This is a genomic window from Pseudomonas sp. JBR1 (assembly GCF_028198185.1).
Lineage (GTDB): Bacteria > Pseudomonadota > Gammaproteobacteria > Pseudomonadales > Pseudomonadaceae > Chryseomonas > Chryseomonas oryzihabitans_E.
Window position 1 is genome coordinate 954,077 of record NZ_CP116340.1, and the last position, 113,263, is coordinate 1,067,339.

At 65.1% G+C, this 113,263-nt stretch carries 104 protein-coding genes, 1 pseudogene and 2 riboswitches (2 of these 107 cut by a window edge); of the genes and pseudogenes, 55 read left to right on the plus strand and 50 right to left on the minus strand.

All coding sequences use genetic code 11. The annotated features are described in order from the left end of the window. Window positions 1–446 carry the 5' portion of a protease SohB gene (gene sohB / locus PJ259_RS04645; protein WP_271654916.1) on the minus strand. 580 nt of this gene lie to the left of the window's left edge, so 446 of the gene's 1,026 nt are visible here — the first part of the coding sequence; it begins with the start codon at window positions 444–446; the stop codon falls past the left edge of the window. A 259-nt stretch (window positions 447–705) separates the two neighbouring features. On the opposite strand from sohB, the gene PJ259_RS04650 reads away from it, so the two are divergent. Next, window positions 706–1,017: an SCP2 sterol-binding domain-containing protein gene (locus tag PJ259_RS04650; RefSeq protein ID WP_140216302.1), complete on the plus strand. Its 312-nt coding sequence runs from the start codon at window positions 706–708 to the stop codon at window positions 1,015–1,017. 51 nt (window positions 1,018–1,068) lie between these two features. On the opposite strand, the gene PJ259_RS04655 is transcribed toward PJ259_RS04650, so the two are convergent. The 7 genes from PJ259_RS04655 to PJ259_RS04685 all read right to left on the minus strand — a co-directional run bounded on the left by PJ259_RS04655 (window position 1,069) and on the right by PJ259_RS04685 (window position 16,140). Then, entirely contained in the window at window positions 1,069–2,550 is a 1,482-nt protein-coding gene (locus tag PJ259_RS04655) for an efflux transporter outer membrane subunit (RefSeq protein ID WP_271654917.1), read from the minus strand. Next, window positions 2,547–5,657: an efflux RND transporter permease subunit gene (locus PJ259_RS04660; protein WP_271654918.1), complete on the minus strand. Its 3,111-nt coding sequence runs from the start codon at window positions 5,655–5,657 to the stop codon at window positions 2,547–2,549. Before PJ259_RS04660 ends, PJ259_RS04655 begins: the two co-directional genes overlap by 4 nt. Before the next feature lies 1 nt (window position 5,658). Then, on the minus strand, window positions 5,659–8,790 hold the full coding sequence (locus PJ259_RS04665; protein WP_271654919.1) for a multidrug efflux RND transporter permease subunit: 3,132 nt from the start codon (window positions 8,788–8,790) through the stop codon (window positions 5,659–5,661). A gap of 9 nt (window positions 8,791–8,799) precedes the next feature. Continuing rightward, window positions 8,800–10,035, minus strand: a complete 1,236-nt coding sequence (locus tag PJ259_RS04670) for an MdtA/MuxA family multidrug efflux RND transporter periplasmic adaptor subunit (protein WP_059314938.1) — start codon at window positions 10,033–10,035, stop codon at window positions 8,800–8,802. Window positions 10,036–10,194: 159 nt separating this feature from the next. After that, entirely contained in the window at window positions 10,195–10,695 is a 501-nt protein-coding gene (gene tpx, locus PJ259_RS04675) for a thiol peroxidase (RefSeq protein ID WP_271654920.1), read from the minus strand. A 79-nt stretch (window positions 10,696–10,774) separates the two neighbouring features. Next, on the minus strand, window positions 10,775–14,467 hold the full coding sequence (locus PJ259_RS04680) for a translocation/assembly module TamB domain-containing protein (RefSeq protein ID WP_271654921.1): 3,693 nt from the start codon (window positions 14,465–14,467) through the stop codon (window positions 10,775–10,777). After that, window positions 14,464–16,140: an autotransporter assembly complex protein TamA gene (locus tag PJ259_RS04685; RefSeq protein WP_059314941.1), complete on the minus strand. Its 1,677-nt coding sequence runs from the start codon at window positions 16,138–16,140 to the stop codon at window positions 14,464–14,466. The genes PJ259_RS04680 and PJ259_RS04685 overlap by 4 nt, the downstream gene beginning before the upstream one ends. Before the next feature lie 178 nt (window positions 16,141–16,318). Here PJ259_RS04685 and xthA point away from each other — a divergent pair, with 178 nt between their 5' ends. Together xthA and PJ259_RS04695 are read left to right on the plus strand one after the other, a co-directional pair. Further along, complete coding sequence (gene xthA / locus PJ259_RS04690) at window positions 16,319–17,131, plus strand: exodeoxyribonuclease III (protein WP_271655824.1); 813 nt, start codon at window positions 16,319–16,321, stop codon at window positions 17,129–17,131. Window positions 17,132–17,200: 69 nt separating this feature from the next. Then, window positions 17,201–18,556, plus strand: coding sequence for a substrate-binding domain-containing protein (locus PJ259_RS04695; protein ID WP_271654922.1), 1,356 nt, complete (start codon window positions 17,201–17,203; stop codon window positions 18,554–18,556). Window positions 18,557–18,914: 358 nt separating this feature from the next. On the opposite strand, the gene PJ259_RS04700 is transcribed toward PJ259_RS04695, so the two are convergent. After that, a complete protein-coding gene (locus PJ259_RS04700) occupies window positions 18,915–19,400 on the minus strand; it encodes a DUF192 domain-containing protein (protein ID WP_333909677.1) in 486 nt (161 codons plus the stop codon). A gap of 64 nt (window positions 19,401–19,464) precedes the next feature. Here PJ259_RS04700 and PJ259_RS04705 point away from each other — a divergent pair, with 64 nt between their 5' ends. Then, a complete protein-coding gene (locus PJ259_RS04705) occupies window positions 19,465–20,679 on the plus strand; it encodes an MFS transporter (protein ID WP_271654923.1) in 1,215 nt (404 codons plus the stop codon). Beyond that, window positions 20,676–21,884, plus strand: coding sequence for an MFS transporter (locus tag PJ259_RS04710; RefSeq protein WP_271654924.1), 1,209 nt, complete (start codon window positions 20,676–20,678; stop codon window positions 21,882–21,884). The genes PJ259_RS04705 and PJ259_RS04710 overlap by 4 nt, the downstream gene beginning before the upstream one ends. A gap of 60 nt (window positions 21,885–21,944) precedes the next feature. Here PJ259_RS04710 and PJ259_RS04715 read toward each other — a convergent pair whose 3' ends face one another. Next, window positions 21,945–22,139 (minus strand): hypothetical protein, encoded by a 195-nt coding sequence (locus PJ259_RS04715; protein ID WP_059314947.1) that lies wholly within the window; start codon window positions 22,137–22,139, stop codon window positions 21,945–21,947. A 227-nt stretch (window positions 22,140–22,366) separates the two neighbouring features. Here PJ259_RS04715 and PJ259_RS04720 point away from each other — a divergent pair, with 227 nt between their 5' ends. Further along, a complete protein-coding gene (locus tag PJ259_RS04720) occupies window positions 22,367–22,765 on the plus strand; it encodes a response regulator (protein ID WP_059314948.1) in 399 nt (132 codons plus the stop codon). 318 nt (window positions 22,766–23,083) lie between these two features. On the opposite strand, the gene PJ259_RS04725 is transcribed toward PJ259_RS04720, so the two are convergent. After that, a complete protein-coding gene (locus tag PJ259_RS04725; protein ID WP_271654925.1) occupies window positions 23,084–23,344 on the minus strand; it encodes a hypothetical protein in 261 nt (86 codons plus the stop codon). A 157-nt stretch (window positions 23,345–23,501) separates the two neighbouring features. Between PJ259_RS04725 and PJ259_RS04730 the strand changes: the two genes are divergently transcribed. Beyond that, a complete protein-coding gene (locus PJ259_RS04730; protein ID WP_271654926.1) occupies window positions 23,502–23,732 on the plus strand; it encodes a hypothetical protein in 231 nt (76 codons plus the stop codon). A gap of 706 nt (window positions 23,733–24,438) precedes the next feature. Here PJ259_RS04730 and PJ259_RS04735 read toward each other — a convergent pair. After that, entirely contained in the window at window positions 24,439–24,621 is a 183-nt protein-coding gene (locus PJ259_RS04735; protein WP_271654927.1) for a hypothetical protein, read from the minus strand. A 362-nt stretch (window positions 24,622–24,983) separates the two neighbouring features. Between PJ259_RS04735 and PJ259_RS04740 the strand changes: the two genes are divergently transcribed. Together PJ259_RS04740 and mqo are read left to right on the plus strand one after the other, a co-directional pair. Continuing rightward, window positions 24,984–26,573, plus strand: coding sequence for an ABC-F family ATPase (locus PJ259_RS04740; protein ID WP_271654928.1), 1,590 nt, complete (start codon window positions 24,984–24,986; stop codon window positions 26,571–26,573). Between the two features lie 455 nt (window positions 26,574–27,028). Next, window positions 27,029–28,525 carry a malate dehydrogenase (quinone) gene (gene mqo / locus PJ259_RS04745; RefSeq protein ID WP_271654929.1) on the plus strand — a complete coding sequence of 499 codons (1,497 nt, stop codon included), beginning with the start codon at window positions 27,029–27,031 and terminating at the stop codon, window positions 28,523–28,525. Window positions 28,526–28,657: 132 nt separating this feature from the next. On the opposite strand, the gene PJ259_RS04750 is transcribed toward mqo, so the two are convergent. From PJ259_RS04750 to PJ259_RS04760, 3 genes are all read right to left on the minus strand, one after another. Next, entirely contained in the window at window positions 28,658–30,454 is a 1,797-nt protein-coding gene (locus PJ259_RS04750; protein ID WP_271654930.1) for a gamma-glutamyltransferase family protein, read from the minus strand. A gap of 74 nt (window positions 30,455–30,528) precedes the next feature. Continuing rightward, window positions 30,529–31,029 carry a DUF1294 domain-containing protein gene (locus PJ259_RS04755; RefSeq protein ID WP_082696335.1) on the minus strand — a complete coding sequence of 167 codons (501 nt, stop codon included), beginning with the start codon at window positions 31,027–31,029 and terminating at the stop codon, window positions 30,529–30,531. After that, entirely contained in the window at window positions 31,026–31,862 is an 837-nt protein-coding gene (locus PJ259_RS04760; protein WP_271654931.1) for an undecaprenyl-diphosphate phosphatase, read from the minus strand. Before PJ259_RS04760 ends, PJ259_RS04755 begins: the two co-directional genes overlap by 4 nt. Window positions 31,863–32,128: 266 nt before the next feature. On the opposite strand from PJ259_RS04760, the gene pnuC reads away from it, so the two are divergent. The 5 genes from pnuC (at window position 32,129) to PJ259_RS04785 (ending at window position 34,790) form a co-directional block, all read left to right on the plus strand. Next, the gene (gene pnuC, locus PJ259_RS04765) at window positions 32,129–32,692 is read left to right on the plus strand and encodes a nicotinamide riboside transporter PnuC (protein WP_271655826.1); all 564 of its coding nucleotides are present in this window, start codon (window positions 32,129–32,131) and stop codon (window positions 32,690–32,692) included. After that, entirely contained in the window at window positions 32,689–33,216 is a 528-nt protein-coding gene (locus PJ259_RS04770; RefSeq protein WP_271654932.1) for an AAA family ATPase, read from the plus strand. The genes pnuC and PJ259_RS04770 overlap by 4 nt, the downstream gene beginning before the upstream one ends. Window positions 33,217–33,253: 37 nt before the next feature. Then, window positions 33,254–33,808, plus strand: a complete 555-nt coding sequence (locus PJ259_RS04775; RefSeq protein WP_059314958.1) for a Smr/MutS family protein — start codon at window positions 33,254–33,256, stop codon at window positions 33,806–33,808. 63 nt (window positions 33,809–33,871) lie between these two features. Then, entirely contained in the window at window positions 33,872–34,420 is a 549-nt protein-coding gene (gene folE, locus PJ259_RS04780; RefSeq protein ID WP_059314959.1) for a GTP cyclohydrolase I FolE, read from the plus strand. 64 nt (window positions 34,421–34,484) lie between these two features. Then, window positions 34,485–34,790, plus strand: coding sequence for a putative quinol monooxygenase (locus PJ259_RS04785; RefSeq protein WP_059314960.1), 306 nt, complete (start codon window positions 34,485–34,487; stop codon window positions 34,788–34,790). Between the two features lie 403 nt (window positions 34,791–35,193). Here PJ259_RS04785 and PJ259_RS04790 read toward each other — a convergent pair whose 3' ends face one another. Continuing rightward, entirely contained in the window at window positions 35,194–35,742 is a 549-nt protein-coding gene (locus tag PJ259_RS04790) for an adenine phosphoribosyltransferase (RefSeq protein WP_271654933.1), read from the minus strand. Between the two features lie 207 nt (window positions 35,743–35,949). On the opposite strand from PJ259_RS04790, the gene PJ259_RS04795 reads away from it, so the two are divergent. Genes PJ259_RS04795 through rbsD form a run of 6 tightly spaced genes read left to right on the plus strand, consistent with a single transcriptional unit; the run spans window position 35,950 to window position 41,770 of the window. After that, window positions 35,950–36,906 carry a sugar ABC transporter substrate-binding protein gene (locus PJ259_RS04795; protein WP_271654934.1) on the plus strand — a complete coding sequence of 319 codons (957 nt, stop codon included), beginning with the start codon at window positions 35,950–35,952 and terminating at the stop codon, window positions 36,904–36,906. Between the two features lie 15 nt (window positions 36,907–36,921). Then, on the plus strand, window positions 36,922–38,478 hold the full coding sequence (locus PJ259_RS04800) for a sugar ABC transporter ATP-binding protein (RefSeq protein WP_271654935.1): 1,557 nt from the start codon (window positions 36,922–36,924) through the stop codon (window positions 38,476–38,478). Further along, entirely contained in the window at window positions 38,475–39,452 is a 978-nt protein-coding gene (locus tag PJ259_RS04805; RefSeq protein WP_059314964.1) for an ABC transporter permease, read from the plus strand. Before PJ259_RS04800 ends, PJ259_RS04805 begins: the two co-directional genes overlap by 4 nt. Next, window positions 39,452–40,471: a LacI family DNA-binding transcriptional regulator gene (locus tag PJ259_RS04810; RefSeq protein WP_271654936.1), complete on the plus strand. Its 1,020-nt coding sequence runs from the start codon at window positions 39,452–39,454 to the stop codon at window positions 40,469–40,471. The genes PJ259_RS04805 and PJ259_RS04810 overlap by 1 nt, the downstream gene beginning before the upstream one ends. After that, window positions 40,461–41,369, plus strand: coding sequence for a ribokinase (gene rbsK / locus PJ259_RS04815; protein WP_271654937.1), 909 nt, complete (start codon window positions 40,461–40,463; stop codon window positions 41,367–41,369). The genes PJ259_RS04810 and rbsK overlap by 11 nt, the downstream gene beginning before the upstream one ends. Continuing rightward, complete coding sequence (gene rbsD / locus PJ259_RS04820; protein WP_271654938.1) at window positions 41,366–41,770, plus strand: D-ribose pyranase; 405 nt, start codon at window positions 41,366–41,368, stop codon at window positions 41,768–41,770. Before rbsK ends, rbsD begins: the two co-directional genes overlap by 4 nt. Here the strand turns inward: rbsD and PJ259_RS04825 are convergent. Then, complete coding sequence (locus tag PJ259_RS04825) at window positions 41,767–44,640, minus strand: sensor domain-containing phosphodiesterase (protein WP_271654939.1); 2,874 nt, start codon at window positions 44,638–44,640, stop codon at window positions 41,767–41,769. The two genes, rbsD and PJ259_RS04825, sit on opposite strands and share 4 nt — an antisense overlap. A gap of 350 nt (window positions 44,641–44,990) precedes the next feature. Here PJ259_RS04825 and PJ259_RS04830 point away from each other — a divergent pair, with 350 nt between their 5' ends. The 3 genes from PJ259_RS04830 to PJ259_RS04840 all read left to right on the plus strand — a co-directional run bounded on the left by PJ259_RS04830 (window position 44,991) and on the right by PJ259_RS04840 (window position 47,205). After that, the gene (locus PJ259_RS04830) at window positions 44,991–45,503 is read left to right on the plus strand and encodes a ferritin-like domain-containing protein (protein WP_271654940.1); all 513 of its coding nucleotides are present in this window, start codon (window positions 44,991–44,993) and stop codon (window positions 45,501–45,503) included. A 40-nt stretch (window positions 45,504–45,543) separates the two neighbouring features. Further along, window positions 45,544–46,443, plus strand: a complete 900-nt coding sequence (locus tag PJ259_RS04835) for a manganese catalase family protein (RefSeq protein ID WP_059314969.1) — start codon at window positions 45,544–45,546, stop codon at window positions 46,441–46,443. A 339-nt stretch (window positions 46,444–46,782) separates the two neighbouring features. Next, a complete protein-coding gene (locus tag PJ259_RS04840) occupies window positions 46,783–47,205 on the plus strand; it encodes a hypothetical protein (protein WP_237140510.1) in 423 nt (140 codons plus the stop codon). Between the two features lie 45 nt (window positions 47,206–47,250). Here PJ259_RS04840 and PJ259_RS04845 read toward each other — a convergent pair whose 3' ends face one another. Further along, a complete protein-coding gene (locus PJ259_RS04845; protein ID WP_271654941.1) occupies window positions 47,251–47,850 on the minus strand; it encodes a glutathione S-transferase family protein in 600 nt (199 codons plus the stop codon). 1 nt (window position 47,851) lies between these two features. Continuing rightward, the gene (locus PJ259_RS04850; protein WP_271654942.1) at window positions 47,852–49,021 is read right to left on the minus strand and encodes an aminotransferase-like domain-containing protein; all 1,170 of its coding nucleotides are present in this window, start codon (window positions 49,019–49,021) and stop codon (window positions 47,852–47,854) included. 80 nt (window positions 49,022–49,101) lie between these two features. Between PJ259_RS04850 and PJ259_RS04855 the strand changes: the two genes are divergently transcribed. The 5 genes from PJ259_RS04855 to PJ259_RS04875 all read left to right on the plus strand — a co-directional run bounded on the left by PJ259_RS04855 (window position 49,102) and on the right by PJ259_RS04875 (window position 53,626). Beyond that, entirely contained in the window at window positions 49,102–49,563 is a 462-nt protein-coding gene (locus PJ259_RS04855) for a MarR family winged helix-turn-helix transcriptional regulator (protein ID WP_059314972.1), read from the plus strand. A gap of 108 nt (window positions 49,564–49,671) precedes the next feature. Continuing rightward, complete coding sequence (locus PJ259_RS04860; protein ID WP_271654943.1) at window positions 49,672–50,277, plus strand: LysE family translocator; 606 nt, start codon at window positions 49,672–49,674, stop codon at window positions 50,275–50,277. Window positions 50,278–50,285: 8 nt separating this feature from the next. Continuing rightward, window positions 50,286–51,470 (plus strand): benzoate/H(+) symporter BenE family transporter, encoded by a 1,185-nt coding sequence (locus PJ259_RS04865; protein ID WP_271654944.1) that lies wholly within the window; start codon window positions 50,286–50,288, stop codon window positions 51,468–51,470. A 57-nt stretch (window positions 51,471–51,527) separates the two neighbouring features. Further along, window positions 51,528–52,529 (plus strand): NADP-dependent oxidoreductase, encoded by a 1,002-nt coding sequence (locus tag PJ259_RS04870; protein ID WP_059314975.1) that lies wholly within the window; start codon window positions 51,528–51,530, stop codon window positions 52,527–52,529. Between the two features lie 173 nt (window positions 52,530–52,702). After that, window positions 52,703–53,626, plus strand: a complete 924-nt coding sequence (locus PJ259_RS04875) for a GGDEF domain-containing protein (protein ID WP_271654945.1) — start codon at window positions 52,703–52,705, stop codon at window positions 53,624–53,626. A gap of 31 nt (window positions 53,627–53,657) precedes the next feature. Here the strand turns inward: PJ259_RS04875 and rluB are convergent, their stop codons facing one another. The 4 genes from rluB to zwf form a co-directional block, all read right to left on the minus strand. Beyond that, window positions 53,658–54,701, minus strand: a complete 1,044-nt coding sequence (gene rluB / locus PJ259_RS04880; protein WP_271654946.1) for a 23S rRNA pseudouridine(2605) synthase RluB — start codon at window positions 54,699–54,701, stop codon at window positions 53,658–53,660. Between the two features lie 130 nt (window positions 54,702–54,831). Further along, a complete protein-coding gene (locus PJ259_RS04885; protein ID WP_271654947.1) occupies window positions 54,832–55,470 on the minus strand; it encodes a bifunctional 4-hydroxy-2-oxoglutarate aldolase/2-dehydro-3-deoxy-phosphogluconate aldolase in 639 nt (212 codons plus the stop codon). A gap of 20 nt (window positions 55,471–55,490) precedes the next feature. Further along, complete coding sequence (gene pgl / locus PJ259_RS04890) at window positions 55,491–56,201, minus strand: 6-phosphogluconolactonase (RefSeq protein WP_271654948.1); 711 nt, start codon at window positions 56,199–56,201, stop codon at window positions 55,491–55,493. Continuing rightward, window positions 56,188–57,657, minus strand: coding sequence for a glucose-6-phosphate dehydrogenase (gene zwf, locus PJ259_RS04895; RefSeq protein ID WP_059314979.1), 1,470 nt, complete (start codon window positions 57,655–57,657; stop codon window positions 56,188–56,190). Before zwf ends, pgl begins: the two co-directional genes overlap by 14 nt. A gap of 163 nt (window positions 57,658–57,820) precedes the next feature. On the opposite strand from zwf, the gene PJ259_RS04900 reads away from it, so the two are divergent. Then, window positions 57,821–58,690: a MurR/RpiR family transcriptional regulator gene (locus PJ259_RS04900; protein WP_271654949.1), complete on the plus strand. Its 870-nt coding sequence runs from the start codon at window positions 57,821–57,823 to the stop codon at window positions 58,688–58,690. A 189-nt stretch (window positions 58,691–58,879) separates the two neighbouring features. Here PJ259_RS04900 and PJ259_RS04905 read toward each other — a convergent pair whose 3' ends face one another. From PJ259_RS04905 to PJ259_RS04935, 7 genes are all read right to left on the minus strand, one after another. Continuing rightward, a complete protein-coding gene (locus PJ259_RS04905) occupies window positions 58,880–59,929 on the minus strand; it encodes an AI-2E family transporter (protein ID WP_271654950.1) in 1,050 nt (349 codons plus the stop codon). A gap of 125 nt (window positions 59,930–60,054) precedes the next feature. After that, window positions 60,055–61,731 carry a methyl-accepting chemotaxis protein gene (locus PJ259_RS04910; protein ID WP_271654951.1) on the minus strand — a complete coding sequence of 559 codons (1,677 nt, stop codon included), beginning with the start codon at window positions 61,729–61,731 and terminating at the stop codon, window positions 60,055–60,057. Window positions 61,732–61,798: 67 nt separating this feature from the next. Then, complete coding sequence (locus tag PJ259_RS04915; protein ID WP_271654952.1) at window positions 61,799–63,142, minus strand: sensor histidine kinase; 1,344 nt, start codon at window positions 63,140–63,142, stop codon at window positions 61,799–61,801. Continuing rightward, window positions 63,139–63,804, minus strand: coding sequence for a response regulator transcription factor (locus PJ259_RS04920; RefSeq protein ID WP_271654953.1), 666 nt, complete (start codon window positions 63,802–63,804; stop codon window positions 63,139–63,141). The genes PJ259_RS04915 and PJ259_RS04920 overlap by 4 nt, the downstream gene beginning before the upstream one ends. After that, the gene (locus PJ259_RS04925; RefSeq protein WP_271655827.1) at window positions 63,805–64,080 is read right to left on the minus strand and encodes a PepSY domain-containing protein; all 276 of its coding nucleotides are present in this window, start codon (window positions 64,078–64,080) and stop codon (window positions 63,805–63,807) included. It abuts the gene before it with no gap. A gap of 20 nt (window positions 64,081–64,100) precedes the next feature. Next, a complete protein-coding gene (locus tag PJ259_RS04930) occupies window positions 64,101–64,409 on the minus strand; it encodes a PepSY domain-containing protein (RefSeq protein ID WP_271654954.1) in 309 nt (102 codons plus the stop codon). A 75-nt stretch (window positions 64,410–64,484) separates the two neighbouring features. After that, window positions 64,485–64,742, minus strand: coding sequence for a DUF3253 domain-containing protein (locus tag PJ259_RS04935; RefSeq protein WP_271654955.1), 258 nt, complete (start codon window positions 64,740–64,742; stop codon window positions 64,485–64,487). Window positions 64,743–64,823: 81 nt separating this feature from the next. Here PJ259_RS04935 and PJ259_RS04940 point away from each other — a divergent pair, with 81 nt between their 5' ends. The 4 genes from PJ259_RS04940 (at window position 64,824) to PJ259_RS04955 (ending at window position 68,728) form a co-directional block, all read left to right on the plus strand. Further along, on the plus strand, window positions 64,824–65,921 hold the full coding sequence (locus tag PJ259_RS04940) for a DNA topoisomerase IB (protein WP_271654956.1): 1,098 nt from the start codon (window positions 64,824–64,826) through the stop codon (window positions 65,919–65,921). A 274-nt stretch (window positions 65,922–66,195) separates the two neighbouring features. Then, the gene (gene aztA, locus PJ259_RS04945) at window positions 66,196–66,930 is read left to right on the plus strand and encodes a zinc ABC transporter ATP-binding protein AztA (protein ID WP_059314988.1); all 735 of its coding nucleotides are present in this window, start codon (window positions 66,196–66,198) and stop codon (window positions 66,928–66,930) included. Continuing rightward, window positions 66,927–67,796, plus strand: a complete 870-nt coding sequence (locus PJ259_RS04950; protein WP_059314989.1) for a metal ABC transporter permease — start codon at window positions 66,927–66,929, stop codon at window positions 67,794–67,796. Before aztA ends, PJ259_RS04950 begins: the two co-directional genes overlap by 4 nt. A gap of 11 nt (window positions 67,797–67,807) precedes the next feature. Continuing rightward, complete coding sequence (locus PJ259_RS04955; RefSeq protein WP_059314990.1) at window positions 67,808–68,728, plus strand: metal ABC transporter substrate-binding protein; 921 nt, start codon at window positions 67,808–67,810, stop codon at window positions 68,726–68,728. Between the two features lie 129 nt (window positions 68,729–68,857). Here PJ259_RS04955 and PJ259_RS04960 read toward each other — a convergent pair whose 3' ends face one another. The 4 genes from PJ259_RS04960 to cobW form a co-directional block, all read right to left on the minus strand. Further along, on the minus strand, window positions 68,858–69,412 hold the full coding sequence (locus PJ259_RS04960) for a vWA domain-containing protein (protein WP_333909678.1): 555 nt from the start codon (window positions 69,410–69,412) through the stop codon (window positions 68,858–68,860). A gap of 110 nt (window positions 69,413–69,522) precedes the next feature. Further along, a complete protein-coding gene (locus tag PJ259_RS04965) occupies window positions 69,523–70,569 on the minus strand; it encodes an ATP-binding protein (protein WP_271654957.1) in 1,047 nt (348 codons plus the stop codon). A gap of 1 nt (window position 70,570) precedes the next feature. After that, window positions 70,571–74,320, minus strand: coding sequence for a cobaltochelatase subunit CobN (cobN, locus tag PJ259_RS04970; RefSeq protein WP_271654958.1), 3,750 nt, complete (start codon window positions 74,318–74,320; stop codon window positions 70,571–70,573). A 6-nt stretch (window positions 74,321–74,326) separates the two neighbouring features. Next, window positions 74,327–75,379: a cobalamin biosynthesis protein CobW gene (gene cobW / locus PJ259_RS04975; RefSeq protein WP_271654959.1), complete on the minus strand. Its 1,053-nt coding sequence runs from the start codon at window positions 75,377–75,379 to the stop codon at window positions 74,327–74,329. A 102-nt stretch (window positions 75,380–75,481) separates the two neighbouring features. Continuing rightward, window positions 75,482–75,821, minus strand: a riboswitch (cobalamin riboswitch). Window positions 75,822–75,880: 59 nt separating this feature from the next. Then, a riboswitch (cobalamin riboswitch) is annotated at window positions 75,881–76,217 on the plus strand. Between the two features lie 87 nt (window positions 76,218–76,304). Between cobW and PJ259_RS04980 the strand changes: the two genes are divergently transcribed. Genes PJ259_RS04980 through PJ259_RS04990 form a run of 3 tightly spaced genes read left to right on the plus strand, consistent with a single transcriptional unit; the run spans window position 76,305 to window position 77,551 of the window. Next, on the plus strand, window positions 76,305–76,490 hold the full coding sequence (locus tag PJ259_RS04980; protein WP_059314995.1) for a CbtB domain-containing protein: 186 nt from the start codon (window positions 76,305–76,307) through the stop codon (window positions 76,488–76,490). Between the two features lie 12 nt (window positions 76,491–76,502). After that, window positions 76,503–77,180, plus strand: a complete 678-nt coding sequence (locus PJ259_RS04985; protein WP_271654960.1) for a CbtA family protein — start codon at window positions 76,503–76,505, stop codon at window positions 77,178–77,180. Beyond that, window positions 77,177–77,551: a cobalamin biosynthesis protein gene (locus tag PJ259_RS04990; RefSeq protein WP_271654961.1), complete on the plus strand. Its 375-nt coding sequence runs from the start codon at window positions 77,177–77,179 to the stop codon at window positions 77,549–77,551. The genes PJ259_RS04985 and PJ259_RS04990 overlap by 4 nt, the downstream gene beginning before the upstream one ends. Here PJ259_RS04990 and PJ259_RS04995 read toward each other — a convergent pair. The 3 genes from PJ259_RS04995 to PJ259_RS05005 all read right to left on the minus strand — a co-directional run bounded on the left by PJ259_RS04995 (window position 77,542) and on the right by PJ259_RS05005 (window position 79,879). Continuing rightward, window positions 77,542–78,270 carry a segregation and condensation protein A gene (locus PJ259_RS04995; protein WP_271655829.1) on the minus strand — a complete coding sequence of 243 codons (729 nt, stop codon included), beginning with the start codon at window positions 78,268–78,270 and terminating at the stop codon, window positions 77,542–77,544. The two genes, PJ259_RS04990 and PJ259_RS04995, sit on opposite strands and share 10 nt — an antisense overlap. A 110-nt stretch (window positions 78,271–78,380) precedes the next feature. Continuing rightward, window positions 78,381–79,010, minus strand: coding sequence for an L-threonylcarbamoyladenylate synthase (locus PJ259_RS05000; RefSeq protein ID WP_059314999.1), 630 nt, complete (start codon window positions 79,008–79,010; stop codon window positions 78,381–78,383). Further along, complete coding sequence (locus PJ259_RS05005; RefSeq protein ID WP_059315000.1) at window positions 79,007–79,879, minus strand: PHP domain-containing protein; 873 nt, start codon at window positions 79,877–79,879, stop codon at window positions 79,007–79,009. Before PJ259_RS05005 ends, PJ259_RS05000 begins: the two co-directional genes overlap by 4 nt. A gap of 61 nt (window positions 79,880–79,940) precedes the next feature. Between PJ259_RS05005 and PJ259_RS05010 the strand changes: the two genes are divergently transcribed. From PJ259_RS05010 to PJ259_RS05025, 4 genes are all read left to right on the plus strand, one after another. Continuing rightward, window positions 79,941–80,525: a septation protein A gene (locus PJ259_RS05010; protein ID WP_059315001.1), complete on the plus strand. Its 585-nt coding sequence runs from the start codon at window positions 79,941–79,943 to the stop codon at window positions 80,523–80,525. A gap of 4 nt (window positions 80,526–80,529) precedes the next feature. Next, a complete protein-coding gene (locus PJ259_RS05015) occupies window positions 80,530–81,207 on the plus strand; it encodes a response regulator transcription factor (RefSeq protein ID WP_059315002.1) in 678 nt (225 codons plus the stop codon). 114 nt (window positions 81,208–81,321) lie between these two features. Continuing rightward, window positions 81,322–81,756: a Spy/CpxP family protein refolding chaperone gene (locus PJ259_RS05020; RefSeq protein ID WP_271654962.1), complete on the plus strand. Its 435-nt coding sequence runs from the start codon at window positions 81,322–81,324 to the stop codon at window positions 81,754–81,756. 240 nt (window positions 81,757–81,996) lie between these two features. Then, on the plus strand, window positions 81,997–83,370 hold the full coding sequence (locus tag PJ259_RS05025; RefSeq protein WP_271654963.1) for a sensor histidine kinase: 1,374 nt from the start codon (window positions 81,997–81,999) through the stop codon (window positions 83,368–83,370). Here PJ259_RS05025 and PJ259_RS05030 read toward each other — a convergent pair. Continuing rightward, window positions 83,345–83,911, minus strand: a complete 567-nt coding sequence (locus PJ259_RS05030) for a nitroreductase family protein (RefSeq protein ID WP_271654964.1) — start codon at window positions 83,909–83,911, stop codon at window positions 83,345–83,347. The two genes, PJ259_RS05025 and PJ259_RS05030, sit on opposite strands and share 26 nt — an antisense overlap. Window positions 83,912–84,111: 200 nt before the next feature. Here PJ259_RS05030 and PJ259_RS05035 point away from each other — a divergent pair, with 200 nt between their 5' ends. Further along, window positions 84,112–85,494: an adenylate/guanylate cyclase domain-containing protein gene (locus PJ259_RS05035; RefSeq protein WP_059315006.1), complete on the plus strand. Its 1,383-nt coding sequence runs from the start codon at window positions 84,112–84,114 to the stop codon at window positions 85,492–85,494. Between the two features lie 65 nt (window positions 85,495–85,559). On the opposite strand, the gene PJ259_RS05040 is transcribed toward PJ259_RS05035, so the two are convergent. Then, window positions 85,560–87,266 (minus strand): DEAD/DEAH box helicase, encoded by a 1,707-nt coding sequence (locus tag PJ259_RS05040; protein WP_059315007.1) that lies wholly within the window; start codon window positions 87,264–87,266, stop codon window positions 85,560–85,562. 281 nt (window positions 87,267–87,547) lie between these two features. Continuing rightward, the gene (locus PJ259_RS05045) at window positions 87,548–88,297 is read right to left on the minus strand and encodes a spermidine synthase (RefSeq protein WP_271654965.1); all 750 of its coding nucleotides are present in this window, start codon (window positions 88,295–88,297) and stop codon (window positions 87,548–87,550) included. A gap of 113 nt (window positions 88,298–88,410) precedes the next feature. On the opposite strand from PJ259_RS05045, the gene PJ259_RS05050 reads away from it, so the two are divergent. Beyond that, a complete protein-coding gene (locus tag PJ259_RS05050; RefSeq protein WP_271654966.1) occupies window positions 88,411–89,757 on the plus strand; it encodes a class II 3-deoxy-7-phosphoheptulonate synthase in 1,347 nt (448 codons plus the stop codon). Between the two features lie 34 nt (window positions 89,758–89,791). On the opposite strand, the gene PJ259_RS05055 is transcribed toward PJ259_RS05050, so the two are convergent. Together PJ259_RS05055 and PJ259_RS05060 are read right to left on the minus strand one after the other, a co-directional pair. Next, complete coding sequence (locus tag PJ259_RS05055; protein ID WP_271654967.1) at window positions 89,792–90,991, minus strand: winged helix-turn-helix domain-containing protein; 1,200 nt, start codon at window positions 90,989–90,991, stop codon at window positions 89,792–89,794. A gap of 33 nt (window positions 90,992–91,024) precedes the next feature. After that, window positions 91,025–91,276, minus strand: coding sequence for a DUF1127 domain-containing protein (locus PJ259_RS05060; protein ID WP_271654968.1), 252 nt, complete (start codon window positions 91,274–91,276; stop codon window positions 91,025–91,027). Between the two features lie 100 nt (window positions 91,277–91,376). On the opposite strand from PJ259_RS05060, the gene PJ259_RS05065 reads away from it, so the two are divergent. Then, a complete protein-coding gene (locus tag PJ259_RS05065) occupies window positions 91,377–92,228 on the plus strand; it encodes a LysR substrate-binding domain-containing protein (RefSeq protein ID WP_271655830.1) in 852 nt (283 codons plus the stop codon). Here the strand turns inward: PJ259_RS05065 and PJ259_RS05070 are convergent, their stop codons facing one another. The 3 genes and pseudogenes from PJ259_RS05070 to earP all read right to left on the minus strand — a co-directional run. Further along, entirely contained in the window at window positions 92,229–92,969 is a 741-nt protein-coding gene (locus PJ259_RS05070) for a sulfite exporter TauE/SafE family protein (protein WP_271655831.1), read from the minus strand. A gap of 122 nt (window positions 92,970–93,091) precedes the next feature. Then, the gene (efp, locus tag PJ259_RS05075; RefSeq protein WP_167348583.1) at window positions 93,092–93,658 is read right to left on the minus strand and encodes an elongation factor P; all 567 of its coding nucleotides are present in this window, start codon (window positions 93,656–93,658) and stop codon (window positions 93,092–93,094) included. Window positions 93,659–93,706: 48 nt separating this feature from the next. Then, window positions 93,707–94,834: pseudogene (gene earP / locus PJ259_RS05080) on the minus strand (elongation factor P maturation arginine rhamnosyltransferase EarP); the annotation flags it as partial. A gap of 138 nt (window positions 94,835–94,972) precedes the next feature. Between earP and PJ259_RS05085 the strand changes: the two are divergent. After that, window positions 94,973–95,665 (plus strand): endonuclease I family protein, encoded by a 693-nt coding sequence (locus tag PJ259_RS05085; RefSeq protein ID WP_271654969.1) that lies wholly within the window; start codon window positions 94,973–94,975, stop codon window positions 95,663–95,665. Between the two features lie 6 nt (window positions 95,666–95,671). On the opposite strand, the gene PJ259_RS05090 is transcribed toward PJ259_RS05085, so the two are convergent. The 3 genes from PJ259_RS05090 to PJ259_RS05100 form a co-directional block, all read right to left on the minus strand. Beyond that, entirely contained in the window at window positions 95,672–96,283 is a 612-nt protein-coding gene (locus PJ259_RS05090) for a tRNA-(ms[2]io[6]A)-hydroxylase (RefSeq protein ID WP_271655832.1), read from the minus strand. Window positions 96,284–96,356: 73 nt separating this feature from the next. Then, entirely contained in the window at window positions 96,357–96,833 is a 477-nt protein-coding gene (locus tag PJ259_RS05095) for a DUF1289 domain-containing protein (RefSeq protein WP_271654970.1), read from the minus strand. 96 nt (window positions 96,834–96,929) lie between these two features. Next, entirely contained in the window at window positions 96,930–98,375 is a 1,446-nt protein-coding gene (locus tag PJ259_RS05100; protein WP_271654971.1) for an NCS1 family nucleobase:cation symporter-1, read from the minus strand. Window positions 98,376–98,672: 297 nt separating this feature from the next. Between PJ259_RS05100 and PJ259_RS05105 the strand changes: the two genes are divergently transcribed. The 11 genes from PJ259_RS05105 (at window position 98,673) to PJ259_RS05155 (ending at window position 111,905) form a co-directional block, all read left to right on the plus strand. Further along, window positions 98,673–99,377, plus strand: a complete 705-nt coding sequence (locus PJ259_RS05105; protein WP_271654972.1) for a GntR family transcriptional regulator — start codon at window positions 98,673–98,675, stop codon at window positions 99,375–99,377. A gap of 8 nt (window positions 99,378–99,385) precedes the next feature. Further along, complete coding sequence (locus PJ259_RS05110; RefSeq protein ID WP_059315016.1) at window positions 99,386–100,117, plus strand: aspartate/glutamate racemase family protein; 732 nt, start codon at window positions 99,386–99,388, stop codon at window positions 100,115–100,117. A 358-nt stretch (window positions 100,118–100,475) separates the two neighbouring features. Next, window positions 100,476–103,076: a bifunctional aconitate hydratase 2/2-methylisocitrate dehydratase gene (gene acnB, locus PJ259_RS05115; protein ID WP_271654973.1), complete on the plus strand. Its 2,601-nt coding sequence runs from the start codon at window positions 100,476–100,478 to the stop codon at window positions 103,074–103,076. A 155-nt stretch (window positions 103,077–103,231) separates the two neighbouring features. Then, entirely contained in the window at window positions 103,232–103,444 is a 213-nt protein-coding gene (locus PJ259_RS05120; RefSeq protein ID WP_271654974.1) for a hypothetical protein, read from the plus strand. 331 nt (window positions 103,445–103,775) lie between these two features. Beyond that, on the plus strand, window positions 103,776–103,994 hold the full coding sequence (locus PJ259_RS05125) for a hypothetical protein (protein ID WP_271654975.1): 219 nt from the start codon (window positions 103,776–103,778) through the stop codon (window positions 103,992–103,994). Between the two features lie 142 nt (window positions 103,995–104,136). Continuing rightward, window positions 104,137–104,226: a potassium-transporting ATPase subunit F gene (locus tag PJ259_RS05130; RefSeq protein WP_017640468.1), complete on the plus strand. Its 90-nt coding sequence runs from the start codon at window positions 104,137–104,139 to the stop codon at window positions 104,224–104,226. A 9-nt stretch (window positions 104,227–104,235) separates the two neighbouring features. Beyond that, the gene (kdpA, locus tag PJ259_RS05135) at window positions 104,236–105,933 is read left to right on the plus strand and encodes a potassium-transporting ATPase subunit KdpA (RefSeq protein WP_271654976.1); all 1,698 of its coding nucleotides are present in this window, start codon (window positions 104,236–104,238) and stop codon (window positions 105,931–105,933) included. A 1-nt stretch (window position 105,934) separates the two neighbouring features. Continuing rightward, window positions 105,935–107,965, plus strand: a complete 2,031-nt coding sequence (gene kdpB, locus PJ259_RS05140) for a potassium-transporting ATPase subunit KdpB (RefSeq protein WP_271654977.1) — start codon at window positions 105,935–105,937, stop codon at window positions 107,963–107,965. 10 nt (window positions 107,966–107,975) lie between these two features. Beyond that, window positions 107,976–108,527 carry a potassium-transporting ATPase subunit KdpC gene (kdpC, locus tag PJ259_RS05145; RefSeq protein ID WP_271654978.1) on the plus strand — a complete coding sequence of 184 codons (552 nt, stop codon included), beginning with the start codon at window positions 107,976–107,978 and terminating at the stop codon, window positions 108,525–108,527. Beyond that, on the plus strand, window positions 108,524–111,151 hold the full coding sequence (locus tag PJ259_RS05150; protein WP_271654979.1) for a sensor histidine kinase: 2,628 nt from the start codon (window positions 108,524–108,526) through the stop codon (window positions 111,149–111,151). The genes kdpC and PJ259_RS05150 overlap by 4 nt, the downstream gene beginning before the upstream one ends. Window positions 111,152–111,212: 61 nt before the next feature. Further along, complete coding sequence (locus tag PJ259_RS05155; RefSeq protein ID WP_059315024.1) at window positions 111,213–111,905, plus strand: response regulator; 693 nt, start codon at window positions 111,213–111,215, stop codon at window positions 111,903–111,905. 293 nt (window positions 111,906–112,198) lie between these two features. Here the strand turns inward: PJ259_RS05155 and PJ259_RS05160 are convergent, their stop codons facing one another. Beyond that, window positions 112,199–112,573, minus strand: coding sequence for a histone-like nucleoid-structuring protein, MvaT/MvaU family (locus tag PJ259_RS05160; protein ID WP_059315025.1), 375 nt, complete (start codon window positions 112,571–112,573; stop codon window positions 112,199–112,201). A gap of 354 nt (window positions 112,574–112,927) precedes the next feature. Beyond that, window positions 112,928–113,263, minus strand: partial view of a hypothetical protein gene (locus PJ259_RS05165; protein ID WP_271654980.1) — the 3' portion only. Its footprint extends 240 nt past the window's final position; 336 of the gene's 576 nt are visible here — the last part of the coding sequence; its start codon lies beyond the right edge, outside the window; its stop codon occupies window positions 112,928–112,930.

The following is a 113,263-nucleotide window of genomic DNA, read 5'->3' on the forward strand; positions in this document are numbered from 1 at the left end:
GCCAGCTGCGAGGCAGCCAGGCCATAGCTGTGGACCAGGCCACCGCCGCTTTCCAGGCGCACCACCACCTCGTCCTTGGGTGTGGCGAGGGTCAACACCGCGGTGATCTCGTTGCGCAGGTGTTCGTTGGCCGTGGCCTTGATGTCGCCGTGGAAATCGAGCACATAGACCCGCGACTTGCCGGACTCGCTCTTGCGCTTGGTCTTTTCGGCCTTGGTCTCACGTTTGCGCAGCGCCTTGAAGGCTTCCTTGCCCAGCACGCTCTGCTGCAATCTCAAGCGTAGATCGCGATAGAAGTCGTTGAGCTTCTGGACCTGAAGCTGGCCGGCCGAGCTGCGCCGATTGCGGCCACGGACGGCGGCGGTGAACAGCAGCACGGCGATGATGGCGACCACCACGGTGACGGTTTTGGCCAGGAAACTGGCATAGTCGGCAAGAAACTCCACGGACTCTCCTAGGATGGCGGCAGCAGTGCCCTGCTCAGCATACCGAGTCGTCGGACCGATAGAAACTCGGCTACCTTCAACCTGTTCTCCAGGCCGCACCCTCGACCGCCCGGATCAGGACGTGCTCGGCCTCCGGGCTTTCAAACAAGCGTATGAATATCCGTTGACAGGGCTCCTGCCGCCCCCTACCCTCGGTCGCGTGCCCCTGCCAGATCGCCATGACCTGGCCTTACCGATAAAGACCACAAGGACCCTCGCCATGAGCGCAGCCGATGCCATCGCCACCCTGAAGAGCAAGTTCGATCCGTCCGCCGCGGCCGGCCTGGATCTCACCTATCAGTTCGACGTCGAGGGCGGCGACAACTACTACGTGGTCATCAAGGACGGTACTTGCGACGTCCAGCAGGGCGATGCGACCGACCCGGACTGCACCCTGATCATGGACCAGGCCACCCTGGCCGGCATCGTCAGCGGCGAGACCGACGGCATGCAGGCCTTCATGTCGGGCAAGCTGCGCGTCGAAGGCAACATGATGCTGAGCATGAAGCTGGGCGAACTCTTCCCCAACTAAGCGTCAGTCGAGAAAAAGCCGGGCAATCGCCCGGCTTTTTCGTGCCTGGGATCAGGGCCGCCGCGGCGGCTCGGGCGGCGTGAGGTTGCCGTCCCAGCCGCCACCGAGCGCCGCGATCAGCTGGACGCTGGTGCTGAGGCGACTGCCCAGCAAGGTCAGGTTGGTGCGTTCGTTGCTAAGCGCGGTGGTCTGTAGGGTGACCACATTGAGGTAGTCGATCAGCCCGGCCTGGTACTGGTTCTCCGCCAGCTGCAAGGCGCGGCGCGCGGCGTCCAGGGCCTCCTGGCGCACGCCGGCCTCGTCGTCATAGGTCCGCAGCTGCACCAGGTAGTCTTCCACCTCGCGGAAACCGTCGAGCACGGTCTGGCGATAGCCGGCCACGCGGGCATCGTAACTGGCCTCGGCGGACTCCACCTGGGCCCGGCGCAGCCCCCCATCGAACAGCGCCAGGGCAAAGGACGGCCCGATCGACCAGAAGCGATTCGGTGTGCTCACCAGGTTGCCCCATTGGCTGGCGCTGTAGCCGCCGCTGGCGCTCAGGGTCAGGTCGGGATAGTAGGCGGCTTCCGCCACGCCGATGGCGGCATTGGCAGCCATGACCTGGCGCTCGGCCTGGGCGATGTCCGGCCGCCGTTCCAGCAGCGCCGAGGGCACGGCGCTCGGCAGCGGTGGCAGTTGGGGAATGGCCTTCACCGCAGCCAGCTGGAAGTTGGCGGGTACCTCACCCACCAGCACCGCGATGGCGTTTTCCAGTTGGGCGCGCTGGTACCGGAGGTCGATGGCGTCGGCCTGGGTGCTCTTGAGCTGGGTAGTGGCCTGGGCGACGTCGGCCGGGGTGACGATGCCGGCGCGATATTGGTTCTGGGTCAGCCGCAGGGAACGCTCATAGGCCGCCACGGTGGCGTCGAGCAGACGCTGCTGGGCGTCCAGCACCCGTAGCTGGAGGTAGTTGGTAGCCAGTTGCGTCTGCAGACTCAGGCGGGTAGCCGCCAGCTCCGCGGCGCTGGCCTGGGCAGTGGCCCGATCCGATTCCACCTGGCGGCGCACGCGCCCCCAGAGATCGACCTCCCAGCTCACGCCGAGGCTGGCGTCGTAGGAGTTGTTGATGGTGCTGACGCCTCCACTGCTGAAGGTACTGCTGGTCCCACTGGAATTGCGGATGACGGTGTTGCTGCCCGAACCGCCGCCGCGACCGGAGCGGGTCGCGCCCAGGCTGCTGGACAGGGTGGGAAACAGCGAGGCCCGTGCCTGGCGCACCAGCGCGAGGGATTGCCGATAGGTGGCTTCGGCCTGGGCCAGACTCTGGTTGCGCTGGTTGAGCTGGACCATCAGGCGATCCAGGGTCGGATCATCATAGCGGCGCCACCAATCCCCGCGGATGTCCAGGTCCTTGGGCGCGGCAGCCTGCCAGCCCTCGGCATGCCGATACGCGACCGGCACCGTGGTGGTTGGTCGCTGGTAGTCCGGGCCCAGGGTACAGCCGGCCAGCAACAGTGCCAGGGTCAGCGTCGGCAGGCGCAGGAGTGGGGTCATAGCGGCGTATCCAGGGCAGCGTCGGTACGGATGCCGCGCCAGCGATTGACGCGGCGGCGCAGGCGTTCGAAATAGAGATAGACCACCGGAGTGGTGTAGAGCGTGAGGATCTGGCTCAAGACCAGGCCCCCGACGATCACCAGGCCCAGTGGCTGGCGCATCTCGGCGCCTTCGGTATTGCCGATCAGCAGCGGCACGGCGCCCAGGATGGCGGCCATGGTAGTCATCAGGATCGGCCTCAGACGCAGCAGGCAGGCCTGACGGATGCCCTCCTCGGGCGTCAGCCCCTGCTGGCGCTCCAACTGTAGCGCCAGGTCCACCATCATGATGGCGTTCTTCTTCACCACCCCGATCAACAGGAACAGGCCAAGCATGGAAATCAGGCTGAACTGGCCACCCGTGACCTGGATGGCCAGCAAGGCCCCTACCCCTGCCGACGGCAGCGTCGAAAGAATGGTCAGCGGATGCACGTAGCTCTCGTAGAGCACACCGAGCACGATGTAGACCAGCACCAGGGCGCCGAGGATCATCAGCGGCTGCCCGGAGACGGTACTGGCGAAGATGTTGGCGGATCCGCCCAGGCGACCCTGGACATCGGTCGGCAATCCGATGGCGGCCACCGCACGCTGCACCGCGCGGGTCGCCTGCTCTAGGCTGACGTTCGGCGCCAGATCGAAGTTGATGCTTTCCGAGGCGAACTGGCCGTCGTGGGTGACGCGGTCCTCGGCGAGGCTGTTGGTGTAATGGGCGAAAGCCGACAGCGGCACCTGGGCGCCGCGACTGGTGATGACGCGGATCTGGTCCAGGACGGTCGGGTCCTGGGCATAGCGCGGGTTGATCTCCATCACCACCTTGTACTGGTTGAGCGGCTCGTAGATGGTCGAGATCTGCCGCTGGGCAAAGGAGTTGTTGAGCACCGCGGCGACGGTCTCCATGTCCACGCCCAGTCGCTTGGCCTTCTCCCGGTCGATCTGCAGGGTGATCTGCTGGGTGCTGCCCTCGCGTCCATCCACCGCGGTCAGCTCCGGCAGTGCTTTGAGCGCGGCCAGCACCTTGGGTTGCCAGACCTGCAGCAGCTGGACATCGCCGGAGAGCAGGTTGTACTCGTAGGAGGAGGTGCTCTGCTGGCGACCGCCGAATCTGAGGTCCTGGTCGGCCATGAGGAAGAGTTGGGCGCCCGGCACCTTGGGCGCATTGGCGCGGATGCGCTCGATGACCTTTTGCGCATCCAGCTTGCGCTCGGCGATGGGCTTGAGGCGGATCAGCATCACCGCGTTGTTCACCCCGCTGCCGGAACCGGAGCTGCCGACGAAGCCGGAGGCACTGTCCACCGCCGGATCGGCCAGCAGCGACTTGCGCAGGATCTCGATCTTGGGCTGCATGACCTGGAACGACAGGGCGTTGTCGCCACGGATGAAACCAATCAGTTGCCCGGTGTCCTGCTGCGGCATGAAGGTCTTGGGCACCACCACATAGAGCACCACGTTGAGCGCTATGGTGGCGATCAGGCTCAGCAGCGTCAGCCGGCGATGGCGCAATGCCCAGCCGAGGGTCCGGTCGTAGCCGGCCACCAGGCGCCGATGGGCACGCTCGCTGAAGCGCTGCAGCCGGCTCTCGTTCGCGGGATCATGAGGCCTGAGCCAACGGGCGCACAGCATGGGCGTCAGCGTCAGGGACACCACCAGGGAGACCAGGATGGCGGCGGCCAGAGTCAGGGAGAATTCACGGAACAGCTTCTCGACGATGCCGCCGATGAAGAGAATGGCGACGAAGACGGCCACCAGGGAAACGTTCATCGACAACAGGGTGAAGCCCACCTCGCGGGTGCCCTGGTAGGCGGCCTTGAGCGGCGCCATGCCGTTGTCGATGTGCCGGGCAATGTTTTCCAGAACCACGATGGCATCGTCCACCACCAGCCCCGCCGCCAGGATCAGCGCCATCAGCGACAGGGTGTTGAGCGAGAAGCCGAGGACGTACATGACGGCGAAGGTGCCTACCAGCGAGATGGGCACCGCCAGGGCCGGGATCACCGCGCTGCGCAGCCGGCCGAGAAACAGCCAGACCACGCCAATCACCAGGAAGACGGCGATGACCAGGGTCAGCTCGGCTTCGTGCAGGGTGGCCTTGATCACCCCCGACCTGTCCATGGCCACCTCCATCCGGGCACTGGCCGGGACGATGGCTTCCAGCGCCGGCAGGCGCGCCTTGAGCGCAGCGATGGTCTCGATGATGTTGGCGTTGGCCTGCCGGTTGACCACCAGCAGTACCGCGCTCTGGTCGTTGTAGAAGCCGGCGTTGTAGCGGTCCTCCACGGCGTCGCTGACCTTGGCGACATCGCGCAGGCGCAGCGCCGCACCGTCCTGGTAGCGGATGATCAGGGGCGCATAGTCGGCAGCCTTGAACAGCTGATCGTTGGCCTGGATCTGCCAGTTGTGCTCGTCATTGGCCACCGCCCCCTTGGGTCGACGCTGGTTGGCGCTGTTGATCGCGGTACGGACGTCGTCCAGCGCCAGCCCATAGTGCTCCAGCTGTCGCGGCTCCAGCTCGATGCGTACCGCCGGCAGGGAGCTACCGCCGATCTGTACCTCGCCGACCCCGTTGACCTGGGACAGGCTCTGGGCCAGGACCGTCGAAGCGAGGTCATAGAGCTCGCCCTTGCTCAGGGTCTTGGAGGTCAGGGAGAACACCATGATGGGTGCCTGGGACGGATTGACCTTGCGATAGCGCGGCATCTGGCGCATGCCGCTGGGCAGCAGGTTGCGCGAGGCATTGATGGCCGCCTGCACCTCGCGGGCAGCGGTGTTGACGTTCTTATCCAGATCGAACTGGATGATGATCTGGGTCGAGCCCTGGCTGCTCCGGCTGGTCATGGAGCTGATGCCGGCTATGGTGCCCAGCGAGCGCTCCAGGGGCGTCGCCACGCTGGAAGCCATCACCTGAGGACTGGCACCGGACAGCGTCGCCGACACCGTGATGGTCGGGAAATCCATTTGCGGCAGGGGCGCGACCGGCAGTAGCCGGAAGGCGATGGCACCAAGCAGCAGCAAGGCCAGGCTCAGCAGCAGGGTCGCCACCGGCCGGGCGATGAAAGGCGCCGAAAGATTCACCTCAGGCCGCCCTGCGCCGACCCAGGCGCTCGCCCAGGCGGTCGAAAGCCAGGTAGATCACCGGGGTGGTGAACAGCGTCAGTACCTGGCTGACCAGCAGGCCACCCACCATCACCAGGCCGAGCGGCTGGCGCAGTTCGGCGCCAGCGCCAGTCGCCAGCATCAGCGGCACCGCGCCGAACAGCGCGGCCAGGGTGGTCATGAGAATCGGCCGGAATCTCAGCAGCGCGGCCTGATAGATAGCCTCCTCCGGTTTCAGGCCCTGGTGCCGTTCGGCGTCGAGGGCGAAGTCGATCATCATGATGGCGTTCTTCTTGACGATACCGATCAGCAGGATGATGCCAATCACCGCGATCAGGCCTAGGTCGTTGCCGGTCAGCAACAGTGCCAGCAAGGCGCCGATGGCCGCCGACGGCAGCGTCGAGAGGATGGTCAGGGGGTGGATGAAGCTCTCGTAGAGCACCCCCAGCACGATGTACATCACCACCACCGCCGCCAGGATCAGCAGCAGGGTGCTGGACAGCGAAGCCTGGAAGGCCGCTGCCGCGCCCTGATAGTGGGTGTTGATGCCCACCGGCAGGCCGATCTCCTGCTTGGCCGCGTCGATGGCCGCCACCGCGGCACCCAGGGAAACACCGTTCGCCAAGTTGAAGGACAGGGTCACCGCCGGGAACTGGCTCAGGTGATTGATCACCAAGCGGGTCGGTCGCTGCTCCATCTTCACCAGGCTGGACAGGCGCACCGGAGCGCGGCTGGTGTCCGTGGTGGTTTCGGTCGTGCTGGCCGTGCCGGTACCACTGCTGCCGCTGGAAGAGGTACCACTGCCCGCCTTCACCCAGACCTGGTTCAGGGCATCCGGTCCGAGGCTGTCGGCAGCGGCACTGGCCAGCACCACCCGGTACTGGTTGGCCTGGGTGTAGATGGTCGAGATCTGCCGCTGACCCAGGGCGTCGTAGAGGGCGTCGGTGATGGCCGAGACCTGCACACCCAGACGCGCCGCGGCGTCGCGATCGATGGTCAGGTACAGCTGCAGCCCCTTGTTCTGCAAGTCGCTGGTGACGTCGGTGAGTTCCGGACGCTCCCGCAGGGCCTCGGTCAGGCGCGGCACCCAGGTGTCGAGCAGGTTGGCATCCGGCGAGTCCAGGCTCAGCTGGTACTGGGTGCGGCTGACTCGGTCCTCGACGCTGAGGTCCTGCACCGGCTGCATGTAGAGGGTGATACCCACTACCTTGGCGACCTCGGGCCGCAGGCGGTCGATCACCTCCTGGGCGGTGACGTCGCGCTCGCTCTGCGGCTTGAGGTTGATCTGCATGCGACCGCTGTTGAGGGTGACGTTGTCACCATCGACGCCAATATAGGAAGACAGGCTCGCCACCGCCGGATCCTGGAGCACCACCGCGGCCAGGGCCTGCTGGCGTTCGCTCATGCCGCGGAAGGAAATCGACTGGGGCGCCTCGGTGATGCCCTGGATCGAGCCGGTATCCTGGGCCGGAAAGAACCCCTTGGGCACCAGCAGGTAGAGCACCGCAGTCAGCACGAAGGTCGCCACGGCCAGCAGCAGCATCAATGCCCGGTGCGCCAGCGACCAGCGCAGCGCGCGGCCGTAGCCGGCGATCAGCCGCTCCAGCCAGACCAGCTGGTGCTCGGCGGCTTCCTCGCGCTTGAGCAGCCGCGCGCACATCATCGGCGTGAGCGTCAGGGAGATCACCAGGGAGATGAGGATGGCCACCGCCAGGGTGATGGCGAATTCGCGGAACAGTCGGCCCACCACGTCCTGCATGAACAGCAGCGGGATGAGAACGGCGATCAGCGAAACGGTCAGGGACACCAGGGTAAAGCCGATCTGCCGGGCGCCCTTGAGCGCCGCCTCCATTGGCGTGGCGCCCTCTTCCAGATGCCGGGAGATGTTTTCCAGCATGACGATGGCGTCGTCGACGACGAAGCCGGTGGCGATGGTCAGGGCCATCAGCGACAGGTTGTTCAGCGAGAAGCCGGCCAGGTACATGGCGCCGAAGGTGCCGATCAGCGACAGCGGCACCGTGACCGAGGGAATCAGGGTGGCGCTGAACCGGCGCAGGAAAACGAAGGTGACCATCACCACCAGCCCTACCGCCAGCAGCATCTCGTGCTGGACGTCGGTGACGGCGGCGCGAATGGTCTCGGTACGATCACTGAGCACGGCGATGTCGAGGCCGGCCGGCAGGCTTTCCCTGAGGCTCGGCAGCAGCGCCTGGATGCGGTCGACGGTCTGGATGACATTGGCTCCAGGCTGACGCTGGACGTTGACCAGGATGGCACCGCTGCGATTGGCCCAGGCGGCCAGGCGGTCGTTTTCCGCGCCCTGGGCGATGGTGGCCACATCCCCGAGACGCAGGGCGCCGTTGTCGGCGTAGTTGAGGATCAGATCGCCATAGGCCTTGGGATCGCGCAACTGGTCGTTGGCGTCCAGGGTAGCCACCCGGGTGGGGCCGTCGAAGCTGCCCTTGGGCTGGTTGGTGTTCTCGCTGGTGACCAGGCTGCGCACATCCGCCAGGGTCAGGTTATGGGCCGCGAGCTTGTCCGGATCGACCTGGATGCGCACCGCCGGGCGCTGGCCACCGGCGAGGCTGACCATGCCGACCCCGGTCACCTGGGCGAGCTTCTGCGCCATGCGGGTGTCGACCAGGTCATAGAGCGTGGGCAGCGGCAGCGTCCTGGAGCTGATCGCCAGGGTGACGATGGGCGTATCGGCCGGGTTGACCTTGTTGTACACCGGCGGCGCCGGCAGATCATTGGGCAGCAGGTTGTTGGCCGCGTTGATCGCGGCCTGGACTTCCTGCTCGGCGACCGACAGGTCCAGTTCCAGGTTGAACCTGAGGGTGATGACCGAGGCGCCGCCCGAGCTGGTCGAGGCCATCTGCGACAGGCCCGGCATCTGCCCGAACTGACGCTCCAGCGGCGCGGTGACGGCGCTGGTCATGACATCGGGGCTGGCGCCGGGATAGAGGGTGAGCACCCGGATGGTGGGATAGTCCACCTGCGGCAAGGCCGCGACCGGCAGCAAGCGATAGGCCAGCAGACCGGCGATGAGCAGCGCCACCATCAACAGGGTGGTGGCGACCGGGCGAAGGATGAAGGGGCGCGAGATATCCATCGCGGCCGATCAGCCCTGGGTCTTGCCGGGCTTGCGTACCGCCGGCTTGGCCGGTTCGCTGGGCGCCGCCGAAGCCCCGGTGACCACCTCCACCTCGTTGCCCTCGCGCAGCCGGTCGGTGCCTTCGGTCACCACGCGGTCGCCGGCGGCCAGGCCTTCGGTGACCACGGTGAGACTACCGTCATCCGGACCCAGCTTGAGGCTGCGGACCTGGATCTTGTTGTCGGGTCCCACCACATAGGCGAAGGTGCCATTGGAGCCGAACTGGATGGCCGCCGAAGGCACTACCAGCGCCTGGTCCAGCACCTGTTCGCGCACCCGGACGGTCACGAACTGATTGGGGAACAGTGCCTCGTCGCCATTGGCGAAACGGGCCCGGAACTTGAGCGTACCGGTGGCCGTATCGATCTGGTTGTCGAAGCTCTGCAGGGTACCGTCCGCGACCTTGCGTGCACCGCCGCGATCCCACGCCTCCACTGGCAGGGTCTGGCCGGCGCGGGCTCGCTTGAGCAACTCGCCGAGCTGGCTTTCCGGCAGGGTGAAGACCACCGAAATCGGCTGGGTCTGGGTGATGACGGCCACCACGGTGCTGTCGTTGGCGGACAGCAGGTTCCCGCCGTCGAGCTGACGCAAGCCGACGCGGCCGGCGATGGGCGCCTTGATCTGGGTGAAGGCCAGATTCAGCTTGGCATCGGCCACCGCGGCCTGGCTGTTCTTGAGGGTGCCGCGATACTGGTTGACCAGGGCTTCCTGGGTATCCAGCGTCTGCTTGGCGATGCTGTCTTCGCGGAACAGGCCCTGATAGCGCTTGAGGTCCAGCTCGGCGTTGCGCAGCTGCGCCTGATTCTGCTGCAGGGTGCCCTCGGCCTGCTGCAGGGCCACCTGATAGGGTCGTGGATCTATGGTGGCCAACAGGTCGCCGGCCTTGACCTTCTGCCCTTCCTCGAAGGCAACGCGTACCAGCTCACCGGCGACCCGAGTGCGGACGTTCACGGTATTGAGCGCGGTTACCGTGCCGATGGACCGGCGCACGATGGGAAAGCTGCGCTGCTCGACCGCCACCACGCGCACCGGCGTCGGCCCGGTCATGCCAAAGGGCGAGCGCGCGCCCTTGCCCGCGGCAGCCTCGCTCTTCTGCCCGTGCTGGTGATACCAGTACCAGCCGCCAGCGGCCGCCAGCACGATGAGGACGAGCAGCCAGACGAGTCGGCGACGGGAGGAGGAGCGGAGCGAAGAGTCGGCCATCGGAGAATACGTACACGCTGGAGAAGGCGGAAGATAAGCAGTAGCGAGACGGCTAACCAGCGCCTTTACTGCGATTTTACCTAAAGCAAAACGGGCAGGCACAAAAGGCGCCTGCCCGTTTCGAAGCGCCCACCGCTCTGGGCGGTGGGTTGTCGGCAATCAGCCGAGAACGGCGAGTGCGGCCGCGTAGTCCGGCTCCTGGCCGATCTCGGGCACCAGCTCGCTGTGCAGCACCTTGTCCTGCTCGTCCAGCACGACCACGGCGCGGGCAGCCAGGCCTTGCAGCGGACCGCTGGCCAGGGCGACGCCATAGTCCTGCAGGAATTCGGCACCGCGCAGGGTGGAGAGGTTCATCACCTTCTCCAGGCCTTCAGCGCCACAGAAGCGCTTCTGGGCGAACGGCAGATCGGCGGAAATGCACAGCACCAGGGTGTTATCCAGCTTGTCGACTTCGGTGTTGAACTTGCGCACCGAGGTGGCGCAGGTCGGGGTGTCGACGCTGGGGAAGATGTTGAGCACCTTGCGCTTGCCGGCGAGGCTGGCCAGGGTGATGTCCTGCAGATCGCCATTGACCAGGCTGAAGGCCGGCGCCTGCTGCCCGGGCTGCGGCAGGTTACCCTGCACCTCGACCGGATTGCCGCGCAAATTGACGGTTGCCATGAACTGCTCCTTTCTCATGAGACGGGACAGGGAGTAAACACGTTTTCCGCGGACGATCAAAGCGTTACACGCCCCTGCTTTAAAAATCGCGGCGATAGAAGAAATCCAGGGAATTAGCCAGACCGCTGGCAATCTCCAGATAGAGCCGTCGGGTGAGCTGGTAGCGTAGCGCGACGGTATTGGCCGAATCGAACACCCCTACGCCATAGCGCACCGACAACCGATCGGTAAGGTTGCCCGAGGCGACGACGCTGGTCTTGTCCCCTGACCCGGCGGTATCCAGCTGGAAGTTCTGGATGCCCAGGCGCTGCGCCAGGGCGCCCGCAGTACCCGAGCTGCCGGCCAGGCCCAGTGCCAGGGCGGCCTGACCGAGCACGTTGTTGTCTCCCTCGCTTCCGCTCGACAGCGGTCGCCCCAGGACCAGGTAGGCCAGCGCCTGCTCCTGGCTCATGCTCGGCTCGGAGAACACCTCGATACGTGGCTGCTGGGCGAAGCCCGAGAGGCGCAGCCCTGCGGTGACGTTCTGCTCCTGCACCACGCGCACCGCCTCCACATCGATGTAGGGCTGGGCGATGGGGCCCTGGAAGAACAGTCGGGCGCGCCTCATGGTCAGCCGCTGACCGTAGGCGTTGTAGCGACCGTTGCGCAGATTCAGCTCGCCACGGGTGTCGAGGTTGTCACCGATATGCACCTTGCCGACGATTTCGGCTGACAGGCCGAAGGCATCGAAGGTGAGCTTGTCGGACCCGACCAGGACGTCGACGTCCATGGCGATCTGCATGGCCTGCTGCTTGGCCGGGGCCTCCTGGCCGACGATGACGGCATCGTCCGACACCTTGACCGTGGACGGAGGCAACTGCTGCACCCGGATACGGCCGCGGGGCACCCGGACCTCACCGGCCAGGGCCAGGCGCCCGTCCTTCATCATGATCTTGAGATTGGGCGCCACTTCCAGCTGCGCATAGGGCTCGACGTTGACCGGCAACTTGTCGCCGGTAACCGCCACATCGACATCCAGGCCTTCGGCCCAAGCGACACTGCCCTGGATCTGCCCACGCCCCTGGGGGCCGCTGCGCCAGCCCCCGTCGAGGATCGCGGTATCGCCCTGGATGCGTGCGGTAAGACCGAGATCTTGCAGACGGGTCGGCACGCTACCGCCGCCAATGTCGCCGCCAGTGAGCTGGATCTGGCCATTGACCCGCGGCTGCAGCAGGGTGCCGCCCAGTTCGCCGGAGCCGCTGACCTTGCCTTCGAGATGCTCGATGCCCTCGACGAAGGCCTTGCCCAGGGCCAGGTTCAGCCCCTGCAACTGAAAGCGCCCGGCCAGCGCCTGACGCGGATCGCGGGGATCCAGCCGGGCCTGGACATTAAGTTGCCCGAGGTCGGCACTAATCAGTTGCACCTGGGTATCCACCTGTTGTGGCTTCAGGGCGCTGGTGACATCGAGGCGGTCATAGCTGAAGGTCTGCCACTGACCGGCGGCGTCGCGCAGCTTGAGGCTACCGCGCCCGGCCTGCAGGCGTATCTCGCCATCGGGCCCGGCCTTGGGCAGGCGCAGGTCGACGTCGCCGTCGAGGGTGCCCTGCCAGGCCAGCTCCGGTGGCAACAGGGGTTGCAGACTGGCCAGCGGGAAGGCACGCAGGTGCCAGGCGAGACGGGTATCGGGCAGCAACTGCTGATCGTCGCCACAGAGGCTGGCCGCGCCGGAGCGCCAGCAGTGGCGACCCAGCTCCAGACGACCACTGTTCAGGCGCTCGATGCGGGCCGGACTCTGCAGGGTCCAGTTCTGGCCGCTGGCCGCGACTGACCCACGAGACAGCTGACCCTTCCAGTCCCCGTTGTCGGCCAGGGTGCCACCTGCCGCGAACATCAGGTTCAGTTGCGACCCCTTGAGCGAAAGATCCGCCTGTTGCTGACGGCGATCACCCTGTCCCTGCAGGCGCAAGACACCGAAATCGCGACCGGCGGCCTGCAGCCCCTGGGCGGTCAGGTCCAGCGTGCCGCGTTGGCGATCATCCAGGTTGGCGGCCAGCGCGAGGCTGCTGATGCGGCTGTCAGCATAGGCCAGCTGGCGACCGTCGAGGCGCAACTGACCAGCAGGGGCCTTGAGGGTCCCGGCCACGTCCAGGCGGCCCTGGGCGCTACCGGAAAGATCGGGCCAGAGCTGAGCCAGGCGGCGCAGGTCCAGCTGGAGCTGACCTTGCAGACGCTGGTCGAGGGCGCCCTGCCCCTGAATCCGGTTGTCACCCAGGCGAATGTCGAGTTCGGATACCTGCCACTGCTCGCCAGCGCCCTTGGCCTTGGCAGCCAGCACGGCCGGCTGGTTGCGCAGTCGACCCTTGAGGTCCAGATCGGCATCCAGCTGCAGGCGACCATCCTTGAAAGCGCCCGAGCTGCGCAGCGGACCGCCCAGGCTGCCGGGCAGCTGGGCTACCCAGAAGGCCGGATCGAGGCGGCTCAGGTCCAGGGCCACCTGCCAGCTGACGCCGTCGGTGAAGCCCAGATTGACCTTGCCCTGCGCCCGCCCCTGGCCGGCCTGGAGATCCAGGGACGGCAGATTGAGCTGGGTGGTGTCGCCACTGAAGGGGGTGGCCAGGGTAAAGGCGCCGGCCGGGCCCGTGGCGGCGGCCTTGAGATTGCCCAGGTAGGCGCCATCTCGATAGGCCACTTCGCCTTGCAGGCGCTGCAGGCTCACCGGTGGCTCCGCCATGGGATATAGCCGCCGCCAGGGGAAATCACGCCAGTCCAGCGTGGCATCGGCGGCCAATCCCTCGTGCCAGTCGACCTGCCCGGCCAGCATCACCCGTTGTTCGGGCGTGGCCTGCAGGCGCAGGGCGGCGATCCGCGCGCCCTGGGCATCGACGCGGCCATCCAGATTCAGGGCCACCGGACCACCCTCGCCCGGCAATTTCGCCTGGCCCACCAGGGCGTAGCCGGCGGCAAGATCGCCCCGGGCGGTCAACGTGAGGTCATTCAGGCGCAGGGTGTCGGGCAGACTGGCCGCCGCCTTGAAACTATCAGCCACCAGTTGCAGATCGGCGGGGACATTCTCCACCAGCGGCTGGACCGTGCCGGTCAGCCGTCCGGGTAGATAACCACTGCTATCGGCCTCCAGGTGCAGGGCCTTCTGCAGTTCGCCTTCCAGCTTGAGCGTCAGCGGCCAGGGAGCATTATCCGGCGCGGGCAGGCCCAAAGCGCCCTGCAGTTGCAGCGGCCAGTCGCCGTTGGGCTGTAACCGACCATGGGTATCCAGGGTGACGCCGTGGGCTGCGCCGGCCAGACGCTCGATGGCGATGCCATCGGCCTGCCAGCGGGCCTGCAATTCCACGTCTCGTGCCTGCTCGGCACCGTTGTAGAGCACTTCGCCGATGCGGACCTCGCCCAACTGCACACCGAGCGGCAGGTCCAGGCTGGGCAAGCGAACCGGACCGTCCTTCTCTGGCGCGGGCTCGGTGCTGGGCGCCTGGTCGATGGCGATCCGCGAGGCGACCAGGGTGTCGATGCACAGCTGCAAACGGAACAGGCAACCGGGCCGCCAGGCGAACTCGGGCGCCTCGACCGTCACCCGCGTGGCGCCGCCATCCCACACCAGCTGCCGCGCCTGCCAGTGGCCGCCCAGGCGGCCCTGGAAATCGGCCAGGGTCAGACCAGGAACGTGATCCAGCACCAGGCGGCCGATACTGCCGTTACCCAGCACCAGGGCCAGCAGCAGGATCAGTGCACCGAGCAGAGTCGCCAGTACGCCAAGGATGACACCACCTACCGACTTCACAGCTCAGGTCCTATGGAAAAGTGCAGGCGGATGCCGCCGGGTTCGTCGAGGCCGTGGGCCAGGTCGACACGGATCGGTCCTACCGGCGAGACCCAGCGTACGCCTATGCCGACGCTGGTCTTGAGTTCGTAATTGTTGAGGTCGTTGAAGGCGCTGCCCTGGTCGATGAAGGTCGCCAGGCGCCACTTGTCGCGCAAGGGATACTGATACTCGACGCCACCCGCGACGAGGTATCGGCCGCCTACGTAGTCACCTTCGTCGTTTTCCGGCGACAGGGTCTGGTAGTCATAGCCGCGGACGCTCTGGTCGCCGCCCGCAAAGAACCGCAACGACGGTGGGACCTTGTTGTAGCCGTTCGTGAGGTTGCCTCCCAGTTGCAGCCGCCCCAGGAAGCGATGGCCATCGCCCACCGTGATCAGGCCACGAGCCAGGGCGGTGGCATGGATCATGTTGGCGTCCGAAAGCAACCCCTCCTTCGCCGCTGAGACGCCGAACTGCAGCCGATAGCCGCGATTGGGGTCGATCCGGTTGTCACTGCGCAGGAGCGAGAAGTCCACCCCAGGCATCACCAGGTTGGAGGTGCCCTCGTCGTTGCCCAGGCGATAGCTTTCGTTACGCCATTTGAGGGACAGCACCCGCTCCCACCCGTTGGGAAACTTGCGGTGCCACTCGGGGCCCACGGTAAGCAGCTGGCTCAGGGAATCGTCGTCGGCGATCTGCTCGTACTGGTAGCCGCCGGCGAAGCGGAACTTGTCGTTGATCGGATCCTGGCCAGGAATGTCGTACCAGGTGGCGATGCTCTGCCGGGGCGCAGACAGCTCGGCCTCGGCGCCCAGGCTATGCCCCTGAGGGTTGAGCCAGTGGTTTTCCCAGGTGAATCTGAGTCGCGGGCCAACGTCCGTGGAATAGCCGGGGCCAAAGCCAAAGGTCCGCGGCTTGCGGGTTCTCAGGGTCACGGTCACCGGCACCTCGGCGGCGCCTTCGGACTTGGGATAGGTATCGAGCCGCGCACCGTCGAAGAAGCCACTGGCCAGCAGGTTGCTCTGGAAATCGGCGATCAGCTCGGAATCGTAAGGCGTACCCGGGGCGAAGGGCACCATGCGCTGCAGCAGATCGGGATCGAAGGGGGCATTGCCTTCGAAGGAAACCTTGCCCAGGACGAAACGCGGACCGCTGTCGAACACCAGCGCGATGTCGGCGAACCCGGTGGCAGGATCGATACGCAACTGATGCTGGGTAAAGGTGCCGCGAAAGAAGCCGTAGCGCTGCGCCTGGTTCTGGATCAGGCTCTTGGCGTCTTCATAAAGTCCCTGATTCAGCGCCTGACCTGGCTTCAAACCCGCCGGAACCGGGCGTTGGAAGGCGCGCAGCTCTCGCGCCGGACCTTCGATACGGATGTCGACATGGCGCAACTTGACCGGCTCGCCTGGACGCACCTCGACCACCAATCTCGGCGTCTCCCCCGGCTCGACCCGGGTCTCGATCTGCGCGTGGTAGTAACCCAGCGCCTGCGCCGCCTGCTCGGCCTGCCGCTCCGTCGCCGGACGCAGACGCTGCAAGCCTGCCGCATCGCGTCCCTCGACAGAGCCGATATAGGCCTGGATGTTGTCTCGCAGCGGGTTGTTGGCCGGCTGAACACGAACGCTGACCTCGGCCGGCGCCGCCCAGGCCATGCCATGCAGACAACAAACACCAATCAGGGCACGGCGTAGAGCGTTCGGTTTATTCATACAGGAATGCTAACGGGCGTTGCGCTGTGAGACAAACCGGAAAGGCCAGGGTTCGCCTGGTGGCCGCTTCGGCAAGGCGCTTTCTGATAGGCTAGGACCAATCATCTTTCAGGAAGGTAACATGAAGATTATTTGCTTCAATATCAATGGATTACGCGCAAGACCTCATCAGCTTTCTGCAATCATAGAACGCTACGATCCCGACGTGATCGGCCTGCAGGAAACCAAGGTATCGGATGACCAGTTTCCCCTGGCGGACGTGGAGTCCCTCGGGTATCACGTGCATTACCACGGCCAGAAGGGCCACTACGGTGTGGCGCTGCTGTCGCGTCTGGCGCCGTTGGAGCTGCACAAGGGTTTTCCGGGCGACGACGAAGAGTCCCAGAAAAGATTCATCTACGGGGTCTTCGCCGACAGGCAGGGCCAGCCCCTGGTGGTCATGAATGGCTATTTTCCTCAAGGCGAGAATATCGCTCACCCCACAAAATTCCCTGGCAAGAGGAAGTTCTACGCCGATCTTCAGAATCTACTTGAGGAGCGTTTCTCGCCTGACACGCCCTTGCTGCTCATGGGTGACTTCAATATCTCCGCCCAGGATCACGACATCGGCATCGGTGCAGCCAATGCCAAGCGCTGGCTGAGAACCGGCGCCTGCAGCTTCCAGCCCGAAGAGCGCGAGTGGATGCAGCGCCTGCTGGGCTGGGGCCTGATCGACAGCTACCGTCATCTGCATCCGGACGTGGACGATCGCTTCAGCTGGTTCCCCTATCGCAGCCGGGGTTTCGAAGACGAGCCCAAGCGTGGCCTGCGCATCGACACCATCCTGGCCTCCCGGGCGTTGCGCGAGCGTATCGCCGGGGCGGGCGTGGACTATGAAATCCGCGGTATGGAGAAGCCCTCCGACCATGCGCCGGTCTGGCTAGAATTGACGTGAAGTCCTGTCACGCCGCCGTCACACGGCGTGCCTAAGGTGGCGGCCTCGTTTCAGCTTCGAGGCCCGACCATGAACCGCTCTGCGCCAGTATTCCGCCGCCTGTTCCTGCAGAGCACAGTGCTCATGCTGCTGTTTCCGCTGCTGCCCTTGCCGCTCCTGGCCAGCCAGCCGGCAACCACCCTGCTGCGCCTGCAGGGCTCCAACACCATCAACGCACGCCTGGGACCCCGTCTGGTTGCGGCGCTACTCGCCGAGCGCGGCTACCGCGATCCCCAAGTGGTACCTACCGACGCGATGGACGAATGGCGGCTGACCGCCCGCGCCCCGGACGGCACCTGGGTGGCAGTCCCCATCGCCGCCCATGGCTCCAGCACTGGTTTCACCGCGCTGGCCGCCGGCACCACGGACCTGGCCGCCGCCTCGCGACCGATCAATGATACTGAAGTCAACGCCCTGGCCGGCCTTGGAGACTTGCGCAGCAAGGACGCGGAATATGTCATCGGCCTGGACGGCCTGGCGATCATCGTGCATCCGGGCAACTCCTTGCACGAGCTCAGCCTCCAGCAACTGGCGCAGGTCTTCGCCGGAGAGATCACCGACTGGCAACAGCTGGGCGGCAAGCCTGGTCCGATCCGGCTCTATGCCCGGGATGATCGCTCGGGCACCTACGACACCTTTCGCGAGCTGGTTCTGAATCCGCAGGGCAAGCACCTCAACGCCGCCGCCAAACGCTATGAATCGAACGAGGAGCTCGCGCAACAGGTCGCCAGTGATCCGGCGGGCATTGGCTTCACGAGCCTGGCGGCGGCGGCCAATCTGCCGAAGCTCGCCCTGCGCGATGGCCAGGGTCGGGCCATCGCACCCAGCGAAGCCAGCATCGCCACCGAAGACTATCCGCTGGCACGGCGACTGTTCCTCTACGGCCCGCCGGCGCGGCGTTCGGATTGGGCCCGCGCCCTGCTCGAATTCAGCCAGACGCCGGCGGGCCAGGCCGTGGTCCAGCAGAGCGGGTTCGTCGCCCAGCGCATCGAGCCAGTCAAGATCAGTGATACCCAGGGCATGCCTGCCTCCTATGGCGAACTGGCCCGACGCGCCCAGCGCCTCACGGTCAACTTTCGCTTCACCTCCGGCAGTGCGCATCTCGACAACAAGGCGCTGCGCGACGTGGAGCGGCTGGCCGCCTTCATGCGCCGCCCGGAGAATGCGCAACGCCAGCTCATCCTGGTCGGCTTCAACGACACCACCGAAGACCCCGCGCGCGCCGCCCTCCTGGCCCGCCTGCGGGCCAACGCAGTCGCCACGGCCTTGCGTCACCAGAAAGCCTTCGCCAACGAATTGCTCTGGCTTGGCGACCAGTTGCCAGTGGCGGGGCTATCTCCCAATGGCCGCGTGAAGAATCGCCGCGTCGAGGCCTGGATTCATTAGAGATCGCGCATCCTGGCTTTGAGGCGAACGCGTAACGGCAGCGTAAGGCGCTACGCGATTGGCCGTTGCAGGCTAGTGAAAAGACGTTTCCTGACGGCCGTCCCGACATCCCTAGCTCGTGTGCACCACGCGGGGAGACTTAAAGTGGTTTCTCAAGATTAGTTCATAGAGGACTTCACTAAGCCTACTTAACCTATTGATAAAAATCATATTTATCAGGCAGTAAATCGCATTGCGTTCTAGCTGGGATAGCCTCAATTCCCATCTTGATATCTTCAATGCGCAATCGACCTGAGCCCAGGCATGGCTTGTGTCACCCAGACCAGGCAGCCCAACCAATGCTTCTTGCGCGTCGTAATCATCTGGGCACAGGCCTGACGGCACCGAGCCCCTGGATGCGCTCCCCCGGATGAATGCCCCGCGTCGAGAACCAACCCGTGGCCGTTTCCAAGGCGTAACGCGCAGGTGCACGCGAGCAGTGATGGGTGTCGCTCAATGGGCGCATCTCGACGACGTTCAGAATGTCGCCTTGCGCAGAGATGAAGGCGGCGGCCAGCGCACTGGGCGTATCGCGCATCCATAGGCAGCGCGCGTCGTCACCAGGGAAGACGAACAGCATGCCTTCGTCCGCTCCCAGGGGCGAACGCCCCATGAGCCCACGCGCCCGTTGCTCAGGCGTACTCGCCACCTCGACGCGGAGCCGATGGTCACCGATCCGTAGAACAAGGGGCTCGGCTGCCGCAACCGAAAAAGCACTCAGTGCCGCCAATAGGACAGCCAGTCTGGCCATGCCCGGCGACCGGCGCTGCCCGAGTGCCTGGGGATCATGGACAAAAAACCTCATGACGTGTGACCTTTGCCAGGCGAAAGCAATCTATCCCACATTGTCAGACAACCTCTCGAGTCCGATGTCGACCGCAAGCCTACCACCCGCACCCTCACCCTCACCCGCGCTGGCCACCCGCATCACCCTCGGGACGGTGCTCTTCACCTTCATCGCCTACCTGACCATCGGTATTCCGTTGGCCGTGCTGCCGGGCTATGTGCATGAGGATCTGGGCTTCAACTCCATCATCGCGGGTCTGGTCATCAGCAGTCAGTACCTGGCTACCCTGCTCTCGCGCTCCCACGCCGGCCGCCTTATCGACACGGTAGGGGCCAAGCAGTCGGTGCTCTACGGCATGCTCGGTTGCGGCATCAGCGGACTGCTGATGCTGGCGTCGATCCTCCTGCAGGACTGGCCCTGGATCAGTCTCGGCGCCCTGCTGCTCGGGCGCCTGGTACTGGGCTGTGCGGAAAGTCTCTCGGGTACCGGTGCCATTTCATGGGCAATCGGCCGCGTCGGCCCGTCCAATACCGCCAAGGTGATCTCCTGGAATGGCGTCGCCAGCTATGGCGCCCTGGCCATCGGCGCGCCCCTTGGCGTCGTGCTGGTCGACCTGCTGGGTCTCTGGGTCATGGGCGCCAGCATCATAGCCCTGGCGGTATTGGGCTACCGCATCGCCAAGCCGCGCCCACCCATCGTTCCGGTACGCGGTGAACGCCTTCCCTTCACCACGGTGCTCGGGCGGGTCCTGCCCTTTGGGCTCGGCCTGGCGCTGGGTGGAATCGGTTTCGGTACCCTGGCCACCTTCATCACCCTGTATTACGCCAGCCAGGGCTGGAGCGGCGCGGCGCTGTGTCTCACGGTGTTCGGCTGCTTTTTCATAGGCGTGCGCCTGGTATGCGCCAATGCCATCAACCGGCATGGCGGCTTCCGTGTCGCCATCGTCAGCCTGGCGGTGGAAGCCATCGGCCTGGCCACGCTGTGGCTGGCGCCCAGCGTGACCACTGCCCTGGTCGGCGCCGCCCTCACCGGGATCGGCTTCTCGCTGGTGTTCCCGGCGCTGGCCGTGGAAGCGGTGCAGCGGGTCCCGGCCTCCAACCGGGGCGCTGCCCTGGCAGGCTATTCGGTGTTCATCGACCTTTCGCTGGCGGTGACCGGCCCGCTCATCGGCGCGGTAGCCACCCACTTCGGCTATGCCGCCAGCTTCCTGTGCGCCGCGCTGTCCGCCCTCGCCGGCCTGGGCCTCAGCGTCCGCCTCCTCCGCCGTTTCGACGAGTCTTCTCGAGAACAGCCATGACCACGACCGCCCCGCCTGTCACCGCACTCGCCATCAATCGACGCATCGTTTCCATCGTCATCTTCAGCTTTCTGCTGTTCCTGGCCATCGGTCTGCCACTGGCGATCCTGCCGGGCTATGTGCATGACGATCTCGGCTACGGTTCGGTGATCGCGGGGCTGGCGATCAGTATCCAGTACCTGGCGACGCTGTTCACTCGACCGCTCGCCGGCAAGCTGGCCGATAGCATCGGCGCCAAGCGCGGGGTCATTTACGGATTGTTCGGCTGCGTCGCCTGCGGCGTCCTTACCTTGCTCGCGACTTCGTTGCAGAGCGTGCCGGCGCTTAGCCTGGGCCTGCTAATCGTCGGCCGGGTGATCCTAGGCATGTCCCAGGCCATGATCGGCACCGGCTGCCTCAGTTGGGGCATGGGCAGCGTCGGCATGCAGCACGTGAGCAAGGTGATCTCCTGGAACGGCATCGCCGCCTACGGTGCCCTTGCCATAGGCGCACCACTAGGCGTCGCCATGGTGGCCAGCCTGGGGCTGTGGAGCCTGGGTGTCGCTATCGCCCTGCTGGGTGCTCTGGGCCTGGCGCTGGCCTGGAACAAGGAACCGGCCCCGGTCATCGCCGGCGATCGACTGCCCTTCCACAAGGTATTCTGGCGCATCAGTCCTTTCGGTCTTTGCCTGCTGCTGAGCTCCATCGGCTTTGGCGCGATCGCCACCTTCGTCACCCTCTACTACGCCAGCAATGGCTGGCCGAACGCGGCCTTCTGCCTGACCGCCTTTGGCGCCGCCTTCATCTGCGCCCGGCTACTGTTCGCCGGGGCTATCAACAAGATCGGCGGCTTCCGCGTTGCCCTGGCCTGCTTCACGGTCGAAACCCTGGGGCTGCTGCTGCTCTGGTTGGCGGTCACGCCCCAGATGGCCCTGGTTGGCGCCGCCATGGCCGGCTTCGGCTTGTCACTGGTCTATCCGGCCCTGGGAGTCGAGGCCATCGTCAAGGTACCGCCCACCAATCGCAGCGCTGCCCTGGGCGCCTACTCTCTGTGCCTGGATCTGGCCTTGGGGATTACCGGGCCACTGGCCGGTGCGATTGCCAATGGCTTCGGTTTCAGCGCCATCTTTCTCTTCGCTGGCTTGATGGCCCTGGCGGGTCTGGGCCTGAGCGCCCTGCTCTATCGCCGCGCGCTCAGGGAAAATCTCACCGCCTCAGGTGCCTAGGCCAGCCTGGGGGGCGATGCCCTAGTGGTCCGGCGCGACGCCCCCGCCTGGCTACTTTTCCTACAGTGGACCAGGATCCGGAATCGGCGCGGGCGGCTTGGCCGGCTCGGTCAGGTTCTCCGCCACCTCATCGGGGATCTCGGTATCGATCTCCTCATCGGCCATGTCGGAGTCGTTGAGCGGCGCCTGGTCACCACCCAGCCACCAGGCCAGGGGTACCGTGGTGTCGGGTGCGGAAGAAAGCAACAGGTTCATGCCAAGCTCCTATGAAGGGTAGGTCTTGAGCATTAGTAGGCGGTCAGCCGCAGAGGTTGCAGCGAAGCCGTGACCGCACGTCGCCATGGCATCGCTCGTGGCGAGGCCGTGGCCAGAGCAACGCCCAAGGCCAGACTCGATCAGGAATCTGCCTTGGCACAATCGGCCAGGCAAAAAGCCGGCGCTTGACTAGACTCCAGAGATCTTCCATTCCTGGAACGCCGCCTATGGATACGCCGACCCGTCCAGCCAACGATGCCAATCTGCTCGCCGTCGTCTCAGAAGACGAATTGCTGCTGCAAGCCCTGGTGCGCGAGGTGCTCAAGCAGGAAGGCTTCCAGGTGGAAACCTTCGGGACCGCCGATGCCGCCCTGCAGTTTCTGGAACTGCACTGGCAGCAGGTGAACGTTGTGGTGTCGAACGTGCGGATGCCCGGGGTGATCGATGGCATCCAGCTGGCCAAGATCGTCACCGAGCGCTGGCCCGCCGTGCCCTTCGTGCTGATGTCCGGCTATGCCGGCCTGAGAAACGACGTGCCACCCGGCGTGCCCTTCCTGCATAAACCCTGGACCCTCGATCAGCTGACCGAGGCCGTTTGGAAGGTCGTTCCGCTACCGGCGCCTTAGGTCGCCATGGACAGGGATGTCCGCCGACCCGTTGACGGGGAACCGAACGCTCAAGGCATCTGTATCAGCAGGACAGATGTCGCAGGTTAGGAAATAACCAAGTCACCTACTGCATGGCATCGCCAAGGTGACCCCACAGACATCGGCTGCTGCCAGGCAGACGTTCGTGCATCGAATACGGTTATCAGAGGCCGACGCGGATGAGAAAGAACGCGGCCCTTACGGCCGGCAGTTACCCACTGCGATGGCCAAGGGCGCCCATCCCAGGTAGCAATGGTCAACCATCATCTTTATCACTCACTTAACCTCTGATGCGAATTAAGGCGCCTTCCTGCCAATGAGCACCGTATCGGCTTGCAAAGGAACAAGAGAGCCTTTCAGACGAAGTTCGTTGACGGCATACAACACCATGACATTGAGCGCCTCACTATTCAGTACCGTGCGCTTGGCAATGAGGCGCGATACCTTTGCTGGCACCTTGGGATCCAAAAGCGTCAGCAAGACATCTTCACCCCGGTATTCGATGAAATGCTTCACCGGAGGATCGAGCATCTCCAGCGCTTCTTTTAACCTGTTCATGGGACTCCTGGGTGAAACTACTGATACGCCTCATCCTTTGACATATATCTCGCAATGCTGTCGTTGACCACCCATCCGACACTTCGGGTTTAAACTCTTTCCCAACGGTGGCAAAACGATCGCCGGATACCGATCAGCCCGTACCGGAGGAAGTCGCATGAACGAACAGGACCGAAAGCATGGCCTGCTGCTGGAGCGATACGCCGCGGAACAGGATGCGATCAACCAGCTACTGCGACAGATATACGAATGCCACGGAACCGCTGACTCAGAAGCGCTCAGGGACATGCTGACGCTGTGCATCGCAGAGATACAGGACCGCCAGACCACCGTTCAAAGTGCGTTTCGCTTTTTACTCGACCTACAAGACAAGCCCGTTATCAAATAGCGAAGCGGCACTTACCCTCCACAGGTGGTTACTCAAGCCATGCTTTACACCCACCATCAATTCCCACTCGAATTCTTTACTCTTTTAGCCGCTTCGTTTAATACAGGGCGAATAGGGCAATCAGAGAACTGAATCCCCTCTTATCATTACTTTCCAATATTGCCGATTGCATCACCTTCAGCAAAGAGCTCTGAAGTTTTAGAAAAAATCTCCTTTTATTCAAAACAAAAGAGACATCTAGCCTAAACCAAAGAAGGGCACTCCTCGCGCGGCTGAAAGCGTTCAACAGATAGGCTCTTCATATTGGCGCTTTACCTACCACTGTCCGTGACAGAGCCCAACACGTCGGCTGGGCTTTGTCGGGACTCAGGGGGATTACCGAGGCGCTGGTTCCTGGTCGTCGCTTTCGCCAGGCACCGGCGTCGAGGGCTCGTCAGGATCGGCGCCATCCGTATCGGCAGGCTCCGGTGGCTTAGCCGGAGCGGGCTCTGTGGCCTGCCCACCTTGCCCCCCAGCCAGCTGGACGTCGATCCCGAACATCGACCTTGCGATCATTCCGGGAGCCTGTGGCGAACTGAATCTTTGCCAATGAGTGGTCGTTGTGATCATGGGTCACCTCGCAGTGAGGCCAATAGTGGCCTCACTGTATTGGAGACGCGCAAGGAGGTACCTGTTCAGTGGCCATTATGACCGATGGTCCCGAGGCTCAAGGCACCTGCTTTTCATTCCTGGCAGCGGTGAGCGACCGTTCCGCCAGCGCCTGCTGGCGTTGCTTCGCCATCTTCTGCATCCGCAGCTCGGCATTGCGGGCCTGGGTCTCCTCCAGCGTGGGCGGCAACTGCTCCCGCGGCGCTCCAGCATCTATTCGGCTCTTCGTCTGCTCGGACATATCTGCTCCTGGGATGGCTGCATCGGTGCAGCATGAGAAGCGTCCGGGTGATCGCCGTTCACTGGCCATCATCACCAGCGGTCCGAAGATCATGCGACCCAGGGCGAGTCGGAGCAGCGCTCTGGTACCCACGGCGGCCTTATCACCGCTGGCGGACCTATGAGACAATGAACGCAATGTCCGGCATGAGCTTCGGCCTCATCGCCCTACAGCTGGGAAACCCTCCTCCAGATTTTTTCTTTCCACCTACGCTCGCTGGATCGGCACAGGTTCAGCTCCGAGCGAGATAGCCAAGCTCGGCGTCGGTATCGAATCGATACCGTCAGCTCTCGCGACGCCTTTAGTCCCTGATAGGTACCCCCTTGATCTCCACCGCTAACATCACCATGCAGTTTGGCGCCAAGCCGCTGTTCGAGAACGTGTCCGTCAAATTCGGCAACGGCCATCGCTACGGCCTGATCGGCGCCAACGGCTGCGGCAAGTCCACCTTCATGAAGATTCTCGGGGGTGACCTCGAGCCCACCGGCGGCCAGGTGATGCTCGAACCCAACGTGCGCCTGGGCAAGCTGCGCCAGGACCAGTTCGCCTACGAAGACTGCACCGTCATCGATACCGTGATCATGGGCCACGCCGAGTTGGCCAAGGTCAAGGCCGAGCGCGAACGCATCTACTCCCTGCCGGAAATGAGCGAAGACGACGGCATGGCCGTGGCCGAACTGGAAGTGCAGTTCGCCGAATACGATGGCTACACCGCCGAAGCGCGGGCGGGCGAGCTGCTGCTCGGCCTGGGCATCCCGCAGGACCAGCACTTTGGCCCCATGAGCGCCGTCGCCCCCGGTTGGAAGCTACGGGTACTGCTGGCCCAGGCACTGTTCTCCGATCCGGAGCTGCTGCTGCTCGACGAACCTACCAACCATCTGGATATCAACACCATCCGTTGGCTGGAAGGCATCCTGGTCGCGCGCAACAGCACCATGATCATCATCTCCCACGACCGCCACTTCCTGAACAGCGTCTGCACCCACATGGCCGACCTGGACTACGGTGAGCTGCGCCTGTTCCCGGGCAACTACGACGAGTACATGACCGCCGCCACCCAGGCCCGCGAGCGCCTGCTGTCGGACAACGCCAAGAAGAAGGCCCAGATCGCCGAACTGCAGCAGTTCGTCAGTCGCTTCTCGGCCAACGCCTCCAAGGCCAAGCAGGCCACCAGCCGGGCGCGCCAGATCGACAAGATCCAGCTGGACGAGGTCAAGCCATCCAGCCGCGTCAGCCCCTTCATTCGCTTCGAGCAGAACAAGAAGCTGCACCGCCAGGCGGTGACCCTGGAGAACGTCACTCAAGGCTTCGACGGCACCCCGCTGTTCAAGCGCCTGGGCCTGCAGATCGAAGCCGGCGAGCGGGTCGCCATCATCGGCCCCAACGGCATCGGCAAGACCACCCTGCTGCGCACCCTGGTGGGCGAGATGGCTCCCCAGAGCGGTGAAGTGAAATGGACCGACAGCGCTGATGTCGGCTACTTCGCCCAGGACCACGCCGAGGACTTCGCCGACGATGCCACGCTGTTCGAGTGGATGGCCCAATGGACCCAGGGCGGCGAGCAAATGGTACGCGGTACCCTGGGCCGCATGCTGTTCTCCAGCGACGACATCCAGAAGTCGATCAAGGTCATTTCTGGTGGTGAACAGGGACGCATGCTGTTCGGCAAGCTGATCCTGAAGAAGCCCAACGTGCTGGTGATGGACGAGCCCACCAACCACCTGGACATGGAGTCCATCGAGGCGCTGAACCTGGCGCTGGAAAACTATCCGGGCACCCTGATCTTCGTCAGCCACGACCGCGAATTCGTGTCCTCCCTGGCCACCCGCATCCTCGACATGAGCGAGAGCGGTGTGGTGGATTTCAGCGGCAGCTATGACGATTACCTGCGCAGCCAAGGCATCAACGGCTAAGCGCGAGGTCCGTGTAGTGGGTCTTGATGCCCACTACACGGTTAAAATAGATGGTGCCCTAAGCAGTTACCCTAGGTATCATTTCGCACCGAAACGGGTACTCGACCAGGATCGCCGCGATCAATACCTATCGTTTGCGCCGGGAGACCAGGGGTCTCCTGCCACGTCTCGTAACACGTAGCGCCCCCTTCCGGCACGCTCGACGGGCTCCCTGTCGCATCCTGGCCGCCCCGCCTGGCATCGGCCTCCGCCGATCCACCAGGACATTTGGCTCCAACTCAATAAATCAGAACATTGCCGGACGGCCGCTGTCGCAACTGACTGCCATGCCCTACCGGTTGCTCACCCCTGCTCGGCCCTTTGCGGCCAGCTCGGGGTTGCCCAACTCGAGGTCGGGCTCCGACGCCCGATCTCCCTCAGGTGTAAAGCGAGACACTGTCTCAGGAGTACGATGAATGCACAGTGGTAACGAAGAGTCGGATTTCGTTTTCGTCGGCGCGGGAATCATGAGTGCGACCCTGGCGGTCATGCTCAAGGAGCTGGAGCCCACGAGTACCGTCGAGGTACTCGAACTGCTCGACGTAGGCGCGGCGGAGAGTTCCAACCCCTGGAACAACGCCGGAACCGGCCATGCGGCCCTCTGCGAGTTGAACTACACGCCCGAAAAGGCGGACGGCAGCATCGACGTCACCAAGGCCCTCAGCATCAACGGCATGTTCGAGGCCTCCAGGCAGTTCTGGTCCTACCTGGTCGAGGAAGGCCACTTCGGTTCGCCGCGCGCCTTCATCAGCCCCGTGCCACACATGTCCTTCGTGCATGGCGCCAAGGACATCGCCTTCCTGCGCAAGCGCTATGAGGCCCTCAAGGACCACGCCTGCTTCGACGGCATGGAGTATTCCGAGGACCACGCCAAGCTGCGCGAGTGGATGCCCCTGGTGATGGAAGGCCGGCCAGCTACCGAAGCCGTGGCAGCGACCCATGTGGCCGGTGGTACCGACGTCAATTTCGGCGCCCTGACCATGAGCCTGCTGGGTCACCTGCAGACCCGCCCCGGCACCCAGGTCCGCTACAACCAGAAGGTGGTGGACCTGACCCGCGAAGCGGATCAGCGTTGGCGCCTGACCATCGAGGACAGTCGCTCCGGTGCTACCCGCACGCTGATCGCCAAGTTCGTCTTCCTCGGCGCCGGTGGCGCGGCCCTGCCGCTGCTGCAGAAGTCCGGCATCCCCGAAGGCGCCGGCTACGGTGGCTTCCCGGTGAGCGGCCAATGGCTGCGCTGCGACGATCCGCACATCGTCGAACGGCACCAGGCCAAGGTCTACGGCCTGGCCGGGGTCAACTCCCCGCCGATGTCGGTACCGCACCTGGACACCCGCGTGGTGGATGGCAAGAAGTCGTTGCTGTTCGGACCCTTCGCCGGTTTCACCACCAAGTTCCTCAAGCGCGGTTCCTTCCTCGACCTGCCCAAGTCGATCAAGTCGGGCAATATCGGCCCCATGCTCGCCGTGGCGCGGGACAACATGCCGCTGACCCGCTACCTGGTCGGCCAGGTACTGCAGTCCTTCGACCAGCGCGTCGAAGAGCTGCGCGCCTTCTACCCGGCCGTGCGCAAGCAGGACTGGCGCCTGGAAGTGGCCGGCCAGCGGGTGCAGATCATCAAGAAGGACCCGCAGAAAGGCGGCATCCTGCAGTTCGGCACCGAGATCGTCGCTTCCGGTGACGGTACCATCGCCGCCCTGCTGGGCGCCTCTCCAGGTGCTTCCACCTCGGTGTCCATCATGCTGACCCTGGTCGAGCGCTGTTTCCCGAGCCGCTACCAGAGCGAAGAGTGGCAGGCCAAGCTGCGCACCATGTTCCCCTCCTTTGGTCACAAGCTGGCCGAAGAGCCGGAGCTGCTGCGGGAAGTGCGGGAGCGCACCACCCGCGTACTGCAACTCGACCAGCCGGCGTGATACCCAAGGTGCCGAACCGGAAGCGGTCCGGCGCCTCCTTTCCCCGCGAGCCTGCTCCAGCGCCCTAGTGGCTTCCTCTCCCCCTGGGAGAGGACTGGGTGAGGATCCTCCCCTGCCCCGACGACCCGCGACCTAATCCCCCAGTGCCGCGCCCTCGCGCCGCGGATCGGCGCCACCCTGCCATCCTGATCCCACCCGGCGAATGACCTGGATGCCACTGGTCATCTCGTCTTCGCGCACCTGATGCCCACGCTGCTCCAGCGCCTGGCGCAAGGCCGGCGTGGTCTCGCCGCGCTCCAGCTCGGTGGGGCCGTTACGGCTGCCGAAATTCGGCAGGCCCGCCGCCGATTGGGGATCCAGCTGCCAGTCCAGCAGACCAACCAGTGTCTTCACCACATAGCCGGCGATCTGCGAGCCACCCGGCGACCCCAGAGCCGCTACCAGGTCGCCGCTCTGGCGATCGAACACCAGGGTGGGCGACATGGTCGAGCGCGGGCGCTTGCCCGGTTCGACCCGATTGGCCACTGGCAAACCCTTCTCGCGGGGCACGAAGGAAAAGTCCGTCAACTGGTTGTTGAGCATGAAGCCCTTCACCATCAGGTGGGAGCCGAAGTAACTCTCTACCGTGGTCGTCATGGACAGCGCGCCACCCCAGGCATCCGCAGCGACCACCTGGGAGGTGGAGATGCGCAGCGGTGAACGATCCGGCGCCCAGGCCAGGGTCGGCCCCGGCGGCGTACCCGGGACGGCCTTGCCCAGGCTGCGCTCGCCTACCTGCTGAGCGCGACTGGCCAGATACCCTGAATCGAGCAGGCCGCTGACGTTGACCGGCACCAGATCCGGGTCCGCCACGTATTGGGCGCGATCGGCATAGGCCAGGCGTTCGGCCTCACTGATCAGGTGCACGGCTTCTGGTCTGGGCTCCTGCGCCGCCGGCAGCGCGGTTGGCACCGGGCGCAAGGGAGCCAGGGCCCAGGCCGGGTCGCGCGCCTTCAGCGCCTGGAGAATGCCGAGCGTCTGGGCCACGGTGATGCCACCGGCCGGCGGCGGCATGCCGCAGACGCGCCAGCGTTGGTAGTCGGTGCACAGCGGCGTGCGGACCTTGGCGCGATAACCGGCAAGGTCCTTGAGGCTCAGGCTACCGGGATTGGGACTCCCCTGCACCGCTGTGGCGATGGCTTTGGCCAGGTCGCCGCGATAGAGTGCGGCCGCACCCTCCTTGGCAATCAGCGCCAGGGTATCGGCCAGCTCGGGGTTGCGCAGGCGGGTTCCCACCGGCTTCACCTGGCCTTGGGCATCCAGATAGAGCGCGGCCATGCCGGGCGATTGCCTAAGGAAGGGATCGTGGAGGAGCTGGTTGTGCAACCGTGGCGACAGTGGAAAGCCTTCCCGCGCCAGGCGGATGGCCGGCTCGAACAGGCTTTGCCAAGCCAGCTTGCCATGGTCGCGGTGGGCGAGCTCCAGGGCGCGCAATACCCCCGGTACGCCCACCGAACGACCACCGATGCGGGCCTCTTCGAAGGCCATGGGGCTGCCATCCGCGTGCAGGAAGAGATTTTCCGTGGCGCCTGCGGGCGCCGTCTCGCGACCGTCGTAGGCCTGGACCCGGTGACCGTCCCAATAGAGCAGGAAAGCACCGCCGCCGATACCCGAGGACTGGGGCTCGACCAGGGTCAGAACCGCCTGCATGGCGATGGCGGCATCGATGGCCGAACCACCTCGGCGCAGGATCTCGCGCCCCGCCTCGGCGGCGAGGGGATTGGCCGCTGCCGCCATCTGCCGGGTGGCTTCACTGGCCGTCAGCCCAGTCCGGTAACCAGAACCGGCCTCGGGGGCCATGGGCAAGGGGATTTCGCGACTCTGGCTACAGGCGGCCAGGATCAGGGACAAGAACAGTGGCGTGAGGATCGTTCGAGGGGTTCGCAACATGGGGCTCCTGGGCAACGGGCGGCATTCGCCCGCAAGCCTAGCCCATCACCTGCATCGGTGCCGCTTGCCTGACCTCAGAGCGGCAGGTGACGGTGCAGAAAGCCGCCGCAGAGCACATCCAGCCACAGCAACTGATGCAAGGCGACGATGGCGAAGAACACCAGGCGAAAACTCAACTTGACCGTCTTGTGGCGAAACCGCTGCTGGGCGATCAGGGCGCCCGGCCAGCCGCCGAGTAGCTCGCCCAGGTGCAGGACCCGCTCCGGCACCCGCCAGCCCTTGTCGCGGGCGCGTTGCTTGTCATGCTTGTAGAGCAGGTAGGTAACGATGCTGGCGATCAGGTATAGCGGCAGTGGCCAGAGCACGCCGCGACCAAAGGCCAGGGACAGCATGCCGACCAGGGGCAGGATGAAGACCGCGATCTGCAGCAGCGCCAGCATGTCCTGACGGGCGATGGCCGCGCGCTGTTGATAGGGCGTCGGTGCGGACGCCCGCTTGGCGGTCTTGGGCGTAGCGGACTGCGCAGATGCACGAGCCGGCTTGCGCCGGCTCTGCTGTTCCTTCTCGGGTTTCACCCGGCCGCCTTGGCCGCATGCCAGTCGATCCAACCGAACTGCCAGGTGGCCAGAATCAGCAGTCCGAAGACGATACGGTACCAGCCGAAGACCACGTAGCTGTGATTGCCGATGAACTTCAGCAGCGCCTTCACCGCCAGCATGGCGAAGATGAAGGAGGTGACGAAACCAACCGCGAAGATCATGGCGTCGCTAGGGACGAACATGTGGCGGTACTTGTAGACCGAATAGACCGTCGCGCCGACCATGGTGGGCATGGCCAGAAAGAAGGAGAACTCGGTGGCAGCCTTGCGCGACAGGCCGAACAACAGGCCGCCGATGATGGTCGAGCCGGAACGGGAGGTGCCCGGAATCATCGCCAGGCACTGGGCGAAACCGACCTTGAGGGCGTCGTGCCAGCGCATGTCGTCCACTTCTTCCACGCGGATGCGGTGCTTGCGCTTTTCCGCCCAGATCATGATCACGCCGCCGATCACCAGTGCGAAGGCCACGGTGATGGGGTTGAACAGGTACTCGTGGATCAGGTCGCCCAGGATCACACCCAGCACCGCCGCCGGCAGGAAGGCCACGATCAGGTTGCCGGTGAACCGCTGCGCATAGGATTTGCGCGGCAGGTCGGTGACGATCTCGAAGACCTTGAAGCGGTACTCCCAGACCACGGCCAGGATGGCCGCCAGCTGAATCACGATGTTGAAGGCGATGACGGTATCGCCGCGAAAGCCGATCAGGTCAGCCACCACGATCTGGTGGCCGGTACTGGAAACCGGCAGGAATTCGGTGATGCCCTCGACGATCCCCAAAATCAGCGCCTGCAAGGCACTCCATAGGTCCATGGTATTACTCCATCCAAGTGAAACATTTGCAGGTAGCCGGGTCCGAAGACGCCGGCGGCAACGGGGTTCGAACCGTGACGCTCCGCAGGGCGTGGCCCTTCGCGGTACCCAGGACAGCTCATGCTGTAGCGGCCGCCCGGCACCTTACCAGAGCGAGACCGGTTGAAGAGACCGATAGACGGCCATTAGGTGCCGTACAATGACGAATTGAATCTTTCCGGATGTGAAGCATGTCGTTTCTGGAGTCACTCACCACCCTGCTGGGCATGTCGCCCGTGGAGCTGCTGGCCGCCGTTCTCGGGGTGATCGCCGTCTGGCTGACGGTCCGCCAGAACATCTGGGCCTGGCCCATAGGCCTGGTGATGGTGGTGCTCTACGTCTGGATCTTCTACAACGTCAAACTCTATTCCGACATGCTGCTGCAGTGCATCTATGCGGTGCTGCAGCTCTACGGCTGGTGGCAGTGGCTGCGTGGCGGCCAGCAACATCAGGGTCGGGTGGTCAGCTCGCTCACCGCCAAGCCGTTGCTGGCCGGCCTCCTGGCGGGTGCGCTGGGTAGCCTTGCGCTCGGCTATCTCATGGGCACCCACACCGACGCCGCCCTGCCCTGGCTGGACGCGGCGCTCACCGGCTTCAGCCTGGTCGCCCAATTCTGGATGGCGCAGAAGCGGCTGCAGTGCTGGATGCTGTGGTTCGTGCTGGACGTCATCTATGTGGGCCTCTTCTATTACAAGGGCCTCTACCCCACCGCGCTTCTCTATGCGGTCTTTGTCGCCCTGGCCGCCTACGGCTGGCTCGACTGGCGCCGCGCCCTGGCGAGCCCTCGATGAAGGTCGTGGTGCTGACCGGCCCCGAATCGAGTGGCAAATCCTGGCTGACGACGGTCCTCGCCGAGCGATTCGGCGGTGTCCGGGTCGACGAGTACGTCCGGGAATACTGCGAGCGGCACGGCACCGACACCACCCTGGCGGACGTGGAAGTCATCGCCCACGAGCAATTGCGCCGCGAAGACCAGGCGCGGGCCGCCGCGCCGGCCCTGCTGCTGCTCGACACCCATCTGCTCAGCAACCTGCTGTGGAGTCGCCTGCTGTTCGGCGACGCGCCTGCCTGGCTGGAACCCGCGCTGCTGGCCCGCCGCTACGACCTGCACCTGCTGCTCGATCCCCGCGATGTGGCCTGGCAGGACGATGGGCAGCGCTGCCAGCCGGATCTCGCCGAGCGCCTGGCATTCTTTGCCCACTGCCGGGACTGGCTGCGGGCGCATCGCCAGCCGGTCCTGGAAATCTCCGGCGATTGGGCCGAGCGGCAACAGGCCGCGCTGGCCGCGGTTAGCCGATTGCTGCACGAGTCCTGACCCGCCGGTAGAATGACGCCCTGTACCGGAGAACGCCATGCACGACGACGATGCCTCTTTCGCTGACTTCACCCGCGGGATCCGTCCGCTCAAGCAGGATCGCGCCGACACCGGCAAGCCACGCGCCGACCTCGGCCAGGTCGCCCAGCGCCGCGCCGATGCGACCAGAACCACGACCGCGATCCGGGTCGACGGCCTGAGCGATGCCTTCGTCATCGACGTGGGCGCCGAGGACGAACTCTACTGGGGCCGTGACGGACTGCAGGACAGCCAGTTGCGCCGCCTCAAAGGGGGGCAGATCCCCTTCGAAGGCAGCCTGGACCTGCACGGCATGACCGTGGAGAAGGCGCGCGAAACCCTATGGGACTTTCTCGCCGAGGCGACCCGCCTGGAAATCCGTTGCGTGCGGGTCACCCACGGCAAGGCCGCGCGCACGGATGGCCGCCGGCCGCTGATCAAGAGTCACGTCAACACCTGGCTGCGCCAGCACCCCCAGGTGCTGGGTTTCACGTCCTGCCTGCCACGCCATGGCGGGACCGGCTCGCTTTATGTCTTGCTCAAGCGCACCATGCTAGAAGGTCGCGACGAGTGATCCTGTGACTCGGGTGACGTCTCATCCGAGCGCTCTCTTCCTTATCGACAAACAGGAACCCAAATGTCTCTCGAACAGCACTACTCCTCGATCCTGACCGGACTCGGCGAAGACATCAGCCGGGAGGGGCTGGTGGACACGCCCAAGCGGGCGGCCAAGGCCATGCAGTATCTCTGCCGCGGCTACAACCAGACGCTGGAAGAAGTGGTGGGCGACGCCCTCTTCACCTCGGACAACAGCGAGATGGTGCTGGTGAAGAACATCGAGCTGTATTCCCTGTGCGAGCACCACATGCTGCCCTTCATCGGCAAGGCCCATGTCGCCTACATGCCCAAGGGCAAGGTACTGGGCCTGTCCAAGGTCGCACGAGTGGTCGACATGTTCGCCCGCCGCCTGCAGATTCAGGAAAACATGACCCGGCAGATCGCCGAGGCCATCGAGCAGGTCACCGGCGCGGCAGGTGTCGCCGTGGTGATCGAGGCACAACACATGTGCATGATGATGCGCGGCGTGGAGAAGCAGAACTCGTCCATGGTCACCTCGGTGATGCTCGGCCAGTTCCGCGCCAACGATGCCACCCGCGCGGAATTCCTCGGCCTGATCAATCGCTGAGACCGCTGCGACGTCCGCTATCCTGAAGGGTCGAAACCTCGATCCTGCAGGAGACTCCCACACCATGCCGGACGTCCATAGCCTTACCCTGCTCAGGGCGCAGCCCGAACGCTCTCTGGCGCTGGGCGCCCATCTGCTGGATCTGGCCACCCTGGCCGTGACGGATGCGGGATGCCTGGACTACCGGGTATTCCAGGGCGGTGAAGACCGCGATCTCTGGGTGATCCAGGCCCGCTGGGCCTCGGTCGCCGCCCAGGACGATCACTTCAACCAGCCGCATACCCTCGCCTTTCTGGACGAGTTGCCCAAGCTGGCGGACGAGGTGGATCTGTATCCGCTGGAGCCCAAAAAGCCTACGGCTGAGCTTTGACGAGAGACTGCCAGGCTTGCGATAAAGCGTAGGTTGGGCCGAGACGGCTCCATCGTCGAAGCCCAACGGGGCCGGCGCCAAGGCAGGAGCTGTTGGGCTTTGCTGGGCTCAGCCCAACCTACGACTTGATTGACCTTTTACGGCCATTGCGATCTGCAGACGCGGCCGGTCCCGAAAAGGTACCACCGTCGTAGGGTGGACAACGGCGCAGCCTTGTCCACGAACGGGCATCGGCATCAGGTGGAAAACGCTACGCGGTTTTCCACGCTACGGGCTGGACGCAATCGCGGCCATGGGCCGCTCCTACATTTGTTCGGTGTACCTGTAGGAGCGGCCCATGGCCGCGATAAACGAGAGCAAAGGCACAGCAGTGCGGACCGCGATAGTCGCGATCAACTGCAACTCAATACTCGGACAGCGCAAAGCTCGTCAGGGCGAAAGTGGGAATGCCTGCCGCTTCCAGGCGCCTGGAGCCACCTAGCTCAGGCAGGTCGACGATGGCGGCGGCTTCATGGACCTCGGCGCCCAGGCGCTTGATCAGGTTGCCAGCGGCGACCAGGGTGCCGCCAGTGGCGATGAGGTCGTCCACCAGGAGCACCGAATCACCGGCACCGACGCTGTCCTTATGCACCTCGATCACCGAGTCGCCGTATTCGGTGCTGTAGACCTCGGTCAGCAGCTCCGCCGGCAGTTTGCCCTGCTTGCGAAACAGCACCAGTGGCTTGCCCAGCTCATAGGCCAGGATCGGGCCGATGAGGAATCCGCGCGCATCCAGCGCCCCGACGTGACTGAAGGACGCCGAGCGATAGCGTTCCAGCAGTGCCTCCATGACGGCACGCAGGCCTTCGGGCGACTGGAACAGCGGCGTGATGTCCCGAAAGATCACCCCCGGCTTGGGAAAATCGGGCACGGCGCGGATGAGGGATTTCAGGGCGGATTCGGAAAAGGACATGGCAGAGACTCTCGGGCGTCGGGCGCCTGGTTGAACACGATTGCACAGTATACCGGGGCCTGCCCAGCCAGGGCCAACCAGCCGTCCTTGGAAGCTGAATCGATTCATGTAGTGACCTCCGTTGACAGCTACCAACGAAGCGGACATTCTCCTTTCCGCGCAAACGTTTGCGCGACCACAAGAACCATAAGAATTCGGAGATCCCCTATGCTGGCCTTTCGCCCTGCCCGCCTGCTGGCGGCTATCGCTCTCACCTCCGCTTCGCTGATCCTGCCGCTCACCGCCAGTCATGCCACGGCCGCCGAAAAGCCCAAGGTCGCGCTGGTCATGAAGTCCCTCGCCAACGAATTCTTCCTGACCATGGAAGACGGCGCCAAGACCTACCAGAAAGCGCATTCCACGGACTTCGACCTGATCTCCAACGGGATCAAGGACGAGACCGATACCTCCAGCCAGATCCGCATCGTCGAGCAGATGATCGTCTCCAAGGTCGATGCCCTGGTCATCGCGCCGGCCGACTCCAAGGCCCTGGTTCCGGTGCTGAAGAAAGCCAGCGACGCCGGTATCAAGGTGGTCAACATCGACAACCGCCTGGATCCCGAGGTGCTCAAGTCCAAGGCCCTGGACATTCCCTTCGTCGGCCCCGACAACCGCAAGGGCGCACGCCTGGTGGGCGAATACCTGGCCAAGCAGCTCAAGCAGGGTGACCAGGTCGGCATCATCGAGGGCGTCTCCACCACCACCAACGCCCAGCAGCGCACCGCGGGCTTCAAGGACGCCATGGAAGCGGCCGGCATGAAGATCGTCGGCGTGCAGTCCGGCAACTGGGAGATCGACAAGGGCAACGCTGTCGCCGCGGCCATGCTCAACGAATACCCGGACCTGAAGGCCCTGCTGGCGGGCAACGACAGCATGGCGCTGGGTGCCGTTTCCGCCGTGCGCGCCGCTGGCAAGAAAGGCCAGGTGCAGGTGGTCGGCTACGACAACATCAAGGCCATCAAGCCGATGCTCAAGGACGGCCGCATCCTCGCCACCGCCGACCAGTACGCCGCCAAACAGGCCGTGTTCGGTATCGAAGCCGCGCTCAAGCTGGTCAAGGGCGAGCCCACCGGTGCCAAGGACGGGGTGATCGAGACGCCGGTCGAACTCGTCACCCAGCCCTGATCCGAGGAGAACCCCATGTCGTCCGAGGTCATCCTCAGCGCCCGCGGCATCGGCAAGACCTATGCCCAGCCGGTACTCGGCGGCGTGGACCTGGAATTGCGCGCCGGCCAGGTGCTGGCGCTCACCGGGGAAAACGGCGCCGGCAAGAGCACCCTGTCCAAGATCCTCTGTGGCCTGGTGCAGCCCACCACCGGTGAGCTGAGCTTCCTCGGCCGCCCCTATGCACCGGGTAGTCGCCGCGAGGCGGAAGCCCAGGGTGTGCGGATGGTCATGCAGGAGCTCAATCTGCTGCCCACCCTCACCGTTGCGGAAAATCTCTTCCTCGACCGCCTGCCCCGCCGTTTGGGCTGGATCGACCGACGCCAGCTGCGCGAACAGGCGCGGCTGGCCATGGCCCAGGTCGGTCTGGAGTCCATCGATCCCGACACCCCGATCGCCGAGCTCGGTGTGGGTCACCAGCAGATGGTGGAAATCGCCCGCAACCTGATCGGCGATTGCCGGGTGCTGATCCTCGACGAGCCCACCGCCATGCTCACCTCCCGCGAGGTGGAGCTGCTGTTCGAGCAGATCGAGCGCCTGCGCGCCCGAGGCGTGGCGCTGGTCTACATCTCCCATCGCCTGGAAGAACTCAAGCGCATCGCCCAGCAACTGGTGGTGCTGCGCGATGGTCGCCTGGTCGCCGATGCGCCCATGGTGCACTACGGCATCGACGAGATCGTCAGCCTCATGGTGGGTCGCGATCTTGGCGAACACCTGGACATGGGCGAGCGCCGCTTCGGGCCACCGCTGCTGGAAGTCCAGGGCCTGAATCGCGCGGACAAGGTGCGCGACGTCTCCTTCAGCGTCCGCGCGGGCGAGATCTACGGTATCTCCGGGCTCATCGGTGCCGGTCGCACCGAATTGCTGCGCCTGATCTTTGGTGCCGACCGTGCCGATTCCGGCGCGGTACACCTGGCCGGAAAGCCGGTCGACCTGGGCTCGCCAGCCAAGGTGGTGCGCCAGGGCATCGCCCTCATCACCGAGGATCGCAAGGGCGAAGGGCTGCTCCTCAGCCAGCCGATCAGCGCCAATATCGCCCTCGGCAATATGGCCAAGGTCGCCCGGCAGGGCGTGGTCAGCGGCGCCCGCGAGGCGGCTCTGGCCGAGCGCCATATCAAGAGCCTGCGCATCCGCTGCAACGATGGCACCCAGCCGGTGGGCGAGCTCTCCGGCGGCAACCAGCAGAAGGTGGTGATCGGGCGTTGGCTCGAACGCGACTGCCAGGTGCTGCTGTTCGACGAACCCACGCGCGGCATCGACGTCGGTGCCAAATTCGAGATCTATGGCCTGCTGGCCGAACTCACCCGCCAGGGCAAGGCCCTGGTGGTGGTCTCCAGTGACCTGCGCGAGCTGATGCTGATCTGCGATCGCATCGGCGTGATCTCCGCCGGGCGCCTGGAAGCCACCTTCGAACGCCATGACTGGGATCAGGAGCGGCTGCTGGCCGCCGCCTTCGCCGGCTATCGCTCGCGCGAAGCCCTGCTGGAAGAACCTGTCCCGCCGCAACCTCTTTCTCAGGAAGCCATTCGATGAGCAGTCTTCCCGTCACCTCCTCCCGCCGTGCCTTCGGCCTGGGCCTCGGCACCTACGTGGGCCTGGCCGCCGCGCTGCTGGCGATGATCGTGCTGTTCTCCCTGTTGAGCAGTCACTTCCTGTCCTACGCGACCTTCACCACCCTGGCCAACCAGATCCCCGATCTCATGGTGCTGGCCACCGGGATGACCTTCATCCTGATCATCGGCGGCATCGACTTGTCGGTGGGCTCGGTGGTGGCCCTGGCCGCTGCCGTGGTCAGCGTCGCCACCCTGGAGTGGGGCTGGGGCATCCTGCCGGCTGCCGCCCTGGGCATGCTCTGCGCGGCCCTGACCGGCACCCTCACTGGCAGCGTGACCGTCGCCTGGCGCATCCCGTCCTTCATCGTCTCCCTGGGCGTACTGGAGATGGCGCGTGGTGTGGCCTACCAGCTGACCGATTCGCGCACCGCCTATATCGGCGATGCCTATGCCTGGCTGTCGACGCCCGTCGCCTTCGGCATCTCGCCGTCCTTCGTCATCGCGCTGCTGGTGATCGTGGTCGCGCAGCTGCTGCTGACCCGCTCGGTGCTCGGCCGCTACCTGATCGCCATCGGCACCAACGAGGAAGCGGTCCGCCTCGCGGGGATCAACCCCAAGCCCTACAAGATCATCGTCTTCGCCCTGATGGGCCTGCTGGCGGGCCTGGCCGCGCTGTTCCAGATCTCGCGCCTGGAAGCCGCCGACCCCAATGCCGGCGTCGGCCTGGAACTGCAGGTGATCGCCGCCGTGGTGATCGGCGGGACCAGCCTCATGGGCGGTCGCGGCTCGGTGATCAGCACCTTCTTCGGCGTGCTGATCATCTCGGTGCTGGCTGCGGGCCTGGCCCAGATCGGCGCCAGCGAACCGACCAAGCGCATCATCACCGGCGCGGTCATCGTCGTCGCGGTGATCCTCGACACCTACCGTAGCCAGCGCGCCAAGAGACAGGGCTGATGGCGACCATCAAGGATGTCGCCGCGCGCGCCGGCATCTCCTACACCACGGTCTCCCATGTGGTGAACAACAGCCGCCCGGTGAGTCCGGGCGTGCGGGAAAAGGTCGAGGCGGCCATCGCCGAGTTGGGCTACGTGCCCAGCGGCGTGGCCCGCTCACTGCGCAGCCGCGCCACCGGCACCTTTGGCGTGCTGGTGCCCAATGCGGTGAACCCCTATTTCGCCGAACTGGCACGCGGTATCGAAGATCACTGCGAGCGCCAGGGCTACAGCGTCATCCTCTGCAATTCCGATGACGATGCGGACAAGCAGCTGCGCTATCTACGAGTACTCAAGGAGCGGCGGATCGACGGTCTGGTGGTCGCCACCGTGGACGGCGATCCGCGCTTCGCCAGGGCCCTGGCCGGGCTGCGCATCCCCCTGGTCCTGGCCGACCGGCCACTGGAAGGCGTCCAGGCCGCGCACATTCGCGTCGATCACCACCAGGGCGGGCTGCTCGCCACCCGCCATCTGCTGGAACTCGGCCACCGCCGCATCGCCTGCATTGGCGGCCCTGGCGACTCTCCGGTCGCCAGCGAGCGTATTACCGGCTACCAGCAGGCCCTGGCGGACGCGGGCGTGCCAGCAGGTACCATCCGGCGCTGCCCCTTCACCGCCGCCGCCGGTCATGCCGCGGCGCGCGAGCTGCTGGCCCAGCAAGAGCGTCCGACCGCGATCTTCGCCGGCAACGACACCATCGCCCTGGGCGTGCTGCGCGCGGCCGCCGAACACGGGCTCAGCGTACCCGGCCAGCTCTCGGTAGTAGGCTTCGATGACATCGAACTCAGCCGCTATCTCTACCCTGCCCTGACCACCATCGGCCAGTCGATCCGCGACCTCGGCGAGCGCGCGGCCCAGTTGCTGCTGGCGCGACGCGAGGCGGTCGGCAGCCCTTCCACCCACGACATCGCCGTACCCCGGCTGGTGCTGCGCGAATCCACCGCGGCGCCCCCTGCTCTGGAGACCTCCCATGCACCCTGACGTCATCGTCATCGGCAGCCTCAACATGGATCTGGTGGTGCGCGCCCCGCGCCTGCCCAAGGGCGGCGAGACCCTCGCCGGCCATGACTTCACCACGGCGCCTGGCGGCAAGGGCGCCAACCAGGCGGTCGCGGCTGCGCGCCTGGGCGCCCGGGTCGCCATGATCGGCTGCGTCGGCGCCGATCCCTATGGAGACTTCCTCACCCGCAGCCTGGTCCAGGAAGGCATCGATTGCCGCGGCGTGTCGGTGGCCGCCGAGGTGCCTACAGGCATCGCCTCGATTCTGGTGGACGACCAGGGCCAGAACGCCATTGTCATCGTCGCTGGCGGCAACGGCGAGCTGTCCGCCGCGCACCTGGAGGAACAGGCGACGCTGCTCGACCAGGCCAAACTGGTGATCGCCCAGCTGGAGGTTCCGCTGGCCACCGTAGGCGACGCCCTGGCCCGCGCTCACGCCCTGGGCAAGACGGTGATCCTCAATCCGGCACCTGCCACGGGGCCGCTACCAGCCGACTGGTACCGCCACATCGACTATCTGGTGCCCAACGAAAGCGAGGCCAGCCTGCTCACCGGCCTGCCGGTGGACGATCTGCAGCAGGCGGAAGCGGCTGCACGTCAGCTGGTCGCCGCCGGTGCCCGCCAGGTGCTGCTGACCCTGGGCGGCCAGGGCCTGCTGCAGGTCAGCGCCGAAAGCTGCCGTCACCACCCGGCCACTCCGGTCAAGGCGGTGGATACCACCGCCGCCGGCGACACCTTTCTCGGTGGCTTCGCGGCCGGTCTCGCCGAAGGCCTGAGTGTCGATGAGGCCATCGCCCTGGGCCAGCAGGCAGCGGCCATCGCCGTTACCCGTCCTGGCGCCCAGCCCTCCATCCCCACTCGCCAGGAGCTCGCCCGGTGAAAAAGACGCCTTTGCTCAATATCGCCCTGTCCCAGGCCGTCGCCAGTCTCGGTCATGGTGATCTGGTGGTCATCGGTGACGCCGGCATGCCCGTGCCGCCCGGTACGCCGTTGGTGGATCTGGCCGTCACGCCTGGCGTGCCCGACTTCCTCAGCGTCCTGCGCGCCCTGCTCAGCGAGATGCAGGTGGAAAGCCATCTGCTCGCCGAGGAGTCCCTCGCCGCCCAACCGCCCGCGCTGGCTGAACTGGAGCGCCTGACCACGGAGGGCGCCCTGGGTACTCGGCACCTGGTCTCCCATGCGGAGATGAAGACCCTGTGTCGCCAGGCGCGGGTCCAGATCCGCACCGGTGAATGCCAGCCCTATACCAACCTGATCCTGGTCGCCGGCGTGGCCTTCTAGCCTGCCGCGGGCAGCAACAGACGCCGGGTTGCCAGCAGCTCCAGGGGCCGGGCGAAGTGATAGCCCTGGGCATGGCGCGCGCCCATGTCCTTGAGCAATTGCAGCGCTTGGGCGTCCTCGACACCCTCGGCGACCACATCCAGCCCCAGGGACTCGGCCATGCGCACGATGGCGCGCACGATGGCGACACTGCGATTGCTTTCCGCCAGGCGCAAGACAAAGGACTTGTCGATCTTGAGGCCACGAAAGCGGTATTCGTGGACGTAGCCCAGCGACGAAAAACCTGCGCCGAAATCATCCAGCACCACCGAGACGCCCTGGCGGTCGAGGGCCTCCATGGTGGCCTTGGCCCGCTCAGGCTCGGCCACCAGGGCGCCCTCGGTCAACTCCAGGCAGATGCGCGAAGGTGCCACGCCATGCGCCGCCAGGATGCCCAGCACCTCGTCGGCGAATTCCGGCCGCACGATGCTGTAGCTGGAGCAATTGACGTGCACCACCGGCCAGTGCGCCTGGGCGGGCTCGGCCAGGATGGCGGCGATCCGCGTCAGCATGTAGGTATCCAGGCGCCCGATCAGGCGCAGCCCCTCCAGCTCGGTCAGGAAAGCCGCGGGGGCCAGTACGCTGCCGTCAGGCTGACGCCAGCGGATCAGGGCTTCCAGCGCCGCGACCCGCCCGGTCCCCACCTCGACGATGGGCTGGAAGAACGGCTCCAGCTCGTTGCCGTTCTTTAGCGCCTTGCGCAGTGCACCCTCACGTACCACCTGGTCGGACACCACCTGGCGCAGTTCCTGGTTGAACACCGCGAAGTTGTCGCGCCCACCCTGCTTCACCCGGTACATGGCCGTGTCGGCATCGCGCAGCAGGTCGTCCGGCTGCCGATGCAGCGCAGGATCGGCAACCACGATGCCGATGCTGCAGGAGGCGAACAGACTGTGGTCGTCGAACACCAGGGGACGGTCGAAGGCCTCGATGATGCGCTGGGCGATGGCCACTGGCGGTTCCAGACCGCCGCCAGGCACCAGAATGGCGAACTCGTCGCCGCCCAGCCGCGCCAGCAGATCGGTGTCCCTCAGGCAGCTGGACAGGCGCTCGCCGGCTGCGATCAACAGGAGATCGCCAAAGGGGTGGCCGAACTGATCGTTGATCCTCTTGAAGCGATCCAGATCGAGAAACATCACCGCCAGGCCCGTCCCCTCGCGCTCCAGGGCCGACCAGTGCAGGCTCAGGCGCTGCTGGAAGAAGCTGCGATTGGGCAGGCGCGTCAGGGCGTCGTGATTGTTCTCGTACAGCAGCCGGGCGTTGGCCTCGTCCAGCGCCCGGGTCCGTTCCTGCACCCGTACTTCCAGGGCATGGCGGGACTGCTGAATCGCCTCGGCGGCGCTGCGCCGTGACAGCGCGGTGTCGATATGGCGCGACACGAACGTCAACAACTCCTGATCGCGTCGGCTGTAGTAGACGTCTTCGCGATAACTCTGTACCGCCAGCACCCCACGAACGTGCTTGCCATCGTAGAGCGGGATGCCCAGCCAGGACCAGGCCTCGAAGGTACCCGGCACCGGGGTGATTTCCCCCTGGGCGACCAGCAGGCGAGCCTTCTGCCGATCGATGAGACAGGGCCGCCGCTGGCGGATGGTGTATTCCGTGTAACCCCGGCTGCCACGCCGGGCGATCGGTGCCGTGGCGCGGCGCTCGTCGGCGAAATAGGGAAAGCTCACCTCACCCGACGCGTCGTCGTAGAGCGCGATGTAGAAGTTGTGGGCATAGAGCAGTTCACCGACCACCTGGTGCAGACCGCCTAGCAACTCGGGCATGTCCGTGCTGGCGCTGGAGAGTTCGGCGATGCGAAACAGGGCGGCCTGCAGTTGCTCGGCGCGCTCGCGTTCGGCGATCTGTTCGCGCAGCCGGGCATTGACCTCGGACAGTTCCTGGGTGCGCTGCCCTACCGTGGCCTCCATATCCTCGCGCCGAAGGATGCGATCCAAGGCCATGGCCACGTCGCGCGCGATCACCTGGAACAGCGCCTGGTCCTCGCTGCCGTAGCGCCGCTCACGGTCATAGACCTGCAGGCTGAGCACGCCGAAGGTGCGATCGGTGCCATCCTTGAGCGGGATGCCCATCCAGAATTCGGGGACCGAGCCCTGGCAATAGTAGGGACCCTGTACCTGAGCGGCTTCGATGGCCTCCTTGGGCAGCAGCAGGGGCACCCCGTGCATGAGCACATAGGCCGTCAGGGAGGGGCGCGCCCGGTCCATGAGCTCGAAGGAGCCTGGCTCTGGCGGGCTTTCATCGCGCTGATCGAAATAATAGGGATAGTGGATCTGCTCCGAGTCGACATCCTGTAGCGCCAGGCAGAAGTTCTCGGCGTCGATCAGCGTCACCAGCAATTCATGGGTGCGCCGCATGAACAGCTGACGATCCACCGTCGAACTGGCCAGGTAGGTAATATCATAGAGCACCTGTTGAACGGCCTGGGCGCGCTGCAGTTGTAGCCGTTGCAGGACGAAGCCGAACCTGAGGGCCAGGGCGGCGAAATCGGTATGACCGTCAGGGCGCGCAAGGAGCCAGCCCAGGGGCGTCGGGCCACTTCCCGTCGGATGGCAACTGACCCCTACCTCGGCGCATCGCTGGGTCAGCTCATCGTCATCGAGCAGCGGTGGCCAGTCGCTGGCGCCGCTGCCCATTGCCATCCGCGACCAGTTACCCCGCCGCTGATACCAGGCCCAGTCGGCAGCCGCTGCAGCCATGCGCAACTGCGCGATGATCTCCTCTACCTCCAATCCAGGCGCATTCGGATCCGGCCAGCTTCCTTCTGGCGAACGTTGCAGCCCCGGTAAGCGCGCGTCCAGCTGCTGCTTCTCAGGCACCTTCATGCTGACTCCTTCCCTTGCACTTTTCGAATCCTGACACAGAAGCCAGTGGCCTCGGCAAGTTAGAGGTGAACGGTTTACCTGGAGGTGCGAACGGCAAAGATATGACTAAAACCAAGAAAACTGCGACAGGACTTGTACAGCGAAAAGCCCCTTGTCTAATAAAGCGCCCTGCCAGATACGCCAGTGCCGCTGGGCTTGTAGAACAAACAGCGGCCTGCCTCCCCATCGATCCGAAAGACCACCATGCAGCGAATCTATGACTAGGGAGGAGCCACTAATAACCAGACAGATCGCAATCTGGCGGGGCCTTCCAGCCCGTTGTCGCCTCTCTTCAAGAGCAGGAGTTTTTCATGACCGCTTCCAAAAAAGACAATCTCATCGACTGGCTGCGCGACGCCCATGCCATGGAAGAACAGGCCGAGAAAATGCTCTCCGCCCAGTCCGCGCGACTGGAGCACTATCCGCAGCTGCGCCAGCGCATCGAGCAGCACATCCAGGAAACCCAGGAACAACGCCAGGTGCTCGAAGGCTGCCTGATCCGCCTCGGCAGCAGCGCCTCTACCCTCAAGGACATGGGCGGCAAGTTGATGGCGCTGGGCCAGGCCATCGGTGGCGCGCCCATGAGCGACGAGGTCATCAAGGGCGCCATTGCCGGCTATGTCTTCGAGAACATCGAAATCGCCACCTACACCACATTGATCGCTGCCGCTGCAGAGATCGGTGACACCGAAACGCAGCAGGCCTGCGAACGCATCCTCGAACAAGAGAAGGCTATGGCGGCCTGGTTGCTGGACGACCTGCCCGTCACCACCCGAGCCTTCCTGGAACGCTCCGCCGACCCCGATTTGACCGCGAAGCGCTGAACCGCCCGTGCTCTACCCGTGACTAGCCCCTGGAGGTTACATGTTCGTCCATAACAAGCGACTGCAATATACCGTGCGCGTGTCCGAGCCCAATCCCGGCCTTGCCAACCTGATGCTGGAACAATTCGGCGGTCCCCAAGGCGAACTCGCCGCCGCCATGCGCTACTTCACCCAGGCGATAGCCGAGCTCGACCCGGGCCGTAAGGACATGCTGTTCGACATCGCCACCGAAGAGCTCAGCCACCTGGAAATCATCGGCTCGATGATCGCCATGCTGAACAAGGGCGCCAAGGGCGACCTGGCCGAGAAGACCCAGGAAGAAGCGGACATGTATCGCTCCCTGACCGGTGCTGGCAACGACTCCCACCTTACCCAGATCCTCTATGGGGGTGGTCCAGCCCTGACCAATTCGGCTGGCGTACCCTGGACCGCGGCCTACATCGACACCATCGGTGAACCGACCATCGACCTGAGGTCCAACATCGCCGCCGAAGCGCGGGCCAAGATCGTCTACGAACGCCTGATCAACGTCACCGACGATGCGGGCATCAAGGACACCCTGAGCTTTCTGATGACGCGCGAGATCGCCCACCAGAAATCCTTCGAGAATGCCCTGCACTCCATCCAGCCCAACTTCCCCCAGGGCAAGATGCCGCCGCGTCCGGAGTTCGCCAGCGTCTACTACAACATGTCGCAAGGCGAAGGCGATCTGCGCGGTCCCTGGAACCAGGGTCAGGATTGGGAATACGTGGAGCAGCCCGGACCTGCCGTGGATGGCGGCGACGGCATGGCCAGCGTCAAGCTGCCGCCTATGCAGGCCAAGGCGGTGGAGCAGCTCGCGACCCGGACCATGTCGGATCCCGAAGCCGCGCCGGTAACCGGTGCCGATCTGGGCGCTGGTCTGGCCAAGCAGCTCGACAAGAACCGCCTGGACGAGTGATGTATAGGCGGCGACGCCTTTATGGCGTCGCCGCTTTCTCCCCGCGCTGACGACCTTCCGTCGGCCAATTCGCCCTACCCCCTCTTTCGCACGAACCTGGCCATTTGCCATCGGTCCTACCGCTCTCATCGTAGTAGGGAACCCCTGATGGAAGATTATCTGTTGGCCTTCGCCATGGTCGCTCTGACCGCCCTGTTCATAGGTCTCACTACCGTCGGTCTGGTGGAATTCACCTGATGGCGTTTTGCCGCTTTTAGCGCTGAACATTTGCCCCGCGGCGCAGTCTGCCGCTGTGCATTGATGCCATCACGTCATCTCGACGTAGCCAGGGACGCCACCATGAAACGCCACGCTTACGCCTTAGCCTTCGTTGCAGCCGTCGTATGCAGTACCCCCGCCTTCGCCATGGACCAGGATGCCCTGCAGTTCGAGCAGGCCAGCATGCTTGCCTTCAAGAGTTGCGCGAACAAGGCAGTCATCGCCGGTACCCGCATCGGCGACACCGCACGTTTCTCCGATACCGACAGCTGTGTCGACCAGGCCCTGTCGCAGGTCGAGCCCGCCTACCAGAAGGCGCTGACCTCCCTGCGAAACAACGGTACCGCACGACGCTGCCTGCAGACCTACTACAGCAATTGGCTGACCCTCATGAAATCCCTGCCGGCGCTGCAGTCCAAGCCGCCGTCCTCGGTACTGCTGACCGCCAACGGTGGCGAGCGGCGGCTCAACCAGTACTGGCAATTCGTGGTCAGCGCACGCTGAACCCAGGCGCGCCAGCCTAGGGGAGCACTGCTCCCCTTTTTCATTTCAGCCAATGGCGACATGGCCCGGTTGCGCTGCGACCCGGCCCAGCCAGGCGCTGATCGCCGGAAAATCGTCCAGCGCAAAGCCGCCCTCCTCGGCCACATGGGTATAGGCATAGAGCGCGATATCGGCGATGGAGTAGCACTCGCCGACCAGGAAAGGCGTTCGCTGCAACTGCTGCTCCATCACTGCCAACGCCCGGTAACCACGCGTCAGACACTGTCGATGCTCGGCTCGACGCTCCTCCGGCATTCCCTGGTAGAGCTGGATGAATCGCGCCACCGCCACATAGGGCTCGTGACTGTACTGCTCGAAGAATTGCCACTGCAGCACCTGGGTCCGTAGCCGCGGCTCGCGGGGCAGAAAGGTCGTGCCTTCGGCCAGGAAATTGAGGATGGCGTTGGACTCCCACAGGCAGGTGCCGTCTTCCAGTTCCAGTACCGGAATCTTGCCGTTGGGATTCTTTGCCAGGAACGTCTCGCGCTGGGTTTCACCGGCGAGGATATCGATCTCGTGCCAGTGATAGTCCAGTCCGAGCAGGTGCAGCATCAGCACCACCTTGTAGCAGTTGCCGGAACGACGATCGCCATAGACCTGATACATCTCACAGCTCCTTGTTGGTAGGGGTGGCGTTTCGAATCACGCCGGCCAGGCGCGCCAGGCCGGTATCCAGCCGCGCGGGCAGCACATGACTGAAATTGAGTCGTAGCAGACCAGGGTGTCGATCCGGATCGGCGAAGAAGGGCTCACCCGGCATGAAGGCGACATCCTGTGCCAGCGCCCTGTCCAGCAGCGTACGGGTATCCAGTGGCGTTTTCAGTCGCAGCCAGAAAAACAGGCCACCCTGGGGTAGCTCCCAGTCGGCGATATCGCTGAAGTGTCGCGTGAGAGCCGCGGCGAAACCGTCCCGGCGCTCGCGGTAGAAACCGCGCAACTCGGCCAGGTGCCGCTCATAACGCTCGCTGCCCAGCCACTGCAGCACCTGCCATTGGCTCATGCGGCAGGTATGCAGATCGGCGGCCTGCTTGAGGGCTCTTAGCGGCTGGAGCAGGTCGGGTGAGGCGATCAGATAGCCCACCCGCAAACCAGGCATCAGCGACTTGGACAGACTGCCGGTATGGATCCAGGCGCTGCGCTTGAGCTGAGCGCACAGCGGCCGCGCCGGTGCGCCGTCGTAGCTGAGTTCGCGATAGGGCTCGTCCTCGACCAGGGTCACCGCGAATTCATCCAGCAGCGCCGCCACCGCCGCGCGATTGGCCGTGGAATAACGCACGCCGGAGGGATTCTGGAAGGTCGGGATCAGATAGGCGAACGCTGGCCGCTGCTGCTCCAGGCGTTCACGCAGCTCCTCCAGATCGAGCCCCTCGGAGGTCAGGCTGACACCCAGGCACTCGGCGCCAAAGAACTGGAAGCTCTGCAGGGCCGCCAGGTAGGTAGGCCCTTCCACCAGTACCGGGGTGCCGACGTCGAGGTACAGCTTGGCGATCAGATCCAGCGCCTGCTGTGAGCCCGTGGTCACCAGCACCTGTTCCGCCGTGCAGTCCAGTCCATAGGCACGCGCCTGGGCGGCGATGGCCTCGCGTAGCGCCGGTTCACCCTCGCTCATGCCGTACTGCCCAAGCCCGGGTGGCATTCCACTCCAGTCCACGGTGGGCAGACAACACTCAGCCGGCAGGCCACCGGCGAAGGACATCACCTCCGACCGCTGTGCCGCCGCCAGGATGTCACGGATCAGGCTGCTCTTGAGTCGGGTCACCCGTTCGGAAAATGCCATCTGCCCTCCTGTGGCCCGCGGCCTGGCAATGAGTCAAACTACTTGACCGACCCTAATCCACCCATGAAAGACAAGTCAATATGCTTGACCTAAATCAGACCACCCAGCAGCGCCTGGTCATGGAAACCTTTTTCTTCGGCTACCAGGCCTTCACCGCCAAGGCCGACGACATGCTGGCCCGCCGCGGCCTGAGCCGAGTGCACCAGCGCATCCTGTTCTTCATCGCCCGCGAACCCGGGCTGAGCAACAAGGCCCTGCTGGAGGTGCTCAACGTCAGCAAGCAGGCGCTGAACATCCCGCTGCGGCAGTTGCTGGAGATGCAACTCGTGATCATGGAGACGGATACCGCGGACAAGCGTAAACGGCGGCTGTCGCTGACCCGTGGCGGTGCGGCGCTGGAACAGACCCTGAGACGGGAACAGATGCGACTGGTGCAAGCGGCCCTGGGCGCAGTCGGCCCGGACGCCGCCGCGGGTTGGCTGGCGTTCAATCAGGCCTTGGCCGGCCATCACGATACCGCGGCTGTTAGCCAGGACAGTTGAGAACACCTGATCGATCATGGAGAACTGTATCGGTCGTTCGCGGCCTTGGTGTACGGATACCGCCTGTCGACACCTGGCTAAGCTGGCGCAAAGCCCAGGAATGTCCCCATGACCGTCGAACTGCTCTCTGCCTTCATGCTCTTCGCCTTTGTCTCCTCCGCCACGCCGGGTCCCAACAACATGATGCTGCTGGCCTCAGGGGTCAACTTCGGCTTCCGGCGTACCCTGCCGCACATGTTCGGCATCAGCCTCGGTCATATGCTGCTGGTCATCTGTACCGGCCTGGGCCTGGGCCAGCTGTTCGTGCTCTATCCACCCCTGCAGATCGCCTTGCGGGTGATTGGTGGCGCCTACCTGCTCTATCTGGCCTGGAAACTGGCCACCGCGTCAGCGCCCACACCACGGGAGACAGGCAGCGGCAAGCCCTTCGGCTTCTTTCAGGCCGCGGCCTTCCAGTGGGTGAATCCCAAGGCCTGGGTCATGGCCATCGGCGCCGTCACCGCCTATATCCCGGCCGAGAACTTCACCGGCAACCTGTTGCTGGTCGCCCTGCTCTTCGCCCTGATCAACCTGCCCAGCGTCAGCCTCTGGACGCTGTTCGGCATGGGCTTGCGGCGGCTGCTCAGCAGTCCTGCGCGACTGCGATTGTTCAATTGGAGCATGGCGCTGCTGCTGGTACTGTCCCTCTACCCCATCCTGTTCGGCCATCACTGAGGCTCGCCATGCACGCAGCTCCGCAACGGCTGACACCTCTGGCCGATAGCTCTCCCGCCGCCGTGGTCGCCGGTTTCGTCGCCATGCTGGTGGGCTACACCAGCTCCCTGGTGCTGATGTTCCAGGCCGGCCAGAACGCCGGCCTGAGCACCGGACAGATTTCCTCCTGGATCTGGGCGCTATCCATCGGCATGGCCGTGACTACCATTGGCCTCTCGCTGAAGTACCGCACCCCCATCGTCATCGCCTGGTCGACTCCGGGCGCCGCCCTGCTGGTCACCAGCCTGCCGTCGGTGCCCTACAGCGATGCCATCGGCGCCTTCGTGATCTGCGCGGTGCTACTCGCCCTCTGCGGCCTGACCGGTAGCGTCGACCGCCTGCTGCGCCGGGTACCACCAGCGCTCGCCGCCGCCCTCCTGGCAGGCATCCTGTTTCGCATCGGCATCGAGATCTGCACTGCGGTCCAGCACCAGACCGCACTGGTACTGGGCATGGCCCTCGCCTATCTGGTGGCCAAGCGGCTGTGGCCGCGCTATTGCGTGCTGGTGGCTCTGATGGTCGGCCTCATGCTGGCCGCCGGGCTGGGCCTGCTGGATTTCCAAGGCTTGCGGCCGGAGCTGGCCGTCCCGGTATGGACCGTGCCGACCTTTTCCCTGGCTGCCACCATCGGCATCGCCATCCCGCTGTTCGTAGTGGCCATGGCCTCCCAGAACATGCCCGGTATCGCCGTGCTGCGTACCGATGGCTACGACGTACCGGCTTCGCCGCTGATCGCCACCACAGGGATCGCTTCACTGCTACTGGCCCCCTTCGGCTCTCACGGCATCAACCTGGCGGCTATCAGCGCCGCGATCTGCACTGGCCCTCAGGCCCATGAAGATGCCAGCAAGCGCTACACCGCCGCGGTCTGGTGCGGCCTCTTCTATGGCATGGCCGGTCTGTTCGGTGCCACCCTGGCGGCGCTGTTCGCCTCTCTGCCGGGCGAACTGGTAATCTCGGTGGCCGCTCTGGCCCTGCTGGGTTCCATCATGAACGGCCTGCACGGCGCCCTGGCCGACCCTGGCCAGCGCGAACCGGCGCTGATCACCTTTTTGGTCACTGCCTCGGGGCTGACGCTGGCCGGCATCGGCTCCGCCTTCTGGGGTCTGGTGGCCGGTCTTTTGGCCAGTTTGCTACTCACCGCACGCCGCTAGGAAACCTCAGCCCCTCCTGACCGGTCGGAACTGGATCCTTCACGTCAGGAGAACACCATGTCCCGTACCAATCGCCAGTTCCTGCTCGCCAAGCGCCCGTCCGGAGAACCCACCGCCGACACCTTCGAGCGCGTCGAGCAGCCAGTCGGCGAACCCGGCGCCGGTCAGGTGCTGATCAAGAACCTGTTTCTCTCTCTCGACCCGGCCATGCGTGGCTGGATGAACGAAGGCAAGTCCTATATCAAGCCCATCGGCATCGGCGAGGTCATTCGCGCGCTGGGCGTGGGTGAGGTGGTCGCATCCAACCACCCGGATTTCAAGACCGGCGACACGGTCAACGGCATGCTTGGCATCCAGGACTACTACCTCGGCGACCCCCAGGGCTTCTACAAGGTGGATCCGAGCAAGGCCAGCCTGCCTCAGTATCTCTCGGTGCTTGGCATGACCGGTCTGACCGCCTACTTCGGTCTGCTGGAGGTCGGTGAGCCCAAGGCTGGCCAGACCATCGTGGTCTCCGGCGCTGCCGGTGCAGTGGGAAGCATGGTCGGCCAGATCGGCAAGCTCAAGGCCTGCCACGTAGTGGGCATCGCCGGCGGCGCGGAAAAGTGCCGCTATCTGATCGAGGAATTGGGCTTCGACGCCGCCATCGACTACAAGGCTGAGCCGGATCTGGCGGCTGCGCTGCGTCGCGAATGCCCCAACGGTATCGACGTCTATTTCGACAACGTCGGCGGCGAAACCCTGGATGCGGTGCTGACGCAGATCAACTTCCGCGCGCGGGTGGTGCTCTGTGGCGCCATCAGCCAGTACAACAGCGACAAGGTCCAGGGCCCGCAGAACTACCTGGCGCTGCTCAGCAACCGGGCACGCATGGAAGGTTTCATCGTGCTGGACCACGCCGCTCGCTACGCCGAAGCCCAACAGCAGCTGGCGATCTGGCTGGCCGATGGTCAGCTTAAATCCCGCGAGCACGTGGTGGAAGGCCTGGATACCTTCCCCGAGACCCTGATGAAGCTGTTCTCTGGCGAGAACTTCGGCAAGCTGGTTCTCAAGGTCTGAACCAGGCGTCGGAAAATCGTCACGAGCGGGCCGCTTTGGCGGTCCGCTTGGGTAAAAGACGTCAACTTACAGACGGCCACTGGCCAGCATATCGCTAAGTAGTTGATTTTATTGATTCTCCTGAGCTGGCACGGTTCTCGCTGTAGCGAGGCCATCGGCCAAGGAGAACAGGCATGGTCCCGCCCTCATCCAACACCATCAATCTCGATCGCGCGCGTCAACAGCGTAACGCCAATCAGGCTGCCTTCAGCCGCGAAAGCAACCCTGAGGTCCTTGGCACGCTACGCCAACGCCTGACCTCCATGCTGCAGTCGTCCCTGGATCTCGAACGGGTGCTGCAGCTCTTCCAGCAGGAAGTGGGCACCCTGATCGAGCTACCCGGACTCAGCTACCGCCATGCGCGAGAAGACGTGGCCATCCGCCTCGGTCTGGAAGAAGGTCATCAGGTGCATTACCACCTGAGCCAGGGTGACATCCGCCTGGGCGACCTGAGCTTCATCCGTCACGACCCGTTTCGAGACAACGAACTCTCGGCCCTGGAATACCTGCTCGGCAGCCTGATGTTTCCCCTTCGCAACACCCTGCTCTATCGCGAGGCCTTGAACAATGCCCTCCGCGATCCTCTGACCGGGGTCGGCAATCGCAGTGCCCTGGATCGTGCCCTGGTACGCGAACTGGAGTTGTCACGGCGTACCCAACAGCCGCTGTCGCTGCTGATGCTGGATCTGGATCACTTCAAGCGCGTCAATGATCGCTTCGGCCACAGCGTGGGTGACGATGTGTTGCGCCAGACCGCCTGCACGCTCGGCAACAGCCTGAGAAGCATGGACATGGTCTTTCGCTTTGGCGGCGAGGAATTCTGCGTTCTGCTTTCGGCCACCGGCCATGAGGCGGCGCAGATCGTGGCCGAACGTCTGAGGGCGGCAGTGGAGACTCAGGGTACGACGGATGGGGCCATTCCACTGCCGGTGACCCTGAGCATCGGCCTGGCGACCTTGAGAGAGGTTGAGTCGCCGCGCTGCCTGGTGCTGCGCGCGGATCGAGCCCTCTACCAAGCCAAGGCCGAGGGCCGCAATCGCCTTTGCAGCCTGGCCTGAAGGTCGCCTGTAGCCAGGCGACCGTTATTGCTTAACGGCGACCGCCCTTGCCAGTACCGCCACCGCTGGGCCCACGACGCGGGGCGATGCCCGGCGAGGTACGGCCCTTGCTGACCGGCTTGCGGCCCATCTCGCTGGGCCGTTCAGCCACGGCAGAGCCTTGGGGCTTGCTGGTCTTGTTGCGCGAACCCCGACCGGCATCGATCGGCCGCGCGGTCTTGCGCTGCTGACGCTCGATCTTTTCCTTGGTCTTACCCCCCATGGACGGGAGCGCTACCGGTGGCAGGCCGACTTCGCCCGCGAGGATGTCGATCTCCGCCTGGTTCATTTCGCGCCAGCGTCCAACCGGCAGATCGCTGGTCATGAACACCGGACCGAAACGCACGCGCTTCAGACGGCTCACCACCAGGCCCTGGGATTCCCACAGCCGGCGTACTTCGCGGTTGCGGCCCTCCATCACCACGCAATGGAACCAGTGGTTGAAGCCATCACCCTCAGGTGCCTGCTGGACGTCGGTGAAGCGCGCTGGACCGTCTTCGAGGATCACCCCGTTCTTCAGGCGCAGCAGCATCTCTTCGGTCACTTCGCCCCGGACCCGTACCGCGTACTCACGGTCCATCTGGTAGGACGGGTGCATCAGCCGGTTGGCCAATTCGCCATCGGTGGTGAACAGCAGCAGGCCGGTGGTGTTGATGTCCAGGCGACCAACGTTGATCCAGCGGCCCTGCTTGGGCTTGGGCAGGCGGTCGAACACGGTGGGCCGGCCTTCGGGGTCATCACGGGTGCAGATCTCACCTTCGGGCTTGTTGTAGATCAGCACACGCCGTACCACTTCCTCGGCCTGGTCGCGCTTGAGCAGGCGCCCGTCCACCGCGATGGCGTCCTTGGGCATGACCCTCAGACCCAGGGGGGCGACCACCCCGTTGACCTTGATGCGACCTTCGCCGATCCAGGCTTCGACGTCGCGACGCGAGCCAACGCCCAGGCGCGACAGCACCTTCTGCAGCTTTTCGCCGGCTGGCGCAGGTGGGGTTTCGTCGAGGGATTCGTTTTGGAGATTCTTGTCGAGGGTCATCAGGCACCTCCCGGTGTAGTGGACGACAAAGGCACCACGGAACGGGCGCCAGGAAAAAGACAGGGGCGCATGATAGCGCCCCTGCTCGCGCCAGCCTAGCCAGGCTGGCAGGTGACGAATGGCCGCAGTATCAGTCGAGCGTCGCCATGGCGTCGCGGCAGAGCTGTTCGACGCGCGTCCAGTCCTTGGCCTTCACCACATCGCCGGGCAGCATCCAGCTACCGCCCACGCACAGCAAGTTCGGCTGCTGGAAGTAGTTCTTCACATTGCCCGGATTGACGCCACCGGTGGGGCAGAACTTGAGCTCGGCGAAGGGACCGGCGAAGGCTTTAAGTGCATCCACGCCGCCATAGACGTTGGCGGGGAACAGCTTGAAGCGGCGATAGCCAAGGCGGTACGCCTGCATGATTTCCGACGGCGTGGCGATGCCTGGCAGCAGCGGAATGGGTGCCGAAACCCCAGCCTGGAGGATCTCCTCGGTGGTACCGGGTGTGACGATGAACTGGGCACCGGCCTCGACCGCCGCCTCGAACATCCGCACATCGAGCACCGTGCCGACCCCGACGTCCAGCTCGGGACGTTCCTGACGCAGCAGACGCACCGCATCCAACCCATAGGCTGATCTCAGGGTGATCTCCAGCGCAGTGAGACCACCCGCGGCCATGGCGTCGGCGAACGGCAATACGTCGGCCGGATCGTTGATCACGATCACCGGCAGGATTCGCGCGCGTGCGCACAGGGCATCTAGGGTCGCGATCTTGTTCTGCATGTCCAAAACTCAACTCCTCGTCAGGGGCACCAATAGACGACCAGGGGTTCGCGCAGGAACGCCTTGATCGGAGTGGCCAGCTCGTCGCCCTCGGCCAGAGCGGTTTCCAGTACCTGTCGCTTGCCCGCGCCTTGGACGGCGAGGATCTGCTGACGGGCGCGGCTCAGATAGGCACGGCTCAGGGTGATCCGGGTCTGGGGCGCGGATGGCGCTACGCCGGGAAAGCTCAAGCGTTCGCTGGTCGGGTCCAGGGCCTCTTCCAGGCCAGGACTACCCGGGAACAGCGAGGCGGTGTGGGCATCATCGCCCATGCCCAGGACCAAGACATCAGGGGTCGCCAAGGCATCGCGCAGGCGGGCCTCGGTCAGGGCCATGCCCTCTTCCGTGGTGGCCGCTGGCGTGTAGAGATCGACGAAGCCCGCAGCAGCGGCCGGTCCCTGGAAAAGGTGCTTGCGCAACAGGCCGCCATTGCTATCGGGATGGTCGCCTGGCACCCAACGCTCATCGGCCAGGGTGACCAGCACCTTGGCCCAGTCCAGGTCGGCCTGGGCCAGACGCTCCAGGAAAGGCACCGGACTGCGGCCACCGGAAACGATCAGCAGCGCTTCGCCTCGGGCAGCCAGGGCTTCGCGCAGCGCCGCGGTGACCGTCTCGGCCAGCGCCGCGGCGTGGGCCTCGCGGTCGGGCCATTCGTGCAGGGTCACACCCTGCCCCAGATCAGATGTCGCCATACCAGGATCTCCCGTCTCGTGCGATCAATGCGATGGAGGTCAGCGGACCCCAGCTGCCGGCGGCATAGGACTTGGGCGAATCGCCCATCTTCGACCAGCCATCCATCAGCTGATCGCACCATTTCCAGGCCGCTTCGATTTCGTCCTTGCGAACGAACAGCGACTGGTTGCCCTGCATGACTTCCAGCAGCAGCCGCTCATAGGCATCCGGCGTGCGCAGGTGCTTGAAGGTCTCGGAGAAGTTGAGTTGCAGCGGACCACTGCGCAGTTGCATGCCCTTGCGCAGACCCTGGTCCTTGCTCATCACCTGCAGCGAGATGCCCTCATCCGGCTGGATGCGGATGATCAGGCGGTTGCTGATCAGGCTGCGTTGCTCCGGCGCGAAGATGTAGTGTGGTGGTTCCTTGAAGTGGATGACGATCTGCGACAGCTTCTGCGGCATGCGCTTGCCGGTGCGCAGATAGAAAGGCACACCGGACCAGCGCCAGTTGCGGATATCCGCGCGGATGGCGACAAAGGTCTCGGTGCGGCTTTCGGTATTGGAGTTGGGCTCTTCCAGGTAGCCCGGTACCGGCTTGCCATCGCTGTAGCCCGAGGTGTACTGCCCCAGGACCACGCGGCTGGCCAGCTGATCGGCGGTGATGGGCTCCAGTGCCTTGAGCACCTTGACCTTCTCGTCGCGGATGCTATCGGCCGAAAGATCCGCCGGCGGATCCATGGCGGTCAGGCAGAGCAGCTGTAGCAGATGGTTCTGCACCATGTCGCGCAACTGACCGGCCTGGTCGAAATAGCCCCAGCGACCTTCGATACCGACCTTCTCGGCCACGGTGATTTCCACGTGGGAGATGTAGTTCTGGTTCCACTGGGTCTCGAACAGGCTGTTGGCGAAACGCAGGGCGATGAGGTTCTGGACGGTTTCCTTGCCCAAGTAGTGGTCGATGCGATAGACGCGGTCTTCAGGGAAGAAACGTGCCACGGCATCGTTGACCACCTTGGAGGATTCCAGGTCGTAGCCGATGGGCTTTTCCATCACCACCCGGGTACGCTCGCACAGACCAACGGCGGCGAGGTTCTCGCAGATGGCACTGTAGACCAACGCCGGAGTGGCAAAATAGGCGATCAGCGGGGCGGTCTCGCCCACATCCTCGGCCAGTCCCGTATAGTCTTCGCGATTGCGGAAATCGATGGCGCGATAGCCCAGGCGAGCGCGCATCCGGGTCCATACCGCTTCGTCCCAATCGGCTTTGGGCACATAGTGGCGCAGACGCTCCTCGATGTGCTCAAGCTGCTTGACCCCATCGCCCTGGTCACGCGCCAGCGCCATGATGCGGGTATCCTCGTGCAGCAGACCTTCACGATCCAGCTGATACAGGGCAGGGAAAAGTTTGCGTAGGGCCAGATCGCCCAACGCGCCGAAGATTGCCAGGGTACAGGGTAGAACTCGGACGCCAGCCATAAATATTCGTTCTTTTACTTAAAGTTTGAGATATTCCAGCGCCATCATAGGGGAGCCGGGGCGATTCGCGTAGTCTTTATATTAAAAAATACGGCCCAGAGTCAGCCTGGTCCAAACCTTTTATAGCCTTAGGATAGAGGCACAACAACCACTAGGAGTTCTCATGGATCGTGCCAGCACCCTGCTGCAAACCATCCAGACCCGTATCGGCGAACTCAATCGCGCGGAGCGCAAGGTCGCCGAGGTCATCCTGCAGAATCCCCGGCAGGCCACGCGTTACACCATCGCGGCCCTGGCCCAGGCGGCGCAGGTCAGCGAACCCACGGTCAATCGTTTCTGCCGCTCCCTGGGCGTGAGCGGCTATCCCGAAATGAAGATCCAGCTGGCGCAGAGCATCGCCAGCGGTGCGGTCTACGTCAGTCAGGCGGTGGCCGCCAACGACGGCCCCGAGGCCTATGCGGAAAAGATCTTCAGCAGCACCATCGCCTCGCTGGACAGTGCCCGCCAGCGCCTGGACGCCGGGGTGGTGGATCGCGCGGTCGACCTGCTGATCCAGGCTCGGCAGATCCACTTCTTCGGCCTGGGCGCCTCGGCGCCGGTGGCCCTGGATGCCCAGCACAAGTTCTTTCGCTTCAATATGGCGGTCTCGGCGCATTCGGACGTGCTGATGCAACGGATGCTGGCGTCCATCGCCCGGACCGGCGAGCTGTTCGTGATCATTTCCTATACCGGACGCACCCGTGAGCTGGTGGACGTGGCCAAGCTGGCGCGGGATAACGGCGCCTCTGTGCTCGGCCTCACCGCCAGCAATACCCCGCTGGCCAAGGTCTGCACCCTCAGCCTGGACATCCCGCTGCCGGAAGACACCGACATCTACATGCCCATGACCTCGCGGATCATCCAGCTCACCGTGCTGGACATCCTGGCGACCGGGGTGACCCTCAAGCGCGGCGTGGATTTCCAGCCGCACCTACGCAAGGTCAAGGAGAGCCTGGTCGCGACCCGCTATCCCTCGGAGCCGGACCAGGGCTGAGGGCACCCTGACCTGCAAGTAAAAGCCTGCTTGCGAGCTCGCACACCGGCATCGAACAAGATCTGGACGAGCCCGCGAAACCGCCCGAGGAAGCCCGCCTACCTTGAGTAAACGAGCTTCCAACAGGGCTGCCTTCCAGCGCATTTTCAACGACGCCTGGCCGACACCAGGCAGACCGCAAGCGGGTTTTCAGATGTCGTCGCGGTGGCTGAACAGGTCCCAGGTCGACATGAACAGCGCCGCGACCAGCGGGCCGATGACGAAGCCGTTGAGACCGAACAGCGACATGCCGCCGATGGTGGAGATCAGCACCACGTAGTCGGGCATCTTGGTGTCCTTGCCCACCAGGATGGGGCGCAGGATGTTGTCCACCAGGCCGATCACCACCACCGCGAAGACGATCAGGATCACCCCCTTGAGCACCGAACCGGTCGCCAGGAAGTAGATCGCCACCGGTACCCAGATCAGCGCCGAACCGACCGCGGGCAACAGCGACAGGAAGGCCATCAGGGTACCCCAGAGCACCGCGCCCTGGACCCCCAGCACGCCGAGAATGAATCCGCCCAGAGCGCCCTGCACTGCAGCGACGATGATGTTGCCCTTGACCGTGGCGCGCACCACGGCGGTGAACTTGGCCATCAGGCTGCGCTTGTGCATGTCGCTGAGCGGTATGGCCTTGCGAATCATCGCCACCAGCTGCGAACCGTCGCGCAGCAGGAAGAACAGCAGATAGAGCATCACGCCGAAGCCGATGAGGAACTGGAAGGTGCCCTGGCCAAAGCTGAACGCCTGGGTGGCGACCCATTGACTGCCCTGCATGGCGCCGGTGGACAGCTTCTGGCGGATGCCATCCAGGTCACCAGCGCCAAAGCGCTGCAGGACGCCACGGACCGAGTCCGGTAGCGCACCCCAGACTTGCTGGTAGTACTGGCCGAAATTGAGTTGACCGCTACTGATCTGTTGGTAGAGCAAGGAGCCTTCCTGCACCAGGGAAATGGCGATGAACACCACCGGCAGGATGACGATGAGCAGGATCACGAACAGGGTGCAGAGGGCACCGAGGTTACGTCTGTTGTTGAAGCGGCTGACGAACCAGCGCTGCAGGGGGGCGAACAGGATGGCGAGGATGGCCCCCCAGAACACCGCGCCCAGGAAGGGGGTGAGGATCCAGACGAAGGCCAGCGAGACCACCACCAGCAGGATCAGGAACGTCTTGTTTTCCAACCGAGCACTTTTCATTGGCGTTTCGCGATTCCAAACAAGGAAGACAGGCCTTGCTTAGAGCCTCGGAAGCCGTGGGGTTCCCATAAGCACCCCCAACTCGGCCTGGAGAGGCGCGCCGGAGCTTCCGGCGCGCCTCCGGATCATACACGGAACTGGCGGACCAACCCGTTCAGGCGTTCGCCCAGGCCGACCATCCCGGCGGTACTCTGGGCCCCCTGCTGAGCACCCTGAGCCATGCTGTCGACGGCATTGGCGATGGTATGGACGCTGCGATTGATCTCCTCGGCCACCGCGGTCTGCTCCTCGGCAGCACCGGCGATCTGGATGTTCATGGCGTTGATGGTGGCGATCAGCTCGCTGATGGCGGCCAGCGCGGTGCCAGCCTGCTCGGCCTGGGCGGTGGTCGCCTCACCCATGCCACCCGAGCGCTCCATGGCACCTACCGCACGCCCCGTCGCCTGCTGCAGGCGATCGATCATGCCCTGGATCTCCTGGGTGCTCTGCTGGGTGCGACTGGCCAGCGCCCGCACCTCGTCGGCCACGACGGCGAAGCCGCGACCGGCTTCACCGGCCCGGGCTGCCTCGATGGCGGCGTTGAGGGCCAGGAGGTTGGTCTGTTCGGCGATGGCGCGGATCACATCCAGAACGCCAACGATGGCCCCCACATCCTGCTTGAGGCCGTCGAGGGAGACGCTGCTCTGGCGGACCTCTTCGACCAGTTCATGGATGCGCGTCACGCTGGTGGCAACCGTTTCCCGGGCCAGACGGCCCTGCTCCTCGGTCTCCCGGGTCGCCTCCGAGGCCTTCAGCGCGCTACTGGCCACTTCCTGGGCTGCAGCGGACATCTGGTTGATGGCGGTCGCCACCTGATCGGTTTCGCTGCGCTGACGCTGCATGTCGCGATCGGTGTGCTGGGCCTGCCGGGCGACATCGCCGAGCAGACCGGTGAATTGCTGGGTGATGTCGACGACCTGGCTGATGGTGCCCTGGATCCGATCGACGAAGCGATTGAAGGAGGCAGCGAGCTCACCGATCTCGTCGCGACCGTTGACCGGCAGGCGGCGAGTGAGATCGCCCTCCCCGGCAGCGATGTCGTCGAGATTCTCGCGAATCTGCGCCAGGGGTCTCAGGGTCCGCGCCGCGAAGACGTGCGCCACGATACCGATCACCACCAGCAGCACGCCGGCCACGCCGAGGATCAGCCAGAGCTGGGCACGGGTGCGCTCGGCGACCTGATCGGCTACCGCCGCGACCTCGGCGTCCACACCGTCCAGGTTTACCGCCGACCCTATCACCAGGTCCCACTTGGGCAGGTAATCGGTGTAGGCGAGCTTGGGGACCAGCATGTCCTTGTTGCCCGGCAGCGAGGAGCTGTAGCGGCTGAAGTGAGAGCCGTCCTTGCCGGCACGCACCAACTCCTGGTTGAGGTAGACGCCCGCAGGATCGCGGTTGTCCTTGAAGCTCTTGCCGATGCCGGCCGGGTCATTGCCCTTGAACAGCCGGACGACGTTGGAGTCGTAGCCGAAGATATAGCCGTCCTTGCCATAGCTGATCGACGACAACAGGCGGATGGCCTCCTTGCGCGCCTCGGCATCACCTTCCGCGGCCTTGTCGTACAGCGGCTTGACCACGGTCATGGCCGTCTCGACGGTGTTCTGCAACGCACTACGACTCTGGGCCATCAGCCGCTCGCGGGCGTCGGTGACATCCTTGAGTGCCTGCTCATGCAATACCCAGTAGGACAGGCCACCCAGTACGAGGGTAAACAGGCAGACGGGTAGCACGGCCAACAGGGTAACTTTGACTTTCAGGCTCATGGGTTTCTCCTTGGTCGCAAGAGCTTGGGCCGTTATCGGCCTCCTGCCCGCGAACTTGACCGCGGAGTCACCTCTCGAACGAATTTTTTTTACCCACTCCTGGTGCCGGCAGCCGAATGACCACGGCGAGCCCACCGAGCGCCGAGGTTTCTAACTCAAGGGTTCCAGCGCAACCGTCGATGATGTCCCGCGCGATTCCCAGTCCCAGACCGTGGCCCGCCACGGCTTCATCCAGGCGGCTGCCGCGACTCAAGATGGCCTGACGCTCACCTTCCGGTACGCCCGGACCATCGTCCTCGACCAAGATCAGATACCCCTCCTCCTGCCGGACTTCCAGGCGTACCCGCTGCGTGGCCCATTTGCCCGCGTTGTCCAGCAGATTGCCAAACAACTCCAGCAGATCCTCCCGATCCCAGGGCAGGCGCAGCCCCTCCGGTAGCTGGCAGTCGAAGGTCAGGTGCTCGCCATGCACGCGCCTGAGCAACGCGCAGAGCTCCTGTAGCTCCGCGACCTCCAGGTGCGCCCCGGGCAAGGCCTCGCCGGCGAGCCGGGCACGCCGCAGCTCCCGCTCCAGCCGTTCACGGATGCGTGCCAGCTGCTCGCGCAATACATCGCGCTGATCAGGCAGCGCCTGCAGCTCGGGTCGCTCGGCCAGGCTGGTGAGCACCGCCAGGGGCGTCTTGAGCGCATGCCCCAGATTGCCAATGCCGTGGCGCGCGCGCTTGAGGCCCTCATCCGTGTGTCGCAGCAACCCATTCATCTCGGCTACCAGCGGTACCAGTTCGGCAGGTACCGTGGCGTCCAGTGCCGTGCGCCGCCCCTGATGTAGCTGGGCGATCTGCTCGCGCACCTGGTCCAGCGGCCGCAGGGCGCGGCGGACGATGAGCCGCTGCAGGAGCAACACCAGCAGCAGCGTCGCCAGCCCTAACAGGGCACCGAGGCCAAGGATACGGGTCAGGCTCGCCAACAGCGGATTGTAGTCATCTGCGACGGTCACCCTCACCCGCTGGCCATAGCGCTGGTAGTCGGCACGATAGGTGAGCAGCCGCTGACCACTGGGTCCGTCGGCCAGGGCTTCGGTCAGGCCTTCGGCGGACGGTGTCTCGAGCTGGGCATCCCAGAGCGAGCGCGAGCGCCAGCGGATATCCAGGGCCGGAATCTCGATGAGGAAATAGCGGCCAGACAGGGGCCGGGTGTACAGACTGCCCAGGCGGCCTTCGTCCAGCTGCAGGCCATGGGGGCCGCGCACCAGGGCAGCCAGCAGGTTTTCCGTCTCACCGCGCAACCCGGTTTCCAGATAGCGCCGCAGTGCGTGGTCCACCAGCCAGGCACCGCTCAGCACCAGCAGCAGCCCCGCCGCCAGCAGAATGGTAACCAGCCCGATCCTGAGCCGGGCCTGGATGGACCTCAATCCACACCGCCCAGGCGATAGCCCTGACCGCGGCGTGTTTCGATGACGTCTCGCCCCAGCTTGCGCCGCAGATGGTTGACGTGCACCTCGATGACGTTGGAATCACGCTCGCTCTCACCATCGTAAAGATGATCGTTCAGGCGCGTCTTGGACAGGATCTGCCCGGGATGCAGCAGGAAGCAGCGCAGCAGGCGAAACTCCGCGGCGCTCAGGGGGATGGTGTCGCTGCCGCGAACCACGCATTGGCGCGCCTCGTCCAGCGCCAGCCCCGCAGCCTGCAGCAACGGCTGATTGGTCACGCCCCGCACCCGTCGCAGCAGCGCGGCGATGCGCAGGCCCAGCTCCTCGGGGTGGAAAGGTTTGGTCAGATAGTCATCGGCACCGGCCTTGAGACCCTCGATACGCTCCGCCCAGCTATCACGGGCGGTCAGGATCAATACCGGGGTTGCCAGGGCGGCGGCGCGCCACTCGCCGAGCACCGCCAGGCCTGGTCGCCCCGGCAGGCCGAGGTCGAGCACGATGAGATCATAGGGCTCCTGGGCGCCCTGCCAGGCCGCGTCCCGACCATCCGCCAGCCAGTCGATGGCATAACCCTGGCGGGCAAGGAATGCGGCGATCTCGTCGGCCAGGGCTACGTCGTCCTCCACCAGCAGCAAGCGCATCTAATCGTCCACCTCGTCTTTCATGATGGCGCCGTCCATCGCGCCAATTTCCAGCTCGCGGACCACATCATCGACGAGAATCTCGATCTCGTAGCGATACTGGCCGTCCTCCTCCTCCAGCTCGGCCTCCAGCAGCCGTGCCTGGGGATAACGAGCATTGACCTGTTGCAACAGGGATTCCAACGGGCGGATCACCCCTTCCTTGCGTAGCCTCAAGGCCTCGTCCTGATCCAGATCGCGAGCCTGGATCAGGGGTGACAGGCTGCCGAGCAACAGCAGCCCGACAAGCGCGACACCTAGTCGTCGCGCTGGTCTTTCAGGACTTCGCCGGTGGTGGCGTCGAGTTCCAGATCCCATTTCACACCTTTGGGGTCACGCAGTTCCAATTGGTAGACATAGCGGCCGTATTCTTCTTCCAGCTCGGTTTCGTGGGTCGTCGAACCCGGGTGCTTGGCAATGGCAGCCTGGTTGAGCACCTCGAAGCTCTTGATCTTGCCACTGTCACGCAGCTTGAGGGCTTCGTCGGGGCCGAGGTCGCGGGCCTGGGCTACACCCACGCCGGTGAGCAGGAAGGCGGCAGCAGCGATGGTGGTCAGCTTTTTCATGGTGATTCCTCTCTGGTTGCAGTTCGATCTGGGTCCAGAGTAGCGATTCGCCATTAATCGAAACTTAAACGGCGCTTAAGCCAAGCTTAATCGGATCGGACCCTGCCAGGGCACTTCGGCATCCAAGGGTTCGCCCTTCTGCGTCACCCGCAGCCGACCGTCGCGGGCCAGCTCGCGAGCCGCATGGCGCAGCGGCTCCATAAGCGGCCGCCAGTCCGCGGCCAGGTCGCGAGCCACTTCCGAAGGGCAGAAGGTCGTGCCTGGGCGCCGTGCCGCCGCCTTGGCCAGCAAGGCGTCACGCAACTGTGCGTCGGTCGGCTTGAGTGCGGTCATGAGAACCCGGTCCCTTTTCCTGGAGTCCACCGTTTCGACCAGGAAAACGTCGGTGTAGTCATGACCTCTCGCTCGAAAGTAATGCAACGTCTCGCCCAGACCGACCTGCCCGTCCCCGATGACGAGCGTGATGACACCGGTACCGCCCTCTGCACCCCCTTGCCCCCCGACCTCAGCTACGTCGACGACAGTCAGCCGGGGCTGAGTCGGCGCAAGCTGCGCGGCAAATGGGCCTATTTCACCCCGGACGGCGAGCGCATCCGCGACCAGGCCGAGGTCGAGCGCATCAACAAGCTGGCCATTCCGCCGGCCTATACCGAGGTATGGATCTGTCCGGATGCCAACGGCCATCTGCAGGCCACCGGTCGCGATGCTCGCGGCCGCAAGCAGTATCGCTATCACCCCCGCTGGCGGGAGATCCGCGACACCGACAAGTACGAGCGGATGCTGGCCTTCGGTCAGGCCCTGCCCAAGCTGCGCCAGCGCGTGGAAGAGGATCTCGCCCGGCGAGGCCTGTGCCGGGAAAAGGTCATGGCTACGGTCATCAGCCTGCTGGATGCCACCCTCATCCGCGTTGGCAATGCCCAGTACGCCAAGAGCAACAAGTCCTACGGCCTTACCACCCTGCGCAACCGGCACGCCGAAGTCCATGGCAACACCATCGCCTTCCACTTCCGTGGCAAGAGCGGCGTGGAGCACAACATCAAGGTCAGCGATCCGCGCCTGGCACGCACCGTGAAGAAATGCCGGGAGTTGCCCGGCCAGCACCTGTTCCAGTACGTGGATGCCGATGGCGAACGTCACACCGTGACCTCTTCCGACGTCAACGCCTACCTGCACGAGTTGACCGGCGCAGACTTCACGGCCAAGGACTATCGCACCTGGGCCGGCAGCGCCCTGGCGCTGGAAGCCCTGCGTGAACTGCGCTGCGAGACCCAGACCGACGCCAAGAAGGAGCTGGTGGACATGGTCAAAGCGGTGTCTCGCACCCTGGGCAATACCCCCGCGGTGTGCCGCAAGTGCTATATCCATCCGGGCGTGCTGGATGCCTTCCTCGCCGGCGACCTCTGCACCCTGCCCAAGCCGCGCAAGCGCAAGGGCCTCAAGGAGGAGGAGGTGCTGCTGCTCAACTTCCTGCAACGCCTGGAACAGCGGATGGCGGAAACCCAGGCCGCCTGATGATCAGGGCGGCTTAGGCCGCCTTCCCTTCCATCTTGACCTATTGGCCGCTCGTAGCGCGCCTTGCCCACTCATGTCGCCTTCACACAGCCGCCAAGCGCCTTGATGACTCGCTAAAAACGTTATGTTATAACTTAAAAGACGTTAATCAAGGTTCGATCATGGCACCCCACCGCTCTTCCCTCCTGCTGCTCTCCGTCCCTACTCGCCTGCTGCTCACCTGCATTCCACTGGTCGCCCTGTGGCTGGCGGTCTCCTGGGCGGTCGCCTTGCCATGAGCGCCGCCATCGAATTGCAGGACCTGACCCTGGCCTATCAGCGTCACCCAGCCATCCACCACCTCAGTGGCCGTTTTCGGACCGGGAGTCTCACCGCCATCGTCGGCCCTAACGGGGCGGGCAAGTCGACCCTGCTCAAAGCCATCGCCGGCACCTTGCGTCCCGTCAGCGGGCGGGTCAACCGGGCCGTATCCCAAAGACGCCTGGGCTATCTGCCGCAAGCCGCGGAGATCGACCGCAGCTTTCCCCTCAGCGTGCTCGAAACCGTGGTGTTAGGCGCCTGGCGCGGACTGGGCATCTGGCGTGGCGTTACCGCCGCCCACCGGCAGGAGGCGTGCCAGGCACTGCGGGCGGTAGGTCTCGAAGGCCTTGAAGATCGTCTGGTAGGCGCCCTGTCCTCCGGGCAATTCCAGCGGGTGCTGTTCGCCCGCCTGCTGCTGCAGGACGCGCCCGTCTTGCTGCTCGATGAGCCCTTCACCGCCATCGATGCCCGAACCACTGCGGATCTGCTGACCATAGTCCGCCGCTGGCATGGTCAGGGGCGCACCGTGATCGCCGTGCTGCACGACCTTGAGCAGGTCCGCCAGCATTTCCCCGAAACCCTGCTGTTGGCCCGGGAAGCCATCGCCTGGGGCAGCACCGAGCAGGTGCTGGTAGCCGACAACCTGGCTCGGGCGCGCAATCTCGCCGAGCGCTGGGACGCCAACGCGGCGGTCTGTGAGCGCGCATGACCCTCTATCAGCTGCTTTTCGAACCCTTCGTCGAGTTCGGCTTCATGCGCCGCGCCCTGGTTGCCTGCCTGGCCCTGGCGCTGGGCGCCGGTCCGGTCGGCGTCCTGCTGATGCTCAGGCGCATGAGCCTGGTAGGCGATGCCATGAGCCATGCCGTGCTACCCGGCGCAGCCCTGGGCTTCATGGTCGCGGGTCTGTCACTACCGGCCATGGGTATCGGCGGCATGCTCGCCGGGCTCCTGGTGGCCGGACTCGCCGGGCTGGTCAGCCGCTTTACCAATCAGCGCGAAGACGCCAGCTTCGCCAGTTTCTACCTGATCTCCCTGGCCGCCGGGGTGCTGATCGTGTCGCTGCATGGTTCCAGTGTGGATCTGCTGCATGTGCTGTTCGGCACCATCCTGGCCATCGACTCCACTGCGCTCTACCTGGTCGCCAGCATCGCCACCCTGTCGCTGTTGGTCCTGGCCGTGATCTATCGACCGCTGGCCCTGGAATGCTTCGATCCGGGCTTTTTGCGCGCCGTTGGCGGTCGTGGCTCCCTCTATCACCTGCTGTTCCTGTTGCTGGTGGTGCTCAACCTGGTGGCCGGCTTTCAGGCCCTGGGCACCCTGATGGCGGTGGGCCTGATGATGCTTCCGGCCACGGCTGCGCGCTTCTGGGCCACCAGCCTGCCCGGCCTGATGGCGGTGGCCAGCCTCATCGCCAGTCTCAGCGGCCTGGTCGGCCTGGTGCTGTCGTACCACCTTGGCTATGCGTCGGGGCCCGCCATCGTGCTTACCGCTGGCGGCTGCTACCTCTTTTCCCTGCTGTTCGGCCGTCTGGGCCTGTACCGGCGGCTACGTCCTCGCCCTCATCTCACCCACTGAAAGGAGTCATCATGAAATCCCTGTTCTCGCTGGGCGCCGCCCTGTTGCTCGCCGTTGCCGGCCAGGCACAGGCCGCGCCGGTCAAGGCCGTCGCCACCTTTACCGTAATCGCCGACGTGGTCAAACAGGTAGGCGGCGACCAGGTGCAGGTCACCTCGCTGGTCGGTCCAAACGGCGATCCTCATGCCTACGAGCCCACTCCGGCCGATGCCCAGGCGCTGAAGCAGGCCGACGTGGTCTTCATGAGCGGCTTGCACCTGGAAGGCTGGATGGATCGGCTGATCAAGGCCTCCGGCCAGGCGCGTCCGCCAGTGGTGCTCAGCCAAGGCGTCAAGACCCGGGAAATGGCAGAAGACGAGGATGATCACGGTCACGACGACCACGGTCATGACCATGGCGGCATCGATCCCCACGTCTGGAACAGCCCGCTCAACGTGATCGTCTACACCCGCAACGTGGTGAAGGCGTTGTCCGAGGTGGATCCGTCCGATGCCGCCCTGTTCAAGGCCAACGGCGATCGCTACATCGCCGAACTGGAGGCCCTGGATCGCTATGCCCGCGAACAGATTGGCCAGGTCCCCAAGGCCCAGCGCAAGGTGCTGACCTCCCATGATGCCTTCGGCTATTTCGCCGATGCCTATGGTGTGACCTTCATTTCTCCCCTGGGGCTGTCGACCGAAGCCGAGGCCTCGGCCCAGGACGTCGCCAAGCTGATCCGCCAGATCAAGCAGGAGCACGTTGCCGCCTACTTCTTCGAGAACTCCAATGATCCACGCCTGGTACAACAGATCGCCAAGGCCAGCGGCGCGCAACCGGGTGGCGAGCTCTATGTGGAGGCCCTGTCTCCCGCCGATGGCCCGGCGCCTACCTACGCGGCCATGTTCCGCTACAACGTGGATACCCTGGTCAAGGCGATGAAGGGCGCTCACTAACAGCGGAACCCTCCCGACAGCGCAAGACGGAAGCCTCGCTGCGTTGGGCTTCGACGGCAGAGCCGTCTCAGCCCAACCTACGTCCGTAGCATCCGTAGGTTGGGCTGAGCGCAGTGAAGCCCAACAGGGCTAGACGACCGGCACCTCTTCGAGATGCCGGTACTCCGCCCCCAAGCGGCGAGCCAGTTCCGCTGCCCGCCCCAGGCGCAGCGGACCCAACTCGATGTCCAGGACCCGAATGGGACAATTCAGGACCGCCAGGCCTTCCAGCTCGCGCAGCCGCCCATCGGTGACCAGCAGCAGCTGGCACTCCTCACCGGGATGCTGCCGGCGGCGGCGCGCCAGCCAGCCCTCGGCTTTCGCCAGCCCGGCCAATAACGGCGTGCCGCCGCCCGCTTCCAGCTGATCCAACCAGGCCTGCAACGCCTGGCCACTACGCTGCCCCTGGAAGGACCACTCGGGTCGCGCGCCCGCCGCTTGCAGCACCGCCACCCGGACCCGCTGTCGATAGGCCTGTTCGAACCAGTCGGCCAGCACCCCCTTGGCCTGGGCCAGGGCGCCATGACGACGAGTGGACGCAGAGTGATCGAGGATCACCAGCCAGAGTTGGGCTGGCCGTCGACTGCGAGGCTGGCGCACGAGATCGCTCATGCGCTGCGGGCGACCACGAAGCAATGTGGGCACCCAGGCGACGGCGCCTACTGCGCCCAGCGACCGCGCGCCCTGACGACCGCCTGCCGCCTTGCCCACCCCGACCCGGGCATCGCGATCCTGGGTGTGGGGAGATCGGATGCCTAGGGCTTTTTTAGCCCGCCCAGTCGACGTCTGGGGCCGCCTGCCACAGGCTCCGGTGCCAGGGCGCCCCAGGCGTCTCCCTCACCTCCCGCAGGCTCGCCTTCACCCTCTCCCTGTTGGTTACCCATCCCCTGCTCAGGAGTAGCGGAAGAAGGTGACTCACCCTGCAGGGGTGGTATTGCCTGATCGGAATCTGCTGGGTCCCTCCGTCGATGGCGCAGGGCGAAGTCGGCTACGGCGGTAATGTCCGCGTGTTCTATCGCCACGGCGCCGCGCCAGGCGGCATGCGCTCGAGCGGCGCGCAGCCAGACCAGGTCGGCGCGCAGGCCATCGACGCCAGCCTGGTGGCAGCCCGAGGTGATGGCCTCAAGGGCCGCATCATCCAGGGGAATGCTAGCCAGGCGCTCACGGGCCTGGGCGCAACGTTCGCGCAACCGCGCCTGGTCAGGCTCCCAGTGGGCGACGAATGCCGTGGGATCGCTGTCGAAGGCCAGTCGCCGACGCAAGATCTCAGCGCGTTCACGCGGCGCCGGCCGGCTGTCCAGTGCCAGGGCGAAACCGAAGCGGTCGAGCAACTGCGGACGCAGCTCGCCCTCCTCTGGATTCATGGTGCCTACCAGCAGGAAGCGGGCAGCATGTTCATGGGAGATGCCGTCGCGCTCTACCCGGTTGAGACCACTGGCGGCTACGTCCAGCAGCAGGTCCACCAGGTGGTCCGGCAGCAGATTGACCTCGTCGACATAGAGCACACCCCCGTCCGCGGCGGCCAGCACCCCGGGCGCGAAGCGCGCCTGCCCCGCGCCGAGGGCGGCGTTCAGATCCAGGGTGCCGACGATGCGCTCTTCACTGGCCCCCAGCGGCAGGGTGACGAAGGGGCCGTCCCCGAGCAGATCCGCCAAACCACGCGCCAGGGTCGACTTGGCCATGCCGCGGGGGCCTTCGATCAGCACCCCGCCAATGCGGGGGTCGATGGCATTCAGGCACAGCGCCAGTTTCAGGTCGTCCGCGCCGACCACGGCGGCCAGGGGGAAGACGGGAGCGGTCATTTCAGGCTTCATCCATATCCATCAGTAGCTGTTCGAGGGCTTCACGGTAGTCGCCTGGCTCCTGCCAGAGGCCGCGCTGCTGGGCCTCCAGCAGGCGTTCGGTCATGTCGCGCAGGGCTTCGGGGTTGTGGCGCTCGACGAAGTCGCGGGTATCGGCGTCCAGCAGATAGGCATCGGCCAGTTGCCGATAGTGGTGGTCCTCTACCAGTTCGGTGGTGGCGCCAAAGCCGAACAGATAGTCCACGGTGGCAGCCATCTCGAAAGCGCCCTTGTAGCCATGGCGCTTCATGCCGGCGATCCATTTGGGATTGGCCGCTCGCGAACGCACGACCCGGCCCAGTTCTTCCTTGAGGGTGCGGATGCGTGGCAGGTCGGCCTGGGCATGGTCGCCGAAGTAGCTGGCGCGGCGCTGGCCGCTCAGGGTCTCGGCAGCCGCCAGCATGCCACCCTGGAACTGGTAGTAGTCGTTGGAATCGAGCAGGTCGTGCTCGCGATTGTCCTGATTCTGCAGCACCGCCTGCAGGCGGCCCAGACGCCGGGAGAAGTCGTCGCGCGCAGCAGTGCCCTCGTCCTCGGCGCCATAGGCATAGCCGCCCCAGTTGAGATAAGCGGTAGCCAGCTCGCTGCGGTCCTGCCATTGGCGCTCCTCGACCGCACCCTGGACACCGGCGCCATAGGCCCCAGGCTGGGCGCCGAAGATGCGCCAGCCCGCCTGACGCCGGGCCTGGTCGGCCTCGATGCCGGCCGCTTCCAGCGCGGCCCGCTCCCGCCGCACCTGGGCGGCCAGGGGATTGAGGTCGTCCGGTTCGTCCAGCGCGGCGACAGCCTGGATCGCGGCATCGAACAACCGCACCAGGCCACCGAAGGCATCGCGGAAGAAGCCGGAGATACGCAGGGTGACATCCACCCGCGGTCGATCCAGCAGTGACAGTGGCAGGATCTCGAAGTCTTCGACCCGGGCGCTGCCGGTCTGCCACACCGGGCGCACGCCGAGCAGCGCCATGGCCTGGGCGATGTCATCGCCGCCGGTTCTCATGGTCGCCGTCCCCCAGACGGAAAGGCCCAGCTGGCGCAGGTGATCGCCCTCCTCCTGTAGATGGCGCTCCAGCAGCAGGTTGGCCGACTGCCAGCCAAGTCGCCAGGCCGTCATGCTTGGCAGGTTGCGCACGTCCACGGAGAAGAAATTGCGCCCGGTGGGCAGCACGTCCAGTCGGCCGCGACTCGGCGCCCCACTGGGCCCGGCCGGGACGAAGCGACCGCCCAGAGCGGCCAGCAGGCCGCCGATTTCCGCAGGGCCACAGCCATCCAGGGCCGGTGCCACCTGGGCGACCAGCTGCTCCAGCACCGGGCGGGTCACCGGCAGGTCGGCCAATGCCAGGGGCAGTGGTTCGCCATCCACCATCGCGGCGACCAGGGCGAGCGCGAGCAGCTCAAGACGCTCGCGGGTGTCGCCCCGGGTGCGCCAGGGTTCCGCGGAAAGCGCGGCAAGGCACGCCGGACGGTCGCCCTGCCAGGGCTCGCCAAGATCGGCGGCCAGAGGATCGAACGCCAGCTGCAGATCCTTGGCCAGGGCACGCAGCAGGCTGGCGTTGCCGCCCTGGGCGTCGCCGCGAGGAATGCGCAGCAGGGCCACCAGGGTGTCGCGGCGCAGCTGGCCGGTCGGGGATTCGCCGAACACGTGCAGGCCATCGCGGATCTGGGATTCCTTGAGGTCGCAGAGATAGGCGTCCAGCTGGGGCAACCAGCTGTCGGGGTCATCGGTAATGACCAGGCCCAGTTCGCGGTCCAGGGCAGTCTCGCGCACCAGCTGCAGGATCTCGGCGCGCAGCTCGGTGGCCCGGCGCAGATCCAGCAGGCTGGCGTCATAGTATTCGTCGGCCAGGCGTTCCAGGTCGCGCAGCGGGCCATAGCTCTCGGCCCGGGTCAGCGGCGGCATCAGGTGATCGATGATCACGGCCTGGGTACGACGCTTGGCCTGAGCACCCTCGCCCGGATCGTTGACGATGAAGGGATAGACGTTGGGCAGCGGCCCGAGGATGACGTCCGGCCAGCACTCCTGCGACATGCCCACGCCCTTGCCCGGCAGCCATTCCAGGTTGCCGTGCTTGCCCAGGTGGACCACCGCCTGCGCCCCATAGGCCTCGCGCAGCCAGAAGTAGAAGGCCAGGTAGCCGTGGGGCGGGACCAGCGACGGGTCGTGATAGACCGCAGCGGGATCGACATCATAGCCGCGGGCCGGCTGGATGCCGACGAAGGTCAGGCCGAAGCGCACCCCGGCCACCATCAGCCGGCCACGCCGCTGCATGGGATCGGCCTCGGGCGGCCCCCAGCGCTCGGTCACCGCCTGCTGCAGGCTTGGCGGCAACTGGCCAAACAACGCCCGGTAGTCGTCCAGCGCCAGGCTCTGCAACGCTGGGCGCAGATCGCGCAGGGCACTGTCGTTGGTGACGCCACCGAGCAGGCGCTCGATCAGGGCAGTACCGCTCTCCGGCAGATTGGCCACCGGATAGCCGGCCGCCTGTAAGGCCTCCAGCACCTTGAGGGCCGCCGCCGGGGTATCCAGGCCTACGCCGTTGCCGATGCGACCATCGCGGGTCGGATAATTGGCCAGGATCAGGGCGATGCGCTTGTCCGCCGGCGGGCGCCGCGCCAACTCGACCCAGTTGCGCGCCAGGCGGGCGACGAAGGCCATGCGCTCCTCGTCGGCCTGGTAGTTGACCACGTCGCTCTGGCTGCGCTCGCAGCGCCAGGCCAGACCCTTGAAGCTGATCGGCCGGGTGATGATGCGCCCATCCAGCTCTGGCAGGGCGATGTGCATGGCCAGGTCGCGGGCGCCCAGGCCCTGGGGATTCTCCAGCCAGCGCTCGCGGTTGTCCTGGGCACAGATGGCCTGGAGCACCGGCACCGGTCGGCGGAAAGGAGCCAGGTTAGGCCGCTCCGGACTGGATTGAGCGAAGCCGGTGGTATTGAGGATCAGCGCGGTATCGGTCTCATCCAGCAGGCGCTCCACTTCCGTCAGGCAAGCGGATTCCTTGAGACTGGCCACGGCGATAGGCAGCGGATTCAGTCCCTGGGCCTGCAGTTGCTGGCAGAAGACATCAACGAAAGCCGTGTTGGCCGACTGCAGATGGGTGCGATAGAACAATAGCGCCGCCGTCGGCCAATCCGGCTGCCAGCGTTGGCGCCAGCCATCGAGGCCAAGGCCTTCGGGCTGGTACACCGCCACGCGCGGTAATTCTCGTGGCGCCTCGTGGGTGTAGCTGGCACCCAGGCATTCGGCGGCCAGGCAATGGAGAAAATCCCGGGCATTCGTCAGACCGCCTTGGCGCAGATAGCGCCACAGTCGCTCGGCCAGCTCGGACGCGACCGTACCCAGGGCCATCAGCTCCGGATCAGGGCGATCGCAACCCGGTACCGCGATCAGGGTCAGACCCCGTGCGGCCAGCTCGGTGAGGCGTTCCATGCCATAGCGCCAATACCCTTGGCCGCCGTGCAGGGAGATGAACACCACCCGCGCCTGGCTCAGCACCTCCTCGACATAAAGATCCACCGAGGCGTGGTTCTGCAGCTGCATGGGGTTGGCCAGGCGCAGGCTGGGATAGCCGTCATCCAGGGTGCGGGTGGCCTCGGCCAGGAGCGCCAGGTGCGAGTCGCCACTGCAGAGGACAACGATTTCACCCGGCGTCTGCGCCAGGTGGGCAATGCCGTCATCCGGGACAAAACCGCCCGGCTGGGTACGCAGCAGATGCATCTAGGTTCAGGCCACCGCAGCGCGCAGCTGAGCGGTGATCGCCGCCTGGTCCAGCTCCTGGCCGATCAGCACCAGTTGGGTGCGACGGGGTTCCGCCGCCTGCCAGGCCCGGTCGAAATGCTTGTCGAAACGGGTGCCGACTCCCTGTACCAGCAGGCGCAGCGGCTTGCCGGCAATGGCGGCGAAGCCCTTCACCCGCAGCACGCCATGGCGCTTGACCACCTCGGTCAGGGCCGCCGACAGGGTCGCTTCGGCGACTTCGGGCAATTCGACACCAAAGGAGTCGAATTCGTCATGATCGTGGTCTTCATGCCCCTCGAGGTCGTGGTGGGTCGGACGGCTGTCGATATGGGCCTCGGACTCGGCCTGCAGCCCCAGCAGCACCGACAACGGCAGCACGCCGCGACTGGCTTCCACCACCTTGACCGCCGGCGGCAATTCCTCGGTCACCTCGGCGCGGACCCGGGCCAGCGCCTCGGCATCCAGGCCGTCGGCCTTGTTGAGGATCACCAGGTCGGCACTGGCCAGCTGGTCTTCGAACAGCTCATGCAGCGGCGACTCGTGGTCCAGGTTGGGATCCTGGCGGCGCTGTACGTCCACCTGCTCGGGATGGGCGGCGAAGGTGCCGGCAGCCACCGCCGGACTGTCGACCACGGTGATCACCGCGTCCACGGTGCAGGCGTTGCGGATCTCCGGCCACTGGAAGGCCTGCACCAGCGGCTTGGGCAAGGCCAGGCCGCTGGTCTCGATGAGGATGTGGTCGATATCGCCACGACGCGCCACCAGCTCCTTCATGACCGGGAAGAACTCTTCCTGCACGGTGCAGCAGAGGCAGCCGTTGGCCAGTTCGAAGACCCGACCCTGGGCTTCTTCTTCGGTGCAGCCGATGCTGCACTGACGGAGGATCTCCCCGTCGATGCCCAGTTCGCCGAATTCATTGACGATCACCGCGATGCGGCGGCCTTCGGCATGGTCGAGCATGTGGCGCAACAGGGTGGTCTTGCCGGAGCCGAGGAAGCCGGTGACGATGGTGACGGGGGTCTTGGCCAGGGTTTTCATGGGCTGCCCTTAGGTGAAATGCGAGAAAAGGCGGGCAGGCATGCCGGACGCTCGCACGCTGGCGAGGCCCTGGTGGCAGCCCGGATCACCCCGCCCGGTTGCGTATGGAAAACTAGCGAGGCAGGTCTCCTGGCTCACGGCGCCCGACTCCGGCCTTCCCGCGTGAGCAGTGGCCTTAGAGCTTGTTCATGATTTCGCGAGCTAGAGTCGAACAAGGCGAAGATGCTTAGGGAAGCGGATCGGACTCGCGCTCGAGTTTACGAATGGTAAATGAGCATTCCGAAAGCATCTTCAATGCAGTTTGGCCGACGCGCAGCACATTATGAACAGGCTCTGTGGAGAGGCTGAAGATGCCGCTTACAGTTGCGGGGGCAGCCGCGGTGTCGCACCGCGTTCCCTTTCAAGCTCTTGCGGACAAGAGCACCTCGAAGTCCGACAGGCTACGAGTGCCCCGCCGGGGTGTCAATCGAACAGGCTTGACCGTCGGACGACCCGCGTGGTCTGCTCGACCCTGCTTCAGGTGTCGCGACTCCGCCATGGGTCGCGGTGAAACGGGAAGCCGGTCCAAGTCCGGCACTGCCCCCGCAACGGTAGACGAGCGCAGGATCACGATGCCACCCGGCCGGCAAGCTTGGGGAAGGCGATCCTGGTAGTCGTACGGGAATGCGATCTTGAGCGAGCCCGCGCACGGCAAGACGAAACCTTCGTAGCAAGCGTCATTTACAGGGTGTAGATGAGCCTTGCGGAGAAGGATTCGACAACGCCGGGCCGAGCGCAGCCAGCCCGCCCCCACAAGACCCTCGTGAGTCCGGAGACCGGCCTGTCGCTTTCAAGCAACCCGCGGTGGGCGGTCGTGCTGGACGGCGGCTGCCTACCGGCCCGCTGCCTAGGCGCGTCCCTGCCGCTTCGACTCCGAGGCCTCGTCATGACCGCTGCCCGCTCCACCACCGCCCTGCCCCAGACCAGTACCCGCACCCAACGCCTGACGGCCACCCTGCTCGCCTGCCTGTTTGGCCTGGGCCTGGTGTTCCTGGCCGGCTTTTCCCATGTCGAGGCCCTGCACAACGGCGCCCACGACACCCGCCACAGCGAAGGCTTCCCCTGCCACTAAGAGGAGATCGGCATGTTTCAGCGTATCGCCTTCAGTGCCGGCGTGGCCGGCCTGCTCGCCGCCCTTTTGCTGAGCGTCCTGCAGAGCCTCTGGCTGACCCCGCTCATCCTTCAGGCGGAAACCTATGAGGTGCAGGTCGAGGCACCGGTCATGACGGAGCAGCACGAGCACGGCGCAGGAGCCTGGTCGCCGGAAGACGGCTGGCCACGCACCCTGGCCACCTTTGGCGGCAACCTGGTGGTGGCTGTGGGCTTCGGCCTGGTCCTGGCGGGCCTGTTCAATCTGCGCACGCCGCACCGAACCTACCAGGGCCTGCTGTGGGGACTGGCTGGCTATGCCACCTTCTGCCTCGCGCCCAGCCTCGGCCTGCCACCGGAACTGCCAGGGACCGCCGCAGCCGACCTGACCCTAAGGCAAACCTGGTGGATCGGCACCGCTGGGGCCACCGCGGCCGCCCTCGCCCTGCTGGTCTTCGCCCGCCATCCCGGCTACAAGATCGCCGCTCTGGGCCTGCTGGTATTGCCACATGTGCTAGGTGCGCCCCAGCCCATCGAGCACTCCAGCCTGGCACCGCACGAGTTGCAGCGGCATTTCCAGATCGCCGTGCTGGCGAGCAATCTGCCGTTCTGGCTGTTGCTGGGACTGGCCTGCAGTTGGCTGTTTCGCCGTCAGGGCGCGTCACACCCATGAAACGGGTCCTGGGCCTGGGCTGTCGGCGGGGCTGCTCGCTGGACGAAGTCGCCGAACTGGCGCAGTCGGTGTTGCAGGAAGCCGAGTGCGAAATCACCGCCCTGACGGCCCTGGCCACGGTGGAAAGTCGACTGGAAGAGGAGGCCTTATGCGCCCTCGCCGAGCGCTGGCACCTGCCACTGCTCGGTTTCACGGCGGCGCAATTGGCTCAGCAGGTCGGCGTCCTTTCACCCAGCGCTGTCGCGCTGGAACACACCGGTAGCTCGAGCATTGCCGAGGCCGCGGCATTGAGGGCGGCTGGCGAAGGTGCCCGATTGCGCGTGAGCAAGCGCAAGAGCGCGGCCGCGACGGCGGCCCTGGCCTATTCCTGAGGCGCCGCTTCGGCGTCGGCGCCACTGATCCGGGCGCGGACATGGATGGGGCTGAAGGCTTCGTTCTGGACTAGCTCCACCAGGGATTCCTTGACCAGTTCGAGGATGGCCATGAAGGTCACCACCACACCGAGACGGCCTTCTTCCTGGGTGAACAGGGCGACAAAGGGCACGAAGGCGCCGTCCTTGAGTCGCTCCAGCACCTGGCTCATCCGCTCGCGGGTAGACAGCACCTCACGGGTCACCTGGTGGCTCTCGAAGAGATCCGCCCGGCGCAGCACCTCGCCCATGGCCAGCAGCAGCTCGCCCAGTTCGACCTCGGGCAACAGTTTGCGCGCGCGCGCCTCGGGCGCCGGCAAAGTGGGTACCACGAAGTTACGCCCCTCGCGCGGCAGGTCGTCGAGATCCTCGGCGGCCTTCTTGAAGCGTTCGTACTCCTGCAGCCGGCGAATCAGTTCGGCGCGCGGATCCTCTTCCTCGGCTTCCAGGCCTTCGGCACGGGGCAACAGCATGCGCGACTTGATCTCCGCCAGCATGGCCGCCATCAGCAGGTACTCGGCGGCCAGTTCCAGCTGCACCGCCTTCATCAACTCGACATAGCTCATGTACTGCCGGGTGATCTCGGCGACGGGGATGTCGAGGATGTCGATGTTCTGCTTGCGGATCAGATAGAGCAGCAGGTCCAGCGGCCCTTCGAAGGCTTCGAGAAAGACCTCCAGCGCATCCGGCGGGATATAGAGGTCCTGGGGCAGCTCGGTGAAGGCCTCGCCATACACCAGCGCCAGGCGTAGCTGCTCGGGTTCGAGCAGCTGGGGATCCAGGGCCTCGCTCATGCTTCGATCATGAAGGGCGTGGGATCACCGGCACCGACACGGATCACCTCGGGCTCGTCGTCGGCCAGGCTGATGACGGTGGACGGCTGCAAGCCACCGGGTCCGCCTTCGATCACCAGGTCGACGAAGTGGTCGAGGCGTTCGCGGATTTCCCAGGCATCGCCGAGGGCGTCCTCATCCCCGGGAAGAATCAGGCTCACGCTCATCAGCGGCTCGCCCAGCGCTTCCAGCAGCGCCAGGGTGATGGGATGCTGGGGCACCCGTACGCCGATGGTGCGCCGCTTGGGATGCAGCAGCATCCGCGGCACCTCGCGGGTAGCGTTGAGGATGAAGGTATAGGGCCCGGGCGTATAGGCCTTGAGCAGGCGGAAAGCGCTGGTATCCACCTTGGCATAGATGCCGAGTTCCGAGAGATCGCAGCACACCAGGGTGAAGTTGTGCTTGTCGTCGAGCTGGCGGATGCGGCGAATCCGCTCCACGGCGCTCTTCTCGCCGATTCGGCAGCCCAGCGCATAGGACGAATCGGTGGGATAGGCGATGACACCACCGGACTGGATGATTTCCACGGCCTGACGAATCAGCCGCGGCTGGGGATTCTGCGGATGAATCTCGATGAACTGGCTCATTGGGGTTCCCGATTCTGAGGGTACAGCGGTTGACTGAAGCGCGCCCAGAGGGGCGGCAGATCTTCGGGCAACGGACGGTACATGCCCAGGTCCGACCAATCGGCTGGCGCATGGAAATCGCTGCCCGCACTCACCATCAGACCAAATTCCCGCGCCAGAATTGCCAGGGTGCCGACCTGCTCGGCCGGCTGTATGCCGTTGACCACCTCGATGGCATGGCCGCCACCGGTGACGAATTCGCCGATCAGCTTGCGCAGCTTGGTGCGCGTGAAGCCATACGCCAGGGGGTGCGCCAGGCTGATCCAGGCCTTGGCGCCCTTCAGGGTGGCCAGGGTATCGGCCAGGGTCGGCCAGTGCTGCTTGACGTCGCCGAGCTTGCCGCCGCCCAGCCACTTGCGAAAGGCGTCGCCCCGGTCTTGGACAAGACCGGCCTGTACCAGGTATTCGGCGAAGTGGGGTCGTGCCGGCGCGTTGCGACTATCACCCAGCGCCAACTGCACCGCCCGGGCGCCTTCCAGAGTGCCGGGCATGCCCTTGGCCGCCAGCCGCCGGTCGATTTCCCGGGCACGCTCCCAGCGTCCTTCGTGCAAGGCTTCCAGGGCGGCGTTCAGCGCCGGCGCTTCGGGATCGAAGTTGTAGCCCAGCACATGCAAGGTCGCCCCGCCCCAGGTACAGGACATCTCGATCCCGGAGAGCAGGCGAAGACCCAGGCCATCCGCCGCTTCCAGCGCTTCGGCGTAACCGTCCAGGGTGTCATGATCGGTGATGGCCAGCAGCTGTACCCCGCGCTCATGAGCCCTTCTGACGACCTCGGCGGGCGCGAAGGCGCCGTCCGACGCAGTGGTATGACAGTGCAGGTCGATACGCATGGGCTTTCTCCTTCGGCTTCATCGGGTATTATGCCGCGATGCACTGCTATCGGCTGCGTTAATGAAACAATTCATCGACTTCATTCCCCTCCTGCTGTTCTTCCTGGTCTACAAGCTCGATCCGCGTCCGGTGGAATTCGCCGGGCACGCCTTCACCCTGGGCGGCATCTTCAGTGCCACCGCGGTGTTGATCATTGCCTCCCTGGTGGTCTACGGCGTGATCTACGCGACCCAGCGCCGGCTGGAGAAGAGCCAGTGGCTGACCCTGATCGCCTGCCTGGTATTTGGCGGCATGACGCTGGCGTTCCACAGCGAGACCTTTCTCAAGTGGAAGGCGCCGGTGGTGAACTGGCTGTTCGCCCTCGCCTTCCTCGGCAGTCAGTTCATTGGCGACAAACCGCTGATCCAGCGCATGCTGGGCCACGCGGTGCGCTTGCCCGCGCCGATCTGGACGCGCCTGAACATCGCCTGGATCATCTTTTTCATCGTCTGCGGCTGCGCGAATCTCTATGTGGCCTTCACCTACGAAAGCTTCTGGGTCGACTTCAAGGTCTTCGGCAGCCTGGCGATGACCCTGGTATTCATGCTCGGTCAGGGCCTCTATCTGGCGCGCCATCTGCAACCGATGGATGAACCGCGAGATTGATCCCATGAGTCAGATTCTGCTGATCGACGACGATCAGGAGCTGTGCGAGCTGCTCGGCGCCTGGCTGAAACAGGAAGGCTTCGAGGTCACCGCCTGCCACGCCGGCAGCGACGCGCGCATCCAGTTGCGCGACGCGACGCCGGACGTCGTGGTGCTGGACGTGATGCTGCCCGACGGCAGCGGCCTGGAATTGCTCAAGCAGCTGCGCAGCGATCATCCGCAACTGCCGGTACTGATGCTGTCGGGGCGTGGCGAACCACTGGACCGGATCCTCGGCCTGGAGCTGGGCGCCGACGACTACCTGGCCAAACCCTGCGATCCGCGCGAACTCACCGCACGCCTGAGGGCCATCCTCAGGCGCAGCCATCCGGCCCAGCCGGCAGCACGCCTACAACTGGGCGACCTGTCGCTGAGCCTGGCACGGGGCGTGGCCAACATCGGCGAAACCGAGATCACCCTCACCCTCACCGAGAGTCGCATCCTCGAAGCCCTGCTACGCCAGCCCGGAGAACCCCTGGAGAAGCAGGCCCTGGCCCAGGTGGCACTCGGTCGCAAGCTGACACTCTATGATCGCAGCCTGGACATGCACGTCAGCAATCTGCGGCGCAAGCTCGGTAGCCACGCCGATGGCCGTCCACGCATCCTGGCGCTGCGCGGTCGCGGCTACTACTACAGCGTCTAGCACCGCCACGTCGCCTTTACCCCCTCTTTACGCCCGCTGACCGCCACTGACTCCCCCCGCTCCTAGACTGGGCCCATCCGGTATTGCACCGGTCATCCCAAGGAGATTTCCCCGATGCGCAAGCTCATGCCCGCCGTGCTGTTCGCCGCCCTGCTGCCGACCCTGACCCTGGCCGCCACCCAGGACGGCCCTGAGATCACCCCGCCGCCCCACGGGAAGCTGATGGATGGCGGCCCCCGTGGCGACGGCCCCCTGCGCGGCCTCAAGCTCACCGCCGAGCAACGCGAGCAGGTCGGTAAGCTGATGGGCGAAGAGCGTCAGCAGCAGCGCGAGATCGTCAAAAGCTATCTCGACAAGCTGCCCGAGGATCAGCGCAAGGCCCTGCATGATCAGCTGGATGGCAACCGCGACAAGACTCGTCAGTCCATTCGCGCCCTCCTCAAGCCCGATCAGCAGAAGCGCTTCGACGAAATGGAAAAGAAGCGGGAGGATCGCGCCAAGGAGTGGGCCGAGTTCCAGCAGTGGAAGCAGGACCACAAGTCCTCGTAATCCCCACCCGCTGCGCCGATGGTCCTCGGCGCAGCGCCCAACCAAGAGCCTGCCCCCAATCTCGCGCGCTAGAGTCAGACAAAGCCTAGGCGGCCCCGCGAAAACACCTGAAAAGCGGACCGGACCTGCGCCACGGTTACCACTGGCAAGTGAGCACTCCGACCGGGCTGACGACCCAGGCCTTTCCGACGCAGTCTGGCCGACCCGCAACAGGATAAAAGCAGGCTACAAGGCGACCGCATGGTTTTTCGCTCTCTCTTCTGGCGCATCTTCGCCACCTTCTGGCTGGCCATCCTGTCCGCGGTGGGCCTGACCATGCTGCTCGGCCACCTGGCCGATCAGGACTCCTGGATCCTCGCGCAGCATCCCGGCTTGCGCGACCTGCCCGAACAGTGGGTACAACGCTATGAAAACGAAGGCCCCGCCGCCGCCCAAGGATTGCTCGAACAGCGCAAAGGCCGCTACGGCATCGATGTGCTGGTGCTGGGCGAGAACGGCTCGCCCCTGGTGCGCGGCACCCTGCCACCGCGCATCTTCGACCAGGATCTTGACCAGCCGCAGCGTCAGCAGCGCCCCGGCCCCGGCGCCCGTGATCCAAACCGTCCGTTGCCCTGGCGACGGCTGACCGACGAATACACCAGTTCCAGTGGCCAGAACTACCTGTTCATCTATCACCTGCCCACGCCCGAGCTAGGCGCCTGGCGCCGTCAGAGTCTGTTCTGGCCGGTCGGCATGCTGGCCATCGCCACCGTGGTGTTGACCCTCTTCAGCCTGCTGCTGACCCTGAGCCTGACCCGGCCGCTCAATCACCTGCGGCGCGCGGTGCACGATCTCGGCCAGACCGCCTATCAGCAGGACACCCTGGCGCGTCTTGCGCGCCGCAAGGATGAACTGGGCGTGCTGGCCGGAGATTTCAATCGCATGGGCGCCCACCTGCAGCGCCTGATCGACAGCCAGCGCCAGCTGCTGCGCGATGTGTCCCACGAATTGCGTTCACCCCTGGCACGCCTGCGCATCGCCCTGGCACTGGCCGAACGCTCCAATCCCCACGACCTGGGCAACATGTGGCCGCGCCTCACCCTGGAATGCGATCGCCTGGAAACCCTGATCGGCGAGATCCTCGCCCTCGCCCGCCAGGAAGCGGATCCGGGCCCACCCGAGCAGCTGGAACTGCACCCGCTGCTCGAAGGCCTGGTCGAGGATGCCCAGCTCAGCGCGCCTCAGCAGCGGATCGAACTGGACGTTCCCCTCGCCCTGCGCCTGGACGGTTGGCCCGATGTGCTGGAACGCGCCCTGGACAATCTGCTGCGCAATGCCTTGCGGTTCAATCCGCCGACACGGCCCATCATCATCTCCGCGGCAGTGGCGGAGGGCGAAGTGCGCATCCAGGTGCGCGACCACGGCCCCGGCGTCAGGGCCGAGGACCTACCACGCCTGGGCGAGCCCTTCTTCCGCTCGGACCAGCAGCAGGCCACTGGCTACGGCCTGGGCCTGGCCATCGCCCGGCGTGCCGTTGAGCGCCATGGTGGCGAGCTGCACCTGAGCAACCACCCGGACGGCGGCTTTCTCGCTACCGTCACCCTGCCACTCAGGCCGGTCCTGGCCAATGGCTGACCTGGGCGCTCAGATCGCGCGCCGCCGGAACTCGCGGCGCCACCTCCGGCGTGCCAAGGTAGATGTAGCCCACCAACTGCTCGTTATCGGTCAGCCCCAGGCCCTGCAGCACCCAGGCGTCGTAGCTGAATTCACCGGAGCGCCAAACCGCGCCCAAGCCCAGGGCGAAGGCCGCATTGACCAGACCGTGGGCGACGCAGCCAGCGGTGATGATCTGCTCCTGCGGGGGCACCTTGGGGTGCTCCTGGGGCGCGGCGACGACGGCGATCACCAGGGGCGCCCGCAGCGGCATGCGTCGGGCCTTGTCCAGGGCGGCAGCATCCGCCTCGGGCTCGCGGCGACGCAGGGCTTCGGCGTAGAGCTCACCGAGGGCGGCTCGATCCTCGCCAGACACCAGAATCAGCCGCCAGGGGCGCAGCAGCTTGTGGTCCGGGGCACGGTCCGCGGCGCGCAGCAGTGTCTCAAGTTGCTCGGGGGTGGGGCCCGGTTCGGTCAGGCGACCGACCGAGGCGCGGTTGCAAAGGGCTGCGAGGGCATCCATAGCGTCTCTCCTGTAAAGATGCCGCAGTGTACCCCAGGGACGACTGGTGATTTTCGATGTCACAGCAGCGGAATTGCTGACATTCTTGGCCGCCACCCAGGCGGTCAGCTAAGATCGCGACAGCTAGAAAACCCGGCCGCTTTCATCGTCGCGAACGGAGTTATCCCGACCTCTCGCCTTTTTCGAAACGGACCCGACAGATGAAGTTTGCGCTCAACCGGTTCCTCGCTGCATCCGGTGACAGCCTGGGCGTCTACTACGCTCGGGTATTCGCCTATCTGATCGCCGCCGCCAGCGTCACCGCGGGTTACTACACCCAAGCCGATGCCGTGGGCCTGTGGCTGATCCCCTATGCCCTGCTCTATCCCCATGTCGCCCAGACCCTGAGCCTGAAGCTCAGGCGCGATCGTGGCGCCCAGACCGATATCCTGCTGGCCGCCATCGATGCCATCCATGTCGGCATGGCCGCGGTGGTGTTGCGCTTCCCGCTGATGCCCACCCTGATGCTGCTGTTCATGCTGGGCTACACCAGCATGTTGCGAGGCGGTCCGCGCCTGCTCGGTCTCTGCCTGCTGTTCGCCACCAGTGCCGCGGCGCTGGGCAGTGCCACCTTCTTCCAGGGCGTCGACCTCACCAGTCCGCTGCTGGTGGCCGTCACCAGCGTGGTGGGCACCATGCTGCACCTCTGGGGGACCGGTTACTTCCTGCATCGGCAGCGCAAGCGTCTCATACAGATCAACGACGACCTCAAGCGCGAGCAGGAGAAGTCCGCGATCCTCGCGCACAACCTGGCGAAATACCTTTCCCCTCAGGTGTGGGAGTCCATTTTCACCGGCAAGCAGCACATCGCCCTGGGCACCCAGCGCAAGAAGATCACGGTGTTCTTCTCCGACATCAAGGGCTTCACCGAGCTGTCCGAAGAACTCGAGGCCGAAGCCCTCACCGACATGCTCAACAACTACCTCAACGAAATGTCGAAGATCGCCGTGAAATACGGCGGGACCATCGACAAGTTCGTTGGCGACTGCGTCATGGTGTTCTTTGGCGACGCCAACAGCCAGGGCGCCAAGAAGGACGCCGTGGCCGCGGTCTCCATGGCCATCGCCATGCGCAAGCACATGAAGGTGCTGCGCCAGCAGTGGCGCAGCCAGGGCATCAACAAGCCCCTGGAAATCCGCATGGGCCTCAACACCGGTTATTGCACGGTCGGCAACTTCGGCTCCAGCACGCGCATGGACTACACCATCATCGGTCGCGAAGTGAACCTGGCCAGCCGCCTGGAAAACGCCGCGGACGCCGGCGAGATCCTGATCAGCCACGAGACCTACTCGCTGATCAAGGACACCATCATGTGCCGTGACAAGAGCTGGATCACCGTCAAGGGCTTCAGCAAGCCGGTACAGATCTACCAGGTGGTCGACTTCCGTCGCGACCTGGGCGCCTCGCCCAGCTATGTCGAGCACGAGCTGCCGGGCTTCTCCATGTACCTGGATACCAACAACATCCAGAACTACGACAAGGAGCGGGTCATCCAGGCGCTGCAGCTGGCGGCGGAGAAGCTCAAGGACAAGGTGATCTTCTAGAACCGCTTTCCTGCAGGCAGAAAAAAGCCCCGGATATCCGGGGCTTTTTCATGTGACCGCGGGGATCAATCCTCGCGATAACGACGCAGGCGCAGGGCCTTGCCCGCCACGCGGGTGTCCTTGAGCTTGGTCAGCAGACGCTCCAGGTTTTCCTCGGGCAGCTCCACCAGGCTGAAGGAGTCACGGATCTGGATGCGGCCGATGGCCTCGCGATCCATGCCGCCTTCATTGATGATGGCACCCAGCAGGTTCTTGGCAGCAACGCCATCGCGCGCGCCCAGGGCGGTGCGGCAGCGGACGCGGCCTTCCGGCAGGGGCTGCATCGGACGACGCTCACCACGATCGGGACGCTCGCCGCGCTCGCCGCCACGGTCAGGGCGTTCGCCACGCTCGCTGCGCTCGCCACGGGGACGCTCGCCACGGCCGGCGCCGGGGGTCAGCGGCTGCTCACGGCGCACCGACTCCAGGTCCAGGGCACGGCCGCTGGTCAGCTTGGCCAGCAGCGCGGCCGCCAGGGTGGAAGGATCACACTGCAGACGCTCGCACAGCTCCTGACGCAGCGCGCCGTGGGTGGCGTCGGCATCGGCCAGCAGCGAACCCACGCCATCGGCCAGACGGGAGATACGAGCTTCCAGCACGGCTTCGGCGTCGGGCAGACGGATCTCGCCAACGCGCTGACCGGTCACGCGCTCGATGACCTGCAGCATGCGACGCTCGCGCGGGGTGACCAGCAGCAGCGCGCGGCCTTCACGCCCGGCACGACCGGTACGGCCGATACGGTGCACGTAGGATTCGGGATCGTAGGGCATGTCCACGTTCAGCACGTGGGTGATGCGCGCCACGTCCAGGCCACGGGCCGCGACGTCGGTGGCGACCACGATGTCCAGCGAACCGTCCTTGAGGGATTCGATGGTCTTCTCGCGCTGGGCCTGGGGCATGTCGCCGTTCAGGGCGCTGACGCGATAGCCCTGGCGTTCCAGCAGTTCAGCCAGATCCAGGGTCGCCTGCTTGGTCCGCACGAAGGCGATCAGGGCGTCGAAGTTTTCCACTTCCAGCAGGCGCAGCACCGAGGCCGGCTTCTGGTCGGCATGGACCATCAGGTGCGCCTGCTCGATGCGGGCGACGGTCTGGGTCTTGGCCGCGATACGGACGTGTTGCGGCTCCTTGAGGTGGCGCTCGGCGATGGCACGGATCGACGGCGGCAGGGTCGCCGAGAACAGTACGGTCTGGCGGGTTTCCGGCATGGCCTCGAAGATGAATTCGAGGTCGTCCATGAAGCCCAGCTTGAGCATCTCGTCGGCCTCGTCGAGCACCAGACGCTGAACGGTGGCCAGCAGGTTGTCGTCACGGCGCAGGTGGTCGCACAGGCGGCCGGGGGTCGCGACCAGTACCTGGGCACCCATGCGCAGGGACTTCAGCTGCGGCCCCATGGGCGCGCCGCCGTAGAGGGCCACGACCTTCACGCCGGGCATCTCGGTGGAATAGGTTTCGCAGGCGGTAGCGACCTGCAGGGCCAGTTCACGGGTAGGAACCAGCACCAGAATCTGGGGTTCACGACGGGACGGGTCGAGCTGCGAGAGCAGCGGCAGAGCAAAGGCTGCGGTCTTGCCCGTACCGGTCTGCGCCTGGCCAATCATGTCGTGGCCGGCGAGGATCACCGGAATGGACTGCGACTGGATGGGCGACGGCTCTTCGTAGCCGACGGCCTTGATGGCGGCGAGGATGGCGGGATTGAGATTGAGCGCAGCGAAATTGCTGATGTCCTGGGTCATTGTCTTGCCTCGTGTGCTTCGCAAAGACCCCAAAGCCAAGAGCTGCGCTTATCCGAATGACCGAAGTCGCCCAGGCAGCCAAGGTGTGAGCTTTTTGCGAAATAGCGGATGAAAGGGGGTGAAGCGTCTAGGATTGTTCGCCGTCGGGCGAACGCACGACCGGCGTGGCCATGGTGGCGGACCGGGAGAATGCAGTTCCTGAACGGAAGGTCAAAAAGACCGGGGCGAATAATACCCGAACCCTGGACATTTCTCCAGAGAACCTTGGTCTATCTTGATGGTCAGGTTGCCGCACGCAAGTTGTCCAGGTAGGACTCCACATCGAAGCCTATCTGCAGGGTCAACTCCCTTGCGCGCCGCCGCGTCTCGTGCTGGTCCAGCTCCTGTTCCAGACTGGCCGGCACCAGCAGGATGACATTGCCTTCCACCACCGGGCACTCCCAGTAATGATGGCGGAACAGCCCGCGCAGCAACGCGGCGCCCAGGGGCTTGCCGTCGGTAGCGCTCCACTGGTTGATCATCAGCCAACCGCCCGGATTGAGCTTGGCCTGGCAGTTTTCCAGGAAGCGCCAGGCCAGGTGAGCACTGGACGGGCCGACATCGGTATAGAGATCAACAAAGATCAGGTCGGCCGGCTCTGCACTGTCGAGCAGCTCCAGGGCATCGCCGATCCGGATCTGCAGCCGCGGATCCTCGCCGAGCCCCAGGTGCTGCCGCGCCAGGCGCGGAACCGCGGGACGCAATTCCAGTGCCTCCACCGCTTCCAGCGGCAGCCACTTGAGACAGGCCTGGGTCAGGGTGCCGGCGCCTAGTCCAAGAAAGAGCGCCCGTCGCGGCTGCGGATGGCAGAGCGCGCCCAACAGCATGGCCCGGTTGTAATCGTATTCCAGCCAAGCCGGGTCCTGCGTGAAGACGCAGCTCTGTTCCACCTCCTCACCGAACTCCAGGAAGCGATAGGGCCCCACCTCGACCACCCGGATCCGTCCATGGTCATCGATGACCTCTTCCAGCAACACTTCCGTCTCGGCCATCACTGCCCTCCTCTATAGGCGCCCATGGTATCTGCGATGGGCACTGTCTATCGAGCGTTACACCCTTCATCGGTTAGTATGAAAGGCTTCATCGAACCACCGCAGAGAGAGCCATGTCCGCGCCTTGGAGCCCCACCAGCTGGAGAGGCCTGCCCATCCAGCAGCAGCCCGAATACCCCGATCACGCCCGCCTCGCCGACGTCGAGCGCACCCTCGCCGGATATCCGCCGCTGGTGTTTGCCGGCGAAGCCCGCGAACTACGCCGGCAATTCGCCGAGGTCACCCAGGGCCGGGCCTTCCTGTTGCAGGGTGGTGATTGCGCGGAAAGCTTCTTCGAATTCTCCGCCGGCAAGATTCGCGACACCTTCAAGGTGCTGCTGCAGATGGCCGTGGTCATGACCTTCGCTGCCGGTTGCCCGGTGGTCAAGGTTGGCCGCATGGCCGGGCAGTTCGCCAAGCCGCGTTCTTCGAACGATGAGGTCCAGGATGGCATCTCCCTGCCCGCCTACCGTGGCGATATCGTCAATGGCATCGACTTCACCGAAGGCAGCCGTATCCCGGATCCGCAGCGCCTGATCCAGGCCTACAACCAGTCCACCGCGACCCTCAACCTGCTACGTGCCTTCGCCCAGGGCGGTTTCGCCGACCTGCACCAGGTGCACCGCTGGAACCTGGACTTCATCGCCAATTCGGCCCTGGCCGACCGCTACCACCAGTTGGCAGATCGCATCGACGAGACCCTCGCGTTCATGCGCGCCTGTGGCCTGGACACCGCGCCCCAGGTCAAGGAAACCAATTTCTTCACTGCCCACGAGGCGCTGCTGCTCAACTACGAGGAAGCCTTCGTCCGCCGCGACAGCCTGACTGGCGACTGGTATGACTGCTCCGCGCACATGCTCTGGATCGGCGACCGCACCCGCCAGCCTGACGGTGCTCATGTCGAATTCCTGCGCGGCGTGAACAACCCCATTGGTGTCAAGGTCGGTCCCTCCACCACCAGCGAAGACCTGATCCGGCTGATCGACACCCTCAACCCCGAGAACGATCCGGGTCGTCTCAACCTGATCGTGCGCATGGGCGTGGGCAAGGTCGGCGATCACCTGCCGCGCCTGATCCAGACCGTGGAGCGCGAGGGCCGCCAGGTGCTGTGGAGTTCCGACCCCATGCACGGCAACACCATCAAGGCGTCCAGCGGTTACAAGACCCGGGATTTCGCCAGCGTGCTGGGCGAGGTCAAGGAATTCTTCGGGGTACACAAGGCCGAGGGCACCTATGCCGGCGGCATCCATATCGAGATGACCGGCCAGAACGTCACCGAGTGCATCGGTGGCGCCCGTCCGGTTACCGAGGACGCCCTTTCCGATCGCTACCACACCCACTGCGACCCGCGCCTGAACGCCGACCAGTCCCTGGAACTGGCCTTCATGATCGCCGAGACCCTCAAGGGCATTCGCCGCTGAGTCGAGGTCGGGAGGTCGCCTGCGCGGCGACCTCCTAGTGCCGCGCCAGTGCCTCCTGCAGCAGGCTGGCCGGACCATGCAGCGCTACCTCCGCCAGGCCCAGCCAGTCCGCCAGCGCACGCAACTGTCCTGCCAGGGCAGCGCGCCCCTCGTCATCCAGCCCCGCCGGCTCCAGGTGCACGGCATGCACCGCCAGCCGTGAGGCTGCTCGCTCAGCTCGCAGATCCACTCGCGCCGCCAGGCGTTCGCGATAGAGAAAGGGCAACACGTAGTAGCCATAGACCCGCTTGGGCGCAGGTGTATAGATCTCCAGCCGATAGCGGAAACCAAATAACTGCTCGGTACGTTCACGCTCCCAGACCAGGGAGTCGAAGGGCGACAGCAGCGCCGCGGCGCGTACCGGCCGCCCGGGGCTTGGGGTGTCCGCGACATAGGCGAGCTTCGCCCAGCCCTGTACCTGAATAGGCCGCAGGCCGCCCTCCTCCTGCAATTCGGCGATGCCCTGACGGGCCTCGGCCGGACTTAATCGAAAATAGTCACGCAGCTGGACCTCGGTCGCTACGCCCAGGGCTCTGGCGCTGCGCAGCAGCAGTGCCCGGCGCGCCGCCTCCGGTGTCGGCGCAGGCGCGGCAAGGGTCGCCGCCGGCAGGACCCGCTCCGGCAGGTCATAGAGCCGCTCGAAGCCCCGCCGCCCAGCCACCGTGATCTCGCCGGCGGCAAACAGCCACTCCAGCGCCAGCTTGCCCGGGCTCCAATCCCACCAGGGACCGGCCTGATCGACCCGCTTCGCCAGGCTGCCGGCGCCCAGGGCGCCGCGCTGCACCACCGCCTCCAGGGTCTGGGCCACCAGCTGCGGCTGCTCGGCCGCGAAACGCGCCAGCTGCCGATAGATGCCGATGCCCTGACGGGCCAGCTCACGGCGCCAGCGCAATTCGGCCCAGACCTCCGCAGGCACCAGGGAGGCTTCATGGGCCCAGCATTCATAGAGCTGTCGCGCCCTGCCCGGGCCCCAGGCCAGGGTGTCGAAGTCGGCAAGGTCATAGCGTCCCAGGCGACTGAACAGCGGCAGATAGTGCGAGCGGACCAGGGCATTGACCGAGTCGATCTGCAGCACGTTGAGGCGTGCAGCCTGGCGGTACAGGGCGGCCAGGCCGGCGCCACCCTTGGGCTGGCTACCGAAACCCTGGGCACGCAAGGCCAGGCGCCGGGCCTCGCGCAGGGAAAGGCTATCCATCCGAGCTCCTGCTTAAAGAGGTGATCCTCCACCCTAGCAGGATTGGCGGTCGCCCTCCTCTGCAGGCTGCTGCCAGAACGGCTTGTCAGCCTCCTGCCAGGCATCGGCGCGGCTCAGACCCAGGTCGTGCAGTGCGCCTTCATCCAGCCGATAGAGGGCCCGGCGCTGACGGGAGACCTGCACTGCCCGCTGCAGCCAGACCAGGATCCGACGCAAACGAAACCTGACGTCCGGAAACTCACGGACGCGAGTGGACGAATGCCTGTGGTGAGCAAGCTGAGCCATGGTGAATCTCCTTCTGCAAGGGTATGGCTCAAGTCTGAAAGCCCGGATAACATCAATCCAACGAATCCTTCTAATGCAACCCATTCACCTGATTGATGCCATGAATTATCCGAGCATAGAGACCGATCTGCTGCGTACCTTTGTCGCTATTGCCGATCAGGGCGGCTTCACCCGTGCGGCCGAAGTGGTCAACCGTACCCAGTCCGCGGTGAGCATGCAGATGCGCAAGCTGGAAGACGACCTGCTGCAGCGCCGGCTGTTCGAGCGAGATGGGCGCCAGGTACGGCTGACGGCGGAAGGTCAGATTCTGCTGGGCTATGCCCGGCGAATCCTCAAGTTGCACGGCGAAGTCATGACGACCCTGCGTGAGCCGCACATGGTGGGTACGGTGCGCATCGGCACGCCGGACGACTATGTCATGAGGTTCATTCCAGGGATTCTCGCAGGCTTCGCCAAGGCCTACCCGCTGGTGCAGGTGGACGTGCACTGCGAGCCCAGCGCCGGCCTACTGCAGCGCCAGGACCTGGATCTGACCATCGTTACCCGCGAGCCTGGCAACGAGATCGGGCTGCCGCTGCGCCGGGAGCGCTTCATCTGGGCCGAGGCGCCCGGCTTCGATGTCCATCAGCGTGACCCGCTGCCCCTGGCCATGTTCAATACCTCGTGCTTTCTCAGCGAATGGGCCCGGCGTGCGCTGGACACTCGTGAACGCGGCTATCGCCTGGCCTACAGCAGCCCGAGCCTGGCGGCGCTGCTGGGCATCGTCAAGGCGGGCCTGGCGGTCACCGCGCAACTGGAAAGCCTGCTGCCCAATGAGCTGCGGCGGCTGAGCGAAGCCGATGGCATGCCGGACCTGCCCGCCTGCTCCATCGAACTGCTGCGCAATCCCCGCAGCGCTTCGCCGATCATCGACACCCTCGCCGAGCACATCGCCGAAGGCTTTCGGCAATAGTCAGCGCAGCGCCAGCAGCACCGCACACAGCAGCAGGAAACCGCAGAACAGCAAGCGTAGCAGCCGCTCGGGAAGCTGGTGGGCCAGGCGCACGCCCCAGCTCACACTGAGCAGCCCACCCACCGCCAGCGGGATGCCCACGTGCCAATCCACCTCGCCGTGCCAGGCGTAGCTGGCCAGGGTGACACCCGTGGTGGGCAGCGCCATGGCCAGGGACATGCCCTGGGCCGCGACCTGGGTCATGCCCATGACGCCGGCCAGGATCGGGGTGGCGATGACCGCGCCGCCCACGCCGAACAGGCCACCGACCAGACCAGCCACCAACCCCAGCACGCCGAGGCCCAGCCGGCTGGGCGCGGTCAAGGGCGGCTGGCCGCGGCGATAGAGCTGCCAGAGGTTGTAGAGGACCAGCAGCAGCAGGAAGCCCACGAAGCCGTGACGCATCGAGCGGGCGTCCAGGGATACCGCCAGCACGGTGCCTACCAGTGCCGAGACCATGCCCGCGCCCGCCAGCAAGGCGGCGCGACGCCAGTCGATACGATTGCGCTGGTTGTACTTGTAGACCGACAGCAGCACGTTGGGCACCACCATCACCAGGGCGGTGCCCTGGGCCAGTTGCTGGTCGAGGCCGAACAGCAGGGCCAGCACCGGAATGGCGATCAACCCACCGCCGATGCCGAAGAGGCCACCCACCACGCCCAGCACCGTGCCGAGGACGACATCGATCAAAAGCTCAGGCAGCAATTCCACAGCAGCACTATCCAGGGATGAATGGATACGAAGAGGTCAGCCGGGGCGCTACGACACAGGCGCCCAGACAGCAAAAAGCCCGGCGAGCCGGGCTTTTTATCGAGACGCCTGGTTTAGACCTTGGCGCGCGACTTGTACTCGTTGGTACGGGTGTCGATCTCGATGTGATCACCGATATCGCAGAACTCGGATACCTTCAGCTCGTAGCCGTTGTTCAGGCGAGCGGTCTTCATAACCTTGCCCGAGGTATCGCCGCGAACGGCCGGCTCGGTGTAGGCGATCTGGCGCACGATGGTGGTCGGCAGCTCGATGGAGATGACGCGATCGTTGTAGAACACGGCTTCACAGACGTCGGTCATGCCGTCTTCGATGAAGGCCAGGGCTTCGCCCAGGTCGTCCTTCTCGACTTCGTACTGGTTGTAGTCGGCGTCGACGAAGACGTACAGGGGATCGGCGAAGTAGGAATAGGTCACTTCCTTGCGATCCAGGATGACCGGCTCGAGCTTGTCGTCAGCACGGAAGACGGTCTCGGTCGCGCTGCCGGAGAGCAGGCTCTTCAGCTTCATCTTGACCACTGCAGCGTTACGGCCGGACTTGTTGTAGTCAGCTTTCTGGATGACCCAGGGAGCGTTGTCGATCATGGCCACTTGGCCGGCACGGAACTCTTGTGCGGTTTTCATGCGGTTATCCGTATGGATGGAAGAACGGGATTTCGAGGCGCCATATGATAGCCAATCTGAGTGGAAATGCACCAGGCTGGCAGCAAGATCGCTGTGAGAAGCCATCCGATCGCTCCAATCACGCGCCAGCAGACGCCACGCCGCCCCTTGCGCCTCCAGAGCTGACCAGGCTGCGGCCAGGTCACCGCGGCCGTTCCAGGCCAGCCAGAAGGCGGTGACCGCCGCTGCCAGTTCAGGCGAGGCGGCCTCGGTATAGCGCCCGAGAAAGGCCTCCAGTTTGACGAAGTGCGCGTCCTCCTCCTGCGGATAGATGTGCCAGACGAAGGGATGCGCGGCCCACTGCGCGCGAACGAAGGAGTCCTCACCGCGAATGGCGTTGAAATCGCAACACCAGAGCAGTCGGTCGTAGTCCTGCTGGGAAACGAAGGGCAGTACCTGCACCCGTAACGCGCCCCGGTGATGGCTATCACCGGCCTTGAGCCAGTCCACCCCCAGCCAGGCGGCGACGTTGGCCAGTACCCGGCCCTCGGGCACCAGCAGACAGGTGGGCTGGGTTCCCGCGCTGAGGGCATCGAGCCAGTCGATCAGTGCGGGATTCTCGTAGGCGAACAGCGAGAACAGCCGCTCGCCCGCTTGACGCTGGACGCCCAGGCCGGCGAGATAGGCCGCCGCGGCCGCAGGATCGGCGACGAAGTCGTCGCGCTCGCCGAGCAGTCCGCGCTCACGCAACAGCCCGCCCACCTTGAGGGTGAAGCCGGGAAAGAAGAAATACTTGTTGAGTCCGGTGGGCTGCAGCGAAGGCAAGCCGTGGCAGCCTTCGATCCACTCCTCGGCGCTCAAGTACTCCAGATTGAGCCATAGCGGGCGCTCGGCGCGGCGCGCCATGGCCGTGATGAAACCTTCCGGCAACTGACAGGCGAAGGCTTCCACCACCACGTCACCGGATTCGGCGTCGGCCCAGTCAGGACGCCATAACCGGACCTCCACCCCCCGGTGCCATTGCTGTTCGGCGGCTCTGTCCACGCCGGGCTGGATGCGCGCCAGGGGATAGAGGTCGTCGATCCAGAGGCGGACCTGCTGGTCGTGTTCGGCCACCAACTGATGGGCCAGGCGCCAGGTGATGCCTGCGTCGCCATAGTTGTCCACCACCGTGCAGAAGATGTCCCAGGCTGCCATGCCTTACCTCTAAGTCATTGATATCGAATCGGGTTCCGCTTCACCAGCGGTGCGATGCGGGACGGCTTCCAGTGAACCCAGTCACATCGCGACCCTGTGCGGGTCGGTAGTATCCGCGCTTTTTCGGACGGATTCTCCATGTCGTTGCGCTCTGCCCTGCTGTTCTGTTTGACCCTGGCTTCCCTGAGCGCCCTGGCGACGCCTCAACCGCCCCGTACCTTCAGCGAAGCCAAGGTGGTCGCAGCCAAGGTCTATGCCACGCAGGGCGTGGACTTCTACTGCGGTTGCCACTACAGCGGCAAGACCGTGGATCTCAAGAGCTGTGGCTACGTCCCGCGCAAGAGCGCCCAGCGCGCCAGCCGCATCGAATGGGAACACATCGTCCCCGCCTGGGTGATTGGTCACCAGCGCCAGTGCTGGCAGAAAGGCGGTCGCAAGAACTGCACGGCCAAGGACCCGGTGTACCAGAAGGCCGAGGCCGACCTCTTCAACCTGGTGCCGGTGGTGGGCGAGGTCAATGGCGACCGCAGCAACTTCGCCTTTGGCTGGCTGCCGCAAAAGGCGACCCAGTACGGCGCCTGCCAGATGGTGGTGGACTTCAAGGCCAAGACCGCCATGCCGCGCCCGGAGATCCGCGGCATGGTCGCCCGTACCTACTTCTACATGAGCGACCGCTACGGCCTGCGCCTGTCCAAGCAGGACCGCCAGCTCTACAGCGCCTGGACCAAGCAGTACCCGCCCGAGGCCTGGGAGCGCCAGCGCAACCAGCGCCTGGCCTGCATCATGGGCCACGGCAATCCCTACGTCGGTCAGACCAAGGCCTGCAAGTAGCGCGACTCAGGCAGCGGTTGGAATACCGCTGTGGAATCTCATCTCGCGGTCGCTGGAGCTGATCAGCTCCACTTCCAGCGCGCGGACCTCGGCGATCTTGGCATCGACGTCGTCCCGCTCGCCATAGAGGTAGGCGAGCTTGAGATAGTCCTGAAAATGCCGCGCCTCGGAGGCCAGCAGGCCGCTGTAGAACTTGCCCAGCTCCTCGTCCAGGTGGGGTGCCACGGCGCCGAAGCGCTCACAGGAGCGACACTCGATGAAGGCCCCGATCACCAGGCTGTCGGTCAGCTTCAGGGGCTCGTGATTGCGACAGAGCTTGCGCAGGGCGCCGGCGTAACGCGCCGAGCTGACATTGCGGTGCTCGATGCCACGACGCTTCATGATCTGCAGCACCTGCTCGAAGTGGCGCAGCTCCTCGCGGGCGATGCGCGACATCTTCCAGGACAGTTCGGCGCGATTGGAATAGGTGAACAGATAGTGGAAGGCGGCGCCGGCGGCCTTCTTCTCGTTGTTGGCATGGTCCTGCAGCAGCGTCGGCAGATCCTGCAGCGCGGCTTCGACCCAGGCATCCGGCGTACGGCAACCGAGGAATTCGTTCATCTCGGGCAAGGACATCAGCGTAATCCCGTGCAAAAGCCGCGCATTATAGAGAAAGGCGCGCGCCTGGGCAGCGCCGCTCGCCTGCCAGCGCTCAGACGCGACTGTCCACGCCTTCGAGCAGGAAGCGCGGGGCGATATAGCGGTCGTAGTGGGCTTCGGAGAGCAGGAAGAATTCCCGGTCGATGGCGTCACGCAGATCGGCCAGGGGCCGCTCGCGAAATTCCGGCAGCAGGCGCACACCATAGGCATCCAGCTGCTGGATATGCCGCGCACCGCGAGCCAGCAGCTGATAGGCCCAGCAATATTCCGACTGGTCCGGCCGGAAGCGGATGCTGCGCTGCTGCAGCTGCTGACGCAGCAAAGCCGGATCGAAGACATCGACCTTGGCCGACACCACCTGCACCAGCAGCAGTTCGAGACGCGCCCAGACGGCGCGGCGCTCGTCCTCGCCGTAGAGATTCCAGTTCACTACCTCGTGGTGGAATCTCTTGCAACCACGGCAGACGTGGTCGCCGAACATCGTCGAGCACAGGCCGACGCAGGGCGTCTTGATGACAGGAGCGGGCATGGACGGCAAGCCTTGGAGCAAAACGTCTAGTCTAGCCGGAAACGCCAATGACCGGCGCGGGTTACCCGTGCCGGTCTTGCAGGATCAGCGGGTCGATCACACTGCCGCCGCGCCCCGGACCGACAGCGGATTGGCGCTCCGCCGACTCAAGGCATAGAAGAACAGCCCGCCAAGGAAGCAGCCGGTAAACCAGGCGAAATTGGCGATCGGCTTGAACCAGGGCACGAAGGTAAAGCACAGCCCGATCAGCGCGGCCGCCACCAGCGCCTGCACCGCGACCCAATTGACGCCACCGCTGTACCAATAGGCACCCTCGGGGGTGTCGTCGAACAGGGCAGCGACCTCGATCCGGCCTTTGCGCAGCAGGTAGTAGTCCACCAGCAGAATGCCGAACAGCGGGCCGATGCAGGAGGCCAGCACATCCAGGGTGTAATGGATCACCTCGGGATTGTTGAACAGATTCCAGGGCGTGATGAAGATCGAGGCCACCGCGGCGATCATGCCACCGGCGCGCCAGCTGATCTTGCTGGGCGCCATATTGGCGAAGTCGAAGGCGGGTGAGACGAAGTTGGCGACGATGTTGATGCCGATGGTAGCGGTGATGAAGGTGAAGGCACCCAGCAGCACGGCGGTGGTGTTGTCGATACGGGCCACGGTGGCGATGGGATCGTGGATCATCTCGCCGAACACCGGCAAGGTGCCGGAGACGATCACCACGGTGACCAGCGAAAAGGCCAGGAAGTTGATCGGCAGGCCCCAGAAGTTACCCCGACGTACGTCCTGCATGGAACGGCAATAACGACTGAAGTCCCCGAAGTTGAGGGTGGGACCGGAGAAATAGGACACCACCAGGGCGATGGCCATGATCACCTGCCAGAATGCGGCCCAGCCAGTGAGCTGCTTTTCCGCCAGGGTGAAGCTGATGTTGCTCCAGCCTGCGCGCCAGACGATCCAGGCGGCGAGCAGGAACATCACCGCATAGACGGCGGGACCGGCCCAGTCGATGAAACGGCGGATGGAGTCCATACCCGCCCAGAAGACGCAGGCCTGCAGCACCCAAAGGGTGAGGAAGCCCATCCAGCCGAGATAGGACAGCCCCAGGAAGCTGGTGTCGCCAAAGGCGGCCAGGGCCGGAAAGAATCTGAGCACCACGATGACCAGCGCGCTGGAGGCGAGATAGGTCTGAATGCCGTACCAGGCCACTGCGATCAGGCCCCGGATCACTGCCGGGATGTTCGCGCCAAAGACGCCGAAGGCCAGGCGGCAGATCACCGGATAGGGTACGGCGGCTTGCTGGCTAGGCCGCGCGACGAGATTGGCGATCACCTGAATGATGCAGATGCCCACCAGCAAGGCGATCAACACCTGCCAACTGGCCAGGCCCAAGGCGAACAGGCTGGCGGCGAAGACGTAGCCACCGACGCTGTGCACGTCACTCATCCAGAAGGCGAAGATGTTGTACCAGCTCCACTTCTGCTCGACCGGCCCGAGATCTTCGTTATACAGACGTGGGCTGTAGCCCGCGGGACGCTGCTGGGTCATGGATCGCCTCCTCCGTGGTGACAGGCACCTGCATACGGGGCCTATCTGATCTTGTATACAATCCGCCAGGCAGGGACCGTGCCAGCTACTTCGGAAAGGCGTTAACTTCCTGGCCCTACAACAGATTTTCTGAATGAAGCGCTTTGCCATGGGTCTTAGAGTGCTACCAGAAACGCACTTCCCTGGGGCGTTTGGTGGCAGCCAGGCGCTACCTTGGCGCACAGGGGTGGTGTTTCTCACCCATCGTCGCGCGCGGCATTTCTGTATACAATTCATCCAAATCGCCGGAGTCAGCCCATGGGTGCAGCCCCTTCACCACTCGCCGTTGCCGCCTCTCCCCGGGACGAGCGGATCTACCAGGACATTCTCGACGCCATCGTCGAGCATCGACTGACCCCAGGCACTCGGCTGCCGGAAGACACCCTGGCGGAGACCTTCGACATCAGCCGCACCGGTATTCGCAAGGTGCTGCAGCGGCTGGCCCTGGAGCGACTGGTGACCTTGCGCGCCAATCGCGGCGCCCAGGTCGCCCAACCCACCGCCAAGGAAGCCCAGGACATCCTGGCTGCGCGCCAGCTGATCGAACCCGCCTTGATGCCCCTGGTGGCCGCCCAGGTCGACAGCGCCCAACTGGCGCCCTTGCGGCAACTCTGTAGCGAGGAGCACGAGGCCCAGCATGGCGGGCGCCACAGCCTGGCGATCCAGCTGTCCGCGCGCTTCCACGTCGAACTCGCGGCCCTGGCCGACAATCAGGTACTGACCGAACAGGTCGCCCAGCTGGCCAGTCGCTCATCGCTGCTGATCGCCATCTATGGCTCACGCCACAGTCTGGGCTGCGATTGCGGCCAGCACGGCGAGCTGCTGGACCTGCTCGCCGAGGGTCAGGGCGCGGCCGCCAGCGACTGGATGGCGCAGCACCTGCGCCTGATCCGTGAATCCCTCAGGATCGACCGGCCCGTGGCCGCCGAGCCCGATTTCCGCAGCATCTTCAAACGCAGTTGAGGCGTCCCATGCAGATTCAGGTCATCAACCCCAATACCAGCGCCGGCATGACCGCCAAGATCGGCCGCGCAGCCCAGGCCATCGCCCGCCCGGGCACCACCATTCTCGCCAGCAATCCCGAAGCCGGCCCGGTCTCCATCGAAAGTCACTATGACGAGGCGGTGGCCGCGGTCGGAGTGATCGAGGAGATGCGCAAGGGCGTCGAAGCCGGCTGCGCCGCCCATGTCATCGCCTGCTTTGGCGATCCAGGCCTGCTCGCGGCACGGGAAATGGCCAAGGGGCCAGTGCTCGGCATCGCCGAGGCCGGCTTCCATCTGGCCAGCCTGCTGGCCACCCGCTTCGCCGTGGTGACCACCCTCACCCGTACGCGCATCATTGCCGAGCATCTGCTGCAGCGATATGGCTTCGCCGAGCTGTGCACCTCGGTGCGCTGCATCGATCTGCCGGTGCTGGCACTGGAAGACGCGGACGACAGCCTGATCGAGCTGATCGCCGCCGAAGGGCGTCGGGCGCGTGACGAGGAAGGTGCCGGCGCCATCGTGCTGGGCTGCGGCGGCATGGCCGATCTGCGCGAAGCCTTGAGCGAGGCCATCGGTGTCCCGGTGATCGAAGGCGTCAGCGCCGCGGTCAAGCTGGCCGAGTCGCTGGTCGACCTGGGCCTGGGAACCAGCAAGCACGGCGATCTGGCCTACCCCATCGCCAAGCCCTTCACCGGACGCTTCGCGCATCTCGGCCGCTAGGCTACCGCCAGGGTCCAACCTCGTGACGCACACGATGCGACAACGCAGCGCTTAACTTCGCCAGAGGCTTGGCGTAGAATTAGGCAGCCTTATAGGCGCAATGTCCGATACGAAGCTGTTTTCAAAGCGTCACGAGCAAAGTTTCCGGCGACCCTCCGGGCAGCGGCGGCCTCATCAACCGCCCTGCTGCCCGACCTGCCCAGCAGGAGCCGGCGTAAAACTTTGAAAACAGCTTCTAGCGGAATGCGTCCGGCGCGACGGCGGTCCTGCCCGCAGCCTCCCCCGTCATACCCTGCCGGATACATTTCGGGGCGCCAGCCCCCGGACGCAATATTGGACCACTGATGAGGGTCAACCCGTGCTTGAAGCCTATCGTAACCACGTAGAAGAGCGTGCCGCCCAAGGCATCGTGCCCCAGCCGCTGAACGCCGAGCAAACGGCCGGTCTGGTCGAACTGCTGAAGAATCCCCCTGCCGGTGAGGAAGCCTTCCTCGTCGACCTCATTACCAACCGCGTCCCGCCGGGCGTCGACGAAGCCGCCTACGTCAAGGCCGGCTTCCTCTCCGCCGTCGCCAAGGGCGAGGCCCAGTCCCCGCTGATCTCCAAGCAGCGTGCCACCGAACTGCTGGGCACCATGCAGGGCGGCTACAACATCGCCACGCTGGTCGAGCTGCTGGACGATGCCGAACTGGCCGCCGTCGCCGCCGAGCAACTCAAGCACACCCTGCTGATGTTCGACGCCTTCCACGACGTGGCCGAGAAGGCCAAGGCCGGCAACACCCACGCCAAGGCTGTCCTGCAGTCCTGGGCCGAAGGCGAGTGGTACAAGAAGCGTCCGGAAATCGCCGAGAAGTACACCCTGACCGTGTTCAAGGTGCCTGGCGAAACCAACACCGACGACCTTTCCCCCGCGCCCGACGCCTGGTCGCGTCCGGACATCCCGCTGCATGCCCTGGCCATGCTGAAGATGGCTCGCGACGGCATCGTGCCCGAGCAGCAAGGCAGCATCGGTCCGCTGAAGCAGATCGAGGAAGTACGTGCCAAGGGCTTCCCGGTCGCCTACGTCGGTGACGTGGTCGGTACCGGCTCTTCCCGCAAGTCCGCCACCAACTCGGTGCTGTGGTTCTTCGGCGACGACATCCCCTACGTGCCCAACAAGCGCGCGGGCGGCTTCTGCTTCGGTTCCAAGATCGCCCCGATCTTCTACAACACCATGGAAGACGCCGGCGCCCTGCCGATCGAGTTCGATGTATCCGCCCTGGAAATGGGCGACGTCATCGACGTCTACCCCAAGGCTGGCAAGGTCACCCGTCATGGCAGCGATGAAATCGTCGCCACCTTCGAACTCAAGACCCCCGTGCTGCTGGACGAAGTCCGCGCCGGCGGCCGTATCCCGCTGATCGTCGGCCGCGGCCTGACCGAGAAGGCGCGCGCCGAACTGGGCATGGGCCCGTCCGACCTGTTCAACAAGCCGGACCAGCCGGCCGAAAGCACCAAGGGCTACACCCTGGCGCAGAAGATGGTCGGCAAGGCCTGCGGCGTCGAGGGCGTGCGCCCCGGCACCTACTGCGAGCCGAAGATGACCACCGTCGGCTCCCAGGACACCACTGGCCCGATGACCCGTGACGAGCTGAAGGACCTGGCCTGCCTGGGCTTCTCCGCCGACCTGGTGATGCAGTCCTTCTGCCACACCGCGGCCTATCCCAAGCCCATCGACGTCAAGACCCACCACACCCTGCCGGATTTCATCCGTACCCGTGGCGGTGTCTCCCTGCGTCCTGGCGACGGCATCATCCACAGCTGGCTGAACCGCATGCTGCTGCCCGACACCGTCGGCACCGGTGGCGATTCCCACACCCGCTTCCCGATCGGCATCTCCTTCCCGGCCGGTTCGGGCCTGGTGGCCTTCGCCGCTGCCACCGGCGTGATGCCGCTGGACATGCCCGAGTCGGTACTGGTGCGCTTCAAGGGCAAGATGCAGCCCGGGATCACCCTGCGTGACCTGGTGCATGCCATCCCCTACTACGCCATCCAGAAGGGCCTGCTGACCGTCGAGAAGAAGGGCAAGAAGAACATCTTCTCCGGCCGCATCCTCGAGATCGAAGGCCTGGAAGACCTGACCGTGGAGCAGGCGTTCGAGCTGTCCGATGCCTCCGCCGAGCGTTCCGCTGCCGGCTGCACCATCAAGCTGTCGCCCGAGTCCATCACCGAGTACCTGCAGTCCAACATCACCCTGCTGCGCTGGATGATCGAGGAAGGCTACGGTGATCCCCGTACCCTGGAACGCCGCGCGCGTGCCATGGAAGCCTGGATCGCCAACCCGGAACTGCTGGCTGCCGATGCCGATGCCGAATACAGCGAAGTCATCGAGATCGACCTGGCCGAGGTCAACGAGCCGGTTCTGTGCGCGCCCAACGATCCGGATGACGCCCGCCTGCTGTCCCAGGTGGCCGGCGACAAGATCGACGAGGTGTTCATCGGGTCCTGCATGACCAACATTGGTCACTTCCGCGCTGCCGGCAAGCTGCTGGACAAGGTCAAGGGCTCGATTCCGACCCGCCTGTGGCTGTCGCCGCCGACCAAGATGGACCAGCACCAGCTGACCGAGGAAGGCTACTACGGCATCTACGGCAAGGCTGGCGCGCGCATGGAAATGCCGGGCTGCTCGCTGTGCATGGGCAACCAGGCCCGTGTGGCCGCCAACGCCACCGTGGTCTCCACCTCCACCCGTAACTTCCCCAACCGCCTGGGCGACGGCGCCAACGTCTACCTGGCCTCGGCGGAACTGGCCGCGGTGGCTTCGATCCTGGGCAAGCTGCCTAGCGTCGAGGAGTACATGGAATACGCGAAGAGCATCGACAGCATGGCGGCGGACGTCTACCGCTACCTGAGCTTCGATCAGATCGCCGAATTCCGCGAAAGCGCCGAGAAAGCCCGTATCGCCGCCGTCGAAGTCTGACGCTAGCGTTCGGTACTGAAAACCGCCCTTAGGGGCGGTTTTTTATTGCCCGGCGATCACGGTGGGCCAGGACGGCTCCTTCCCCTGAGCCGGTCTTAAGCGGCGGTTAATCCAAACGCCCTACCTTTAGGTTTCCTTATGCCGAGATCACCCCCATGAAACGTCTTGTCATCGTGAGCCTTTCCACCCTGCTGCTCGGTCTCAGCCAGACGACGATGGCAGCGGGTTGCATCAAGGGCGCCGTGGTTGGCGGCGCGGCGGGGCATGTGGCCGGACACCACGCCATCGCCGGCGCAGTCGCCGGCTGTTTCATCGGCCATCACCTGGCGGCGAAGGCGAAGGAAGAACAGCAGCACGGTCATTCCTGAATGCGATAAGGCGCATTCCAGGAGTCGCTATCAGCATCACGACCACCCGTCGGAGCAGCCGCTCGCACGACGCGTGAGACGGCTTTAACGCAGACTCTTCACGTTCTCCCCAAGCCCACAGTCCGTATCGCGGCCATGGGCCGCTCCTACAGCTTCAGGTATGGCTGTAGGAGCAGCCCATGGCCGCGATATCGATAGTCCGCCGACGACCCAGGTGATTAATGGCGTCCAGGACGACTTGGTAGCCAAGCTGTAGCGCAGGAGAACTGGCGAGGCTGGTGAAGGTCAATTGTTACAGGACATTACTTCGCACCCACGAGAGGTCGCCACCATGAAACTCCTGCCTACCCTTGCCCTTTCCGCTCTGCTACTCGGCGCTAGCCAAGCCGTCTTCGCCGCCGGTTGCGTCAAGGGCGCCGTGGTCGGCGGCGCAGCAGGCCATGTCGCCGGGGGTCACGGCGTTGCCGGTGCCGCCGCAGGCTGCGCCATCGGTCACCACGAGGCCAACAAGAAGGCCAAGGAAGAACAGCAGAACGCACCCAAGCAATAGTCCTCAGGCCCCGCCAGCACTGGCGGGCGGGGCCGATTTGACGCTTTCTTTACGCCCCGCCAACCTTCCCCGCCTCGCTTCTTTACGCCCCTCCTCCCGACAATTTCTCCACGCGGCAGCTGCCGTCTCTGGAGAACTCGTGATGACCCCCTGGAATCTTCTGGCCCTGCTTCTGGCACTGGGTCTGTTCGTCTATCTGCTGGCGGCGCTGTTGCGCGCCGGCCGCTCCTAGGGAGGCGGCATGGACACCCAAGCCGCATTCCTGATCCTGGCCTTCCTGGTCCTGACCTTTCTTCCCGCGCCCTTCCTGGGGCGCTACTTCTACCGTGCGCTGGAAGGCGAGCGGACCTGGCTGAGCTTTGTCGGCGCACCTCTGGAGCGCCTGACGCTCAAGGTGGTGGGCACCGACGGCCGTGGCCAGGGCTGGCGCACCTATGCCATCGCCCTGGTGCTGTTCAACGGACTGGGAATCGGACTGCTGTTCGCCATCCTGCTGCTGCAGGGCGGTCTACCACTCAATCCGCAGCAGCTGCCTGGCCTGGAGTGGACGCTTGCGCTGAACACCGCCATCAGTTTCGTGACCAACACCAACTGGCAGGCCTACAGCGGCGAGGCCTCGCTAAGCTACTTCAGCCAGATGGTCGGCCTGGGCGTGCAGAACTTCGTCAGCGCCTCGGTAGGCGTGGCGGTGCTCGCCGCCCTGGCGCGCGGCATCGCCCGGCGTAGCGCCCAGGAGATCGGTAATTTCTGGGTCGACCTGTTCCGGGTGGTCTTCTATATCCTGCTGCCGTTGTGCCTGCCGTTGGCACTGCTGCTGATCTGGCAGGGCGTGCCCCAGACCTTCATGCCCTATGTCGACGCCACCACCCTGCAGGGCGCGACCCAGACGCTGCCGCTGGGGCCAGCCGCCAGCCAGATCGCCATCAAGCAGCTAGGCACCAATGGCGGCGGATTCTTTGGTGTCAACTCCGCGCATCCCTTCGAGAATCCCACGGCGCTCAGTGATCTGCTGGAGCTGTCCGCCATCCTCATGATCCCGGCGGCACTGGTATTCAGCTTCGGTCACTACGTCAAGGATCGGCGGCAGAGCTGGGCGATTTTCGCTGCCATGTTCGGCCTGCTGGCCATCGGCGCCACGGTCGCCATCGCCGCACAGAGCCAGGCCAACCCGGCCCTGGCCAATCTGGCGATCACCCAGGGAGCCTCGATGGAAGGCCTGGAAACGCGCCTGGGCGGGACTGCCTCCGCACTCTGGGCGACGGTGACCACCGCCGCGTCCAACGGCTCGGTGAATGCCATGCACGACAGCCTGGCACCCCTGACCGGACTGATCGCGCTGTTCAACATGATGCTCGGCGAGGTGATATTCGGCGGCGTCGGGGCCGGTCTCTACGGCATGCTGCTCAACGTGCTGATCGCCGTCTTCATCGCCGGCCTCATGGTCGGCCGCACGCCGGAGTACCTGGGCAAGAAGCTGGAGGCACCCGAGGTGCGGCTGTTGGTGGCGACCCTGCTGGTGATGCCGCTGGGCGTGCTGGTGCTGGGCGCCATCGCCGCCAGCGTCCCGGCTGGTGTAGCTGGCATCGCGGCCACGGGCCCCCATGGCTTCAGCCAGCTGCTCTATGCCTACACCTCGGCCACGGCCAACAACGGCTCGGCCTTTGGTGGGTTCGGCGCCAATACGCCCTTCCATAACCTCATGCTGAGCCTGGCGCTGCTCATCGGTCGCTTCGGCTACATCCTGCCGGTCCTGGCCATTGCCGGCAGCCTGGCGGCCAAGCGCGCCGTCCCGCTCGGCCCCAACAGCTTCCCCACCCACGGCCCGCTGTTCATCACCCTGCTGGTGATCACCCTGCTGCTGGTGGGAGGCCTGACCTTCCTGCCGACGCTCGCCCTGGGGCCGATCGCCGACCATCTGCAACTGTTCGGAGTCCGCTGAAATGGATGCCCAGACCCACACCCTGCCCACGCCCACTCCTGGCAACCTCTGGCGCCAGGCGCTGCGGCAGGCCTTCGTCAAGCTCGACCCGCGGCAGCAGATCCGCTCGCCGGTAATGTTCGTGGTGGAGATCACCGCGCTGTTCTCCACCCTGCTGTGCCTGGCGCCGAACAATGGCGTCAGCACCGGGGTGGCGGTGCAGATCACCCTCTGGCTGTGGTTCACCCTGCTGTTCGCCAACTTCGCCGAAGCCCTCGCCGAAGGCCGCGGCAAGGCACGCGCCGACAGCCTCAAGGGCATTGGCCAGAATCTCGCCGCACGCCTTGAGGAAAACGGCGAGAACCGGATGGTGCCGGCCAGCTCGCTGCGCAAGGGGCAGATCGTGCGGGTGGAAGCCGGCGAGCTGATCCCCGGCGACGGCGAGATCATCGAGGGCGTGGCCGCGGTCAACGAGGCGGCCATCACCGGTGAATCGGCGCCGGTGATCCGTGAATCCGGCGGCGATCGCTCGGCAGTCACCGGCAATACCCGCGTGGTGTCGGACTGGATCCGGGTGCGCATCACCGCCAACCCTGGCGAATCGACCCTGGACCGCATGATCGCCCTGGTGGAAGGCGCCAAGCGCCAGAAGACCCCCAACGAGGTCGCGCTGGACATCCTGCTGATCGGCCTGACGCTGATCTTCCTGCTGGTGGTGGTGACCCTGCAGCCCTTCGCCGCCCTGGCCGGTGGCGAGCTGCCGCTGCTGTTCCTGGTGGCCCTGCTGGTGACGCTGATCCCCACCACCATCGGCGGTTTGCTCTCGGCCATCGGCATCGCCGGCATGGATCGCCTGGTGCGGCTGAACGTGATCGCCACCTCGGGTCGCGCCGTGGAGGCCGCCGGGGACGTCCATACCCTGCTGCTGGACAAGACCGGCACCATTACCTTCGGCAACCGCCGCTGCAGCGCCCTGTACGCCGCCCAGGGCATCACCCCCAAGGCCCTGGCCGAGGGTGCCCTCTATGCATCGCTGGCCGACGAGACCCCGGAAGGCCGCTCGGTAGTTGAGTACCTGCGCAACCTGCACCCGCTGGAAGAGCCGCCACGCGCCCAGGTCGCGCCCATCCCCTTCAGCGCCGAGACGCGCCTGTCGGGCATCGACTGGCAGGGCCGTGAGTACCGCAAGGGGGCAGTGGACGCCGTGCTGATGTTTCTCGGCCAGACCCGCGCCGACCTGCCGGAGGTGCTGGCCCGGGAGATCGAGACCATCGCCAAGAGTGGCGGTACCCCGCTGCTGGTCTGCGGCGAAGGCCGGCTGCTGGGCGCCATCCACCTCAAGGACGTGGTCAAGCCGGGGATTCGCGAGCGCTTCGCCGAGCTGCGGACCCTCGGCATCCGCACCGTGATGGTGACCGGCGACAACCCCCTGACCGCCACCGCCATCGCCGCCGAGGCGGGCGTGGACGATGTCATCGCCGAAGCCACCCCGGAGAAGAAGCTGGAGCGCATCCGCAGCGAACAGGCCGAAGGCAAGCTGGTGGCCATGTGCGGCGACGGCGCCAATGACGCCCCTGCTCTGGCCCAGGCCGATGTCGGCATGGCGATGAACGACGGCACCCAGGCCGCCCGCGAGGCCGCCAACCTGGTGGACCTGGATTCGGACCCTACCAAGCTGCTCGACGTGGTGCAGGTGGGCAAGGAGCTGCTGGTGACCCGCGGCGCCCTGACCACCTTTTCGGTGGCCAACGACGTGGCCAAGTACTTCGCCATCCTGCCGGCGCTGTTCGCCGGCATCTATCCGCAGCTGAACGCGCTCAACGTGATGCACCTGGCCAGTCCGCAGAGCGCCATCCTCTCGGCCATCGTGTTCAACGCCCTGATCATCGTCGCGCTGATTCCCCTGGCATTGCGCGGGGTGCGGGTCAAGGCCGCCAGCGCTGCCGCCCTCTTGCGCCGCAACCTGTTGATCTATGGGCTGGGCGGCATCGCCGTGCCCTTCATCGGCATCAAAGCTATCGACCTGGCGCTCGGCGCCCTGGGTCTGGTCTGAGGAGACTGCCATGCTCATGCAACTCCGTTCCGCCGTGCTGATGCTCCTGCTGCTCACGGCCCTCACCGGCGGCGTCTATCCCTTGTTGGTGACGGTGCTCGGCCAGGCGCTGTTCGCCGACCAGGCCGGCGGCAGCCTGATCCGCCGCGACGAGGGCAGCGTCATCGGCTCCCGCCTGATCGCCCAGCAATTCACCGGTCCCGAGTGGTTCCAGCCGCGTCCTTCGGCCGGCGACTACGCCACCGTCTCCAGCAGCGCCAGCAACCTGGCGCAGTCGGCGCCAGCGTTGCGCGAGCGGATCGAAAAGGCCCTGCCGGACGTGCTGGCGGCCGGCCAGGGACCGGTGCCCCAGGAACTGGTGACCACCTCCGCCAGCGGCCTGGATCCTGACCTCAGCCCGGCCGGCGCCCGCTACCAGATCGCCCGTATCGCCGCCGCGCGCGGCCTCCCACCGGAGCGGCTGGAAGCCCTGATACGCGAGCAGACACACACCTCGCGCATCGGACCGGCAACGGTTAATGTCCTGCTTCTCAATCTGGCCCTGGCGGAACTGGCCCCATGACCGACAACACCGGGCGCGCCGAGGCGCTGCTCGCCGAACACCGCGAAGGGCGTGGTCGCCTCAAGGTCTTCCTCGGGGCGGCGCCGGGTGTCGGCAAGACCTACGCCATGCTGCAGGCGGCACAGACCGCCCTGCGCCAGGGCCGCCGGGTACGGGCCGGCATCGTCGAGACCCATGGGCGCCGGGAGACCGCCGCCCTCCTCGCCGGCCTGCCGCAACAGCCGCTGCGGCGGGTAGACCACCGCGGCCTCAAGCTCACCGAACTGGATCTGGAAGGCCTGCTGGCCGATCCGCCGGAGCTGGTGCTGGTCGACGAACTGGCCCACAGCAACGCCTCCGGCAGTCGCCATGCCAAGCGTTGGCAGGACGTGGAGGATCTGCTGGCCGCCGGTGTCCACGTCTATACCACCGTCAATGTCCAGCACCTGGAAAGTCTCAACGACGAGGTGCGCGACATCACTGGCGTGCAGGTTCGCGAGACGGTACCGGACCAGGTGCTGCTCGATGCCGATGACCTGGTGCTCATCGACCTGCCACCGCGAGAACTGCTGGAGCGCCTGCGCGAGGGCAAGGTCTATGTACCCGAGCAGGCCCGTGCCGCCATCGACGCCTTCTTCAGCCAGACCAACCTCACCGCCCTGCGTGAACTGGCCATGCGCACGGCTGCGGCCCAGGTGGATTCGGCGCTCGCCCTGAGATACCGCCAGCAGGGCCAGGCCGCGCCGCCGCTGCTGGGCCGGCTGATCGTCGGCGCTGGCACCGCCCCTTCGGCGGAACGCCTGGTGCGCCACGCCAGCCGCCTGGCCGACCAGCGCCACCTGCCCTGGACCCTCGTCCACGTCGACACCGGCCAGCCGCTGGACGATGCCGCCCGCGCCAACCTGCAAGCCAGCCAGCGCCTGGCCGAACGGCTCGGCGGCGAGGTGCTGACCCTGAGAGACAGCGATCCCGCCCGGGCGCTGGTCCGTCATGCCCGCGACCAGCGCGCCAGCGTGCTACTGATCGGCCGGGGCCGCCCGCGCGGCTTCAGCCTCAGGCGTCGCCTGGCCAGCCGCCTGTTACGCCTGGCACAGGGGCTGGAGATCGCCATTCTCGACCTGGACCGCGACGCTCCACCCACCACGCGCCCCCGGCGAACCCTGAAACCTGGCCCCTATGGCGTTGCCATCCTGGCGACCGGCGTGGCCGCGGCCATCGCCGAAGGCCTTTCCGGGTTGCTGGAGCTACCCAACATCTCGCTGATCTTTCTGGCGGCCGTCCTGCTGGTGGCGGTACGCAGCAGTCGCGGTCCGGCGCTGTTCTGCGCGCTGCTGGGCTTTGTCGCCTATGACGTCCTGTTCATACCTCCTGCTTTCTCGCTGACCATCAATCGCGAGCAGGATGTACTCACCCTGGCCTTTTTCCTGCTGATGGCCCTGCTCACCGGCAACCTGGCCGCACGCCAGCGGCGACAGCTGCAGGCGCTGCGCCTGACCCAGCGCGAGACCCTGGCGCTGCTGGATTTCACTCGCCAGCTGAGCGCCGCCAGCGACCGCCAGGCGGTGGTCAGCGTGACCTTCAAGCAGCTGGGCACCACCACTCGGCACGTCTGCCTGCTGTTGCCCGAAGACGGCGGACGGCTGGCGACCCAGCCCGCAGATCTGGCCCTGGCCGATAACGAGCGCATTGCCGCCGAGTGGGCCTGGAAGCAGGAAAAGCCAGCCGGTTGCGGTACCGACACCCTGCCGTCCGGTCGCTGGTGGTGGTGGCCGCTGCTGGCCGAGAGCGGCAGCCTCGCCGTCCTGGGCGTGCGCTGCGACGACGCCCAGCCGCTGGATCACGACGAACGTCGTCAGCTGGCCAGCCTGGCGCAGCCGCTGGCCCAGGCCCTGGCCCGGGTTCGTCTCAGCGAAGACCTGGAGGCGGCCCGCCTGCACGGCGAGACCGAACAGCTGCGCAGCGCCCTGCTGGCCTCGGTATCCCACGACCTGCGCACCCCGCTGACGGTGATGCGTGGCTCCATCGATGCCCTCGCCACCCTGGGTGAGGCCATTCCCGCCAGCGATCGCCAGGAGCTGCTGGAGGCTACCCGCCAGGAGGCCGAGCGCCTCGACCGCTATATCCAGAATCTGCTGGACATGACCCGCCTGGGCCACGGCAGCCTGCAATTGGCCCGCGACTGGGTCGATCCCGGCGACATTCTCGCCAGCGCCTTGCAGCGTCTGCAGCCCCTGCTAACCGGGCTGCAGGTGGACACCCGGATCGAGCCGGGCGTGCCTCTCCTCTGGGTGCATCCGGCGCTGATCGAACAGGCCCTGGTCAATGTGCTGGAGAACGCCATCCGCTTCTCCGCACCCGGTGGGCGCCTGGAGATCTGCCTGGAGCGCCAGGACGCCGAGTTGCAGATCGCCGTGGCCGATGAAGGCCCGGGCATTCCGCCGGAAGACCGCTCGCGGATCTTCGACATGTTCTATACCGCCGCGCGCGGTGATCGGGGCGGCCAGGGCACCGGCCTGGGCCTGGCGATCTGTCAGGGCATGGTGGGCGCGCACGGCGGCCGGGTCAGCGTGGACGAGGGCCTGGGCGGTCGGGGCACGACGATGCGGATGCATCTGCCGCTGCCGGCGGCGCCACCTGCGGAATAAGCCTAAGTATCCCTGCAGCACCAGACGCTATGATGATGCACTCCTGACTGGAAAGCCCCAGATGCCCGCTCACGTCCTCGTCATCGACGACGAACCCCAGATCCGCAAGTTCTTGCGCATCAGCCTCGCCGCCCAGGGCTACCAGATCAGTGAAGCGGCCACTGGAACGGATGGCCTCGCCCAGGCGGCCTTGGGCCAGCCGGATCTGGTGATCCTCGACCTGGGCCTGCCGGATCGCGATGGCCAGGAGGTACTGGTCGAATTGCGCGAATGGTCCACGGTACCGGTACTGGTGCTGTCGGTACGGGCGGACGAGCGCGAAAAGGTCCGCGCCCTGGATGCCGGCGCCAACGACTATGTCACCAAGCCTTTCGGCATCCAGGAGTTTCTCGCCCGCAGCCGCGCGCTGTTACGCCAAACCCCCGCCACAGCCGCCCACCAGGCCGCAGCGCTGGAAGTAGGCCCGCTGCGGGTGGATTTCGCCTATCGACAGGTAACGCTTGCCGGTATCGAGATCGCCCTGACACGCAAGGAATACGCGGTCCTGGCCGCCCTCGCCCAACATCCCGGGCGTGTAGTGACCCAACGCCAGTTGCTGATCGATATCTGGGGGCCGAGCCACGCCCAAGACAGCCATTACCTGCGCATCGTGATCGGTCATCTGCGGCAGAAGTTGGCCGACGATCCGCTGGCGCCACGCTATATCGTGACCGAACCTGGCGTAGGTTATCGCCTGCGCGCCGATAACGGTTGAGCGAATCGGGACAGCATTGGTTTCGCTATAGGCAAAGGCAGCCCGCCATGTGTTTGCCACTAAGACGAACCCTCTCGTTGGCACTGGCCGCTACGGATACGCATCGGAAGCTGATATGGCAGTGGCAGACATCCGCCTCTTTTCAGCGGATAGAAGCCGAAAAACCGCGCGCTAGTCTGGCGACTGCAACTTCAGCTGCCGGTCTCAACCAAGAACTATCAGGGACAGCAGAAAAAGGATGCCGGTCGGTAGCGGAGCCTTGCGCTGTTACCGACGGACGTCCCGGCAGCAACTTACTGCAGCCAGCCTTCGACGGTATCGGCGCCGTGTTCGGCTTTCCAGGCCTTGAGCACCTTGTGGTTGCCACCCTTGGTTTCGATGACTTCGCCAGTCTTGGGGTGCTGATAACGCTTGGTGCTGCGCGGACGACGCTTGCCAGCCGGCTTTTCCGGATGCGGCGTCTGCGCCTTGTGCTTGGGGGCAGCGTTGGGATCCAGAATGCCAATGATATCGCCCAGGTTCATCTGGTATTCGTCCATCAACTCCTGCAGCTTGCTTTCGAATTCGATTTCCTTCTGCAGGGAACTGTCCTGCTTCAGATCTTCGAGCAATTGCAGTTGGGCGCGAAGTTGTTCTTCGGCGGCGCGGAATTCGGCGAGACGGGACATAGGCACTCCTGATGAAAAGTAAGGGCGAGACGTGAGACTTCGCTGACGGGCGAAAGTTGAAGGCGAAGATAAAGGATTAATGCCAGAGTCGCTAGTGACAAATAAAAAGGGACGCGGCAAAGACCCTGTCTTGCAAACGAAAGTTGATTTAATTAAGCAATCCTTAACTAAAGCCAATCCCTTGGCGCCAGTTGTGCCTAATAGAGCGCGCGCCAACATTGGTAGGCGCCAACTGTACCCTGTAGTTCACGGCAGGATTCATGCTGGAAAAGGAGTAAAACAATCCCGTGAAAGTCACCTGGACACAACTTTTGCATGTCCAGGAAATTCGGCCAGAGGGCTCTGGTAGGCGCGTTAGGCCGATGCTTCCACGTCCGAACGAGCTTCGGGCAATGGTGACCAATTGAAGGTTTCCGCAATTACCCGCCGGTACGCCGTGTCGATGGACACCGGTGTCCGACGGATATAGTCGCGCGCATGAGTCTGACGATCGGGATCGAGTTTGCGCAGGTAGTCGAGCGCCTCTTCCACCGTGGGCATCCGCTGATTGAGCCCTGCGCTACGGGGTGGCAAGGCCGTCCAGACCACCGCCTCCAGCTCCTTCGCACGCGCCCACTCGCCAATACGTTGCTGGAACCCTGATTGCGGGCCGCTCGGCCAGCTGCCGATGCACTCAGGTTGTTCTCGCGG

Coding starts and splice junctions, on each gene's coding strand:
- PJ259_RS04695 (WP_271654922.1), top strand. CDS start 17,201: ATGAACCGCTCTGCGCCAGTATTCCGCCGCCTGTTCCTGCAGAGCACA.
- PJ259_RS04930 (WP_271654954.1), bottom strand. CDS start 64,409: ATGAAAAAGCTGACCACCATCGCTGCTGCCGCCTTCCTGCTCACCGGC.
- PJ259_RS04775 (WP_059314958.1), top strand. CDS start 33,254: ATGCACGACGACGATGCCTCTTTCGCTGACTTCACCCGCGGGATCCGT.
- PJ259_RS04800 (WP_271654935.1), top strand. CDS start 36,922: ATGTCGTCCGAGGTCATCCTCAGCGCCCGCGGCATCGGCAAGACCTAT.
- PJ259_RS04870 (WP_059314975.1), top strand. CDS start 51,528: ATGTCCCGTACCAATCGCCAGTTCCTGCTCGCCAAGCGCCCGTCCGGA.
- PJ259_RS04875 (WP_271654945.1), top strand. CDS start 52,703: ATGGTCCCGCCCTCATCCAACACCATCAATCTCGATCGCGCGCGTCAA.
- PJ259_RS05010 (WP_059315001.1), top strand. CDS start 79,941: ATGAAACAATTCATCGACTTCATTCCCCTCCTGCTGTTCTTCCTGGTC.
- PJ259_RS05035 (WP_059315006.1), top strand. CDS start 84,112: ATGAAGTTTGCGCTCAACCGGTTCCTCGCTGCATCCGGTGACAGCCTG.
- pgl (WP_271654948.1), bottom strand. CDS start 56,201: ATGGCGACATCTGATCTGGGGCAGGGTGTGACCCTGCACGAATGGCCC.
- PJ259_RS04750 (WP_271654930.1), bottom strand. CDS start 30,454: ATGTTGCGAACCCCTCGAACGATCCTCACGCCACTGTTCTTGTCCCTG.
- kdpB (WP_271654977.1), top strand. CDS start 105,935: ATGGATGCCCAGACCCACACCCTGCCCACGCCCACTCCTGGCAACCTC.
- rbsK (WP_271654937.1), top strand. CDS start 40,461: ATGCACCCTGACGTCATCGTCATCGGCAGCCTCAACATGGATCTGGTG.
- PJ259_RS05005 (WP_059315000.1), bottom strand. CDS start 79,879: ATGCGTATCGACCTGCACTGTCATACCACTGCGTCGGACGGCGCCTTC.
- PJ259_RS04840 (WP_237140510.1), top strand. CDS start 46,783: ATGAAACGCCACGCTTACGCCTTAGCCTTCGTTGCAGCCGTCGTATGC.
- mqo (WP_271654929.1), top strand. CDS start 27,029: ATGCACAGTGGTAACGAAGAGTCGGATTTCGTTTTCGTCGGCGCGGGA.
- PJ259_RS05100 (WP_271654971.1), bottom strand. CDS start 98,375: ATGACCCAGCAGCGTCCCGCGGGCTACAGCCCACGTCTGTATAACGAA.
- PJ259_RS04955 (WP_059314990.1), top strand. CDS start 67,808: ATGAAATCCCTGTTCTCGCTGGGCGCCGCCCTGTTGCTCGCCGTTGCC.
- PJ259_RS04735 (WP_271654927.1), bottom strand. CDS start 24,621: ATGTCCGAGCAGACGAAGAGCCGAATAGATGCTGGAGCGCCGCGGGAG.
- PJ259_RS04885 (WP_271654947.1), bottom strand. CDS start 55,470: ATGCAGAACAAGATCGCGACCCTAGATGCCCTGTGCGCACGCGCGCGA.
- PJ259_RS04665 (WP_271654919.1), bottom strand. CDS start 8,790: ATGGATATCTCGCGCCCCTTCATCCTTCGCCCGGTCGCCACCACCCTG.
- kdpC (WP_271654978.1), top strand. CDS start 107,976: ATGCTCATGCAACTCCGTTCCGCCGTGCTGATGCTCCTGCTGCTCACG.
- PJ259_RS05130 (WP_017640468.1), top strand. CDS start 104,137: ATGACCCCCTGGAATCTTCTGGCCCTGCTTCTGGCACTGGGTCTGTTC.
- PJ259_RS05095 (WP_271654970.1), bottom strand. CDS start 96,833: ATGCCCGCTCCTGTCATCAAGACGCCCTGCGTCGGCCTGTGCTCGACG.
- PJ259_RS05045 (WP_271654965.1), bottom strand. CDS start 88,297: ATGGCCGAGACGGAAGTGTTGCTGGAAGAGGTCATCGATGACCATGGA.
- aztA (WP_059314988.1), top strand. CDS start 66,196: ATGAGCGCCGCCATCGAATTGCAGGACCTGACCCTGGCCTATCAGCGT.
- PJ259_RS04760 (WP_271654931.1), bottom strand. CDS start 31,862: ATGGACCTATGGAGTGCCTTGCAGGCGCTGATTTTGGGGATCGTCGAG.
- PJ259_RS05030 (WP_271654964.1), bottom strand. CDS start 83,911: ATGGATGCCCTCGCAGCCCTTTGCAACCGCGCCTCGGTCGGTCGCCTG.
- PJ259_RS04790 (WP_271654933.1), bottom strand. CDS start 35,742: ATGTCCTTTTCCGAATCCGCCCTGAAATCCCTCATCCGCGCCGTGCCC.
- kdpA (WP_271654976.1), top strand. CDS start 104,236: ATGGACACCCAAGCCGCATTCCTGATCCTGGCCTTCCTGGTCCTGACC.
- PJ259_RS04725 (WP_271654925.1), bottom strand. CDS start 23,344: ATGAACAGGTTAAAAGAAGCGCTGGAGATGCTCGATCCTCCGGTGAAG.
- PJ259_RS04835 (WP_059314969.1), top strand. CDS start 45,544: ATGTTCGTCCATAACAAGCGACTGCAATATACCGTGCGCGTGTCCGAG.
- PJ259_RS04810 (WP_271654936.1), top strand. CDS start 39,452: ATGGCGACCATCAAGGATGTCGCCGCGCGCGCCGGCATCTCCTACACC.
- PJ259_RS04825 (WP_271654939.1), bottom strand. CDS start 44,640: ATGAAGGTGCCTGAGAAGCAGCAGCTGGACGCGCGCTTACCGGGGCTG.
- PJ259_RS04940 (WP_271654956.1), top strand. CDS start 64,824: ATGCAACGTCTCGCCCAGACCGACCTGCCCGTCCCCGATGACGAGCGT.
- PJ259_RS04865 (WP_271654944.1), top strand. CDS start 50,286: ATGCACGCAGCTCCGCAACGGCTGACACCTCTGGCCGATAGCTCTCCC.
- PJ259_RS04670 (WP_059314938.1), bottom strand. CDS start 10,035: ATGGCCGACTCTTCGCTCCGCTCCTCCTCCCGTCGCCGACTCGTCTGG.
- PJ259_RS05050 (WP_271654966.1), top strand. CDS start 88,411: ATGTCCGCGCCTTGGAGCCCCACCAGCTGGAGAGGCCTGCCCATCCAG.
- PJ259_RS04705 (WP_271654923.1), top strand. CDS start 19,465: ATGTCGACCGCAAGCCTACCACCCGCACCCTCACCCTCACCCGCGCTG.
- PJ259_RS04900 (WP_271654949.1), top strand. CDS start 57,821: ATGGATCGTGCCAGCACCCTGCTGCAAACCATCCAGACCCGTATCGGC.
- PJ259_RS04730 (WP_271654926.1), top strand. CDS start 23,502: ATGAACGAACAGGACCGAAAGCATGGCCTGCTGCTGGAGCGATACGCC.
- PJ259_RS05125 (WP_271654975.1), top strand. CDS start 103,776: ATGAAACTCCTGCCTACCCTTGCCCTTTCCGCTCTGCTACTCGGCGCT.
- PJ259_RS04905 (WP_271654950.1), bottom strand. CDS start 59,929: ATGAAAAGTGCTCGGTTGGAAAACAAGACGTTCCTGATCCTGCTGGTG.
- rluB (WP_271654946.1), bottom strand. CDS start 54,701: ATGACCCTCGACAAGAATCTCCAAAACGAATCCCTCGACGAAACCCCA.
- PJ259_RS05105 (WP_271654972.1), top strand. CDS start 98,673: ATGGGTGCAGCCCCTTCACCACTCGCCGTTGCCGCCTCTCCCCGGGAC.
- PJ259_RS04845 (WP_271654941.1), bottom strand. CDS start 47,850: ATGTATCAGGTCTATGGCGATCGTCGTTCCGGCAACTGCTACAAGGTG.
- PJ259_RS04990 (WP_271654961.1), top strand. CDS start 77,177: ATGAAACGGGTCCTGGGCCTGGGCTGTCGGCGGGGCTGCTCGCTGGAC.
- PJ259_RS04920 (WP_271654953.1), bottom strand. CDS start 63,804: ATGCGCTTGCTGCTGGTGGAGGACGACGTAGCCCTGGCCGACGAGATC.
- PJ259_RS05110 (WP_059315016.1), top strand. CDS start 99,386: ATGCAGATTCAGGTCATCAACCCCAATACCAGCGCCGGCATGACCGCC.
- PJ259_RS05000 (WP_059314999.1), bottom strand. CDS start 79,010: ATGAGCCAGTTCATCGAGATTCATCCGCAGAATCCCCAGCCGCGGCTG.
- PJ259_RS04795 (WP_271654934.1), top strand. CDS start 35,950: ATGCTGGCCTTTCGCCCTGCCCGCCTGCTGGCGGCTATCGCTCTCACC.
- PJ259_RS05085 (WP_271654969.1), top strand. CDS start 94,973: ATGTCGTTGCGCTCTGCCCTGCTGTTCTGTTTGACCCTGGCTTCCCTG.
- zwf (WP_059314979.1), bottom strand. CDS start 57,657: ATGGCTGGCGTCCGAGTTCTACCCTGTACCCTGGCAATCTTCGGCGCG.
- PJ259_RS04700 (WP_333909677.1), bottom strand. CDS start 19,400: ATGAGGTTTTTTGTCCATGATCCCCAGGCACTCGGGCAGCGCCGGTCG.
- PJ259_RS05065 (WP_271655830.1), top strand. CDS start 91,377: ATGAATTATCCGAGCATAGAGACCGATCTGCTGCGTACCTTTGTCGCT.
- PJ259_RS05020 (WP_271654962.1), top strand. CDS start 81,322: ATGCGCAAGCTCATGCCCGCCGTGCTGTTCGCCGCCCTGCTGCCGACC.
- PJ259_RS04855 (WP_059314972.1), top strand. CDS start 49,102: ATGCTTGACCTAAATCAGACCACCCAGCAGCGCCTGGTCATGGAAACC.
- PJ259_RS04985 (WP_271654960.1), top strand. CDS start 76,503: ATGTTTCAGCGTATCGCCTTCAGTGCCGGCGTGGCCGGCCTGCTCGCC.
- PJ259_RS04850 (WP_271654942.1), bottom strand. CDS start 49,021: ATGGCATTTTCCGAACGGGTGACCCGACTCAAGAGCAGCCTGATCCGT.
- cobN (WP_271654958.1), bottom strand. CDS start 74,320: ATGCATCTGCTGCGTACCCAGCCGGGCGGTTTTGTCCCGGATGACGGC.
- PJ259_RS04805 (WP_059314964.1), top strand. CDS start 38,475: ATGAGCAGTCTTCCCGTCACCTCCTCCCGCCGTGCCTTCGGCCTGGGC.
- PJ259_RS04785 (WP_059314960.1), top strand. CDS start 34,485: ATGCCGGACGTCCATAGCCTTACCCTGCTCAGGGCGCAGCCCGAACGC.
- pnuC (WP_271655826.1), top strand. CDS start 32,129: ATGTCGCCCGTGGAGCTGCTGGCCGCCGTTCTCGGGGTGATCGCCGTC.
- PJ259_RS04950 (WP_059314989.1), top strand. CDS start 66,927: ATGACCCTCTATCAGCTGCTTTTCGAACCCTTCGTCGAGTTCGGCTTC.
- PJ259_RS04910 (WP_271654951.1), bottom strand. CDS start 61,731: ATGAGCCTGAAAGTCAAAGTTACCCTGTTGGCCGTGCTACCCGTCTGC.
- PJ259_RS05025 (WP_271654963.1), top strand. CDS start 81,997: ATGGTTTTTCGCTCTCTCTTCTGGCGCATCTTCGCCACCTTCTGGCTG.
- PJ259_RS05055 (WP_271654967.1), bottom strand. CDS start 90,991: ATGGATAGCCTTTCCCTGCGCGAGGCCCGGCGCCTGGCCTTGCGTGCC.
- tpx (WP_271654920.1), bottom strand. CDS start 10,695: ATGGCAACCGTCAATTTGCGCGGCAATCCGGTCGAGGTGCAGGGTAAC.
- PJ259_RS05040 (WP_059315007.1), bottom strand. CDS start 87,266: ATGACCCAGGACATCAGCAATTTCGCTGCGCTCAATCTCAATCCCGCC.
- PJ259_RS04860 (WP_271654943.1), top strand. CDS start 49,672: ATGACCGTCGAACTGCTCTCTGCCTTCATGCTCTTCGCCTTTGTCTCC.
- cobW (WP_271654959.1), bottom strand. CDS start 75,379: ATGAAAACCCTGGCCAAGACCCCCGTCACCATCGTCACCGGCTTCCTC.
- PJ259_RS04710 (WP_271654924.1), top strand. CDS start 20,676: ATGACCACGACCGCCCCGCCTGTCACCGCACTCGCCATCAATCGACGC.
- PJ259_RS04770 (WP_271654932.1), top strand. CDS start 32,689: ATGAAGGTCGTGGTGCTGACCGGCCCCGAATCGAGTGGCAAATCCTGG.
- PJ259_RS04980 (WP_059314995.1), top strand. CDS start 76,305: ATGACCGCTGCCCGCTCCACCACCGCCCTGCCCCAGACCAGTACCCGC.
- PJ259_RS04685 (WP_059314941.1), bottom strand. CDS start 16,140: ATGGCCTGGGCGGCGCCGGCCGAGGTCAGCGTTCGTGTTCAGCCGGCC.
- PJ259_RS05060 (WP_271654968.1), bottom strand. CDS start 91,276: ATGGCTCAGCTTGCTCACCACAGGCATTCGTCCACTCGCGTCCGTGAG.
- PJ259_RS04830 (WP_271654940.1), top strand. CDS start 44,991: ATGACCGCTTCCAAAAAAGACAATCTCATCGACTGGCTGCGCGACGCC.
- PJ259_RS04650 (WP_140216302.1), top strand. CDS start 706: ATGAGCGCAGCCGATGCCATCGCCACCCTGAAGAGCAAGTTCGATCCG.
- PJ259_RS05015 (WP_059315002.1), top strand. CDS start 80,530: ATGAGTCAGATTCTGCTGATCGACGACGATCAGGAGCTGTGCGAGCTG.
- PJ259_RS05150 (WP_271654979.1), top strand. CDS start 108,524: ATGACCGACAACACCGGGCGCGCCGAGGCGCTGCTCGCCGAACACCGC.
- efp (WP_167348583.1), bottom strand. CDS start 93,658: ATGAAAACCGCACAAGAGTTCCGTGCCGGCCAAGTGGCCATGATCGAC.
- PJ259_RS04720 (WP_059314948.1), top strand. CDS start 22,367: ATGGATACGCCGACCCGTCCAGCCAACGATGCCAATCTGCTCGCCGTC.
- PJ259_RS05160 (WP_059315025.1), bottom strand. CDS start 112,573: ATGTCCCGTCTCGCCGAATTCCGCGCCGCCGAAGAACAACTTCGCGCC.
- PJ259_RS04935 (WP_271654955.1), bottom strand. CDS start 64,742: ATGACCGCACTCAAGCCGACCGACGCACAGTTGCGTGACGCCTTGCTG.
- xthA (WP_271655824.1), top strand. CDS start 16,319: ATGAAGATTATTTGCTTCAATATCAATGGATTACGCGCAAGACCTCAT.
- PJ259_RS04655 (WP_271654917.1), bottom strand. CDS start 2,550: ATGACCCCACTCCTGCGCCTGCCGACGCTGACCCTGGCACTGTTGCTG.
- PJ259_RS05155 (WP_059315024.1), top strand. CDS start 111,213: ATGCCCGCTCACGTCCTCGTCATCGACGACGAACCCCAGATCCGCAAG.
- PJ259_RS04715 (WP_059314947.1), bottom strand. CDS start 22,139: ATGAACCTGTTGCTTTCTTCCGCACCCGACACCACGGTACCCCTGGCC.
- PJ259_RS04965 (WP_271654957.1), bottom strand. CDS start 70,569: ATGACCGCTCCCGTCTTCCCCCTGGCCGCCGTGGTCGGCGCGGACGAC.
- PJ259_RS05120 (WP_271654974.1), top strand. CDS start 103,232: ATGAAACGTCTTGTCATCGTGAGCCTTTCCACCCTGCTGCTCGGTCTC.
- folE (WP_059314959.1), top strand. CDS start 33,872: ATGTCTCTCGAACAGCACTACTCCTCGATCCTGACCGGACTCGGCGAA.